The organism is Streptomyces smyrnaeus (assembly GCF_017676345.1).
Taxonomy (GTDB): domain Bacteria; phylum Actinomycetota; class Actinomycetes; order Streptomycetales; family Streptomycetaceae; genus Streptomyces; species Streptomyces smyrnaeus.
Map to the genome: position 1 here is coordinate 1 of NZ_JAFFZM010000022.1, position 113,211 is coordinate 113,211.

The following is a 113,211-nucleotide window of genomic DNA, read 5'->3' on the forward strand; positions in this document are numbered from 1 at the left end:
GGGCTGTCTGACAATGATCAGCCAGCCGGTTCGCTGAGTCAGGTCGTCAGTGAGAGTGGGAAAAGCTTGGCGCGGTAGCCTGGCGGTCATGGGGGACTGGATGATTCGGCAGGCTTCGATGGCGGACGTCGAGCCGGTGGCCGAGCTGCGGGCCGTGGTGCTGCGGACGGATCTGGAGCGGCTCGGGCGGTACGACGAGCAGCGAGTGCGGCAGCGGCTGCGGGAGGGGTTCACGCCGGCGCACACTTGGGTGATCGAGGTGGGCGGTTTGTTCGCCGGCTGTGTGTCGCTGCGGCCTGCCGAGGACGACCACTGGTTGGAGCACTTTTACCTGGCTCCGCACCTGCAGGGCAGCGGAATCGGTACTGCTGTGCTGCGTGAGTTGCTGGAGCGGTGTGACCGCGATGGCACCCGGGTTCGGCTGAACGTGTTGCGAGGCAGTCCGGCCCAGCGGCTTTATGAGCGGCACGGATTCACACTTGAGACCGAGGAGCCGGTGGACGTGTTCATGGTGCGCGAGCCGGCCTTGGCTGTGCGTGACAAATGATCAGCCAGCCGGTTCGCGGAGCCACACGGCCAATGAGGCCAGGACGAGTCCGGCGCGGTAGTGGTCAGCCCGCCCCGGGACCGCCCCGCGACGGTCCACTCCACCCGACCCACCGCGTCATCGCGGACCTGGACATACTCCAGCAGCTTCCCCCAAAGTCCCGTCCGACTCCCAGCGGGCGGAACCTCTCGTAGACCGTCTGCCACGGTCTGTACCGCTCAGGCAGATCACGCCACGGCGCCCCGGTCCGCAACCGCCACAGCACGCCATTGACCACCTGACGGTGATCACGCCACGGACGGCCACGACCATCCATCCGCGGCAGCAGGGGGCTCTATTCGCTCCCACGCTGCGTCCGTCAACTCACCTCGACCTGCCACAAGATTAATTATCAGACAGCCCCTGGACGAGAACGGGGAGAGCCGCCAGCCCGTGGACCAAGCGGGTCGGCTGCCAGACCAGTTGCTCCGGAGGTACGGCGAGTCGGATTTCTGGGAAACGGGCCAAGATCGCGTGCAGGGCGAGTTCCGCCTCAGCACGGGCCAGTGGGGCGCCGATGCACCGGTGGATCCCGTGGCCGAAGGCGAGGTGGCCGCTGGCGTTCCTGCTGAGGTCGAGCTGATCGGGGAAGGCGAAGCGCTCGGGGTCGCGGTTGGCGGTTCCGATGGCCACCTGGATCGGGGCGTCGGCGGGGATCTTCACACCGCCCAGGGTGAGGGGCTCTGTCGTGTACCGGAACGTGGCGGTGCCGACGGGGGAACTGTAGCGAAGCAGTTCGTCCAGAGTGCCCGGCACGAGGTCTGGGTCCCTGCGCAATCGTTCCAAGTCGGCGGGCTGCTGGAGGAGCGCGAGGAGGGCATTGCCGATGAAGTTGGTGGTGGTTTCGTGGCCGGCCACGAGGAGAAGGACGGCGAGGGAAACCAACTCCTGCTCACTGAGCTGATCTTTGCCGTCCCGTACCGAGATGAGGTGATCGAGAAGCGCGTTGTCCGGTCGGTTCCGCTTTTCGACGATGAGGCTCGTCATGTACTCGGCGATCTTGTGCGAGGCCGCGTCGATCCGCTCGGGCCGGCCCGCGGTGAAGAGGTCGGCGGACCAGCGCTTGATGTCTGGCCGGTCGGCCTCGGGTACGCCGAGCAGCTCGCAGATCACAGTGACGGGAAGAGGCATGGCCAGGTTGGCGATGACGTCGACCCGGCCATGGGCGGGCCACTGGTCCAGGAGGGCATCAGTCACCTGCCCGATGAACGGACGCAGCGCAGCGACCGCCCCCGTGGTGAACGCCTTGGTCACCAGCTTGCGCAGGCGGGTGTGTTGAGGAGGGTCGCTGGCCAGCATGTTCTGCGCCACGGCGGGGTGCAGCCGGCGCCTGGAACCCTTGTCGGCGAAGAAGGCAGCTGTGTCCTTCGACAGGCGCGGGTCGCCGAGCGCCTGCCTGGCCTGGGCGTATCCGGTAACGAGGTAGCTGGTGTGCCCGGACGAGCTGCTCTGCACGGGCTGGACGGGGCATGTGGGATCCGGGGTGCCACCAGGGCCGTGTGGTTTCTGACGAGCCTTCGGGGATTCCTTCACGCGGTCAGGCTCCAATCCACTCGACGCTTCCGTCATCTGCCACACGGGTGGCGGGGGTGCGCACGTAGGCGTCGGCGATGGCCTGCAACCACGCTGTTTCGGCACGAAGATCACCGGTGCGCGCCTTACCGTTCGCAGCCGGTAGACCGGCGACTTCCGCCTGCGTCCAGCGAGGGTGATCGGGTACGTGACGGTTGCCAGCGTAAACGGGCCGGCAGGCCCGCCTCCCCGGCCTCGGCCTGGAGACGGTCGGCCTCGACCCCGAGGTACGTGCCCTGGAGGTCGACGGGCAACTGCGGGCCGCCCCCGGACTGTGGGGGCGGGATGTGACGGGCAAGGGTCCTTTCACCCCCAGGGGACGCGTTGCAGTGCTGTGTCAGAGCAGCCCGAGGCCCAGCAGGCCACCGCCCAGGCCGTAGCCGCCGTGGTAACTGTGACCGTGACCGTAGCCGCGTAGCAGCGGCAGCAGTCGTTTCCACGGCAGTGGTGGCCGCCGTAGTCACCTGCGGAATACGTGCTCCGTGCGGTGGGGGAGTGGGCAGGCGCCGCAGTGGCGCTGCCCGCGCCGATGGCGATGCCGCCAAGGGCCAGAGCTGTTGGCACCGGCGATCCCCTGAAGGACCGTCGATGCTCGGCGCCGCCAGTACAGAGGACGAACGCCCGTCATGTTCCCTGGGGCCGGAGGGCGTGAGAAGGCGCAGGGGCGTGCGGGGCGAGGACTTCTCCTACTTGTTCGTAGCCGGTGCGCAGCAGGAAGGTGTTCAGGCGGCCGTACGACTTGGCTCCGAGGATGTAGTAGTCCGGTTCCGGGTTGCGGAGGGTGTCGAGTCCGGCTGAGGGCTGGGCGAGGCAGTCGCCGCCCGCTGCGCCCAGGAGGGTGGCGGAGAGGTTCATGGGGGCGGCGGTGGCGTAGCACTCGTGGATCTGGAGCTGCCGGTGGAGCGTCGCGTCGCCGCTGTAGCCGGTGAGCGCGACCACGTGGTCGCAGACCAGCTCACGCGGGCCAGTGGAGGTGTCGAGGGTGGCCCGGACGCGGGGGCCGTTGGGGCCGTCCTCGGTGAGGGCGGTGACGCGCGTGCCCGTGTGCACCGTCACCCGGTCCGATCCGCCCTGGGCCAGTCTACCAGCTCTTGACGGCCGGGGAGAGCGTCGGCGGGCACCTCGCCCCAGTCGGGGTCATCGGTGCGTACGACCCACTCGACGTGTGTGTCCGGCAGCCGTGCCAAGTCACGTGCTGCGGTCTGCGCGGACTTGCCGGCCCCGACCAGGAGCACGGTGCCCCGCCACCGGTCCGGTTCGGTGGTGTCGGGAACGGTGCGGATGATGCGGTGGTGAAGGGAGCGTTCGCCGGGTGCCGGGATGCCGCCGTCTCCGAGAGAGTTGGGGTGGGCGTAGGTGCCGGTGCAGTCCAGCACGGTGTCGGCGTACGCGGCGCGCTCGCCCTCGGGGCCGTCCAGCAGGAGACGGAACGGGGCTGCGGCGCGTTCCGGGGCGCCGATGTACTCGTGCTTGAGCAGTCCGTCTCTGGCGACGGCGAGTACCCGGGTGCTCAGCTCGATGCGCCCGGCCAGTGGGGTGAGCCGGGTCAGGGAGTCCAGGAGGTCCGCCAGCTCGGTGCCGGTGGGGCAGGTACCGTCCTGCGGCCGCAGGTCGCCGAGGCGTGCGTGCATGCGCGGGGAGAGGTTGAGCTCCCAGGGTGTGAAAAGGCGTACATGGCCCCAGTCCCGCACATGGGTGCCGACGGTGGGCCCGGCTTCGTGGACGGTGTACGGCAGTCCGGCGTCCGCACAGGCGAGGGCGGCGTCCAGGCCGATGGGTCCGGCGCCCAGGATCGCGACGTGTGGCGTGGCGGTGTCCGTCATGGCGAAGTGTTTCCCTTCCGGTGCGGTCACATGGCGCAGTGGACGGGGTGGGGCAGGGTGCCGTCCGCGAGGCGGGCGGCGAAGAACCGCTCGGTCACCAGTTGTTTGCCCCGCTCAAGGGAGGTGCCGGGGCCGGCGAGGTGCATGTCGGGGCTGGTGGTGGCGTCGGCGCCGGCGGGGTGCCAGTGCAGGCCGTCGGCGGTGACGGTCAGTTCGGGGATGCTGGAGCCCTCCCCGATCTCCGCCCCTGCCTCGGAGAAGCCGCGCCGCAGCAGTGGCCGCACGGCGAAGTGGTCGCTCGGTAGGCCCAGTTCCGAGAGCAGCTCGGCGACGGCGGGGATCTCGTGGCTGTTGTCCTGAGTCTCGGTCAGCGCCACACGTGGCGGCAGGCCGACGTCGATGAGGTGCCGGATGCCGTCCATGGTGCGCTTCCACGACCCTGCCCCGCGGTGCGCGTCATGGACGGCCGCTGTGGCGCCGTCCAGCGAGGTCTGCACCGTGAGCTTGCGGTCTGCCAGGTCGGCGAGACCGTCGGCGCGTCGGCCGCGCAGCAGCATGGCGTTGGTCATGACGACTGTGGGCAACTGGGCCGAGGCGTGGTCGAGCAGGGCGACGATGTCGGGGTGGAGGAAGGGCTCACCGCCCGTGACGTACAGCGCGGCGAAACCGGCCGCGACCGCCTCCTCGACCAGAGCGCGGAAGTCCTCGGCCACCAGGGCGCGGGGGACGGCTCTGGGAGAAGAGGCGACAGCGCAGTAGTCGCAGGCCAGGTTGCAGTGGAAGTTGGTGTAGAGCCACAACCGGGTTGGAAAGTAGGCGGAGCCGAAGAGCGGTACCACGGGCCGGTTGCTGTCGGGGAGCTCGGCGTGCGGCGCCTCGCCCCACGCGTCATCGGCGGGCTGGAAGCCGGTGGGGAGGGTGGAACGATAGAGGTGGTAGCGGCCCCGGGAACGCTCGCGGGGCGGCAGAATCTCCAGGCAGGTGGTCCACCAGCCGGTCTCGATCGTCTCGGCGAGGCACTCGGGCAGCCCGGATGCGCGCATGGAGGCGGCCTGGGCCTGCCAGTCGTAAGTGAGCGGCACCAGTTCGGCTTCGGCGCGCCCCTGTTCGAGGTCGAGGACGGCATACCAGACCTCGCGACGGCCGTCGTTGGCGGGCTTGCCGATGACGCCGACGTTGACGACCAGGGTGCCGTCCACCCTCTGCTGCCAGGGCAGCCCGCTGTGGGTGCACAGCACCACGTCCGCGCCCGATGCCGCGACCCGCTGCTGGTGCTGCTCGTGCGGGAGGGACTCCCACCAGAAGTCGTTCAGGGCGAGGGTCGAGCCGTGCACCATGTGCACGTCCACTTTCTCGACCTCTTCGCGGTGTTCGGTGGGCAGGGTGCCCATCCAGGCGGCGAAGCCGGGGCTGGTGGCGGCGCGGGTGTGGTCGTAGATGAGTTGGGCGTACGCGTTGTCCGTGGGGTCCTGGTAGCCGCAGCCGCAGTCCTCGTCCCCGCGGGCCAGGGCCACGTCGTAGTTGCCCGCGACGCACTCGATGCCGTTGTCGGCCAGGATCGGCCACAGCGGGTCCATCTCGGCACCGAAGCCGCCCAGGTCACCCAGGCAGAAGAGCCGTTCACAGCCGCGTGCCCGGGCTTCGTCGGCGAAGGCTTGGAGCGCGTAGGGGTTGCCGTAGGGGCCGCCGCATACTGCGATGCGCATCGAGGAGTCTCCAGGTGGTGCGAAGGAAGGGACTGTCATTTCCGAGTGTTCCTCCGGCGGGGCCTCAGGTGCGGGCCTGCCGCGTAGCGGCGGCGGATACGTTCCGGGCTGACCCCGGCGAAGTAGAGCAGCTTCAGGTACTGCATGAAGACGATCATCCGCCAGACGCCGTGCGCGGTCAGGCGTCGTGCCGAGGCCGTGGAGGTGGCGGGCAGCAGGGCCAGCCGCCCGCGGCGGTGCAGGCGGCGGGACATCTCCAGGTCTTCCATGATGGGCAGCCCGGGGAAGCCGCCCAGTTCCTCGAAGACGTCCCGGCGTACGAACATGGCCTGGTCGCCGTAGATGTGGTGCAGGCGGCGGGCGCGCGCGTTGGAGGCGTGGACCAGGTAGTTGAGGGCCGGGCTGCGGCGGTCGAAACGCAGGGTCAGGCCGCCGCCGACCACCCGTGGGTCGGCGAGGACCGTGCGGATCTGGTCGGCCGCGGTGGGGTCGATCTCGGTGTCGGCGTGGAGGAACCACAGGATGTCCCCGGTGCATCTGCGGGCGCCGGCGTTCATCTGCGTACCGCGTCCCGGGGGCGCGTGCACCACGGTGGCGAGGGGCGCGGCGAGTTCCGCGGTGGTGTCCGAGGACCCTCCGTCCACTACGAGGAGTTCGCAGTCGGGGAAGTCCCGGCGGATGCGGCTGAGGGCCGTTCGGATGGTGGCTTCCTCGTTCAGCACAGGGACCACGATCGACACCTTCATCCGGTCTCCCACACGGGTTCCTCCGCAGTGAGCAGCGGGCGGAGAGGCACCGGCAACAGCGGGTCGGTGAGCAGGGCTGCGGCGTCCTCGGGCGTGTCCAGGTCGGTTGCGGCAGTCAGACGCTGCCCCAGGTTTCCCGGCGCCTGGGGCAACAGCCGCACTTGCGAGGGCAGCAGATGGGCCATGGCGCGGTCGGCAGCGGCGTCGGGCGGGTCGTAGGCCACGTAGGTGCGTAGTCCCTGCGCTGCGGTGAGCGTCATGGTGTGCGTCAGCAGCGCCGCTTGCAGGTCGGCGCAGCGCTGCGGGCCGAGCAAGGGGTGCAGCCGTGTCTTGGTACGGCCGGGAACGGGTGCCTTGGCCATCACCAGGGCGACCGGTGCGGTACGGCTCATGAGCCGAACCGGTACACGGTACCCACCGCCCCGACGGGCTCCGGGCCGGGCAGAGCGCGCGTCGCGAGGTCGGCGAACAGTTGCTTGCTGGCGGCCATCCTCTCCGGCATGGTCTCGACCGGCTCCGGCTTGTCGGCGACGCCGTTGGCGTGGTCGGTCACGGATCCGACCAGGGCCATGGGCAGTTCCACTTCCCCGGCCAGTACCACCTCGGGACCGACTGTCGGGTTCACCGCTGTGACCTCCGCGGCGGCCAGTGCCCGGATCTCGCTGCGGGAGTTGAAGCGCGGCCCGTCCACGTGACCGTAGGTGCCCTGTGCCATCACGGGGGTGCCGATCTGTTCGGCGGCGGTGATCAGCGCGTTGCGCAGTGGTTCGCTGAACGGCCGGTCGAAGATCCAGTGTCCTCGTCCGGCCTCCGCCGGGGTGTCGCACCAGGTGCACGGGGAGCCGTCGGGCAGTCGGTTGGCGGGAAAGTACAGGTCGGCGAAGACGACCAGCGAGCCGGGCCGCACGGACGGGTCCACAGCTCCGCACACGGTGCAGGAGACGAGCGCCTGCACGTCGCACTCCAGCAGCGCGGCCAGGTTCGCCCAGTGCGCCACCTGGTGGGAGAGACGGTGGTGGCTTCGGCCGTGCCGGGACAACTGCACGACTTCTGTGTCCTTCAGCCGGCCGAAGGCCAAGGTGACATCGCCGTGACTGGTGGAGGCGGTCTCTGCCGTGTGGTCCTCCAGGTGCGGCCAGTCGTAGCTTCCGGAGCCGGTGATGACGCCGATGCGCACAGACAGTTCCTTTTTCGGTGGTGATGGATTCGGGAAGCCGGAGAAGTTTCGCGCAGCAGGCGCCGATTCGGCTGGGGCGTGCGCCGTCATGCTCAGCGGGACGTGCGGACGTCCACCAGCGGCAGAAGCGTGCGCAGTTGAGCGTTCTCGCCCTCGTCGAGCACCGCGTGCTGGACGCAGGCCGGGACCAGGGTGCCGTCTTCGGGGTGGGCCATCGTGTAGTGGCAGGCGGCCAGTCGTTCCTGCGTCTCGCGCAGCACCGGCTCCTGGGCCTGTTCGCCGCGCCGCATCATCTCCCAGGCGGGTGCGACCTGTTGGGCGTCCATGAACTGGTGCATCACGAAGGAGACCGGCCGGATGCGGAAGCGGTGCCGGGCCAGCTGCCGCAGCCCCACCCGGCGCAGCCGGCGCACGAGCCAGCGCGAGGCGTGCACGGTAGCCGTGGGATGCCGTGCGAAGACGCGCAGCACTCGGGCGGCCACCACGGGCAGCGGAGCGCCGGTCAGATTCACCTGCCCGAAGTGGCGGAAGAAGACCTCCCGCATGGTCAGGTCCCGGGCATCGTCCCCGTCCAGCGCCGGGTACCAGCGCTCGCCGACGTAGAAGCCGTAGGCGGTGCGGTTGCAGCGCACGTCGCCGTTCTCCAGCACCCTGTGGTCGAGCCTGGTGCCGGCCCCGCGTTCGATCTCGGCCCACACGGCGTCCGGGGTGGCCTGGCGGTAGTTCTCCTTCCAACGCCGCTCATCGCCCAGGAAGGCGGCCGGCTGGAAGGAGAACATGCTGTAGCCGCCCATGCGGACGCCCTCGCGGATCACGTCGGCCACCTCGTCCAGGTTGCCGGGGGTGACGGTCATGTTGTGCGCCAAGAAGTACCGCACCCCGTGCTCGCGCTTGAGCCGCGCGAACATCTCGACGAACCGCCGCCGATAGGGGTGCAGCGCCGCCTCGCTCTCCGGCCGGACGATGCCTCGGCGCCCGTACATGAACTTGTCGAAGTGCGCGGCGAACGACAGCCGCTCGATCCTGCGCCGCCCGTCCGGGCCGAGGGCCAACTGCTCCAGGTAGGAGTGGTCGAAGTCGCCGTGGGTGAAGCTCATCGGCTCCCGCCCGTGCTCCCGCATGATCCGCAGCGCCGCCGCGTGATCGTCCGGCTCCAGCAGCGACACCTCGCCGCCGATCAATTGCGCGTGCGCCACAGGTCCGCGCCGCTCGCGCAGCAGCGCCATCTGCGCGGTGACGTTCTCCAGGGTGTGCGGGCCGTCCACCCGCACCTGGTTGGCGTCCCGGGAGTGGTAGCACGGGGTGCACTTGAGGTTGCACTTGGGGAAGACGCCGTGGGTGCCCTCGCAGCCCACCGCGTGCCGCCCCAGAAGCTGCCCCGGCGTCCTGGCCGTCTCGGGAAGCTCCTCCCATCGACGTTTCAGGACCGCCGCGAACTCCGGGTCAACCGGTCGGGTCGCGCGCGCCGCAGCGCGCAGTCGGGCCACAATGCTCATGCCTCAGCCTCCGACCCGCGGCTCTGCCTGCTCGCGTGTGCCCTCGACGGTGACACCGCTGCCGAAGGCGACGTGGGTCTTGATGCGGCGCGCCAGCGGACTCGGACGGGGGTAGTACCAGGCGGCGTCCGGACGCGATTCGCCACCTACGGTGAGCGTGCAGCAGCGGGCCATGCCTTTCCAGAGGCACAGGGTCCTGGTCGGACTGTCGGCGAGATACTCACGTTTCACCGATTCGGGCGGGAAGTAGTGGTTGCCCTCCACCCGTTTGGTGCGTGGTGTCTCGGCGATGACCACGCCGTTCCAGATCGCGCGCATCATGACTTCTCGGCGCTCCTCTCCTCGTCTCGGCCCGGATCGGAAACCCGGTGCCCTCGGTGCGGCCTTCCCTCTGTTCGATCGCGGTCTCGACTTGCGCCCCGGCTTCGGCTTCCATGCAGCAGTACGGCGGCGTAGGCCAGCATCAGCGCGTCCTCGACGAGCACGAACCAGCGCAGCGGCTGGGCCAGGTAGGTGCCGAAGCAGCCGCAGTTGTCGATGGCCAGCCCCCGCGCATATGCCTGGGCGGCCAGCACGGTCCATGCCACGGCGACGGCGGTGAACAGCCACGCCGGGGCGGCGTTCCGCGACCGGGGCCGCGCCAGCAGCCACAGCCCACCCACCGCTTCGGCGGCGACGAGTGCCGCCGCCAGCGCGGTCGAGGCGGCGCCGCTGGTCAGCCCGTAGGTGGTGAGGATGTCCGGCATCCGGTCGAAGGAGACGAGCTGCCCCAGGGCCATCGCGCTCAACAGCGCACCGAGAACGAGCCGGGCGATCATCGCCGCAGCTTCCGGCGCGCACTGAGCACGGCTGATGTGATCCACCGGGTGCGGGGCGCGGCCAGGCGGGCGTAGACCTCCTCCAGCGCGGCGTGCCAGGGACCGTCGGTCCAACTGGGGTAGGGGTGCACGGTGGCCGCGTAGCGCGAGGCAGTCCAGCCGCCCCGTACCGCGGCGGCCAGGTGCGCGATGGTCTCTCCGGCACGCGGGGCGACCACGGTGGCCCCCACGATGCGGCCACGCGGACCCAGCACGAGCGTGGTGAAGCCCTCGGTACGGCCCTCGACCACCGCCCGGTCCACCCGGTCATGTCTCAGGGTGCGTACCCGCACCTTGCCGCCGTACTTCTCCCGCGCCTCGTCCTCGGTCGGTCCGACGCGGGCGACTTCGGGATCGGTGTAGGTCACCGACGGCACCGCTGCGTAGTCGAGCCGGCGGCGTACCCCCAGCAGCGCGTGGGCTGCCGCTGCCGAGCCCTGCACCCCGCCCAGATGGGTGAAGGCGGACAGCCCGGTCACGTCCCCTGCCGCGTAGACACGGGGGTTGGTGGTGCGCAGCCGCTTGTCCGTACGGATGTTGCCGTGCTCGTCCACCTCCACGTGCGCTGCTTCGACGCAGAGCCCCTGGACGGTCGCACGGCGCCCGGTGACCGCCAGCAGCACGTCGTACGGCAGCTTCCCGCCGGGTCCTACCAGCGCCCCTTGCTCGGCCTTCTCCGCGGCCCAGCCGGTTCGGACCGAGACCCCTTCCGACTCCAGCCGCTCGCGCAGCAGATGGGAGGCGCGGGGCTCCTCGCGCGGCAGCAGGCGCTCCGCCGCCTCCACCACCGTCACCCGCGAGCCGAGCCGGGCGAAGGCCTGCCCCAGTTCGCAGCCGATGGGCCCGCCGCCCAGCACCACCAGCCGCTCGGGCAGCTCCTCCAGCCCCCAGACCGTATCGCTGGTCAGCGGCTGCGACTCCGCCAGCCCCGGTACAGGAACCAGCGCCGGAGCCGACCCGGTGGCGATCAGCGCATACCGGAAGGCCAGTTCCCGACCGCCTACCCGCAGCCCGCGCGGGCCGGTGAACTCCGCAGCGCCATGGACGACCTCCACACCGAGCGGACGCAACGCCTCCACCGAGTCGTGCGGCTCGATCTCGGCGATCGCCTGCCGCACATGCCCCAAGGCCGCCGCCGAATCGGCCCGGCCGTGAGGGCGGGGATGCAAGCCGTACCGCCCGGCGCCACGCGCGGCGTGCACCTGCGCTGCCACGTGCAGCAGTGCCTTGCTGGGCACACAGCCGGTCCACAGACAGTCTCCGCCCAGCCGCTCGCGCTCGGCCAGCAGTACCCGCGCCCCCAGCCGGCCTGCGGTGCGCGCCGCGGTCAGCCCGGCGCTGCCGCCGCCGATCACCACCAGGTCGTACGGGTCGCTCATCGCCACGCCTTCACTTCTGGATCGTCCGCTCGCCTCACCCCGGCCAGGTCGACTCTGCTACGCGCCGGGGCTGTGGCAAGGAAACCCGCCGGGAGCCGCTGATCCTTCCCTCGGTTCCGCGTCGGGGCGAAGCCGAGAATGGAATGTCACGAAGAGCGCGGCGGGTTCCGCCGGGGCGGCAAGCGGTGGGTACGTGCGCGTCGGGCATACAAAGGGCGCGACGTGCCACCGTCCAGCCACCCGCCCCGCAACAGTCCTCACCGTATGCCCCGAGACGCAGGGAGACCTCATGGCGCTCGACAATCCGGCCCCACTCTCCGATACCCGTCCCTCCGGCGGGGAAGCCGCCCCAGCACCTGATGAGGCGGACATGGCGGCCGTACGCGACTACTACGGCACCGTCCTCGCCTCGTCCTCCGATCTGAAGACCTCCGCCTGCTGTACAGCCACCGCTCCGCCCCCGCACATCGCCGCCGCGCTGAAGCAGGTGCACGAGGAGGTCACCGGCCGCTTCTACGGCTGCGGCACCCCGATCCCGCCCGCGCTCGACGGGCCCACCGTGCTGGACCTGGGCTGCGGCACCGGCCGCGACGCCTACGTTCTGGCCCAGCTCGTCGGCGCACGCGGCCAGGTGATCGGCGTCGACATGACCGAGGAACAGCTCGCCGTAGCGCGGCGGCACCAGGGATGGCATACCGAGGACTACGGACAGATCGCCGCCTACCGCGGCACCCTGGCCGAACACCCGCACGTCTTCGAACTGGACGACCACCACCGCTTCGAGACCGGCCGCCCGGTTCCGGTGTACGGCAACACCGCCGACATGCTCGCCGCCACGCGCTACGGGCAGCACTTCACCGTCACGGGTGACAAGACCACCCACTTCGGGCTCTTCCCCTGTGCGCCGGGCGCGGCTGTGCCCGCCACGACTGCGGATTCGACGGCTGCCTGCTGCTGACGTGTCAGCCTGTGCGGAAGGCCACGATCCGCCGCACCGGCACCGGCAGCTGCGCACGGGCTCGTGCTGCCGCGTGCAGCCAGCGCCGCGCTGCACGTCGGCGCCACGGCAGCAGGCACGGGAGGTACAGCGAGTCCAGGAACACCTCGGCATCCGCCGCCGAGCGCATCCGGTAGGCAAATCGGCGACGCCGGTCCTCGGCCGGCCGGAGCCCGGCGTCGTGCAGCAGCTGCGACAAGCGCGGTCCCAGCAGCGGGTCGTTGGGGTAGGTGAGGGTGCGGCCGAGGGCGGTCAGCAGTCCCGTCAGCCACAGCGCGTCGAGACCGCGCAGCGGCCCGCTGTCCGGCACCAGCGCGACCAGGCACCCGTTCGGCGCGAGCACCCGCACCGTCTCCCGCAGGACCTCGGGCAAGGGAGTGAGGATCTGCAAGCTCATGGAGCAGACCACGACCCGGAAGCTGCCCGGGACCAGTGGCAGTCTGGTGGCATCCGCACGGACCAGCGGCCCCGCTCCGCGCGCCGCGGCGAGAGCCAGCTCCTCTGCTGAGCCGTCCACACCCAGATAGCCGTGCCCGGACAGCCTGCGCGACAGCGGGCCGCTGCCGCACGCCAGGTCCAGGACCGGCCCCCGCTCGAGCTGCGGGACACCGTCCAGCAGCCAGTCATAGGGCGTACGCCCCTCATGTGTGGCCCGGCTCAGCACTGATTCGGTGATGCCGGGGGAGTGGGTGTGAAAGTCGTCGAGATATCGCTGCCAGCCCATCTTGCCCGTCGTTCCCTCCGGACGTGCTGTCTTGCCGGTGACGGCTGCTCAGCCTCGACTGCACGGCCCTTTTCCCAGCCCGCGCCTGTTCCGGCTGCGACGCACGGGCTACGACGAGCGCCGTCGCCAGGGCCACCAGCGGCGTCCGTGCTTCCCGGCGTCCTCGTCCGACGGTACGAGGTGTGGGGCGCGCTACCGGGCAAGGGCCAGCACATCGCGCGCCCGTGGGTTGACCTGCGCCTGGCCTGCGACCTCCACGGTGGGTACGGTTTCGTCCCCGCCGGTCACGGACCGTACGTACGCCGCGGCCCGCTCGTCCTCCCAGATGTTGCGCCGTTCCACGACGGGGAGCACCTGGGCATCTCTTCGCCCTGCAGAGGAAGACGGTCACCTCGCAGCCGCTCGACGTCGCCCGGATCCCGGCCCCGCGCCTCGCTGTCGGCCGACGGCGCCCTGCGGGCCGTCGGCCCTTCCTCGGAACGCGCAGTGCTGGGGCTCGACCATGGGCACTGCTTCGACCTCATATATCGTCTGCCGATATCGGAAGCCGTTAAGTGTGCGGCCGTGTGTCGCTGAGGAGTGTGCCCATGAGCAAGCCATCGACTGGCGGCAGTGTCCCGGAGGAGTTGCGGCGGACGCTCGGCGTGCCCGACGCCGTCACGATCGGTCTGGGCTCGATGATCGGCGCCGGGATCTTCGCCGCGCTCGCCCCGGCCGCGCACGCGGCCGGCTCCGGGCTGCTGATCGGCCTGGCCCTGGCCGCAGTGGTCGCCTACTGCAACGCCACTTCCTCCGCCCGGCTGGCCGCCCGGTATCCGGCATCGGGCGGCACGTACGTGTACGGCCGTGAGCGGCTCGGCGAGTTCTGGGGCTACCTGGCGGGCTGGGCCTTCGTGGTCGGCAAGACGGCCTCCTGCGCGGCGATGGCGCTCACCGTCGGCTCGTACGTGTGGCCGGGCCAGGCGCATGCGGTCGCGGTCGCGGCGGTGGTGGCGCTGACGGCGGTGAACTACGCCGGGGTGCAGAAGTCCGCGCTGTTGACCCGCGCCATCGTGGCCGTGGTCCTGGCGGTGCTCGCCGCAGTGGTGGTCGCCGCTCTCACCTCCACCGCGACGGATGCGGCCCGGCTGGACGTCGGCTCGGACGCGACCTTCGGCGGAGTGCTCCAGTCAGCGGGCCTGCTCTTCTTCGCCTTCGCCGGGTACGCGCGCATCGCCACGCTGGGCGAGGAGGTCCGCGACCCGGCCCGCACGATCCCGCGGGCGATCCCGATGGCGCTGGGCATCGCTCTCGTCGTCTACGCCATGGTCGCGATCTCCGTCCTGATGGTGCTGGGCCCGGACGGGCTGGCCGGGGCGGCCGCGCCGCTGTCGGACGCCGCCCGGGCCGCAGGCGCGGATCGGCTGGTCCCCGTCGTCCGCGTCGGCGCGGCTGTCGCCGCGCTGGGCTCCCTGCTCGCCCTGATCCTCGGTGTCTCCCGCACCACGCTGGCCATGGCCCGCGACCGGCACCTGCCGCACGCCCTGGCCGCCGTCCACCCCAAATTCCAGGTGCCGCACCTCGCCGAGCTGGTCGTCGGCGCTGTTGTGGCCGTGGCCGCCGCGACCGGGGACCTGCGCGGGGCGATCGGGTTCTCCTCCTTCGGTGTCCTGGTCTACTACGCCGTCGCCAACGCCTCCGCCTGGACCCTCGCCCCCGAGGAGGGCCGCCCGGCCCGGGTCATTCCGGTCGTGGGGTTGGCGGGCTGCCTGGTGCTGGCCTTCGCGTTGCCCGTGTCGTCGGTGATCTCCGGTGCTGCGGTCCTGGCCGCGGGCGCCGCCTGGTACGGCGCGCGGAGCTGACCATTCCTACGATCCGTCTGATCATGCGATCGGGCGGCGCCCCGCTGTTCACCGGCAAGTCCGGCTGGTGGGACTTCGCCCACGCATCACGCACCGACCTCGCCCAGCTGTGCGGCAGCCTCTTCCTGCTCCTCGTCGGCGCCTACTCCCTCGATGCCCGCCTCACCCGCCGAGCCGCCGCTTCGGGCGAGGCCGCAGGCCGCTGACGCGCCGGATCTACGGGGCGTCGTCGCCGAGGACCTCGCGGGCCAGCTCCTTGAGCGCCTTGCGGTCCTCGGCCAGGGCCTTCTTCCCGGCCCCGGTCGCCTTGTAGACGCGCCGGGTGCGGCCGTCGACGACGCGCTGCTCCGAGGTCAGCAGTCCGCCTGCCTCCAGCCGGTGCAGCGTCGGATACAGCGTGCCGGGGCTGATCCTGTAGCCGTGCGAGGCGAGCTCCTCGGTCATCCACGCGCCGTGGATCTCCTCCTCGGCCGCGTGATGAAGGATGTGCAGCCTCACCGCACCCCGCTGGAACTCCCGCACCTCTATCCCGCCTCCCCGCCCACAGGGCAGTGATGAAACCGATATCGGATACCGAGTCTACGACGGGCCCGCCGGTCACCCCCGCTCTGTGCGCTGCCGCTGTGGTCGGCGAGCCAGGCGCGGGGCACGAGACCAGGACCCCGGCAGGCGGCCAGGACCGGCCAGAGGAGCGGCGACCGCCTGGCTCGCCGCACCGGCCGGCAAAGCCGCCCTGCTGCTCACCGCCGCCGCGGCGCTGACCATCGCCCTGGTCGTCGCCGGCGTGCGGCCCGTGGTGCGCCTGGACCAGGCGGTGGCCGTGCGTCTGCACGCGGTCGCGCTCCAGTGCCCCGGCCTCACCCACGCCAGCCGTAACGGCACCGACCGGGTCGTCGATCCGTGGACCATGCGCCTGCTGCTCGCCGCAGCCGTGGTGTGGCTGTGGCACCGGCGCCAACGGCTCCTCGCCTGGTGGGCGGCCTGCACCTCCGCCGTGGAATGGGCGCTGCGCTCCGTGCTGCGCTGGGCCGTCGGCCGCGACCGTCCCGGATGGGACGCCCCGTCGACTCCGCCGCCATGCCCTCGGGTCACGCCATGACCACGGCCGCCACCTGCGTGCTGCTGCTGTGGATCGCCCACATCATCCACATGCCCGCCGGCCCGGTACGCCTCGGCGCGGCCACCGCCGCAGTTGCCGTTGCCGCCGTCTGCTTCACCCGGGTCTTCCTCGGCGTGCACTGGCTCACCGACACCCGACAGGCTGAGCCGGGGCCTGCCACAGCCCCAGGCAAGGGGTCTTGGTGGGGGAAGCGGGCGGTGAGGTGCGCGAAGACGCGGTCGAGTGAGTGCTCGCTGTCCATGACAGGACTCGGATTCAGATATCGGCCTCCGATGTCGATTCACGCTATCTGCTTCGCCCTCACTCAGCGGCAGGCCGCCGACGTGCTCACCCGTACACAGCCCGAACGCCCCACCCAGCACGGCGACGTTCAGCACGGCACTGGCGGTCGTACCCTGGTCGTTGGCGGCGGGCTCCGGCACGGGGCGGCCGCGCGGCGGTGGGGCCCGCCGTAACCGAACCGTGGCACCGGCTGCCGCCAACGGTCCCTACTTGCGATCACGCGCGCCCTGAGAATAGGGCGCCTGGCGAGTAGGAGACGTGTACCTGATGAAGCCGCAGCATTACCCGGCCGTGGGTGAGCCCACCGACCCGGACGTCGACCTCCATGTACCCGTTCAGCGCCCCGGACCGTGGCGGGCGCAGGTTCCCGTGGTGGTCGTGGTGGCGCTGGGCGGCGCGATCGGTGCCTCTGCCCGTTACGGAGCGTCGCTGCTGTGGCCTACGGCGAGCGGCGGCTTCCCGTGGACCACGTTGACAGTGAACACGGTCGGCTGCGCGGTGATCGGCGTGTTCATGGTCGTCATCAGCGATGTGTGGGCCGCACACCGGCTGGTGCGGCCGTTCTTCGGCACCGGGGTGCTGGGTGGGTTCACGACGTTCTCGACCTACGCGGTCGACATCCAGCAGCTGGTCGACGCCGGCCGGGCGGGCGCGGGGCTGGCCTATCTGGGATTGACGCTGCTGGTGGCACTGGCGGCGGTATGGAGCGCGGCGTGGGCGACGCGCCGGATCGTGGCGTGGAGGCAAGCATGACAAGGCTGACCGGTCGCGCGCTGCGCGTGACGATCTTCATCGGCGAGAGCGACGTCTGGCACCACAGGCCGCTGTACACCGAGGTCGTGCACCGGGCCCACAAGGCGGGGCTCGCCGGGGCGTCGGTGTTCCGCGGCATCGAGGGCTTCGGCGCCTCCTCTCTGATCCACACCAGCCGCCTGCTGTCGCTGAGCGAGGATCTGCCCGTCGCCATCGTCATCGTCGACGACGAGACCCGCATCCGCGCGTTCCTCCCGCAGCTCGACGAGCTGGTCACCGAGGGCCTGGTGATCCTCGACGACTGCGAGGTCATCCGCTACGCCGGCCGGAGCGAGGAGCGTGCGCGGTGAACTGGCTGCTGGTCATCGCCGGCGCCGCCGTCGGCGCACCCCTGCGATACCTGACCGACCTGGCGGTGCAGAAGCGGCACGACACCGTTTTCCCGTGGGGGACCTTGACCGTGAATGTGGCCGGCTGCCTGGTCCTGGGCCTGCTCACCGGAGCGATCATCTACGGCGCCGCCTCCGACTCGGTGCAGTTGCTGGTCGGCACCGGGTTCTGCGGGGCACTGACCACCTACTCGACCTTTTCCTACGAGACGATGCGGCTCGCGGAGACGGGGGCGAAGGTCTTCGCCGCCGCCAACGTCATCGCCGGCGTCGTCGCCGGGCTCGGCGCGGCGTTCATCGGCGTCGCGCTCGCGCGGGCGTGCTGGACCTGATCCTGGTCACCCGCAAGCTGCGGAACAAGATCTTGTGCTCCTGCACCACTTCGGCCAAGAGCGGGTACCCCTCGTGATGCTGCCCGCCAAGCTCGGTCCAGGCGTCGACGAAGGCGCAGCCGCGGAACCCCGGCATGTCGACGGTTGCAGATGTTCGACCGACCGGCGGAAGACCGGAGCGGCCATCAACGCGGCGATCTCCAGCAGGCGTAGGACCGATCTGATCGACCGGTCCCACCCCTTTTTGGTACATGATCTACGCCAACGCCCCGCGGCCGAGGTCGTCGCACGAGCGGACCCGGGGCGAGTGTGATGGCGGAGGTCCGATGTGCCAGGGTGCCCGTATGGCGTGGAATGGTGCGGAGTACCAGGCTCGGTTCGACAGGATCGCCGCGGAAGGCGGGGATGTGCACGGCGAAGCCGCGTTGGTGCGTTCCTTGGGACCGTCCAGCGTCCTCGACGCGGGGTGCGGCACGGGCAGGGTGGCGATCGAGTTGGCGCGGCACGGGATCGACGTGGTGGGGGTGGACCTCGACTCCTCGATGCTGGCCACGGCCCGACACCTCGCCCCCGATATTCCCTGGCATTTGAGCGACCTGGCCGGCCTCGACCTCGGGAGGTCCTTCGACGTGGTGGTGATGGCGGGAAACGTTCCCCTGTTCACCCCACCGGGAACGGAACCGGCCTTGGTCGCCGGAGTGGCGGCACACGTACGGCCGGGAGGCCGCCTGGTGGCAGGCTTCTCCCTGGACCGGGGCTACACCCTGGACGATTACGACGCACACTGCGTCGCGGCGGGCCTGATGCCTGAGACGCGCTACGCGACGTGGTCCCGTGAGCCCTACGCTGGTGGGGCGTACGCGGTTTCGATTCACCGCAGGCCCTGAGCGCCGGTCACGCTCCCGGGCTTGGCGCCTCACGGCATGCGAGGTCGTGGAGGCGCGGGCGCGGAACTGCGCGCTCAGGACGTGGCCGACCCGGTCCTGGCTGCCGCCGCGCAGTCGGTGGAGCGGACGTACGCGTGGCGAGGGCGCGTCCGGAGAGTCGCGCAGGCCATCGCGGTGCGTAGCTTGTCGGGGTCGCGGTTGTGGGCTCTCAGCGGCAGCTGCGTCCCGGATATGGGGAGTTCGGTGGCCCGCCGCCGTCCGTGGAGCGGGGATCGCGCGCCACCAGCGCGGTGTCGGCCCGCGGGCTCAGGCGAGGGCGGTGACTAGCAGGGTGAACGCGGCGATGATGACGGCTACGCGGACGTAGTGGAAGCGGTCCCAGCGGTTCATCTGCTCCTTCCAGTCCTCGGGCCGGTTCTCGACGGTCCACGTCTTGCCCCGGTTGTTGATCGGCACGAGCAGCAGGAGGGACATCACCACGCTGAGGACCAGCAGCGCGCCGGCGAGGGTGACGAGTCCCGCGCCGTCGTGGTGCCGTCCGGCGATGGCCCAGACCGCGACGAGGACGAGCGAGCCGATGTACCAGACGGGCATGACGGCGCCGAGCATCCGGCCGCCGTGGCTTCGGCCGCGTTGGCTGCTGTCGTCGGGGAGGGCGTTGAGGATCGGGTTGATGACGAAGGAGACGGACAACTCCACTCCCACCATCAGGCCGACGATCACGGTGGTGGCGATCTCAAGTGCGTCGAGCATGACTACCCCTCCTGGAATCTAGTGGTGCTAGATGATGGGGCGACGCTAGTCCTACCGTTGCTTGCTTGTCTAGCGATGCTAGGATCGAATCATGTCGGTACAGGAACGCAAGGAGCGCGAACGGGCGGCCCGCGAGCGCCTCATCGTGGCGACGGCCCGCGAACTCGCCGAGCAGCAGGGCTGGGACGCGGTCACCACCCGCCGGCTCGCCGAGCGCATCGAGTACAGCCAGCCCGTCCTCTACAGCCACTTCCGCGGCAAGCGCGAGATCATCGGCGCCGTCGCCCTGGTGGGGGCGGCCGAGATGGCCGCGGTGCTGCGGGCTGCGGCCTCCGCTGTGGACGCGGACGGTCCGCGCGCCCGGGTCACCGCCCTCGCCCGCGCCTACCTCGACTTCGCCGAGCGCAACCCGGCGGTCTACGACGCCATGTTCCAGCTCGACGGCGGCCTGGCGTTCGCACACGAGGAGACTCCGGAGCCGCTGAAGGACGCCTTCGCCGCCCTGCTGGAGACTCTCGGCGAGGTCGCCGGGGACGGCGTCCACCCGGCACTGTTCACCGAGGCGTTCTGGGCGACCCTGCACGGGCTGGCCACCCTGACCCGGGCGGGACGACTGCCGCCGGAGGACACCGATCGGAGGGTGGAACTGCTGGTGGGCCGACTCGCCGTGGTCTGACACACCGTCCCTTTGGGCACACCGTCCCTTTGGGCACGCGGCCGGGGCCCTCGGGCCCCGCTGCCTGCCTGCGGCAATTGCTTCCGGCCACTCGCGCACGCACGGCGCAGCCGCAGATCGCCGGGCCTCGCACCCCCGACGGGACACCCGCCTCGGAAGCTGCGGTGCTCATCGATCACGACCCGATACGCGCCCCTACGACGAGGTGGACCGTAGCGGGGAGCGGAGCACGAGCAGGGTGATCTCGCTGGGGGCGAAGACGCGGAAGGGCGGGCCCCAGAAGCCGGTGCCGCGGCTGGTGTAGAGGAGGGTGCGAGTGCCGTGCCGGCTGAGGCCGGCGAGGGCTGGTTGGTCGAGGCGGACCAGGTGGTGGAAGGGCCAGATCTGGCCGCCGTGGGTGTGGCCGGAGAGCTGGAGGTCGATGCCGTGCGCTGCCGCGCGGTCGATGAACTTGGGCTGGTGGGCGAGGAGGAGGACGGGGTCGTCGGGGTCGGCGCCGTGGAGGGCTCCGGCGAGGTGGGCGCCGTGGCCCGCCAGTCCGGAGGACTCGGCGGTGACGTCGTCGACGCCGGCGACCACGAGGGTGTCGCCGTCGCGTTCGAGCAGGAGGTGGCGGTTGCGCAGCGGCTCCCAGCCCAACTCGTCCATCAGGTCGACCCAGCCCTGGGCCTCGCTGTAGTACTCGTGGTTGCCGGTGACGTAGACACGGGCCCGGGTCGCCTGCACGGTACCCAGTGGGGCGGCCTGGGCGCGGCGGCGTTCGGCCGTGCCGTCCGCGATGTCGCCGGTGTGGCAGACCAGGTCGGCCTCCAGGGTGTTCACCGTCTCGCAGACCCGTGCCGACCAGCGGGCGCGGTCGAGCGGACCGTAGTGGGTGTCGGTGATCAGAACCACTCGGGTGCCGTCCAACCCGGCTCCCAGACGCGGGAGTTGCACGTCGAGTCGACGCACTCGTGGCACGCGTCGAGCCTCGGCGTACCCCCAGGCGAGCAGTACGGCGGTCACGCCGAGGACGGCCCAGGTGACGAAGCGCGCCCGGCCCTGTCCGTCACCGACGCCGGCCACGGTCAGGGCGAGCCGCAGCGGGACGAGCAGCACGGACCAGGTGAACAGGACCCAGACGCTGCCCAGCAGCGTGTCACCGACGATCGCCGCCTGGTCCTGCTGGCGCCGGCCGTGGCCGCGCACCATCGCGAGCGGCATACCGACCAGGCCGAGCGCGAACAGCGCGGTGCCGATCAGGGTGACAGGGAGCGGCCAGTGCTGACCGGTGTGCAGGAGGATCCAGCACGGCACGGCCCACAGCAGGACGGGAGCGATCATGGGTATGTAGCGCATCAGGCGATGCAGTCGGCTTCGTGGCGCCTCGTGGGCTTCACTGTCGGCGGATCGGTCGCTGGTCTCGGTCACGCTTCCCCTCCTGAGGTTCTGTCCGTCGGGTGGTGCCCGTGACGGAGCCGGGTCGTGGCAGCCGGCGGCCACGGTTCAGTGCCCGTGTCGGCCATCTCCGTGGCTCCGGCGTGGTCCGCCGCCCATGTCCTGATTCTGCTCCGACCCCAACTGCCGGATGCTTTCGGGGGATCATTGTCCGCCGTCGTGGAAAGGGGCCATCCTCCAGGTTCCGGTGAGTCCGTTCCGGGTGGGCCCTCAGACCGACCGACCGGGGTCATCCGCGGGTCACGCGGCAGTGGTTCCCCCGGGACCGGCGCTCCGGATTGCTCTTCGCGTAGCCGTATCCTCGCGGCGGGGACAGCTCGGCTGCAGCCAGTCGGGTGACCGGTGGGCGTGGTACCGGCCCTCCGCCGGTACGGCGACCAACCCTGGTGCAGCAAGCCCCCGGCCTGCGGCGCGGTCAGGGGCGAAGGAGCCGATTGCGAGCGACGGGAACGGGAGAGGACGTGGCGGACAACAACCTGCATCCGGTGCTGCGGGCCGTATGGGCCGTTGCCGGCGGGGTGCTGGTCGCAGTGGGCATCGCGTTGCTTGTCCTCCCCGGCCCCGGCTTGTTGCTGGTGTTCGCCGGCATGGTCCTGCTCGCCCGTGCCGTCCCCGCTCTGCACCGGCACTTGGAACCGGTGCGGGCCCGCGCCATGCAGGCCGCCGAGGAGAGCGTGTCGTCCAGGTGGCGGATCGCCGGATCGACGGTGGTCGGCCTCGGACTGATCGGCGGCGGTGTCGCCTGGGGACTGGTGCCGCAGTTGCCGTTCAGCGGCTGGAGCACCGGTGGGAGCCTGATCGTCTCCGGCGTCGTGCTCTTCGTGCTCCTCGTCTGGAGCTATCGCCGACTGCAGCGCCTGCGGGTGGCCCGCCGGCCAGGGCCGCCCGGTAGGTGACCTCGTGGTCGAGTGCGCTTCGACTGGTCGTCGGAGTGTCAGCGGGGTGACGCCCGGCGGTTCCGCACGAGTGCGGCGCCGCCCCGAGGTGGGCGTTCGGAGCGGGCGGTGGACGGTTGGTGCGGTGCCCGTGCGTGTCGCGTGCAGCAGTTGCGAGCGCGGTGTCACGAGCACGTATCCGTCTCGTAGCGGACCTCCATCCGGTGGAGGAGGAGACCTGCAGTTCACTTAGGGTGTCGATCATGTCTCAGTCAAGAATCCGCCGGCGAGCGGCCCGCCGACAGTCCACTCCGATCCCGTCCCGCCGAACGAGGAAGAGCATGGTGGTGGCCGTCGGTATCGGTATGGCCGTCGCTCTGAGCGGGTGCAACGACGACACGGGCAAGTCCTCGGACAAGGGCTCCGACGCCGCGGCGTCGAAGACACCGTCGGAATCGTCAAAGTCCGCTGCCCCGGAGAGCCCCTCGGGCGACCAGCCCGCGGTGGCTGGTTGGCAGACGCAGACTTCGAAGAAGCACCACTTCCGGTACGACGTGCCCGCCAAGGCCAAGAAGTGGAAGCTCCTTCCCGAGGAGACGGCCCTGTCCTACCTGGACAAGAAGGGCAAGCCGATCGTCGTCATGACCGCCGCCGCCAACTACCGGGAGGGCGGCTGCCCGTCGAGTCCCAACCCGAAGGCGCTCGGTGAGGCGGGCAAGGGCCAGCTCGCCACCGTCGGCACCACAGGTGGCGGCAAGGAGGGCAGCCTCCAGGAGAACGCCCGTAACTGGGCGGGCAACTGGGGCTTCGCCGCATACGGCGGTGAGGACCACAAGCCGAAGATCAAGGTCAGCAAGCCCAAGCCGTGGAAGCACGGCGGTATCGACGGCTACACGGCGACCGCCGAGGTCACCGTCACCAACCGGCCGGGCTCCTGTGTCCCGCCCAAGGCAGTTGTGCACAGCATCGCGCAGAAGCTTCCCGACGGCACCATGCACGGCTGGGTGATCTACGCGGACCAAGGAGTTCCCAAGGCGCTGAGCGGGGCCGAGATCAAGAAGATCATGAGCACTGTCCGGGCCACGGGCGACTGACGTCCAAACGAGCCGGGCCCGTGGCGTCAGGCGCAGGCGCAGACGCAGACGCAGGCACGGGTCCGGCTCGGCACATGTGCGGGACGGTGCAGGCCTCCCGGGGGGCGGTGCAGGCCGCCAGGGCACACGCCTTCGATCGCTGCCCGCCGTACTCGGAACGCGCCGCCGACGAACAAGCGGTGCGGCCGGGCACACGCCGCCGACAGCCGGCTGGGACGACGCCCGGATGCTCGCAACGGCGGCCGAACTGGGCTACAGCGAGTCCGCCTTCGGGATCTTGACGAGGCGCTGGCCGCGCTGGGGTGGAAGGCGACGGGCTTGCCGCCGAGCCCGCGCCGCGCATCGCCTACGCGGGCGCCCGCCACCTGGTGCTCGCGGCCGGGACGCGAAGCCGGCTCGCCGACCTGGACCACGACTTCGACCGGCTCAAGCGGCTGATGCTGAAGCTGGATCTGACCACCGTGCAACTGGTGTGGCGCGACGCCCCCGACGAGCAGGGCGACCCGGTCTTCCATGTCCGCGACCCGTTCCCGGTCGGCGGCGTGGTGGAGGACCCGGCCACCGGTGCGGCAGCGGCAGCCTTCGGCGCGTACGCCAGGGAGAGCGGCCTGGTCGCCTCGGACGCTCGGCTCACCCTGTACCAGGGGCAGGACATGGGTCGCCCCGGCACGCTCACCGTCACCCTCCGCGCCGACGACCCCCGGATACGGGTCAGTGGCAGTGCCGTCCCGATACGCGCGCCCGCGCAGCAGTCGTGACCGTCGGCCCGCGTCCCGTCCCCGCTCAGCCGACGATCCAGTCGTAGGCCTTCTGCGCGTCGAACTCACGCTGACCGCCGGGGAACAGCAGGTCGGCGCCGGAGAACGCCGGATCGGTGACGTGGGCCGGAACATAGGGAACCGCTACGCAGCGCATTCCGGCGCGGTGGGCCGCCTCCGCGCCGGGTGGGGCGTCCTCGACGACCACGCAGCCGGCGGGGGAGACGCCGAGCCTGCGGGCCGCTTCCAGGAAGACGTCCGGTTCGGGCTTGCCGTGCGGCACCTCTTCCGCCGACACTCGCAGCGGCAGCAGCTCATTGAGGCTTGTTGCGCCCAGTACGGCATCGATGGCGGCGCGCGACGACCCGGAGGCGACGGCCAAGGGGTGTCCGGCCGCGTCGAGGCGCTCGACCAGCTTGCGCATCTCGGGGAATACCTCTGTGCCGGAGTGCGCTAGCTCCAGGTAGAGGCGGTTCTTCTCCGCCAGCAGCGTCTCCACGGATGCCGCGAGCCCGTTCTCTCGGCGCAGCGTCTCCAAGGTCTCCTGGGTGCCGATACCGATGAACCGCAAATGGTTCTCCCATGTGAAGCCGGGAACACCGTGTGCGGCAAGGAGGCGCCTGCCCGCCTCGTAGTAGTGCGGCTCGCTGTCGACGAGGGTGCCGTCCAGGTCGAAGATGACCGCGGGGCCGGCAGCAGAACTGATCATGCGTTCCAGCATGCCAAACGCTTGCGATTTGGCCGCAGGTGGGAAGGGGTGCTTTCCTCTTCGTACCAGCATGTGGACACATGGCCGACCAGGTCAGCCCGGATTGGAGGGGTTTTGGAGAAGTCGCTTCGGAAGCCCGGGGGAAGGACCCCAGCACATCTCCTCCGTCGCACCGTCGCGACACTCGGTCCGGACCACTCCCGCAGGGCATGTGTCTCGTCGCGCGCAGTGGTCGGTATCGGACTCGCCGTCACCGTCTGCGCGCTCGCCGGTCTGCCGCTGCAGGCCGCTGTCGCCGGGGGACTGGTGGCGCTGCTCGCCCTGTTCACCGTCGCGGACCCGACGGTGCGGGGGCAGGCCGTCAGCACGGCACTGCTGCCGGTCGTCGGATTCCCCGTCCTCGCGCTGGCCGCATTCCTGCACGAGCTGTCGCTCGCCCGGGACGCGGCGTTCCTCGCCGTCGTCTTCGCCGGGGTCTACGCCCGGCGCTGGGGGCCGCGTGGCAACGCGCTCGGGATCTTCGCTTTCATGCAGTTCTTCGCCGCGCAGTTCCTGCACACCGTCCCCGACCAGCTGCCGCAGGTCTTCGCGGCCGGCCTTCTGGCCCTGCTCGCCGCAGCGCTCACCCGGTTCGTCCTGTGGCCGATCGAACGTGGTGCCCGTCCGCAGCCCGCAATCGCGCCGGTGGGCGGTCGGGGCTTGAGCCGCCCCACCACCCGGCAGGCCTTCCAGGCGCTCGTCGCCTGTGGCTTCGCGCTGGCAGCGGGCCAGGCGCTCTCCCTGGACCGCTGGTACTGGGCGGTCGGCGCCGCCTGGTGGATCTTTGTGAACACCGCTTCGCGAGGCGAGACCCTGGTACGCGGCTTCCGCCGGGTCCTGGGCACCGTCACCGGGCTCGCGGCCGGGCTGCTGGTCGCGGTACCCGCCGACGGGGCGCTCGCGCCCACCCTCGCCGTCGTGGCCTGCTGCGTCTTCGGGATCTTCTACACGGCGCCGCTGTCCTACTCCTGGATGATGTTCTTCGTGACGCTGATGGTCGGCATGCTCTACGGCCTGCTGGGCGTGCTCCACCCCGGTCTGCTCGGACTGCGTCTGGAGGAGACCGCCGTGGGCGCACTGGGCGCCGCCCTAGCCGTCGCCCTGGTGCTGCCCGTCACCACGCACGCCGCGACCGAGGTGTGGATACGGCGCGCGGTGCACTGTGTGCACGAGTGCGCCCTCGATGCGGCCCGCCGCCTCGCGGGCGGGCAGGGCGACGGTCCCGAAGCCCGTATCGCCGAGCTGGAGCTGCTGCTGGGGCGCGTACGGCTCTCGGTCGCGCCCCTCGTCCACCCCCTCAGCCCGCTGCGTGCCCGTAAGGCCCGGGCCCGCCAGGTGCTGGCTCTGCTGGACGACTGCGCCCGGCAGATCCATGGCCTGACCGAGGCCGCAGCCGACCCGGCCGCCTCGCACGACGCACGGCTCACCGCCGCCTGCGAGCGCGTGGAGGCCGCCGTACGCCGCCTGGCTGCCCCCGCGCCGGGCCAGGCCGCCGCGGTGCACGGCGCGGGCGCTCCGGCCGCCGCTGCCGCCGCAGAGCCGCCGCCCGGCGACCAGGCCCTGGCTCACCTGCACGCCCTGGAAGCCGCGCTGCACCAGCTCGCCACCCCGCTGCACACGCACCCGAGGGCGGCTGCCTAGCGACAGCCCGAGGGCTGCCGAGGGGCTGCCCAAGCGACGCGGCTCGCCCGGCATTTGGTCCAGACCACAGGCCGTGCTCCTGTTACCGTCGTGCTCCCGGACGGAGCGGCGAAGGGGGCAGCGCGATGGCTGACGGTACGGAGCGAAGGCCGCGGGCCTACATCGGATCGTTCACCTCCGCGGGAGGCCGCGGCATCACCACGGCGGTTCTCGACCCCCGCACCGGCGCGCTCACCGCGCAGCACCACACGGAAGACGCCGTCGCCGACCCTTCGTTCCTCGCCCTGGGGCCCGGAGGCGGCGTTCTCTACGCCGTCAGCGAGACCGATCGGGGCGGAGCCGCCGCCTTTTCGCTCAGCGACCTCCACGCCTTCCACGGCAACCATGGCGCCCACGCCTCCCGCGACGCCGACGCCGGCCCGTTCCCGGTGCCGCTGGACGGCACGGTTCCGGTTGATGGTTCCGGACCCACGCATCTGGCCGTGACCGGTGACGCTCTCTACACCGCGAACTACACCTCGGGCAGTGTCACCGCGCTTCCGCTGCGTCCCGACGGCGGTCCGGGCACCGGGGCGCACACCCATCAGCACCACGGACGGGGGCCGGTGGAGGAGCGGCAGGAGGGGCCGCACGCGCACGCGGTGGTCCCCGATCCATCCGGACGGTGGCTGCTCTCGACCGATCTGGGAACCGACTCGGTGTGGATCTACGACCTGCGGGGAGCGCCGACCGGTCTGCGCCTCCACCGCGAGGTCCCGCTCCGCGCCGGGACCGGACCCCGTCATCTGGCGTTCGCACCCGAAGGCACCGGGGCCGGGCAGCAGGCCACCGCCCGGCGGGTATACGTGATCAACGAGCTCGACTCCACGCTGACGACCTGCCGCTGGGACGCCGACCGAGGTGAACTGGAGCCGCTGGGCGAGACGCGAGTCGTGCCGCAGGAGCGCGCGGCAGTGGCCAATCACCCCTCCGCGCTCGTCGTCTCGCCGGACGGCCGCTTCGCCTGGGCCGCCAACCGGGGCGACGACAGTGTGGCCGTACTCGACCTGACCTCAGCGCCACTGCCGGAGTTGCTGACCACCGTTCCCTGCGGTGGCCACTGGCCCCGCGACCTGGCCCTGGACCCGCCGGGAGGCCGGCTCTACGCCGCCAACGAGCGCTCGGGCGACGTCACCTGGTTCGAGATCGATCCGGAAGACGGAACGCCGCTCCAGAGGGGGTCGCTGCCCGCGCCGGCCGCCTCGTGCGTGGTCTTCGCATAGGTGCCGCCGGGCGAGCGCATACGGGGCGGAGTCCGGTACCGGCCGGAAGAGCTCGTCTCGGCCCGTACCGGCGCCGTTTCGACCGTCCTGCCCCGCGCCGGCCCCACCCGGGTCGCCTTGTCCCCGCTCCGGTTGCCCCGGCAGCCCGGCTGCTCGGACGGGTCGTCCGGCCCCGTCTCGTCGGCCGTCGCCCGTCCGGCTCGATGGTGCGGGCGGCTCAGCGCGCCGGTACGCCCTGCGGCGCCTGCGGCTGTGCGATACCTGCCTTGGCGGCGTACGTGGAGGCCACCAGCTTGCCCAGCGCCGGGTAGGCGCCCAGCGGCTCGGCAGCCGAGCAGCCCGCCTCCTCGGCCGCCGCCTCCAACAGCCCCTCGGCGATCTCGGGGCCGATCAGACACGGGGCGATGGCCAGTTGCTGCGAGCCGGAGTTGCGCAGCTGCTCGGCGGTGTGCCGGACGGCGCCCTCGTCGTCGAGCGCCGCGGCGAGCACCGGTACCGCCAGCCGCGCGGCCAGCAGCATGCCGGTGATCCCGGCCGCCTGTACGGCCTCCTCGCCGCCGATGGTCGCCAGGATGATGCCGTCCGCCGCCGTCGCCACCGTGAACAGCCGCGCCCGGTCGGCGCGCGCCAGCCCCGCCTCGGAGAGCCGCACGTGCACGGCCTCGGCGAGCAGCGGATGGGGCCCCAGCACGTCGGTCAGCTCGGCACCGGAGCCGCTGTTGAGGACCTCCTGGCGGATTCCGCGCAGCTGTGCGGCGTCCGGTCCCGCCAGCAGCGGAACCACCACGGCGGGCAGACCGTCGTCGGCCGTCTCCCGAGCCGGTGCCGCCACCGCGGTCTCGCCCTCCTGCGCGGCGGTCTCCTCCGCCCTGGCGGCCGCCTCACGCGCGTACTGGCGGCGTGTCGCACGGTCGGCCACCGCCTGGGCGAGTGCGGAGCGGATGGTCGGGAACTCCTCGCCATCGCCCTCGGTGAAACCGACGCGCGCGTCGAGACCGGGCAGCTCCGAACGCGCGATGCTCAGCGTCTCCTCAGCGAGACTGCGCATGGCGCCGGAGGGTGTGCCGGGGACGGCCAGAACCAGTGCCGGCGCGCCCTCGGGGGCGACGACGGGCTCCGGTCGGCGGTGCCGTCCGGGCTGGCGGGGACGTGGCATTCGTACGGGCAGGCCATTGTCCGGTCCTGTGGGGGAGCTCATGCGCCCGCATGCTAATGCCTTCATGGGCTTGGCTGTTCGGCCGGGGGAGACCGATGGGCTTATGTCCCGATTCATCCAGCTGGAGTAGTGGCGGTTTTCCGCTCATCCTGCTGTCGGTACCCCTACCGGGCCGCAGCCCCGGCCGCAGCGCTCACCCCAGAGCCTACGCTGCCGTTCCGCGTCCGTCCTGGGCCACGACCGACAGCAGCGCCGGGTCGGACGGAAGTGCGAGGCCGCCGGCAGCCAGGCGCGCGGCAACCAGCAGCGCACCGTCCAACGGCCCGCCCGCGGCCTCGACGACCTGGGCCGCCGGCAGCCGCTCCACCAGTTCCGCGCGCAGCGGGCGGGTCAGCACCTCACCGATCCGGAACAGCCCTCCGGTGAAGGCCACTCGCACACCGTCGTGCGCGGGCTTCCCGGCCGGGGAGGCTGCCGAGCCCTCAGCCGCCCCGGAGGGCGTCCCGCCGCCGGGGCACACCGCGACGGCGGCAGCCGCGATCTCCCGTGCTGCCGCCCGCACGATCCCCGCCGCGACCGGATCCTCCTCGGCGCAGCGCGCCACCTCCGGAGCGAACGAGGCCACAACGGCCGCCCGGTCCGCACGCGGATACAGCCGTCCCGGCAGCGCGCTGAGCGGCGCGCCGAACACCGCCTCCGCCCGTCCCCGCAGCGCCGCCGAGCCGCCTGCGCGGCCGTCGAAGGCGCGTAGCGCGGCCTCCAGCCCCGCGCGGCCGATCCAGGCGCCGCTGCCGCAGTCGCCGAGCAGATGCCCCCAGCCGTCCGCGCGCCGCCAGGAGGCGAGATCGGTGCCCATGGCGATCATTCCGGTACCGGCGGCCACCACGGCGCCGGGCCGCTCGCCCAGCGCCCCGGCGTACGCCGTCACCGCATCCGCAGCGAGTGCCAGTCGCCGCACTCCGAACGCCTCCGCCAGCACGCCCGGCAGCTCGGCCCGCAACTGGTCGCCGAGGGTCGCCATACCGGCGGCGCCGACGCACACTGCCGCGATCTGCGCCGCCGAACCCTGCTCCGTACCGGTTCCGGCGTCCGCCAGCAGTGAGCGGACGGCGGGGACCAGCTGTTCCGCCATGTGTGCCGCGTCGATACCCGCAGGCCCTGTGCGCACCGGCTCCGGGCAGGTGACGACGCCGACGAGCTGCGGCGGTCCACTCGGGCCCGGTGGCGCGCCGCTGCCCTCACCGGGGCTCTTCGGGCCTTCCGTGGGCGCGTCCTGGTGCTGCCGCGCCAGCGCGACACGCAGCCCGGACCCGCCCGAGTCGACGCCGAGCAGCCACTCGCCCCCGCGGCCCCCGCCGAACGCGGCTCGTCCCGCGCCGTCCGCGGTCGGGCTCACGGCAGGCGCCAGTCCACAGGATCGGCCCCCTGCTGGGCCAGCAGGTCGTTGACCCGGCTGAACGGACGCGAGCCGAAGAACCCGCGGTCCGCCGACATGGGCGAGGGGTGCGCCGACTCGACCGCGGGCAGATTGCCCAGCAGCGGTCGCAGATTCCGGGCGTCCCGGCCCCACAGCACCGACACCATCGGGCGCCCGCGTTCCACCAGGGCGCGGATCGCCTGCTCGGTGACTTCCTCCCAGCCCTTCCCCCGGTGCGCCGCGGGCTGGCGCGGTGCCGTCGTCAGCGCCCTGTTGAGCAGCAGTACACCCTGCTTCGTCCAGGGGGTCAGGTCACCGTTCGAGGGGCGGGGGAGCCCGAGATCGCTGTTCAGCTCCCGGAAGATGTTCTCCAGACTGCCCGGCAGACGCCGGACCTCCGGGGCCACCGAGAAGGACAGGCCGACCGCGTGCCCCGGCGTGGGATACGGATCCTGGCCCACGATCAGGACGCGCACCTCGTCGAAGGGCTGCTGGAACGCCCGCAGGACGTTCGCCCCCGACGGAAGGTAGGTTCTCCCCGCCGCGACCTCCGCGCGGAGGAAGTCGCCCATCGCGGCGATCCGTTCGGCGACCGGCTCCAACGCCTTGGCCCAGCCTGGTTCGACAATTTCGTTCAACGGTCGTGCAGCCACGAGCCGTCACTCTACTGGCTCAGCGGCGCGGCTCGCCCTGCCTCCGGGAAAGACCCCCGGCTCGTCGTCCTGGAACCGCGTCAGTCGACGACCGCCGCCCGTACGCACAGCACGTCCGGCAGGTGCGAGGCCAACTGCCGCCAGCTGTCGCCCTCGTCCGCGCTGGCGAAGACCTCGCCGTTGCGGTTGCCGAAGTAGACCCCGGCGGGGTCCGCGTCGTCCGTGCACAGCGCGTCCCGCAGCACCGGTCCGTAATGCGGCTCCTCGGGCAGGCCCGCATCCAGCGCCTCCCAGCTCTCTCCCGCGTCCTGGGTGCGGTGGACACGGCAGCGGTGCTCCGCGGGCACCCGGTCCGCGTCCGCGTTGAGCGGGAAGACGTAGGCCACCCCGCCGCGCCGCGGATGGGTGGCGACGGGGAAGCCGAAGTCCGAGGGGAGGGAGTCGCCGATCGACTGCCAACTCGTGGCGTCGTCGTCGCTGCGGAACACTCCCCAGTGGTTCTGCAGATAGAACCGGTCGGGGTGCTCCGCGTCCCGGGCGATCTTGTGCACACATTGCCCGTACTCCGGGTAGCGTCGGCTCTCGGGCAGGAAGACCGCGGAGACTCCCCGGTTGCACGGCTCCCAGCTGTCGCCGCCGTCCGCCGTGCGGTAGGCCCCGGCGGTCGAGACGGCGACCGTCACCCGCCGCGGGTCACGGGGGTCGACCAGGACCGTGTGGAGCCCCAGTCCGCCACCACCGGGCTCCCATTCCTGCCGCGTGGGGTGCTCCCACAGCGAGCGGACGAGTGCGAAGGACTCGCCGCCGTCCGTCGAGCGGAACAGCCCCCCGGGCTCCGTACCGGCGTACACCACACCCGGCTCGCTCTCCCCTCCAGGCTGCAGCTGCCACACGCGTTCCAGGGAGGTCCCGGTGTCCCTGGGATATCTGATCGGAGGCTGCCCGGGCTCCTTCCAGGTCTTGCCCAGGTCGTCGGAGTGGAAGATCGAAGGGCCCCAATGCGCGCTGTCTCCACCGGCCAGCAGTCTGGGCGGCCCGGAGCCGCGCCGGTCGATGCTGAAGGAGTAGATGGCCTGGGCGTTGAAATGCGGGCCGGTGAACTCCCACACCGCCGAACCCCGCCGGCCCTCCTTCTGCCGGGCGAGGAACAGGCCCTTTCTCGTACCTACCGCGAGCAGCACGTCCGCCATGGCGGCACCGCCTTCAAGACGTCGTTGTCTGAGGTACGAACAGTCTGCACCGGCCCACTGACAATGCCTCCGGCCAGCGCGGATGCCCGTCCGAGCCGCGCTGCCCGACACCCGTACGGCGGTACGCCGGTGCGCCGTTCGGCTCCCGCCGCCTCCGTCGTCAGGGTGCCCTCCGACCGGCTGAGCGTGCCGCGCCGCTCCCGTCCGTGCGACCGGGCCTACGGTGCCGACGTGTCGGAGAGATCCCCTTGCTCTTGCTACTCGTCGGATCACTCGTACGAACGGGGTGGCTGCCCGCCGAGGCGCGACCCCCTGTCGCCGCCCTGCCAGGCCTGGAAGCTGCGGGGCTACGGCACCGGTGCGGGGCCTCCGCACGCCGCCGGTGCCCGAGCACCCTGGTTCGCCGTCGGGGTCAGCCGCGCGGACGGTACTCAGGTGGAGGTGGTGGCCGCCGTGGTGGACGGCCGGGTCCACCTCGAAGAGGTGCGGGCCGACCCGCCACTGTCGGCCCAGGAGTTCGCGAAGCTCGCACCCTGCCTCGGCGAGCCGCTGACGAGGGCGTGCCCGTCGGCCATCCGACCGCCGCAGACGGCTCCCACCGTCCGGGCCACGGGCGCCTGCGTACTCCCGCCGGTGCCGCGGCCGGCAGGACCGCAGTCGTCGGTATCGACGCCTCCGCCTTCGCCTCCGCTTCCGCCTTCGGGGCCCCGGACGCACCGTCCGTCCGTGCCGCCTCCGCCCCCGGCGTCCCGACAACCCTCGGACACGCCGCCGCCGTCGACTCCGGTACGGCCATCGGAGTCGCCGCACCCGGAGTCATCGCGCCCGGAGCCACCGCGCCCGGAGTCGCCGCACCCGCCCGTCCGGGGCCGCAGACGGCCACCGGCCCCCCGTGGCCGGGCGGCCCTGCGTGTGGCGGCCGAGGCGTACACCGCGGCCCGGGAGCGGGGTCAGGACCCCGTGCTGGCCGTCATGCGGGTCACCGGGCGCAGCAGGCGCAGATCGCTGCGCGTCATCGCGAGCGCTCGTGACGCGGGGCTGCTGAGCCCGCGCCACGCCCGCCGCTGAGCGGCGGACATCGACGCGGCGTACCGGACCGCCGCCCGGCCCACGGGTGCGCCCGAGTGCGGGCCGCCCGAGCGGATCACCTGGGCGGGTCCGCCGGGCTGCCGGACTCGTCGTCGTCCACAGGCGTCAGCGCGGGTTCCGGAACACGGCCTGTCCGCGCCGGACTGCGAGGTCGCCGTCGCCGTACGACCGTCGGGGACCGTGCCGCCTTCGACGTCGCCTGGGGGAGCGACGGTGGTGGTGCCCAACTGCACTGGTAGCGTCGCCCCTTGGATGACGGGGGAGGATGACAGCGCGTGACATCGACTGCGTTCGCCATCGGCGGGGATCTGGAAGTACGGCGGCTGGGGTTCGGGGCCATGCACTTGCCGACGGAACCAGGTCCCGCCCGCGAGACCTCTCTCGCGGTGGCCCGACGGGCTGTCGAGCTGGGCATCACCCTGATCGACACCGCCCATCTGTACGGCGGAGGCGCCAACGAGGAACTCCTGGCCGAGGCCCTCCACCCCTACCCGGACGGGCTGCTGATCACCACCAAGGTCGGCGTCGCCCGATCGGGCCCCTCAGGTGAGTGGAAGCTCGACGGGCGGCCGGCCGTCCTGCGCGATCAGGTCGAGCAGGCTCTGCGCCGATTGCGGGTCGAGCGGATCGAGCTGCTTCAGCTGCACCGGATCGACCCCGAGACACCGCTCGCCGACCAGGTCGGCACGCTGCGGGACCTGCGGACCGAAGGCAAGATCGGCCGGATCGGGCTGTCCGAGGTCACCGTCGACGAACTCGACCAGGCTCGGGAGATCGTCGATGTCGCGAGCGTGCAGAACCGGTACAACCTGCTCGACCGCGAGCACGAGCCCGTGCTCGCGGTCTGCGAGGCGGCAGGGATCGCCTTCCTGCCGTGGCGTCCTGTCGCCTGGGGGGATTCGGGGACGGAGGCGGAGGTCGCCGCCGTGGCGGCCGATGTCGGCGCCACCCCCACCCAGGTCGCGCTCGCCTGGCTCCTCGGCCACTCACCGGTTGTCCTCCCGATCCCCGGCACCGCCCGGATCGATCACCTGGAGGAGAACCTCGCCGCCGAATGCCTCGAACTGGCCCCGGTCCACCGTGATCGCCTCGACCGCCTGGGCGAAGCGGCATAGGGCTCGCTCCTCGGTCATGACCGAAGCCAGCTGGGCGCAATCCGGCCGCTGCCCCGGTGCGCCGGCCGGCGACGGCGGTGGTGGGGAGATCCGGCGGCTACTTCGGCGGGTTCAGCTTGCGGAAGTACGTCCAGCTGGTTTCGTTCGGCTCGCTCCACTTCTCGGGGGCATGGGCGAACTCCGGGTGGTGGTCGGCGATGTAGGCGCGGGTGCGCTCGGGGACCTCGGCGTACGAGCCGAGCTTGCTGCCTCGGCAGTGGAAGGTGAGGCCGCCGGGCTGCCGGCCGCGAGCCATCCATGGGAGCCACGGGGACATCCGGGTCCACGACATGGTGGCCGGGATACTGGGCGCGCTGCCGGCGAGGTCGGCGCGGTCGGCGAAGAACTGGAAACACTCCAGGGCCCTGTATGTGTCGCCCGCGGAGTGGACGGGGTACTCGGCAACCGGCAGCGGTGACGGATAGGAGAGCGGAATCTCCAGGCTGAAGCAGATCTGCTCGCCCAGCTCGGTCGTCGGGATCGGGAAGGGGCGCCACTTCTGGTTCGCCGGGTCGTTCCAGATGTGCACCACCGGCAGGTCCTGCCAGGTCTCCAGGATCTCGCGGCCGACGGGATCCAGGAAGAACGCGGCCTCCCGGGTGAGCAGTTGGTAGGCGTCCGGACCGGAGTCGGCATCCTGGACCAGACGTGCGACGTTGAGCCCTTCGAAACCGAAGACGCGCTGGTAGGGCTCGTCGGGGGCCCAGGAGTAGACGTCTCCCGACCACCAGTATGTGACCTCCTCGCCGTCGAGCGAGGCGCGGGTGCGGGCGAAGGAGCGGAGCAGTTGTGCCGGTGTCGTCATACGGACCACTCTGCACGTGTCCGCCGCCCCGGGTGGAGGCAAGCGCCTGGTCCGGGTGGGAACAGCCGGAAGGAGACGCGCCGTGGCGGGCCCCGTGTGTCACCCGCCACCCGAACCGGACCTGGCCCCCTGAGCACATGACTCCGCGCGACAACGGATGGTTCGGTCCAGAACCGCACGGACCGAGCTCCAGTGCCACCAGACAACTGATCCTCGGCAAGCCACAACCAATGGTTGTGCGCCCTTAGGGTGATCTCGTGGACACCGAGGCATTGCGATCGTTCGTCCGGGCGGCCGAGCTCGGGCAGTTTCGCCAGGCGGCCGATGAGCTGGGCGTGACGCAGCAGGCAGTCTCCAAGCGCATTGCCGCTTTGGAGCGCGAGTTGGGAGTCCGGCTGTTCGCACGTACCGCACGAGGGGTCGAGCTGACGCTCGACGGTCAGGCGTTCCTGCCGCACGCGCGGAGCATCGCCGCGGGGGTCGAGCGCGCCATCACCGCCGTCAGGCCGGGCTCGCGGGCCCTGCGGATCGACGTTCTCGGCCGGCGCAGCGCGCAGGCCGTGGTGCTGCACGACTATTGGCGGGCGCATCCGGAAACCGACCTCGACGTGGTGACCCTCAGGGTCGACGACCCACGTATCGCCGTCGCCGCCGTCGAAGCGGGCGAGATCGACGCCTCGTTCCGTACCGTCACCGATCCGGCGGTGCTGCCGCCCGACGTGCACATCATGCACGCGTTCGACTCGCCGCTGGAACTTCTCGTCGGCCCGGGGCATCCGCTCGCCTCCGCCCGAAGACTGACACCGGCGCAGCTGCGCAAGCACCGGATCTGGGTGCCGGGTATCGCGCCCCGGAGCGAATGGGCGGAGTTCTACGATCAGCTCGCCACCGACTTCGACCTGCGCATCGACGCGGCAGGCCCGCACTTCGGGGACGAAGTGCTCCTGGACACCCTCGCGGAGTCCGCGGACGTGGCCACCCTCGTCGGAGCACGCGACCGGTACATCTGGCCGGCCGACCACGACCTGCGCCGCATCCCTGTCGTGGATCCGACCCTCGTCTACCCCCTCTCGCTCGTCCTCCCCGGAACCAATCCCCACCCAGGGCTTTCTGGAATCACCGCCCACCTCGAAAGCCTGCCCAGGGCCCCCGAGCCGGCCTGGCTCCCGCCCTGGGCAACGACTCCACGGCACGGCGAGAGGGGCACTCCGACCGCCCGCGGGACCCGTCCCCGAGCAAGGTGACCCGACCGGCTGCCGACAGCAGCCTCCATCAGCGCCTGGTGAGTCCTGCTCGACCGCCGGCGCACCAGGAAAGGAGCGCGGCATGTCCAGTGACCGTCTCATGCGCATACACAGCCCCGAGTTCCGAGCCATGGCGGAGCGGGTCCTGGAGGTCACCGAACTCACCTCCCGTCTGAACGCCCTGCCCTTCGCGGACGAAGGGGGCAAGACGGACCTGTTCGAGAAGATCCTCGGCAGACCGCTGCCGGCGAGAGCCACGATCTATCCGCCCTTCTACACCGACTACGGTCTCCATCTCGACCTCGCCGAGCGCGTGTTCATCAACCAGAACTGCACGTTCCTGGACTACGCCGGTATCCGGCTCGGCGAGCGTGTGATGGTCGGTCCGAAGGCCACGTTGATCACCGTGGGTCACCCGGTCGATCCCGAGGAGCGACGGGGGTGGTTGAGCGGCGCGCCCATCGACGTGGCGGACAACGTGTGGATCGGCGCGGGCGCCACGATCCTGCCCGGCGTCAGCATCGGCCGTGATGCCGTGGTGGCCGCCGGCGCGGTGGTGGCCGACGACGTCCCTGCGGCGAGCCTGGTCACCGGTGACAAGGCAACCGTGCACCGACAGTGGTGACGGCCTCTGCTGCCTCTTGCCGACACCACTGCGCAGTGTCGCTCGACGCGGCGGCGCCAGTGCGTCCACGAGGAGCTGCCGCCGATCGTCGGCCGGTCTACCGGCGCTCCCGCGCGCCGTGCGGCTCCCGGCTCGCTTCCCAGCCGCACGGTCGCAGCCGCTCCAGGTGCCGGACGCGCGCAGCGGGTGACGCCTCCAACGGTCCTCCTCGTGCCTTGTCCGGCGGTATCCCCCGTTCCCATTTGAGGCCGTACCGGGCGAACAGCTCCCCCCGGAGTCTCTCCAGCGGCATCGGCGCACCGGGCAGCAGTGCCGCGACGACGGCTCCCATCAGATTGGCGCGCAGCAGTGGGTAGTCGGTGTCCGGGTCGGGGGACCCGTACCGGGCCACGGTGGTGCGCAGCAAGAACGCCAGCCGCTGCTGCTCGTCGCACTGGACGAACCCCTCCTGCTGCAGGATGCCGGCCATATGGGCGCGCATCAGCACCGGTTGGTCACGCGCGAGCCCCAGTACCGCGTCGATGGCCCGGGCCAGCATCTCCTGTCCGCTGTCCGGACCTTCGGGCCGGGGCCCGCGCTCCAGGGCCTCGGCGAGGGTGAGATGCATCAGCCGGTGCACCGCCGACTGGAACAGCTGCCGCTTTCCTGGGAAGTAGTACGAGATCAGACCGCGTGCGGAGCCCGCCCGGTCGGCGATCGCCCCCAGCGTCGTCGTCTCGTACCCGCGCTCCGCGACCAGCTCGACCGTCGCCTGAAGCAGGCGCTCGCGCGAGCGTCGGCGCAACTCTTCATTGACCGATGCGCTCCGGGGGGACATGCTGTAACTCCTGCGTTGACTGGCTGGCAGCCAATATACTCAGCACGGCTTCGGGTGTTCGCGTCCCATGGAGTTACGGAGCACGGACGCCCGGCACAGCGGCCGGTATCGGGGCGACGCGGGGGATCGCCCCGGTATCGGCGTCGACCCGGCACAGCCGGCGGGCAGACCGGTGAGAGTCGGCCGAGCTGCCGACAGCGGCAGCCGCAGGCCTGACTCTAGAGGACCCGCGGCTTCCCAACACCCCTCCCGCAGCCCTCACTTTCTCCTGCCGTCGCCCGGCCGACGGCCCGCGGGTACGTTGGTGCGCGCGCGGCGGACGGTCAGGACGCACGCGGCGACGACGTATCGAGGGTCATCGAGGGCAGGGGAGAGCCATGACGGACGGGCCGGTATCGGACGCCACGGAGATCGACGACACGGTGCCGCACTCGGCACGGATCTGGAACTACTGGCTCGGCGGCAAGGACTTCTACGACGTCGACCGGCAGGTGGGCGACGAGATCGCACGCACCAACCCCGGCATCGTCGACACCGCCCGCGCCCAGCGGGCCTTTCTGTGCCGCGCGGTCCGCCATCTCGCCGGGGAGGTGGGCATCCGGCAGTTCCTCGACATCGGCACCGGCCTGCCCACCGTCGACAACACCCACGAGGTCGCTCAGCGCATCGCCCCCGAGGCGCGCGTCATCTACGTCGACCACGACCCGCTCGTCCTCACACACGCGCGCGCCCTGCTGACCAGCTCCCCCGAGGGCGTCACCCACTATCTCGACGCGGACCTGCGCGAGCCGGACACCATCCTCCAGGGCGCGGCCGAGACGCTCGACTTCGACCGGCCCGTCGCCCTGATGCTGCTCGGCGTCGTCGCACACCTCACCGACGACAGCGCCTATGACGTCGTGTCCCGGTTGATGGCGGCCCTCCCGTCCGGCAGCCACCTGGTCTTCAGCGACTCGGCCGAGGTCGTCAACCCCGAGGCGGTGCGCGCCATGGTGCGCCAGTGGAACCGCACCAGCGACAACCCCCGGGTCAACCGCAGCCGCGAGCAGATCCTCCGGTTCTTCGACGGCCTGGAGATCCTGGAGCCGGGGCTGGTGTCGGTCACCCGCTGGCGTCCCGAAGCGCTGCCCTTCGGCGAGCCGGAGGAGGTCGACAACGTGGGCGCTGTGGCCCGAAAACCCTGAACGCCCGGGCGAACCGGGTGAGCACACCCCGGCGAACGCCCGGGAACGGCCCTGCAGCCTCGCTGAGGGCTCCGCGCTACCCCCTGCGGCCCGCGGGGGCGGGCAACCGCTCTCCGGGCCGCAGAGCGGCCCACGTCGCCGTGGACGCCAGTGCCACCGCCGTACCCAGCAGCACGCCCACCACCGTGTCCGTCAGCCAGTGCACGCCCAGCCAGACGCGGGTGAACGAGACCCCGACCACGCTGACCGCCGCGACGACGAGGGCCGACCGCCACCACACGTCGGCCGACGACGCGCCCCGCTCATGCCACAGCCACAGCAGCAGCACGCACACCAGCGCGGCCGTCATCGCGTGCCCCGACGGCATCGCGGCGTACTCGGCCGAGTCCACCGGGTCCCGCCAGCGTGGCCGTTCCCTCCCGAGCGCCGCCTTCGTCCCCTGCTGCACGCCCGAGCCGACCAGCGCCGTGCCCGCCGCCCAGTACGCCAACACACGCTCCCCGCGCCAGACCAGCAGGCCGAACACCACCGCCAGCAACAGGCGGAACGTCCACGGGTCCCACACCCAGTCGGTGAGGATCCGCATGGTCCGGGTGAGCGCCGGATGTTCCACCGCGACCGTGTGCAGTCCGGAGGCCGTGTTCCGGTCGAGAGCGGCCAACGGCTGCCACGGGAGGAGCGCGAGGACGATCAGCAGGACGGCGGCGGCACCGAGCGTGGCGGCCGCCCCGGCCTGCCACACGCCGGGCGGACTCGGGCGGGTCGCATTTCGCATGTGCCGATCATCACCCCCGACACCCGGGAGAGCACAACTCCCGGGCGCGCCCCCGGCGGCCTGCCCTCGTGCACCCCTTCCGGGACCGGATGCGTGCCGCTGCCGGGCCGGACGTCAGCGCAGTGCGGACAGACCGGGAGCGAACGCCACGAGTACCGGGACGACCGGCACCAGTGAGGCCATCGCGGTCATGCGCAGCCTGCGGCTGACCGACAGCCGCGGGGCGGGAGCGAGCAGCCGGTGCACCCGCTGCGGCACCATCGCCACCGGAGTCGGGCAGGGGCCGAAGACCCCGCGCCCCTCGTTGAGTTCCACCAGCGCCAGCGCGATCGTCAGTCGGCCGTAGCGGCGCGACGCGGCGTCGTCGGCGGCCAGCTCGACCAACCGGTGCACCTGGTCGCGGAATCCCGCGAAGACCGGCACCCGGGAGAAGCCGGCGGCCAGCGCGGACGAGCAGTGCAGCAGCCAGTCGTGACGCGCCCTTGCGTGGCCCTGCTCGTGCTCCAGTACAGCGTCCAGTTGGCGCCCCTTGAGTCGCCGCAGGGCGCCTGTGGTGATGACCAACTGCGGTGTGGTGCCCGGCAGCCACCAGGCGTCCGGCTTCTCGTCCTCCAGGACGAGAAGCGGCTCACCGGGCGAGGCGTCCTCACCCGGCAGTTGCGGCGCCCGCTCCCGCAGCTCCGCACGTCGCTTGCGGCGCCGGGCCCGCGCGTCCCTGATCTCCCGCAGCAGCATCGCGCCCGTCCAGGCGCCCCCGCATGCCAGCAGCACACTCAGGGCCCCGGACCACGGTGTGTACGCGCTGGCGGTGTACGCCTCCGCGACGCCGTTCGGTGCCCCCGCGAAGACGTGGCTGCGCACCACCGTGAAGGCGGCCGCACCGGAGAGGGCCATGGCCAGCAGACAGCAGAGCAGTACCGCACCGACCACGCACTGCCACACCCACAGGGCGAGCACCGGTTCCCGGTCGGGCCACGAGCTGCGGGTCAGTACGCGCGGCGCGAGACCCGCGGCGAACAGGGCGAGCACCATCAGCGCGAGCGGGACCGTCATGCCGCTCAGCCTAAGAGGCCGTTACGAGACAGTGATACGTCTGACAGTGGAGAAGTGACGCGGCTCACTGCGCCGCGGCGTTTGGCGCTGCCGCGTGCCCGCCGCGGGCGACCCGGCTCCAGCGGTGGGGAGCCGCTGCTCAGACCGTCAGCAGCATGGCGAACATTCCCGCTCCCATGGCCACTCTGCAGCCCGCGGCGACTCCGGTGCGCCGCACCACCGGCGGCGCCACGGCCCTGGTGCCGCCGTGGTGGCCCGCCAGGGCCGGCCGGCCCGCTCCGGTGGCAGCGGGCATCAAGCGCGTACCCGTCCACAGCACGTACGCCGCGAAGTACGCCAGCAGCGCTCCCGTCACCACGGGCACACCACCGGCTTCGGCGTGATGTGCGCCCGCCCCTCCCGCCGGGGCGCCGAGTGCCATGGCGAGTGCCATGTAGACCATCGCCGCGCCGCCGAGCAGATGGTGCAGCTGCTGCGCGCAGGACGTGCTCCCGTGCCGTCCGGTCGCCATCAGCATCAGCCACAGCTCGCGCATCAGCAGCACGCCGAAGACCGCGGTGAAGGCCCATGCCGAGGCCTTGTGCAGCGTCGGCGTCCCACCCCACAGCACGGGTACGGCCATGGCCGCCATGGCGAATCCCATCGCCGCCTCGCTCCGTGCCTCCGCCTGCTGTCCGCACCCGGCGCCGCGCGCCCGCAGTACGCAGGAGAGACCCGTCACCGCGCAGAGCGCCACCAGCAGCCACCCGACCGTGGCAGGGCCGTGCATCCGCTCACCCCCTCGCTCGCGGGGATGCTGCCCGCCCTCGCACCGCACACGGGAGCGCACGGGTGCAACGAGGGCGCGTCGGCGGCGGGGCGCTCGGCGGGGCCGCTGCCGCTCAGCGGGGCCGGGGTGCGGTGTGTCCCATCATCTCGGTGGCCTCCAGCAGCGGCATGCCGAGGTCCCGGTGCAGGATGCGGGCGTCGTCCGCGTGGTCGGGCAGGAACGAGTGGTCGCGGCGCCCGGTCCGGCTGTCGCCGCTCTCCTGCTCACCGTCCTTCTGCTCACCGTCCTCCTGCTGCTCGTCGCGCTCCGCCGCCGCGCGCACATGGGTGCGGATGTGCCGGGTGAGGAGCCGCCAGGCGTAGGCGTTGGTGTGCGGGCTGCGCAGAGCCTGGTCCCACTGGTCGGCCAGTTCCGCGAAGGCCAGCCGTACGGCGGTGTCCGCCTGCCGCGCATCGGCCAGGCGGCTGTGCGCGTACGCGAGATACCGTTGCCGGTAAAGAGCGCAGAAAGCAGCGAACTCCACCGGCACATCTCGTTCGGGCTCCGGAGCGCCCGGCTTCCGGCCGGTCTCCGGGCGCACCGAATGTGCGGTGCAGTGGTGTTCGCACGGCAAGGGCATACGAACGCTCAACGTTCTCTTCCCCTCCCATTCCCTCCGTTGCGGTCCCCCTACTGCCGGAAGTTACAGCTCAGGACGGGCCGTACGCTACGAGCTTCTGCCGCGTGCAAATTCATCGGCAATTGCACGAGCAGCCGCCATGAACGGGAGACGCCAGCACGTCGAACTGCCGGGCGAGGAAAAGCCCTGTCTTCTTTCTCCTGTGATCGAAGTTGATCACCTTCGGTGGGTGCTGAGACCGTTCTCGATGCCTCATCTGTTCACTTGCCACAATCCCGGCTGTGAAGGCGGGAGAGGAAACCATCGGGGTACGTTGCGTGAATTTCACTCGTCAGAGTGGCGAACCGGTACGGCGTCCGAATCCCCCGCAATGTCCCCCACCGGCCGCCCCGGCAGCTGCAGCCGGATCGCCGACCGGCACGCGGTCGTGTTGAATTGGAGTCCGCCGTCGAAAGGTTGGAGGTCGCTGTCAGCAGGGGTTCGGCTGCCGACCCGACGGGTGCGCGAGTGCCTGGCCCGGTGTGGCCGGGCACGGACCACCTCCGACCCGAGCGGCGGCAACGGCCCGCCGGGGCCTTGGGCTGAGAACTGTCCGTGTTCTGATCGGTTTGGTGTGTGGGGGGTTTTGGTGTCGGTTCCGGGTGTGGGCCCCGAGGGCGCGGGCGACGGTGTGCTGGTGGTGGCGGGCGTCGGCGGCGGGCTGATGGACGTCGGCGTCGTGGTGGCAGGCCTGGGCGGAGTGTCCTGGAGCGCGGCACTGGCCGGAGCCGGCGGTGAAGCCGTCGGCGGCAGAGGCGGTACGGGCGTCGTCGAACTGGTGGGCCCGGTCGACCCGCAGATGGTGCTGGCACGCGTGCGCCTGGTCGCCGGGGTGTCGGGTCAGCTTCTGGTCGTCATCGTCGGGGAGCTGCGCAAGGACCCGCGCAAGGGCGGACTGCACATCGGGCTCGGTGCGCCCGGCCAGCACTCGGCAGCGGTGCGCTACAGCGGTCTGCCCTGGGAGTGGCTGATAGGCGAGTTGGCCATAAGGCCCCCCAGGGCGACGACGGTCCTCCTGGATGTGGCGGCGGAGTCGGGCACCTGGGAGGCGATCCAGGCGAGCGGCTTGCCACAGGCCCCGGGCGTCGGGGTCTTCGGCCGAGTGGTGCGGCACAACCGGGAGTCGAAGTGGCGGCGGCTGCGGGGCGGCAACGAGCCGGTCGAACCGGTATACCTCCAAGAGTGTGTGCGCCTGTGGCGCGCGGGCGGCCGGTTGCCCTTCGCGGAGCTGCACGAGCGGGCCGCGGCCGTCTCCGGTACGACGGAGAACGAGCAGGCGCTGTTCGTGGCCTCGGCCACGGCCACCGCGGGCTTTCCCGCCCCGGCCTCGGATCCGGCGTCCGCTCCGGTTGCGGCGCAGGGAGCGGACCTGCCCAACGGCCACCACCCCGGGGCAGCGCCCGCCCGGATCGGCTGGGAGCCCCAGGCCCACCCCGACCTGCCGGCCGAGTGGCAGCGCGGGAACGACCAGCCGCAGCCCGCTGGGGCACCGACCCCGTACGCACCGTCCGCACCGGCGCCGGCCACGCCCGAGAACGGCGCCCCGGGCGCGCCCGAGAGCGGCACCGACCCCTGGCACCGGACCGGGCCGCCACCTGCGGCGGCCCGGCCCGCCGACGCTCGACCGCCGGTGGCGGCCCCTGCCCCGCGTACCCAGCCGGTGGAGGACCCGCACGAGACGATCATGGCTGCCGCGCGGGCAGGCCGCCACCAGGAGGCCGAGGCGCTCGCGGCCGCCTGGGAGGACGCCGCCGAGCGCACCGAGGGCCCCGGCTCGGAGGGAGCGCTGCACTGGGTCGAGGTCCGAGCCGACCTCGCCCGCCTGGCCGGTTCCCCGGCCCGCAGCTGCGAACTGTGGCTGCAGGTCGCCCGGGGCCGCCTCGAACGAGGTGAGGCGGAGAACGCCCTGGAGGTGGAAGGCGCCGTCGACCGTGCTCACCACCAGTGGCAGTCGCTGGACGACGAGGACCTGGCCCGCGAACTGGCCCCCGAACTGGTGCTCCTCCGCCGCCGGGTCCCCGGCCGCCAGCCCGGCGCGGTGCGGCTGGTCGAGGAACGCGCGGAGCGGCTGCTGGGCGGCGTCGAACAGTGAGGTCGAACAGCAACCGGACGGGGACAGCCCCAGGAGTGGCACCGGTTGGTCCTTTCGCAGCAGCCCCGGACCGGCCGTCCAGCCACCCGGGGGCGTCTTCAGGACGCTGGGTCCCGCACTGTCCGTGACCCTCCGAAGGAGCGCACATGTCCCGTCGCACCGCACTGACGCTGGCGACACTGTTCGCGGCGACTGCTCTCGCCGTGCCCCCCGCCGCGGCCGCCGACGCGCCCGCCCCGAAGTCCGGCGAGCTGACCTCGCGTGAACAGGCGGCGCTCCAGATCGCGGAGCAGGCCCTGGGCAAGATTCTGGGCGGAGCCGTCACCCTGGGCGGCCACTGACGGCCGGCCCGTGCCGCGCGGGGGCTCGCCGGCCCGGTGCCCCGCGTTCGGACGCCCGCGCTCGGTGCCCCGCGTTCGGACGCCCGCGCTCGACGATCAGGCGGCCGTGGCCGGCGCCGGCCGGGCGGGGGAGGGCCGGGTTCGGGGGCGGCGCTGTCGGAGGGCCCGGGTCCGGTTTCTCCCTCCGAGCCGCCCCTCCATGATCAGTGAGCCGATTCACCGTGAGATGATCTTGCGCCGTCTGCCCTCTACACGGACGCTTGATCCGCTCGTACTGTGGCAGTTGTCACCGCGTCAACTCCCCGCCCCGAACGGAGATTGCGACTCACCGTGTCTGTTTCCGAGCCTTTGATTCTCGACCCCACCGGCAGTGACCCGCACGGTGAACACAAGGCCCTGCATGAACGCGGCCCGGCAACCCGGGTCGACCTGCTGGGTGTCACCGCCTGGTCGGTGAGCGACCCCGCACTTCTCAAGAAACTGCTCACCGGCCCGGACGTCTCCAAGGACGCACGGCAGCACTGGCCGCAGTTCGCCGAGACCGCCCCCACCTGGCCGCTGGCACTGTGGGTCGCGGTGGAGAACATGTTCACCTCCTACGGCAGCGACCACCGCAGACTCCGCCGGATGGTGGCGCCGTCCTTCAGTGCGCGGCGTATCGCCGCCCTCACCGAGCGGGTCGAACGCATGGTCGACGACCTGCTGGACGGACTGGAGCGCACGCCCGAAGGAGAAGCGGCGGACGTGCGCGAGCTGTTCGCCTACCCGCTGCCGATCCAGGTCATCTGCCACCTCATGGGGGTGCCGGAAGAGCGCCGTGAGGGCTTCCGCGAGTTGGTCGACAACGTCTTCGCCACCACCCTCACCCCCGAGGAGGCCGCGGCCAACACGGCCAGCCTGTACGGGGTGCTCGACGACCTCATAGCCGAGAAGCGCGAGCGGCCGGGCGAGGACATGACCTCGCTCCTCATCGACACCCGGGACGAGGAGGGAGACGGCTCCGCGCTCACGGAGGCCGAGCTGCGTGACACGCTGCTGCTGATGATCAGCGCGGGCTACGAGACCACGGTCAACCTCCTCGACCAGGCCATCACCGTGCTGTTGACCCACCCCGAGCAGATGGCGCTGGTGCGCGAGGGCCGTGTCGGCTGGTCCGACGTGGTCGAGGAGACCCTCCGGTTCGAACCGGCCGTCAAGCACCTGCCGCTGCGCTTCGCGGTACGCGACATCGAACTGCCCGACGGGCAGGTCATCAGCAAGGGCGAGCCGATCCTCGCCTCCTACGCGGCCGCCAACCGGCACCCGGACTGGCACGGGGAGACTGCCGACGTCTTCGACCTGACGCGCACGGCACCCGGCCCGGAGCACCTGGCCTTCGGCCACGGTGTGCACTTCTGCCTCGGTGCGCCTCTCGCCCGACTGGAAGCCACCACGGCACTTGAGAAGTTCTTCGCCCGTTTCCCCGATGCCCGACTCGGGGTCCCGGTGGAGGAACTGCGCCCCGTCCCGTCCCTCATCAGCAACGGCCACCAGACGCTGCCGGTGGTGCTGCGCCCGGGGCCGGCCGCCGGCTGACCCCTCGCTCTGCGGGAGGCCCCTCTCTCTGCGGAAGAGGGGCCGGTCTCTCTCTGCGGGAGGGAGCAGGCCCCGGAGTCCCGGTCGGCTCCGCTTCCTAGCCGTCGCTCCCGGCGGCGTCGCCCTCGTCACCGGTGCGGCGCCGCCGGGCGAGCAAGGTCGTGCCCGCGACCACGAGGCCGACGGCCACCACCTTGGCCGCGCCGTGCAGATGGGTGAGCTCGTCCTGGGAGTCGAAGCCGCCGAGGAAGAGCGCGAGCCCGGCCCCGACGCCGAGCAGGATCAGTACGACACCGCCCACAGGTCCCGTTCCGGCCCACCAGGGGGCGGCGTCGGCCTGCTGCTGGGGGCGCTGCTCGGACTGCTCGTCGGTCACGCGGTTCTTCCTCTCCTCGGCACGGTTTCGTACGGCTGTGCGCGCCTGTGCTCCGCTTACGCCGTTCACGGCGCGGTCGGCGGGGTGGCGGTCGGGGTGCGGCGGTCAGCTTCCGCTGCCGGGCGAGAGCGGGCCGATCTTCGGCACCGACGCCTCGCCCGTGGCGGTGACGGGGCCGCCGGACCAGTCGACCCGGAGCGGGGCCCGCTGGTCGGGCGGGGTGAGCAGGACGGCGTCCGGAGTGACCGTCCGGGTGCCCGTCATCTGCGGGTTGGCGTACGACAGCGGCGCCCACGCGCTCGCCCCGGAGGAGAGTTCGATCGCCTGCGAGCTGCTGCCCTCCCGCTCCGGGGGGACGGAGACCTGATCACCGGCAGCGTTGATGAAGGCGAATCCCGGAAAGCCGTGCACCGTGCAGGTCCGGCCGGAACTGTTGGTGAAGACGAGCGCGTAGTGGTTCTGGCCCGCTCCCGGCCTGTTGGGGCCTATGGACGCGTTCAGTTCGGAGGCGGTGCACGCGGAACCCGGGGCGCCGGAGCCGGGCTGCGTGCCGTTCCCGCCGATGTCACCGCTGTCGCCACTGCCGCCGGAACCGCCCGAGGTGCCGGCTGAGTCGGCCGGTCGTCCGGAGCCGCCCGAGGTCGCCTCGGAGGACGACGCGGCGCCGCCCTTCGACTTCTTCTTCGCATCGCCGTGGTCGCTCTTGCCCCCGCTGCTGCCCTTCTGCTTCTCGGGCGGGGTGACGCCGGCCGGGGCTGCGTCACCGTCGACCCGGCGCGGCTTCGAGGCGGCGTTGTCCTTCTCACCGCACCCGGCCAGCAGGACACCGGCCGTCAGCAACATGACGGCAACGGCCGCGGGTCTCGCCGGGCGCCGGACGCGGCAGCCGGACCGCGCGTACCGGCCGGGGCCCTCGCCGGTGGTCTCCCGCTCGCGCCGTCCCGTCACCGTGGTGGCGTGCGTGAGGTCCGCGTCCCGTGCCATTGCTGTCGTTCACTCCCTGTTCGTGCTGTCCCCGCCACCGCGGCCGAGCACAGTCTTGGACGGCGGGCCGGAGGGAAAAGTTCACGGTGATCGAAGATTTTTCCGGATCCCCCCACGGCACCCTAAGGGGGGACCGGCGATCCCCTGACAACTGCTGCCTTCCTCCCGTTCCCCGGCCGCCGCACCGTTGTGGTGCAGGCAGGTACGCACCACCGAACGGAGAACACGGCATGACACGCATCGCCCTCATCACCGGCGCCAACCGCGGACTGGGACGCAGCGCGGCGCTGCACCTCGCCGAGGCGGGCACCGACGTACTGCTCACCTACCGCTCGCACGCCGACGAGGCCGAGGCCGTCGTCGCGCAGATCCGGGTCATGGGCCGGACGGCGGTCGCGCTGCCGCTGGACGCCTCGGACACCGCCGCCTTCCCGGACTTCGTCGAGACCGTGCGCGGCGCACTCAAGGAGAACTGGGACCGCGAGGACTTCGACATCCTGCTCAACAACGCCGGCCACGGCGTCCAGAAGCCGTTCGTCCAGACCACCGAAGAGGAATTCGACGGGCTGATGAACGTCCATGTCAAGGGCGTCTTCTTCCTCACCCAGGCGCTGCTGCCGCTGCTCAGGGACGGCGGCCGCATCCTGAACACCTCCACCGGACTCACCCGTTTCATCGCTGTCGAGACCTCGGCGTACGCTGCCGCGAAGGGTGCCGTCGAGGTGCTCACCCGCTACCTCGCCAAGGAACTGGGACCGCGCGGCATCTCCGTCAACGCCATCGCGCCGGGCGCCACCGCGACCGACTTCGGCGGCGGTACCGTCCGCGACAGTGAGGCGGCCAGGACCTCCCTCGGCTCGGTCACGGCGATGGGCAGGGTCGGGGAGCCCGACGACATCGGTGCCGCTACCGCGGCGCTGCTCGACGAGGGCACGTCCTGGATCACCGGACAGCGCGTCGAGGCGTCGGGCGGCATGCTGCTGTAAGCGGCGGCCGGGCGGTCCCGGGCGGCCCAGCGGGAAGAACGCGATCGAGGAACGAGGGAAGAGGGAGCGTCGGACCGTGGACCGAGCACAGCTCGCGGACTTCCTGCGTACACGCCGGGAGGCTCTGCAACCGGAGGACGTGGGCCTGCCCCGCGGTCCGCGCCGTCGAACCACGGGGCTGCGGCGTGAGGAGGCGGCGGCCCTGAGCGGTATGTCCAGCGACTACTACAGCCGGCTGGAGCAGCAGCGCGGTCCGCAGCCGTCCGAACCGATGCTGGCGGCGATCGCCCGCGGGCTCCATCTGTCGCTCGCCGAGCGCGACCATCTGTTCCGTATCGCCGGGCACAACCCGCCCCCACGGACCGGCTCGGACCACATCGCGCCCGGACTGATGCGCATCCTGGGGCGCCTCGACGACACTCCGGCGCAGGTCCTCAACGAGTTGGCCGAGACGCTGTGGCAGACACCGTTGGCCATGGCCCTGGTCGGTGACGAGTCCCGGTTCACGGGAGCGGACCGCAGTATGTACTACCGCTGGTTCGCCCGCCCGGCCACCCGGCTGAGATACGCGGAGGAGGACCATCCGCGCCACAGCAGGTTCTTCGCCGCTGAGCTGCGCGCCGCCTACTCCCGGCAGGGCAGGGGCAGCCGGGCCGAGGCACTGGTGGAACGGCTGCTGGAGACCAGCGAGGAGTTCGCCCAGTACTGGAGCGCGCACGAGGTCGGTGTGCCCAGGGTGGAACCCAAGCGGTTCCACCACCCCGAGCTGGGCGAGATCCAGGTGCACTGCCAGGTGCTCCTCGATCCGGACCAGGCCCAGGCGCTGCTGGTCTACACGGCCACGCCGGGTTCGGAGAGCGACGAGAAGCTCCGCCTGCTGCCCGCCGTCGGCGCCCGCTCCGCACAGGCCGAGATGTGACGCCGACGCCCTTCCCTTCCCGCCCTCGGCTCCCTTGGATCTCGACTTCGATGAGATGAAGCGCGCGCCTCACAGGTACTGCGCCACGCCGTTGCCGAGTGACCAGTCGGCCGACTCGTTCTCGGTCACTGTGATGAACATGTTCCGCGGCTCTGTCCCCGCGTACTGCTGGGCGAGTTCGGCGATCCGCCGGTACAGGGCCTGCTTCTGTGCGGGGGTGCGCCCCGAGCGCATGGTGATCACCACGTAGACGATGCCGTCGTCGCGGTGCACCCCGGGATAGGTGTCGTAGCGAAGCGTGCTGTTGGTGCCGTCGTGGCCGACGAGGACCTGGAAGCGGTCGTCGGGTGGGATGCCGATCGTTTCGACCAGCGCGTCGTGCACGGCCCGGCCGAGCGCGTCGAGTCGTTCCGCGTCGGCCCGCAGTGCGTCGATACGGACAAAGGGCATGGCAGTGGCTCTCCTTCGGTGTGGCGGGCGAGCGCCCGCGGGTGTCGACGTACTGTACATACTAGTAGGTACAGTAATGGCCAGAGGGCTGCGGGATGTCGTCCCGCAGCCCCCTCCGTGCCGTGTCGTGCCGCCCGCCGTGCCGCGCCACGGCACGGCGGGCACTCGGATCACGGGCGTACGGCGGTGACCAGCCAGGCGGAGCTGCGCAGCCGCACCACGCCCTCGGTGTCCTCGTGGCTGCGCAGGAGTTCGACCAGTGCATGGCGGGCCCGCGCGCCGGCCTCCGCGTCCACCTGGCCGAGCAGGTGCCGGCCGGGGCCGGAGTCGAGCAGGAAGTCGGCCGCGTCCTGGGCGCCCTGTCCCCATCTTCCGGCTGCTTCCGTGTGCTCGACGGCGATGTCGGCGAACCCGGCCGGGGTCAGCACCTCGCGGACCCGCGCGGGGTCGGCGAGGGAGAACATGCCCGGCCCGCCCGTCGCGCCGAATTCACCGATGGGCAGGTGGTCGCGGAGTTCGGCGAGTGCCTGGAGCCACTCGTTCTGCTCGGCGTCCGCTGCGCAGATGAACGCGAGTCGGCCGCCGGGGCGCAGTCCGCGGCCGATGTTGGTGAAGGCGGCGACAGGGTCTGCGAAGAACATCACGCCGTAACGGCTGATCGCGACATCGAAGCCGCGTCCGGCCAAGGGGTGGACCTGGGCGTCGCCCTGCTCGAACGTCACGTTGTCGAGCCGTTCCGCCCGTGCGGAGGCCTCCGCACGCTCCAGCATGGGTCCGGAGAGATCGACGCCGGTGGCGTGCCCGTCGGTGGCCCGGCGGGCGGCGAGCCGGGTGGTCGCGCCCGCGCCGCAGCCGATGTCCAGGACCGAGTCGCCGGGTGTGAGGGCCGCGGCGTCCAGCAGTGGCTGGTCGAACCCCTCGTTGACGGCGTCCCAGCGCTCCTGGTTGCGGGCCCAGTGCCGCCCCTCGTAACCGTTCCACGCCTGTGCCTGCTCGCTGTTGACGATCTGCTGCATGGCCAACCTCGACCTCCGGGAAGCTTAGTATGGGCGTGTGCCCAAAGTGTGGGAGCACAGTATGGGCGCGCGCCCATACTGTCCATCCGTCACTGCTCATCCTTCCGAAAGGTCCCTCATGTCCCCTCGTGGCGTGGCCGTCCCCGACATCCGCGAACGCCTCTTCGCCGCCGCCGAACGCGTCGTCGCCCGTGGTGGCCCGGGTGCGTTGACGAGCAGGGCCGTCACCGACGAGGCGGGCTGTTCCAAAGGGATGCTGCACGCCCACTTCGGAGGCGGCCTGGACGAGTTCGTCGCCGAACTGGTCCTCGACCGCTTCTCGCGTACTGCCGCGCTCGCCGCCGAACTGCCGCAACGGGCAGGCCAGGAGACGGTCACCGCGAACCTCGCCGCCGTGGGCACCGCGCTTCTCACCTCGGCGGGCCCGGCCATGGCGGGCCTCGCCGTCACCCGTCCCGGCGCTGCCGCCCGCTTCCGGGACGCGATGGCCGCCGGAGCCCCCGGCTTCGCATCGGTCCAGGAGGCCGTCGCCGCCTATCTGACCGGCGAACAGCGTCTGGGTCGGGTGGCCGCCGAAGCGGACCCCGAGGCTCTCGCGCTCGCTCTGGTCGGCACCGCCCACCACCTTCTGATGACCAGCTGGCCAGGAGCTCCGGACCCCGCCGCGCAGCTCCACCGGGTGATCGCCGCCCTCGCCGCCTCCGGCGCTGCGCGCTGACCCATCCCGCGCATCCGTGATCATCCCGCGCGTCCGTGATCAACTGCCCGGTCTTTGCGGGCAGTTGTCCGATCACCAGGATCACCCTGCCTCACTCGAACCCCTGTTGCCCGGCACGTGAGTTCCGTACTCTGGCCGAGGCACCAGTCACGTTCGAACCGACCGTCTCCCTTCTGACGCCGCATCAGGCGCGGGCGTGCCGAGGCGGGTCGTTGGACAGACAGGGGGAAGGTGTGAGCACAGGGCAGCATGCCGGAAAGACTCCGTTAGCGGGACAGCCCCCGCTGACCGACCAGGAACTGGCAAGCGCACTCAAGGCCGATCTGGCCGTCGTCGAAGACCTCATCCGCGACTCCATCCACTCCGATGCGCCGCTGCTGCGCGAGGCGTCCCGCCACCTCATCGACGCGGGTGGCAAGCGGTACCGCCCGATGCTGACACTGCTCGCCGCCCGGTTCGGCAATCCGGACGACCCGGATGTGCTGCGTGCGGCGGCCGCATGCGAACTCGTGCACGCCGCGGCGCTGTGCCACGACGACGTCCTGGACGGCGCTTCGCTCAGACGCGGACGCACGAGCGTCAACGCGCGCTGGAGCGACGCCGTCGCCATCCTCACCGGGGACTTCCTGTTCGCGCAGGCGTTCCTGCTGCTGGCCACCGTGCCGCAGCAGGAGGCGCGGCTGGAGGTCAACACCTTCGTGCGGCTGGTGACCGGGCAGATCCGGGAGATGACGGGACCCGCCGACGGCGAGGACCCGACCGACTACTACGTCACCATGGTCTCCGACAAGACCGCCTCGCTGCTCCGGGCCTGTGTACGCCTCGGGGCGCTCACCTCGGGCGCGGGCGAGACGGTGGTGCGGGCGCTGGAGGAGTACGGGGACGCCTTCGGAGTCGCCTTCCAGATCTCGGACGACCTGCTGGACCTCTTCGGCCAGGAGGAGCGGTCCGGCAAACGCCAGGGCACCGACCTCCTCAAGGGCGCGCCGACACTGCCGCTGCTGTACGCGCTCAGCGGGACCGGCCAGGACAGCGAGCGGCTGCGCGAAATCCTCGGCCCCGTTCCGGGAACCGGGCGTCGTACCACGCTGACCGCCGAGGAGCGCGCCGAGGCGACCGAGTTGCTCCGCCGCCATCCGGCCGTCGAGCGGACCCGGGAACGGCTCGACGCCTACATCGCGCGTGCTCGCGCCGCGCTGGCACCGCTGTCCGAAGGGCCGGCCAAGGACACCCTCGAAGCACTGTGCGCGGGCGTCGCCCACCGGGCCGGCTGAGCACCGGCAGACACTCGCAGCAGCAGTCCACACCATGGGGTTGCGATCTCTTGACCAGAACAGGCGCGATCCTGCGCGCCACAAGCGTCCGCTTCACAGCGCTGTACTTCCTGCCCTACTACACGGCCCTCGTCGCCGAGGGCCGTGCACGCTGGCAGTGGGTGGCCCTGGGAGCCGTCTACTGGTGCGCGCACGGCCTCGGCACCGAGTCCCTCAACAGGCTCGCCGACCGCACCGAGGACGAGATCAACCGCCCCGAACGCACCGCCCTGTGCCACCGGGCGGGCTTTCCGCTGCTACGGCGCGCGGCACTCGTCGGCTGGGGCACCGTGCTGGTGCTGGACGTCGTGCTGCTGATCGCGCACCCGGACTGGTGGCTGGCGCTGTTCCTCTTCCTCGCCGGCTTCAGCGGCGTCAACTACTCCTACGGGCTGCGCCTGTCCCGCAACCGGTGGCTCGCCCCTCTGCTGCTGACCTTCCACTTCGGCGGCACGTTCGTGATCGGCACCGTGCTGGCGCAGGACCACTGGGACGCGCAGGTGCTGCGCGACTTCGCCGGGTACGGGCTGCCCTTCTTCGCCGTCGGCATGGTGACCCTGCTCGCGCTGGGCGGCGCCAAGGACCTCACCGACCTGGCGGGTGACGCCAGCATCGGCTACCACAGCGCGTGGATCGACCTGCTGCGGCGGCACGGCGCCCGGCTGGCGGCCGCCATGGTCGGCTCCACCTACTTCCTGGTCGCCCTCTTCGTGCTGACCGGTGCCTTCCCGCCGCGCTTTTGGCTGTGGCTGCTGCTGATCCCGGTGGCCGCGGCGCTGGGCCGCTGCCTGTGGCGGGCCGCGACACCGGGGGAGCGGCACGCGACGAGGGAGTTCTTCTACCAGTACTGGGTGCTGTCCCTGGCGGTCGCCGCGCTCTTGTACGCGCCCCGCTGGGAGCTCCTCCCCGGACTCGTGGGCGGCCTCGCCTTCTGGGCCGTCACCACCCAGCGCCTCCACTGGTCCGGCGGAGTCCGCCGGGAGACCGTACGCACCGCGGTCGCCCTGGTACGCGGCGGCCACCCGCGGCGGGGAGGGCCGCCCGCCGGCGCCGAGTACGCACAGGAACGAGAGGAGAGGACCGGATGACGACCCCCAGGACGGAGCAGGAGATACGCGCGGTCGTACGGGAGACCGCGCTGCGCATCTTCGAACTCGAACCCGAGGAACTGGCCGACGAGACCGACTTCGAGACGGCCGGCGGCGACTCGCTGCTGCGCCTGGAGCTGGTCGCCGCCCTCCGCGACCGGCTCGGTGTGGAGTACTCCGTCGCCGACGAGACGGAGATGACCTCCGTGAAGGCGGCGGTGGAAGTCACCCGGCGCGCACTGGGGGTGTGAATGCGGCAGGGCCTCGCCCGTCGGGTCGTCGTCACCGGCGTCGGAGTCGTCTCCGCGCTCGGTGTCGGCGCCGAGGAGTTCTGGGCCGCCGCCCGCCGGGGACACGTGGGCACCGGAGACGTCACCCTCTTCGACACCGGCGACTGCCTCACCCACCGGGGCGGTGAGATCCGTGACTGGACCCCGCCCTGGCCCGACGAGGCGTACGGGCACGGCCCGCTGACCCGTAGCGAGTCCTTCGTACTGGCGGCCACCCGGATGGCGCTGGCCGACGGCGGACTCGCGGACGGGCACGGCCGGCTCACCGGACCGTACGACGACACCCGGGTGGGCGCCTCGTTCGGCATCGTCGTGGGCAACAGGCCGGGGATCGAGGCCCCGTTGCGGGCGGCGCACCTCTCGGAGCAGGACGCGGGCACGCCACCGGGCCCCGCGTCGCACACCGCCCCGTCCCAGCCGTGGCACCGCCGCACGCCCCCCGCGCACAACCCCTTCCGGATCAGCGCGCTGCCCGCTGCCGCCTTCGGACTGTACGGGCCGAACCTGCTGCTGCCCACCGCCTGCGCCGCCGGCAACGGGGCCGTCGCACACGCCGCCGACGCCGTCGCGGCGGGCCGCGCCGACGCGATGCTCGCGGGCGGCACCGACGAGCTGTCCGAGGCGATGTTCCTGATGTTCACCAGCTTCCGCGCACTCTCCCCGGACGTCGTACGACCCTTCGACACGCACCGCGCCGGACTGCTGCTCGGCGAGGGCTCGGCCGTGCTGCTGCTGGAGGCCGAGGACAGCGCCCGCGCCCGGGGCGCCCCCGTCCTCGCCGTCGTCGCCGGGCACGGCAACTACTCCGACGCCCACCACATGACCGCCCCGCACCCCGAGGGGCAGGGCGCCACCCGCTCGATGCGGGCCGCACTCCGCACGGCGGGGCTCGCCCCCGACGACATCGACTGCGTCAGCGCGCACGGCACCGGCACCCCCGCCAACGACGCCGTCGAAGCCAGGGCCCTCGCCGAGGTCTTCGGGGACGGTCACCGGCACGCCCCGCTGCCGGTGACCGCCCTCAAATCGCTGCTCGGCCACGCACAGGGCGCGGCAGGGGCCCTCGCCGCCGCCGCGTGCGTGCTGGCCCTGCGGGACGGTGTCGTCCCGCCCACCGCCAACGTGGAAGCGCCCGATCCGGACTGCCTCACCGACGACTTCGCGCTCGTGCGCGACCGGGCCCGGCGGTTGCCGCTGCGCGCGGTGATGAACAACGCGTTCGGCTTCGGCGGCAACAACTGCTGCGTGGTCTTCACCCGGCCCGACACCGAGCCGGCGCGGCGCGGACCAGGAACGGGGGAGCGGGCATGAGGGAGGTGGTGGTCACCGGCGTCGGCGCGCTCACCTCGGCGGGGGTGGGGCACGAGGCACTGCGGCAGCGCGCCGTCGGCGGCGCCCCGGCACGCAACGAGGTGGAACGCACCCTGCCCGCGCCCCCGGGGCAGCCTGCGACGCCACCGGTGCGGGTGGCCGCGCTCCCGCCCTACGACCCGGCCGAGCACCTGGGCAAGAAGGGCATCCGGACGCTGAGCGCGGAGAGCAAGGCGTTCGGCGTCGCCGCCGTGCACGCCTGCCGGCACGCCGGGCTGCCCGCCTCCTGGGAACAGGACCCGTCCGTGGGCATCGCGGCCGGCACCACGAGCGGCGGTCTGGAGGACTACGCGGCGCTGTTCGCCGCCCGGCTCGCACGCGGTGTCCGCGGCGTCAACCCCGCGCAGGGCCCGCAGACCGGGCTGAACGCACCCGCCTCCGCCGTCTCCATCCTCACCGGGGCCGCCGGGCCGAACCTCACCGTCTCCACCGGGCGCGCCGCGTCCCTCGACGCGCTCGCCGCGGCGGCCCGCGCCATCGACTCCGGCGCTGCCACCACCATGCTCGCGGGCGGGGTCCAACTCCTCGGCTACGCCGAACTGACCGCACGCCGCCGCGCGGCGCCGGGCCCCGGACCCGGCCCGGAACCCGGCTGCGGCTTCGAGACCGTCGCGGGCGAGGCGGCCGTGGTCCTCGTCCTGGAGGAAGCGGCGGCGGCCCGGGCGCGGGGCGCCCGACCGCTGGCCCGCCTGCTGGGCGCGGGCTCGGCCTTCGGCCCGCCCGTCACCCGCCCCGGGCAGCGGGCCGCCCACGCCGCGCTGGGCGAGGCGGGGCTGGCCCGCACCACACCCACCGCGCCCACGGCACCCACCGTCCCCGCCTACCCCGTGCCCGCCGTCGACGCCGCCTTCGGCGACTGCGCCGGGGCCACCGGCGCCGTACAAGCGGCGCTGACCGTGCTCGGTCTGCACCACCGGACGCTGCCCGACGACACCGCGCTGGTGCTCACCACGGACTCCGCGGAGCACGCGGAGCACGCCGGACCCGGCAGCTGCGCCACAGCGCTCGTCCTGGGCACGTCCACCTCCGGCACACCCTCCACCGGCCCGTCCCACCAGGGAGGTCACTCCGCATGACGACCGGCTCCGGAACCAGCGACGGCGGCGCAGCGCTCGTACCGCCCGACGGCAACAGCGTCCACCGCTTCCTGGACGACCACTTGGCAGCGGGCCACGGCGACGCCCTCTGCGCGCTCACCGAGACCGAGCGTGTCACCTACCGCGAGATGCACCGCAGATCCTGCCGTGCCGCGAACGCCTTCGCCGCCGCGGGTGTCGGGTACGAGACCCGCGTCGCGCTCGCCCTGCCCGACAGCCCCGACCACCTGGCCTGCGTCCTCGGGCTGCTGCGGCTGGGTGCCGTACCCGTACCACTGGCCACCCAGCTCACCCCCGACGACTACGCGCGGATCTTCGCCGACTGCCGCCCCCGGCTCGCCGTCGTCGGCCCCGGGCAACTCGCTGCCGTACGTGCCGCGCCCGGAGCCCGGGAACTGGCCAAGGCCACCTGGCCCGAGCAGGTGTGGGTCGCGGCGGCCGCGACGGAGCACCAGGGTCCCGAGCCGACGCTCGACGACCGGCTGGCCACCGCTTCCGACGAGTGCGCCGTCGCTCCCGTCAGCGTCGACGACATGGCCGTCATCCAGTACACCTCCGGCAGCACCGGCACTCCGCGCGGCGTCGTCCATCTGCACCGGGGGCTGCTCGCGGTGCTCGACACGTTCCCCAAGCGCCTGGCGCTGACCCGCGACGACGTGTGTCTGTCCGCGGCCAAGCTCTCCTTCGGCTACGGCTTCGGCAACTCCTTCCTGTTCCCGCTCGCGGCGGGCGCCGCCACCCTGCTGATGCCCGAGTCCGCCGACGCGGCGCGCGTGCTGCGCCTGGTGGCCCGCTGCCGCCCCACCGTGCTGTGCGCGGTCCCCGCGCTCTATTCCGCCATGCTGACCGTCGCCGAACGCAGCGGGGACGCCGATCTGACGAGCGTGCGGCGGTACGTCTCGGCGGGGGAGCCGCTGCCCGCCCGGCTGGCCGAGCGGTGGCGGGAGGCCACCGGAGCCGACATCGTCAACGGTCTCGGCTCCACCGAGTGCCTGCACATCTTCATCGCCGGTGAGCCGGGCGCCACCCCGCCCGGCTGCTGCGGCACCGTCGTCCCCGGCTTCGAGGCCGAACTGCGCGACGAGGACGGACAGGTGCTGGGACCCGGCGAGATCGGCCAGTTGTGGGTGCGCGGCGAGGCCAACGCCGCCCGCTACTGGAACAACCAGCCCGCCACCCACGCCACCATGGTGGGCGGCTGGGTACGCACCGGCGACCAGCTCAGCCGGGACGAGGACGGCGTGTTCACCTTCGTCGCGCGCTCCGACGACATCCTCAAGGTCGGCGGTCTCAAGGTCGCACCCACCGAGATCGAGGACTGTCTGCTGCGGCATCCCGCGGTCGCCGAGTGCGCCGTGATCGGCGTACCGGGCGAGCACGCCACCATCGAGGTCGTCGCCTACGTCAGACCGCACGACGACGCCGAAGCCGAATCCGGGGCGCTGCGCAAGGAGTTGCGCCACCACCTGCGCGCCCGGCTGGCCCGCTACAAGCAGCCCCGGGTGCTGCACCTCGTCGACGCGCTGCCCCGCACCTCCACCGGCAAGATCGCCCGGCATGCCCTGCGCGACGCGGCCAAAGGGCAGGAGGTGGCCGGTCCCTGATGATCCATTGGATTCCCGGTTGGCTGTCGGCGAGACTGTCCCCGGCACGGACGCACAGCCGACCCGGCAACCAGGCCGCCAGGTTCCGCACATGGCGGTCCGCCTCGGCAGAGGGGAGACCCCGTACATGGCCACACTCCGGCTCGACGGCGTGGTGCACGACTACGTACGTGGACGGCAGCCCGTACGCGCCCTGAACGGCGTGTCGCTGACGCTCGGGGGCGGGCAGTGCGTCTCCGTGCTCGGGCCGAGCGGTTCGGGCAAGAGCACCATGCTGCACGTCATGGGGGCGCTCGACATCCCCTCCGAGGGCAGAGTGCTCCTCGACGGGACCGACTTGGCCACCCTGGACGACGACGCGCTCTCCGATCTGCGGCGCAGGCGCTTCGGGTTCGTCTTCCAGTTCTTCAATCTGCTGCCCGCGCTGACGGCCTGGGAGAACGTCGCCGTGCCCCGGCTGCTGGACGGTGAGAAGCTGGGGTCGGTACGGGCCGAGGCGCTGGCGCTGCTGGATCGCGTCAATCTCGCGGACCGTGCCGACCACCGCCCCGGCGAGCTGTCCGGCGGCCAGATGCAGCGCGTCGCCATCGCCCGCTCCCTCATCATGGACCCCGGCGTCCTGCTCGCCGACGAACCCACCGGGAACCTCGACTCCCGGACCGGCGACGAACTCCTCGACCTGCTGGCCTCCCTCGCCCATGACGGGTCCGAACGCTCCGTGGTGATGGTCACCCACAGCGTCGACGCGGCACTGCGCAGCGACCGCGCCGTGCTGCTGACCGACGGCGACATCGTCGCGGACGGCACCCCGGAGGATGTCGTGGCCAAGTTCGTCGGGGAGGGCCGGAGGCCGTGAGCGCTGCAGAGCGGAAGCCCAAGCCGGCCGGCCCCGCGGTCGTCGCCGCCCGGCTGCGCCTGTTCAACCTGCGCTATCTGCGCCGCCACCCGGCCCGCACCGCACTCTCGCTCGGCGTGCTCACCGTCGCCGCCGCGCTCATCGTCGCCGTACTCGGCATCTACGGTTCGGTCGGCGGCTCCTCCGGGCGGCTGGCGGGCCAGGTGGCGGGGAACGCCGATGTGGAGGTCACCGGCCGCACCGACGAAGGGCTCAGCGCCGAAGCCGTGCAGCGGGTCGGTGAAGTGGAAGGCGTCGAGGCGGCGGTGCCGCTGGTGCGTTCGCCCGTCGAGGTCGACGGCGAACGGATGCTGCTGTTCGGTACCGACCGGTCGGCCGCCGCACTCGACAGCGACCTGTCGGGCGTCGCCACCGACGCCGTCCGGGACGCGGGCCAGGGCAGCGGCGACCAGGCGGGCGCCGTCTTCGCGGGCCCCGGCGTCCAGGGCGCAAAGGAAGGCGGCACCGTACGGGTCGCGTCGATGACCGGGCAGTCGCACCGGGCGCCGGTCGCCGCCACGCTCGACGGGGACGCCGCCGAGAGCGTCAACGGCGGTGCCTATCTGGTGGCGCCGCTGCCGGTCGCACAGCGCCTCGCCGGGCTCGGGGACCGCGTCGAGTCGGTCCTGGTGGTGGCCGACTCCGGTACCGGCACCGGGGCGCTGCGCGACCGGATCGCCGAGGAACTGGGCCCCGGTGTGTTCGTCGCCGACCCGTCGTTCCGGGCCGATCAGGCCGACGACGCCACCGCGATGGTCCGCAACATCACCCTGCTCGTCGCCTTCATGGCGCTCGTCGTCGCCGCCTTCCTCATCTTCAACAGCATGAACATGGCCGCGGCCGAGCGGCGCGGGGAGATCGCCTCGCTGCGTGCGCTGGGCTCCCGGCGCCGCCCCGTCATGCGGGACTTCCTGCTGGAGTCGCTGCTGCTCGCCCTGGTCGGCGCGGCGGTCGGCAGCGCGCTCGGCTACGCGATGGCGGGCGCCAGCATCGACTCGCTGCCACCGGTGATCACCGACGCCGTGGACGCCGAGGTCGAGCTCGCGGTGCCCGCCGGCGCCGTACCCGCCGCCTTCGTGGCGGCCGTCGCCGCCTCGCTCGCGGCCTCCTGGCTCGCGGCCCGGCGCGCCTCGCGGGTGCCGCCCGTGGAGGCCATGCGCACCGCGAATCCGTCGGCGGACACCGGGGACGACGAACAGCGGCGCAGCGGCCGGCTGTGGGCCCTCGGGCTCGGTGCGGTACTCGTCGTGCTGGCGTTCGTGACGGCGGCGGCCTTCGACGACGAGCGGTCCTTCGGCGGCGGCTCACTGCTGCTGCTGGGAGTGATCCTGCTCGCCTACGCGCTGATCGGCCCGATCACCCGCACCGTCGCCCGGCTCGCCTCCCGGCTCGGGCCCAGCGGCAGGATCGCGGCGTCCGCGGTCGAACGCGCCCCGCGCCGCGCGTGGGCGACGTTCATGACGGTGCTGCTGGCCGTCGCCATCGGGGTGGCCACCACCGGGTCCTCGCAGAACACGGTGGACGCCGCGTCGAAGAACGTCTCCACGCTCGCCGACTCCGACCTGATCGTGCAGCGCGCCGCCAAGGACGTACTGCCGGTACGGCCCCTGCTGCCCCGCGACACCCAGCAGCAGCTGGCGGACACCGACGGGGTGCGGCGGGTGGTGGCCGGCCAGTTCACCTACCTCAACCAGCCGGGCAAGCGCGCCTTGCTGCTGGGCATGGACGGCCCCAGCAACGCCACCGCCTACCGCCTCGCCTCGAAGAAGGCCCGCGCGGAACTCCTCGCCGGCCGCGGAGCCGTCGTCTCCGGTACGTACGCCAAGGAGAAGGGGCTGTCCGAGGGGGACACGCTCACGCTGCCGACCGCCAAGGGCGAGCAGCACATCCGGGTCGCCGACGTGGTCGACTACGTGAGCATGGACGCCGGTCTCATCGCCCTCTCCCTCGACCGCATCACCCAGTGGTACGGGCTCTCCGGCGCCTCCTACTACGAGGTGATCCTGAAGGCCGGAGCCGACAAGGCCGCCGTGCGCGACCGCATCGAGCAGCGGACGAAGGAGCAGCCCTACCCCGTGCACGTCCTGGACGGCAGCGAGAGCGTGAAGGCCACCGAGTCCGCTGTCAAGCAGGTCGGCTCGCTCGCGCTGGCCTTGCAGTGGGTGATCGCGGGCGTCGCCGGGCTCGCGCTGCTCAACACGCTGATGCTGTCCGTGGTCGAACGCCGGCGTGAGCTGGGCATCCTGCGTGCCCTGGGCAGCAGCAGACGGTATGTGCGCCGCGTCATCCTCACCGAGGCCACCGCCGTCAGCGTGCTGGGCGGCATCGGGGGGCTCGTCGTCGGCACCGCGCTGCACTATCTGTCGGCCGATGTGATGGCCAAGGCGCTCGCGATGGACATTCCCTTCAAGGTGGCACCGGCCGCCGTCGGGCTGGCGGTCGGCGCCGTCCTCATCGCCCTCGCCGGAGCGATCCCCCCGGCCAGGCGCGCGGGCAAGCTGAACGTGGTGCAGGCCATCGGATACGAGTAGGGGCGAGTTGATGAGACGGGCACCCGGGCCGCGGCCCCACCAGATACCCGGCCTGCTGCGGCTGGCGGTCTCCGATCCGCTGCGGTCGATGTACCAGACGGTCGGCCGGTACGGGGACGTGGTGCGGGTGCCTCTCGCCCCGGGCCGCGGCATCCATCTGTTCTGCCGCCCCGAGCACACCGAGCACATCCTGGTGGACCGGGAGCAGCGGTACGGCAAGGCCTTCACCTACAGGCCGCTGCGCGAGTGGATCGGGCTGGGCCTGATCACCAGCGACGGCGAACTGTGGGAGCGACAGCGGCGGCTGATCCAGCCACTGTTCTCGCACCGCCGGGTGGAGACCCTGCGTCCGCTGATGGTGGCGTCGGTGGAGCGGATGCTGGACGAGTGGGACCGGCAACCGGACGGCACCGTCGTCGACGCCACCAGCGCGATGAGCGGGCTGACCCTCGACATCGTCGGCGCCAGCCTCTTCGGCGCCGACCTGACGGGGGACCGGGACAGCGTCTACCACGCGGTGGAGACCCTCCAGGACGCCGTCACCAAGGTCATCAAGAATCCGCTGACCTGGATCTCGCCCCGCGCCGCCCGCCGCACCAGTCCCGGCTTCCGGCAGTGGGACCGGGCCAAGGACACCATCGACCAGGTGGTGGCCCGCGTCATCGCCGACCGGGCGGAGGGACGCGGCGGGAGCGGCCGCGAACGGGTGGGGCCCGACCTGCTGGACGCGCTGCTCCAGGCCCGCTACGAGGACGGCTCGGCGATCGGGCCCCGCCAACTCCGTGACGAGATCGTCACGTTCTTCATGGCGGGCCACGAGACCAGCGCCACCTGTCTGGCCTGGACGTTCTATCTGCTCTCCACCGCACCCGAGGTGCGCGCCCGGCTGGAGGAGGAGGTCGACAAGGTCCTCGCGGGCCGCTCACCGGGGCCGGAGGACACCGATCAGCTCGTATGGACCCGCGCCGTGCTCAACGAGTCCCTGCGGCTCTTCCCGCCGGTGTGGACGGTCGAGCGCGACGCGACCGCCGACGACGAGGTGGGTGGGCTGCCCGTCCGCAGGGGGGACACCGTCATCACACCGCCCTACCTGGTGCACCGGCACCCGGGTGTCTGGGAGAGCCCCGAGGCCTTCGATCCCGCCCGCTTCCTGCCGGACCGGTCCGCCGGGCGGCCCCGGCACGCCTTCATCCCCTTCGGCGGAGGCAAGCGCGGCTGTATCGGCAACGCCTTCGCGCTGATCGAGGTCGTCGTCGCCCTCGCCATGATCACCCAGCGGTACCGGCTGGACCTGCTGCCCGGCTTCGAGCCCGTGCCCAAGGTGACCGTGACCCTGCGTCCACTGCACGAGATGGCCATGACACTGCGACGGAGGGTCCCATGACGGCCACGACCACCGGCCGGCCCCGCCGCGCCGCGGGCCCTCCGCCGCGCGAGGTGCCGCAACTGCTCGCCGCCATCGGCCGCGACCCGCTGACCGCCGCCGTCGGCCTCTACCGCCGCTACGGCGATCTGGTCCGGGTACCGCTGCTGCCCCGGCGTCCGCTGTTCCTGCTGTGCCACCCCGCCCACGCCGAACACGTCCTCGTCTCGCGCCAGGACAACTACCGCAAGGCCGCCACCTACCGTCCCCTGCGGGTCTTCCTCGGCGACGGGCTGGTCACCAGCGAGGGCGAGCTGTGGGAACGGCAGCGCCGGCTGATCCAGCCGCTCTTCTCCCACCGCAGGGTGAGCGGGTTCCTGCCGGGCATGGTGGGCACCATCCGGCGCACCCTCCAGGAGTGGGACGGCAGACCCGACGGCGCGCTCGTGCACGTCTCGGAGACGATGAGCCTGCTCACCCTCACCATCGTCGGCGAGGCGCTGTTCGGTGCCGATCTGCGGGGCGTGGGGGCGCGCGTCTCGGCGGCGGTCACCGGTATGCAGGACTTCGCGACGACCGCGATGCGCAATCCGCTGCTGCTGCCCGCTCCCCGGCTCGGGCTGCGCACGACTCCCGGCTACCGCGCCTGGCGCGGCACGGTGGAAGCCGTCGACGAGGTGGTCGACCAGCTCGCCGCCGAACGCCGCCGCGCCGGTCCGGCCGCCGACACCGGCAGTCAGGACCTGCTGGATGCGCTGCTGCAGGCCCGCTACGAGGACGGCTCCGCCATCGGGCCGCGCCAACTCCGCGACGAGATCGTCACCTTCCTCATGGCGGGGCACGAGACCAGCGCCACCGTCCTCACCTGGACCTGCTACTTGCTGGCCGCGCACCCCTCGGCGCGGCGCCGGCTGGAGGAGGAGGTCGACACCGTACTCGCGGGACGCGAACCGGAGTTCGCCGACCTGGACCGCCTGGTGTGGACGAAAGCCGTCCTCAGCGAGGCGATGCGGCTCTACCCGCCCTTCTGGACACTGGAGCGGGACGCCTTGGACGACGACGAGATCGACGGCGTACCCGTCCCGGCGGGCAGCACCGTCGCGGTGCCGCCCTACCTCGTGCACCGGCACCCGGCGGCCTGGGACAACCCGGAGGGCTTCGACCCCTCCCGCTTCCTGCCCGGCGCGGGCACCGGGCGGCCCCGGCACGCCTTCATCCCCTTCGGAAGCGGGCGACGGGGCTGCGTCGGCAATGTCTTCGCGCTGCTGGAGACGGTGGCCGCCGTCACCATGCTCACCCAGCGTTTTCGGCTGGACCTGGCCCCCGGCGGCGTCCCGCGACTGCAGCCGACGGTCACCCTCCGCCCACGGGGCGGCCTGCGGATGGTGTTGCGGCACCGCTGAACACCCGGTTCCCGGGCGGGCGCCGCCGGTGCGCGTTCACCGGTTTATTCACGTTCACCGACGCGCCGGAGACCGTAGTGTTGCCCGATCAGCGGTGCCCGGTGGCCGAAGCGACAGCCGGAGAGCGGAGTGGCACCGATGCTGGGAGTGTCGAACCTGCCCACCTACGCGCTGGGGACTCTGCTGATCATTCTGCTCCCGGGGCCCAGCTCCCTGTACACGCTGTCGGTGGCGGCGCGGCGCGGCGTACGGGTGGGCTACCGCGCCGGGGCCGGTGTCTTCGCCGGGGAGATGGCCCTGATGCTGCTGGCCGCGGCGGGTGTCGCCTCGTTGCTGCAGGCCAATCCGGTGGCCTTCGCCGTGGTGAAGTACGCCGGAGCCGGCTATCTGGGCTGGATCGCCGTCGGGATGCTGCGCGGGGCATGGCAGACCTGGCGCACCCGCAAGGAGTCCGCCGGCGCCGGTCAGTCCGACGCGGCCGCGGTCGAGCGCCCGTTCCGCCGCTCCGTGCTGATCACGCTGCTGAACCCGAAGGCGATCCTGTTCTTCATCTCCTTCTTCGTGCAGTTCGTGGACCCTGCCTACCCGTACCCGGCGCTGTCCTTCGCCCTGCTGGCGGCGGTCTACCAGTCGCTCAGCATCTGCTACATCACAGTGCTGATCCTCGGAGCAAGTCACCTGTCCGCGCAGTTCAGCCGCCGCAAGCGGCTGTCGGCGGGACTGACCACCGGTGCGAGCGCCCTGTTCCTCGGCTTCGCGGCGAAGCTCGCCACGGCCGGAGGCTGACCCGCCACGGCCGGCGGCCGGGCGCTCGCGCACTGCCGCGCCGGTCGTCCCGCCCGGCGCGGCGTTCCTACAGCGGCCAGGGGCGGTCCAGGACGTGGGGGAGGCCCAGCCGGTAGCGCACGTCGTCCGCCTTGCGCAGCAGCCGCAGCTCCGGGGGGACGTACAGCTCGTGCACCGTACAGGGGTCCGCGTCGGAACCGGCGGCCTCCAGGAGGGCGTTGACCGCCGACTTGGCCGTCTCGTTGGCGCCCTCCATCGTCGCGCAGCTCAGATTGTCGCGTACGTAGTCGGAGGCAAGGAACAGGTTGGGGACGGCGGTGCGGTGGCTGGGGCGGTTGTCCCAGGAGCCGGTCTCGGAGACGATGAGCGGTTCGTCGTTGGCGGCCGTCGAGCCCCCGTCCGGGTAGCTGATCGCCGGGTCGAGGTGCCAGCTCTTGACGGACTCGTCGGGCAGCACCGTGCGTCCGGTGTCCTCCAGCGCGGCCCGCATCTGGGCCAGGGTCTCCTCGGCGATCTGCGCCGGGGTGCATTCGCGCGCCGGTTTCTTGTACACGATGCCCGGGGCGTCCCACTGCGCGATGTTCACGGAGAACGACTCGGCGACGCCGCCGTCGCCGTACTCGGCCGGCAGGTCGCGGTCCCAGTACTGGGCCTGGCTGAGGGAGACCAGCGCCCAGGGCGAGTCGAGGTAGTCGACGAAGCCGTTGAGGACGGGGGTGGGCCGGTCCAGATAGAACTGGATGCCGTTCATCCATTCGGTGCGGAGGTTGTCCATCCGGGCCAGCGCCGGATCGGCCTTGCGGAGCGCGGGGCTCCACAACTTCCGGGCGCGCTCGGCCGGAACCGCGCACACGTACCAGTCGGCCTCCACCCGCTGCCGTTCGTCACCCGGCCCGCGCACCTGCGCGCCGGAGAGCCGCCCGTCGGACCCGAGGGTGAGCTCCTCCACCGTCCAGCCGACCTTGAAGCGGACACCGCGGCGGCGCAGATACGACACCCAGGGCTGGATCCACGACTCGCTGGTCGGCGCGTCCAGGACCCTGCCCAGCGTGCCGGTGCTGCCGCGCCCGGCGAGCGCGTAGAAGTACAGCTCGGTGAGGATGCCGGTGGCCCGGGTCGAGGCGATGTCCGGGCGGGAGGCGACCAGATGCGTGGTGAGCCCGTCGGCGAACAGCTTGCGGAACTCCTCGCTCATCTCCTGCGTACGCAGGAAGTCCCGCCACGGCGTCTTCTCCCACTGCCCGAACCGCCGCTTCTCACCGCTGGTGGCGAAGATGGCGATCTGCCGCGCGAAGAACGCCGTCTCGTCCGGCGGTACGGCACCCAACTGCTGGACCAGCGCGACGACCAGCCGCTGGATCTCCTCCAGCGACGGCAGGTCGTCCGGGTTGGATTCGAGCTGCAGGTCCTCGCGGCCGCCCGAGCGCGAGTACAGCACTCCCGCCTGGGCCACCAGATGGTCGTGGACGCTCTCGTCGTCGCTGCCCGCCGCCGGGATACGGGCCATCGTCTCGGGCAGATGGTGGTAGAAGCCGGGCACGTAGCGGAACCCGTGCTCACCGGGCAGATCGCGCCGCCCGTCAGTACCGGTGCCCTTCACCGGGATGGAACGCGACTTGCCGCCCAGTTCCTTGCGCTCCCAGACGGTGACCTCGAAGCCCCGCTCGACCAGTTCCTGTGCCGCGGTGAGGCCCGCGACCCCGCCACCGAAGACGGCCACCCGGCGCTGCCCGGCCGCCGCGGCCGGTGTGGACAGTCCGCCGAAGCCGAGCACCGTCGCCCCGGCGCCCAGCGAGCCGGCGACGAAGGTGCGGCGATCGGTGCCGCGGCGCTGTCCCGGGCCGGCGGACGAGGGTCTGCCTTCCACCGCTTTCTCCACCCGTTTTCTCCTCGCTCCACAGTCCGGTGTTCCGGTCGTCGTCGCGCGCCGTGCTCTCGGATATGGCGGGAAACAGACGCTACCGGTCATCTGGTAGGCGTCAAGGGGGAGTTCTACGCTGAGCGGTCATCTGTCAATTCCTCGCCCCGGGGCGAACAGGAGGAGAATCGGCGTGCCTTCCAGCAAATGGAGCAGGACTCTTCGCGCGGCGGTCAGTCAGCCCGATCCGGCCGCCCACGCGCTTCTGCTGCGGGATTCCCAGCAGGTGACGCGGACGCATTTCCTCGCGGCCGCCGTCCACCTCGGACTGCTGGAGGCCCTGAAGACCCCGGCCCCGGTCGCCGAACTGGCCGAGCGGCTCGGCATCACCCGGACCGAGCAATTCCGTATTTTCCTCGAACTCGGGGTCTCGGTGGGGGAGCTGGCCGTCTCCTCACGGGTCTCCGGGACCGCCGCCGCCCCCGGGACGTACGCCCTCAAGGGCAGGCGGGCCCGCGCGCTCGTCGGCCGCAACGGCGGCGTCCTGCGGGCCCTCCTGGAGGAGCAGACCGCCTACCACGCCACCGTCTACCACGAGCTGCCCGAAACGCTGCGCGGCAGTGAACTCGGCGACCATCTGCCGCGGTACGCCGGGGTGATCGCCGAATCCTCCCGTATCGCGGAAGGGGTGATCTCCGGGTATGTACGCGGGGCCGTGAGCGAGGCCGAGGGCGGCCATGTGCTCGATGTCGGCTGCGGTTCCGGCGTCTATCTGCGCGCCGCGTCGGCCAGGCCGGGCAGCACGGGCACCGGGCTCGACCTGCAGCCCGCAGCCGTCGAGTTGGCCCAGCGCAATCTGCGCCGCTGGTCCCTGGACGACCGCTTCGGCGTCCGCCAGGGCGACGTCCGCGAAGCCGAGCTGGACGGCCCCTACGATGTGATTCTGCTGCTCAACAACATCTACTACTTCGCACCCGAGGAACGCCCCGACCTCTTCCGCACGCTGCGCGGAGCCCTGCGCGAGGGCGGCAGGCTGGTGCTCGTCTCGATGTTCCACGACAGCAACCCGACCGCCCTCAACCTGGATCTGATCCTGGCCTGCACCCAGGGGTGCTACGCGCTGACCACCCCGGCCCGGCTGGAGCCCGAGCTGCGGGAGGCGGGCTTCCGGCGCATCCGCACCGACCAGCTCGTCTCGGGCCAGAGCCTCTACGCCATCCAGGCAGGCTGATGGCCAACAACGGCCCCGGTCGCGGGAGTTGACAGCGCTCGGCAACCGCTGTCCCCCGAGCGGCAGGAGGCCTCGGAAGCGCTGCGATGTCCCGCGCGTGTCTTGCGCACCGCACACGCTGATGCGAATGTGGGGGCGTGGTGAGCGACGTGGCACGTCCCGCTGTGGAGAAACCCGATATCACCATCGTCGGCGGTGGTCTCGCGGGCTTGTCCACGGGCATTGCACTGGCCGAATCCGGAATCGACACGGCCATCGTCGAATCGAGAAGGAAAGCCAAGGCGGACATCTTCGGGTTTCTGCTCTGGCCGCCGGGAACCCGAAGCCTGAGGTGGTTGGGCGCGCTGCCCGAAGCGCTGCGGCACGGCGCCGAACTGGAATCCCTCACCTGGTTCGTGGTCGGCCAGGAACGCACCCGGTTGCGGGTGGATCTGACGGAGCTGGGCGCGGGCACATTCCTCGGAATTCTGCCCTCCCGGCTGGAATCCGTACTGCGGGACACGGCTTTGCGTGCCGGGGTGCGGATACTGGACTCGGTCGACGAGTGGACCCTCAGCCGGGAGCGTGCCACCTGGACGATGCGGCTGCGGCGCCCCGAGGGCCCGCTGACCCTGCGCACCCCGCTGCTGATCGGTGCCGACGGCTCCGGCTCCCGCCTCCGCGGCGAACTGGGGCTCAGCTCCTCCCGGCGGCAGCCGCGCGGCCAGGTCATCGTCACCGGCGTCGGCGGTCCGCTGCCGGCCCGTGAGTCCCGGCAGGCCCTCTCCGCGTCCGGCTCGGGGGGCTGCGTCAGCCTCGGCGACAAGGACAGCTGGCTCTACACCGTCGCCCAGGAGTCCGAGGCCGGCGACCCGGACCACGCCCTGCGGCAGTACGCCGCGGTCGATCCGGCCAACGCCCCCGCCTACGACCAGCTGCAGCGCGCCGTCGTGGTCCGCCCGTGGACCATCACCGTGCCGCGCTGGGCCACCGACGGCGCCGTACTGATGGGCGACGCGGCACACGGCATGCTGCCGCACCTGGGGCTGGGCGGCTCCCTGACCCTGGAGGACGTGCCGCTGCTGCGCGAGGTGGCCGAGGAAGCCGTCCGCAGCGGTGACTTCTGCGCCGCGCGGCTGTCCGCCTTCCAACAGCGCCGGCAGCCCCGCACCGCGTACGCCCAGCGCATCTCCGACCAGTGGGCCCGCGTCCTGTGCGGCAGCGCCCCCGGCGCACGCACGGCACGCGACCTGGCCATGCGGCGGATGGCCCGCAACATGGAGCTGGCCGAGACCTTCTACCGCGAACTGGCCTCCCCGTCCGTGCCGTCCCTCGGCACCCGGATGCGGATGATGATGCTGTAGCCGTCGAGACGGGATCACATATGACCGCACGTGACAAGCGAGGCACGGCCGCCGTCGTCGGCGGCAGAGGGTTCATCGGCGGCGCCTGCGTCGAAGCGCTGCGCGACGCGGGCTGGGACGTCGTCGTGGTGACGCACAACGCGCGGCTGGCGGCCCGGCACGACGGCTACCGCTGGGGCGACATGCTCGATCCCACGACACTGGGGCCGGCTGTCGAGGGTGCCGATGTCGTGGTGCAGAGCGCCAACTTCCCCAACTACCCCTTCGAGAAGCCGCAGCACCGGCACAGCTATCTGGAGTACGACGGTCTGGGCACCGAGCGGCTGGTACGGGCGGCCCGCGCCGCCGGAGCGCGCCGCTATGTGTATGTGGCGGGCGTCGGCGTCACCGAGAATCCGACGAAACCGTACTTCCGCGCCATCCGGCGCGGGGAACTGGCCGTCGCCGACTCCGGGATGGCACACGTGGTCGTGCGCCCGGCGTTCGTCTACGGGCCCCGCGACAACGGCATCAACCGCATCATCCGCGCCTGCCGGTACCTGCCCGTCCTGCCGCTGCCGCAAGGCGGCCGCCAGAACCACCAGCCGGTGCACGTCGACGACGTCGGCCGCCTGGTCGCCCAGGCCGCGGCGGCCGACGCCCCCGAGGGCACGTTCGAGATCGGCGGGCCCGAGCGTATGACGATGCGGGCCATGCTCAGCACCGCGTTGCGGCTGGTCGGCCGCGGCCGTCCGATCGTGGACGTCGCCGACCGGGTGGCCCGCCCCGGTGCGCGGCTGATGGCCCGCCTCCCCGGCCCGCTGATCACCCCCGACGCGCTCGACTTCATGCTGGAGGATTTCGTCGCCGACCTGGAGCCGCTGACCAAGCACTACGACCTGCGACTGACACCGTTCCTCGACGGACTGCGCAGCTACCTGGTCCGGTAGGGCGGCGCCTGCTGCCGGGCGGGGCAGGGGCAGGGACAGCTGGCAGGGGCAGCAGCCGGCACCCGGGTGCGCTCCGGCGACGACCGGGTCGCACCAAAAACGCGTTGCGCCCGGCAGCCCGGGTGGCCAGGATGTCCGGCGACCCAGCAGCCGTCCGCGGGAGAGTGAGATGCGGCGATTCCTCGAAACCACCCAGCGCCCCTGCCGGCCGACGGACTTCGAGGACTCCCGCACCCATGTCAGCACCCCGCACGGGGCACCCCACCGGTGCCCGCGTTCCGCACACCAGCGCCCACACCCCCGCCACCACCCGCAACATCGGCATCCTCGCGCATGTCGACGCGGGTAAAACGAGCCTCACCGAGCGACTGCTCTACGACACCGGCGCCAGCAGCACGCTCGGCAGCGTGGATGCCGGCAGCACCCGCACCGACACCGGAGCGATCGAACGGCAGCGGGGCATCACCGTGCGTTCGGCGGTCGCGTCCTTCGCCGTCGGCGGCGCCCGCGTCAATCTCATCGACACCCCGGGCCACTCCGACTTCGTCGCCGAGGTCGAGCGTGCCCTCGGAGTGCTGGACGGTGCCGTGCTCGTCCTCTCCGCCGTCGAAGGCGTCCAGCCGCAGACGCGCGTACTGCTGCGGACCCTGCGCGAACTGGAACTCCCCACCCTGCTGTTCGTCAACAAGATCGACCGGGCCGGAGCGCGGTACACCGCGCTGCTCACCGACATCCGGCAGAAGCTGGCACCGCACATCGTTCCGCTGAGCCGCGTCCAGGGCCTCGGTACGCGCGACGCCCGCGCGCTGCCCGTCCGTCTGGACGCCGACCCGCACGCCCGCGCTGGTGCCGCCGAGACGCTGGCGGAGCACGACGACGCGCTCCTCGAACGCGTCGTGGACGGGCCGCCGCCGACCGGGGAGGAACTGTGGGCGGCGCTGGCCGCACACACCGCCGACGGTGTGGTCCACCCGGTGTACTTCGGCTCGGCACTGACGGGGGAGGGCGTCGGAGCGCTCGTCGAGGGAATGGCCGAGCTGCTGCCCGCCGCCACCGACGCGCGGACCGGCGACCCCGCCGGCCCCCGCGGCAGCGAGCCGCGCGGCACCGTCTTCGCGGTCGAGCGCGGCCCCTCCGGCGCCAAGACCGCCTGTGTGCGTCTCTTCGCGGGCCGGCTGGCCCTCCGTGAGCGCGTCACCCTGCACCGGTACTCCCCGGAGGGCAGCCGGGAGGAGCACACCGGGCGGATCACCTTCCTGGAGGTGGCCGGCGATCCCGGACGGCACCCGGCGCGCCTGACGGCCGGAGAGATCGGGTGGGTGCGCGGACTGCCGCAGGTCCGTGTCGGCGATGTCCTGGGTGAACTCGCGGACGTACCCGAAGGCGACACCGCCGACGACGGCGCCGACACCGCCGCCGGTCCAGGCGTGGGCGTACACATCGGCACGGGTGGCGACGGTGCAGGCCAGGAGGACGGCGTTCCTCGGCACCGGCACTTCGCCCCGCCCACCCTCCAGGCCCTCGCCCGTCCCGCGGAGCCCGGCCGCGCTGCCGCCGAGCGGCTGCACGCCGCGCTGACGAGCATGGCCGAACAGGACCCGCTCCTGCATGCGCGGGCCGAGCCGGACGGCGCCACCTCGGTGCTGCTGCACGGCGAGGTGCAGAAGGAGATCGTCGCGGCCACGCTCGCCCAGGAGTACGGCGTCGAGGCGGTGTTCGCCCCCAGCCGCACCGTATGCCGCGAGCGCCCCACCGGCACGGGGGAGGCCTTCGACGGTATCGGCGCGACCGGGCGCAACAGCCCGGCGTCCAGCGGTCATTGGGCCACCGTCGGGCTGCGTGTCGAGCCCGGCCTGCGTGGCAGCGGCGCGGTCTTCCGTTACGAGACGGAGCTGGGCGCGCTGCCGCCCGCCTTCCACCGGGCCGTCGAGGAGGGCGTGCACGCCGCGCTGCGCACCGGCCCGCACGGCTGGGCCGTCACCGACTGCGTCGTCACGCTCATGCGCTCCGGCTTCGCCGGGCCGGTCAGCACGGCGGCCGACTTCCGCGGTCTGACCCGGTTGGTGCTGGCCCGCGCACTGGAACGCGCCGGTACCCGTGTGTACGAGCCGTACCACTCCTTCGAGTTGGAGGTGCCCGACGACACCCTTCCCGGTGTGACGGCGGCGCTGGCGCCGCTGGGCGCGACATTCACCGAGACGGTGCCGGGCCGTGCCGTGTGCGCCCTGAAGGGGACGATCCCGGCCCGTCATGTCTCGCGCGCGGAGCGGACCCTCCCGGGCCTCACCCGCGGCGAGGCGGCCTGGTGGTCACGTGCGGCGGGCGAACAGCCACTGTCCTGACCACCGGGTACACGGCCAGGTCGGAGGTCTTTGCCGGACTGGCAAAAGTCCTGGTGTACGAGGCTGCTGGGACACATGATCGTCAGTGAGCCGGTCGGCCATAGGCCCGGTTCCGTGCAAGGCCCGCAGTTCAGCACCCTCGGAGGGCAGATGTCTCAGCAGACAATGGACGTGACACACCGGCTGGTGTCCTCACCGGCAGGCCGGACCCATCTGGTCGAGCAGGGCACCGGCCCGCTGGTGCTGCTGGTGCACGGCTTCCCCGAATCCTGGTACTCCTGGCGCCACCAACTGCCGGTGCTGGCCGCCGCCGGATATCGCGCCGTGGCGATCGACGTACGCGGCTACGGACGCTCCTCCAAGCCTGCCGAGACGGCCGCGTACCGGATGCTCGATCTGGTGGAGGACAACGTCGCCGTCGTGCACGCCCTCGGCGAGCGCTCTGCGGTGATCGTCGGACACGACTGGGGCTCGCCCATCGCCGCGAACTCCGCCCTGCTGAGGCCGGATGTCTTCCGCGCGGTGGGGATGCTGAGCGTTCCCTACAGCCCGCGCGGCGGCCCCCGGCCCACCGAGGTCTTCGACCAGGTGGGCGGCGACGACGAGTTCTACGTCTCCTACTTCCAGCAGCCCGGCCGCGCCGAGGCCGAGATCGAACCCGATGTGCGCGGCTGGCTCGCCGGCATCTACGCGGCGCTGTCCGCCGACACCATGCCGACCGGCGAAGAGCCCGACCCGCATTTCGTCGCCCCCGGTGGGCTGATGCGTGACCGCTTCCCGATCGACAAGCTCCCCGCCTGGCTGGGCGAGGGCGACCTCGACTTCTACGCCGGGGAGTTCGAGCGCACCGGCTGGAGCGGGGCTCTCAACCGGTACCGCAACATGGACCGGGACTGGGAAGACCTCGCCGACTTCGACGGCGCCCCCCTCACCCAGCCGTCGCTGTTCGCCGGCGGCGGGCTGGACGCCTCCACCATGTGGCTGCGCGACGCCATCGATGCCTACCCCACCACGCTCCCGGGCCTGCACTCCTCCCACATCCTGGAAGGCTGCGGCCACTGGATCCAGCAGGAGCGTCCCGAAGAGATCAACGGGCTGCTGACCGACTGGCTCGCGACGCTGCCCGCCCCACCCGCCTGAACCGCCCGCCCGGCCCCGGCCGCCTGAAGCCGACCGCCTGAACCCGGCCGCCCCCGCAGGAGCGCACGCTTCCTGCGGGGGCGTTTTCGACAGGGCCGCCCGGCCGGTGTGCCGGTGTCCGTTACCCCTGGTGGAGGAGGGGAACCCGGGCCTCGACCGTCAGGGCGCCGGCGTCTGGTGCGGAGGGGCGCCGGGGAGCGCCGGGAGCGTCGAGGAAGGGAGTGACCAGGTGACCGAGGTACGGGACATGATGACCGGAGGCGCCGAGCGCGGCGGCCCGAACGGCAGCGGTCTGCCCGACCCGCCGACAGGGGACCGGGGGGAGGCTCAGCCGACCACCTGAGATGCCGCCGTCACTGCCCGACCGGCCGGAGGCGGGTACGGGGGTGGCGGGTACTCGCGTGCGGCACCGCCCTGTGACAGGAGTCGATCATGGACCCCACGGCTGCCATGCCCGTCTTCACCACTCTGGACGCGGTCACCGACCTGGTGGCCGGGCGCCGCAGCTTGTATGTGCGCTGGTCGCGTGGTCCTTCGGTCGATCTGCAGCGGGCTTCGAGCATGGACGACCTGACGGGCGTCCGGATGCCGGGGCTGTCGGCCAGTCCGCTCGATGTGGAGGAGTGGTGGGGAGACCGCCCCACGCGGGTATGGGTGGCCCGCCGCCTGTACGACTACTCCCATCTGCCGCGCGTCAAGGACTCGCGCACCCGTCCCTGGTTGCTCAGGGGGCAGGAGATGGGCCGCGGCCCCGACAACGAGCCGCTGGTCCGGGCTGTCAGGCCGCTGGGCTGGATCCATGACCGCGTCATCGCCGAGGCGGACGCCGTCATCACGCGCCAGCCGGGCCGCTGGGGCCCCATACGCCGGGACGGCAGCGCCCTGTGACTCCACGCCGCCCCTCCGCGGCGGGTCGCCCGTGAGCGGCGGTATGCCGATCTCCATACGATGGCGTACAGAGCGAGGTCGCCCCCGGCGGCCGACCGCCCCACGGGTGGCCGGCGTGCCCGACCGGGCCACTCCAGCTCGGGGCAGGCGGGCGAGACGTGCGGCAGAACCTGCGGCCTCGGCGGTGCGGGCAAGCGCGCAGCGGCACGATCGAGGGGCAGGATGTTCGGGTGCGTGAGGTGTGGGTGTGGCGACGGATCTACCGGTGGGTGCCCGTGGGCGTGCTCGTGCTCGCTGTCGGGCTGGATCTGCTGGCGCGGCAGTGGGTCTCCACCGCGCCCCTGCTGGCCGTGGCGCCGGTGGTGGCCGCACCGGTGCTGGAACCGCTGACGATCATCGCCGTGGGCGTCGCGGCCATGGCGGCACACGCCGCGCTGGCCTATTCGGAGGGTACATTCGGGCCGCAGAGCGGTATCGGTACCCAGCTCACCCTGGTGGCGATCACGGCGCTGGCGGTCGGGCTGAACCGGACCCTGCGCTCGCACCATGCCACCGCTGACAAGGCCCGGCACGCCGCCCAGGTGGCTCAGCAGGCGGTGCTGCCCACCCCGCCGGAGCGCACCGGTGGCCTGGAGGTGGCCGCACGCTACGTCCCGGCCGACGAGACCGCCCTGATCGGCGGCGACCTGTACGTGGTGCAGGAGACGCCGTACGGGGTGCGTGCCATGATCGGCGACGTCCGCGGCAAGGGGCTGTCCGCCATCGCGGTCGTCAGCGCGGACATCGGTGCCTTCCGCTACGCCGCCGACCACTGCGTCGACCTGCCCACCGTGGTGGAGACGCTGGAGGAGACGCTCGTACGGGAAGGGGAGCGGCAGGGCGGGCTCGAACAGACCGAGGGCTTCACCACGGCACTGCTCGTCGAGTTCACCCGCGATCTGGAGCAGATCCGGCTGGTCAACCGCGGCCACCCGGCACCGCTGCTGCTGGACCCGGCGGGCCACGCCCGCCTGCTGGAGCCCGGTCAGGAGGCGCCGCCGCTGGGGATCACCACCCTCGGCTCGTGGGTCTCTCCGGTGGAGACCTATGAGCTGCCGCCGGGCGGCACGCTGCTGTGCTTCACCGACGGCGTGACCGAGGCACGGGATCGCAGCGGCACCTTCTACGACCCTGCCGACCGGATCTCGCGGATGCTGGACGCCTACCGGCGCAACACCGGATACCCGGCGGATCCGCAGACCGTCCTCGACTTCCTGGTCACCGATGTGCACCGGCACAGTGCCGGCCCTGCCCAGGACGACCAGGCGCTCCTCGCCCTCACCCGCCCGCTCCGCCGCACGGATCTGCTGGTCCCGGCGCCGCCGCCGTCTCCCTGAGGGTCCCCGAGGCCACCGTGCCGGGGCGCCCGTCACGGTTCGGCCAGGGCGCGCCGGGGCTCGTCCGGCTGTGCGACTGCCTCGCCGGGGGCGTCCGTGAGGCCGAGGCTGAGGTGTTCCACATGGTAGAGGGCCTGGTCGAGGAGGGCCGCGACGTGGTTGTCGTGCAGCGTGTAGACCACCGAGCGGCCCTGCCGGGTTCCGGTGACCAGGCCGAGGTTGCGCAGCAGCCGCAGCTGGTGGGAGCAGGCTGACTGCTCCATGCCGACGGAGGCGGCCAGCTCGGTCGCCGCGCACGGCCCCTCGCGCAGGCGCGCCAGGATCAGTAGCCGGGACGGGGTGGACAGGGCCTGGAGCGTGGTGGCGACCTGCGGCGCGTTCTCCGGGGTGAGACGGGTGCGCGGCGCCGCGTCGGGTTCGGGGGTGTTCGCTCCATGGCCCATGGGTACCATCCTACGGAGCCGGACGCATGAATGGCTGTTCAATCATTCCTGTACGGTGAGGACGTCGCTTCCCCTTTCAGCGAAGGACCCCGTCTCGTCATGGTCTCCACGCTCACCGAGCCCGCCGCGAAGCCGCTCACCCGCCCGGCCGCCCCGCGTCGGCGTACCCGGGTCCTGGCACTGCCCGAGGTGCGCTGGGCACTCGCCGCACTCGCGCTCTTCCTGCTCGCCCTGCCGCTCGACCTGCTGGGTGCTCCGGCCTGGACATGGGCACCGCTGTTCGCCGCCACCTACGTCACCGGAGGTTGGGAGCCGGGCTGGGAAGGGCTGAAGGCGCTCAAGGACAAAACGCTGGACGTGGACCTGCTGATGGTGGTGGCCGCGCTCGGCGCCGCGGCGATCGGGCAGGTGCTGGACGGCGCGCTGCTGATCGTCATCTTCGCCACCTCGGGCGCACTGGAGGCCCTCGCCACCGCACGGACCGCGGACTCGGTCCGCGGTCTGCTCGACCTCGCTCCCGCGACCGCGACCCGGCTCCGGCCCGACGGCGGTGAGGAGAGCGTGGCCGCGCAGAGCCTCACGGTGGGCGACATCATCCTGGCCCGCCCCGGCGAGCGGATCGGTGCCGACGGCCGGGTCCTCGACGGGCAGAGCGAGGTGGATCAGTCGACCATCACCGGCGAACCGCTTCCGGCCGTCAAGCAGGACGGTGACGAGGTGTTCGCCGGCACCGTCAACGGCACCGGTTCACTGCGCGTGCGGGTGGAGCGTGATCCGGCCGACTCGGTACTCGCCCGGATCGTGGCGATGGTCGAGGAAGCCTCCGAGACCAAGGCCCCCACCCAGCTGTTCATCGAGAAGGTCGAGCAGCGGTACTCCCTTGTGATGGTCGCCGCCACCCTGGCGCTGTTCGCCGTGCCCCTCGCCTTCGGCGCCGCACTGCAGCCGACGCTGCTCCGGGCGATGACGTTCATGATCGTCGCCTCGCCCTGCGCGGTCGTACTGGCCACCATGCCGCCGCTGCTGTCCGCGATCGCCAACGCCGGACGGCACGGCGTGCTGGTGAAGTCCGCGGTCGTCATGGAACGCCTCGGGCAGACCGACGCCGTGGCCCTGGACAAGACCGGCACCCTCACCGAAGGCACCCCCCATCTGGCGGACCTGTGCCCGCTGCCCGGTTCGGGGCTCACCGAGGACACCCTGCTGAGCTGGGCGGCCGCGGCCGAGCGGGACAGCGAACACCCGCTGGCCCGCGCGGTCGTGGACGCCGCCCGGAGCCGCGGCCTCCCACTTCCGGACGCCGACGGCTTCTCCTCCACCCCCGGCCTCGGCGTCACCGCCACCGTCGAGGGCCGTCGCGTCCGGGTCGGGGCACCCGGCCGCCTCCTGGACCCGGCTGCCGGCCCGCCGGCCGCCCCCGCTGTGGACGAGGGCGCACGGCGGCCCGGCGACGCCGCCCGGGAGGCGGTGCGGCAGCTGGAGGGAGCCGGGCGCACCGCCGTGGCGGTCCTGGTGGACGGCCGCCCGGTCGGTGTGTTGGGTATCGCCGACCGGCTGCGGCCCGACGCCGCCCAGGCGGTCGCCGCGCTGACCTCCCTCACCGGTGCCCGGCCCGTCCTGGTCACGGGCGACAACGAGCGGGCCGCCGGGCTGCTGGCGGCGCGCACCGGCATCACCGATGTCCGTGCCGCGCTGCTGCCGCAGGACAAGGTCGGCGCCGTCCGGGAGCTGGAGGCGGCGGGGCGCAAGGTGCTGGTCGTCGGCGACGGAGTCAACGACGCGCCCGCACTGGCCGCCGCGCACACCGGCATCGCCATGGGCAGGGCGGGCTCGGATCTCGCGCTGGAGACCGCCGACGCCGTGGTGGTCCGCGACGAACTCGCCGCCATCCCCACCGTGGTCAACCTCTCCCGCACCGCACGCCGGCTGGTCGTGCAGAACCTGGTCATCGCGGGTGCCTTCATCGCCGTCCTGGCCGGCTGGGACCTGATCGGCACCCTTCCGCTGCCGCTCGGCGTCGCCGGACACGAGGGGTCCACCGTGCTCGTCGGCCTCAACGGGCTGCGCCTGCTGCGGGACGCGGCCTGGCACCGCGCCCATGTCGGCCCGGTCGGTGGTGACTAGAGGAACCTGGCCGCCTTCGCGGCCAGCTGCCGCTCCAGGTAGTCCGCCGCGTCCTCCGGCCGCATCCGGGCGAGGGCGACCAGGCCCGTGATGACCACATCGGCCACCTCGGCGTGCACGTCCTGCCAGCCGTGGCTGTACCCCTTCCGGGGATTGGTGCCCTGCGCGCCGATGACGGCCTGCGCCGCCTCGCCCGTCTCCTCGGCGAGCTTGAGCACCTGCAGCGCCCACTGCTGTTCCGGTGCCACGCCGCGCGCGTCGCCGTGCGCGTCGAAGGTGCGGGCGAGTGCGGTGACGGTCGGCCAGACGCCGCGCCGCACGCGCCCCTCGTCGCCGGTGACCCCCGCACCGGCATCGGCCGCGGCGTCGGCACCGGCCGCAGCACCGGCACCGGCCGAGGCGGGCGGCACCGGGCGGCTGTTCTCCTCCGGGTCGAAGCCGTGCGGGGCACCGCGCAGCACCAGCATCGCGAGACCTTCCGCGTCGAACCGCTCCGCGCGCTCCCAGCCCTCGGTCAGCAGGCCGATCTCCGTTTCGTCCAGGGCGATGCCCCGCCGGCTGTCGGGCACCTGATCGGCCAAGGGCGTGATCACCACCAACCTGCCGCCGGGACGCAGCCGTTCACCGAGCCCGTGCAGCAGGCGGGCCCGGTCGCGCAGAAAGGGGCAGACGAGCCGGAGGGTGACGAGGTCGTAGCCGTCGTCACCCAACTCGGCCAGGTCCGCCCGCTCGACATCCAGGTGCAACCACCGCACATCCCCGTTGTCGGCGTACCGCGCCCGCGCGTGGGTGAGGGCGCTGTCGGCGCAGTCGACGGCGTCCACCCGGTAGCCGAGCCGGGTGAGGTGGTCGGCCAACTCCCCGGTGCCGCAGCCGACGTCGAGCGCGGTGCCGCCTTCCGGGGCGGGAGCGTGCTCGGCGAGCAGCGTACGCTCGGCGTCACCGAGTGGCCGGAAGCGGCGGCCGTTCGCATAGTGCCGGTCCCACTCCTGCGGCGTGGTGTACGACGTGTTGTGTCCCAACGGGGTGCTCCTCACCTGTGCCGCGGTGTCCTTTCTGTGGTGGCAGCCGCGGGCCTGCCCCCCTCACCTCCTGCCACCCCGCGTCGGCGCGGAACCCCTCAGGGTCTCGCGTTCATGGCCGCGGTTCACGCACGACACCGGTCAGTACCGCCGTCACGGACTTGCGGACGGCCTCGGTTCCGGGCGGTGCGCTCTTCCGGTCGGCGAACAGCAGATGCCCTGCCCCGACGAGAGTGGGAGCGAGCGTGTCGATGTCGGCGTCCGCCGCGACGCGGCCCAGTTCGCGTTCGGCGGTGAGGTAGGAGGCGACCATCGCGGTGGCCTCCGCCAGCAGCGGGATGCCGGTCGGCCTGCTGCGACGCAGTCGGGCGCGCAGGCCGTCCCGGGAGACGAGCAGGCCGACGAGGGCGACGGCGACCGAGCCGAACAACTCTGTCAGCGCGCCGGTGAGGTTGTCGGCGACGGTGCCGGTCCCGGCGCGGTCGCGCAGGGCCGCCGCCTGGCCGTCGAGCCGGGCGATGCGGTCCTCCACGAGTTCGGCGAGGAAGGCGTCGAAGTCGGCGAAGTGCCGGTGCAGGACGCCCTTGGCGCAGCCTGCCTCGGTGGTCACCGCCCGGCTGGTCAGCGCGTTGGGCCCGTCCCGCACCAGGACGCGTTCGGCGGCGTCGAACAACTGCTCGCGGACGTCGCGGATGGCCACCCCTGTCGGCACTGTCGCTCCTTGTCTCCCGTCGGTTCCGTCTCTCGGGTCTCTCTTCGGTGTTCCGCCACCGGCCGGCCACGGGACCGCACCTTCGCTACGCGGCAGGGTATGCCCCTTGGCGAGTGGGCACATGCCCACTACAGTGGGCACATGCCCACTGTATCTCCGGAAGGGCCGCAGCCCTCCGTGTCCGAATCTCACCTGGCCCGTCACATAGCCGAGTCCTTCGGCGTGGATGCCGAACGCTACGACCGGGCCCGCCCCCGCTACCCCCGAGCCCTGGTGGAACGGATCGTCGCCGACCGCCCCGGGCCCGACGTGCTCGACGTCGGCTGCGGTACCGGCATCGCCGCCCGCCAGTTCCGAGCCGCCGGCTGCCGGGTGACCGGCCTCGAACCCGATGTACGGATGGCCGAGTGGGCGCGACAGCGCGGGCTCGATGTCGAGGTGGCGACCTTCGAGGCCTGGGACCCCGCCGGCCGGACCTTCGACGCCGTCGTGGCCGGACAGGCCTGGCACTGGGTGGACCCGGTCGCGGGAGCCGCGAAGGCGGCGGAAACACTGCGTCCCGGTGGCCGGCTGGCGCTCTTCTGGAACGTCGAGCAGCCGCCGCCCGAGGTGGCCGAAGCCTTCCTCGAGGTCTACCGCCGTGTGGTGCCCGACGCGTTGCCCTCCCGGCGGCAGCCGAGCGACGCCGCTCCGTACGCGGCGCTATGCGACAAGGCGGCCGACGCGCTGCGGGAGGCCGGGGCCTTCGGCGAGCCGGAACAGTGGCGGTTCGACTGGGAGCAGTCCTACACCCGGGACGAGTGGCTGGACCTGCTGCCCACCATGGGCGGCTTCACCCGGCTTCCACCGGCCGAGCTGACGGAGTTGCTCGCGGGCGTCGGATCGGTGGTCGACTCCCTGGGCGGCGCTTTCACCATGCCCTACGCCACGGTCGCCGTGACGGCCCGGCGCGGCGACGTCGGCTGACGCACCGGCAGCACCGTGGGCCGCTCACCGCCACGGAGTCCGGAGCCGGTGCTGCCGCACCTCTTGACGCCCCGTGACGCCGACCACATATTTACCTCTCAGTGCAACTGGCCAGTAACTGCCGGCAGTGGTCCCGCCTTTCCCCACTCACGAGAGGTACCGCCATGCGCGTACGCATGCCCAGCTGCCGTGCCAGAACCGCCGTGGCCCTGGCCACCGCCACAGCCGCCGTGACCGCCGGCGCCGGGCTCGGCGCGAGCCCGGCGCTGGCGGAGGACACCACCGTCCATCGCTATGTCGCCCTGGGCGACTCCTACGCGGCGGGGTCCGGGGTGCCGAACACGGTCGACGACACCTGCTCCCGGTCCGACCGGAACTACCCCTCACTGGTCGACGCCGCGCTCACCCCCGGTGCGCACAAGGACGTCACCTGCGGGGGCGCCACCACCGAAGACCTGTACTCGGCCCAGTCGCCCTCCGTCGCCCCGCAGTTGGACGCACTGAGCGCCGACACCGACCTGGTCACCCTCACCATCGGCGGCAACGACATCGGCTTCGGCGACATCATCGTGCGCTGCGTCACCCTGGGGCTGGTCAACCCGCTCGGCTCGCCGTGCAAGAGGAGCTACACCTGGACCGGCCAGGACCAACTCGCCGCCACCATCGACAAGACCGCCCCCAAGATCTCCGGCGCACTCGACGCCATCCGCGCACGCGCACCGCACGCCGAGATACTGATCACCGGCTATCCCGCGATCCTGCCCGACGACGGCAGCAACTGCCCCTTCGTCGTCTCCATCGCCAAGGGCGACGCGCCATGGCTGCGCGACACCCACAAGCGTCTGAACACCATGATCGCCAAGCAGGCGGCGGAGCACGGAGCCGTGTACGTCGACACCTACGCCAAGTCCATCGGCCACGACGTGTGCAAGCCCGCCGGTACCCGCTGGATGGAGCCGCTCATCACCGACGCGGCGGCGCCCTTCCACCCCAATGCCGCCGGGGAGAAGGCCATGGCCGACGCCGTACTCGCCGCCGCCCGCTGACCCGGAGGCCCGGAGGCCCGCACCGCAGGCATCACCTCCCGCTTCGGCGGGCACCGCACGGCGGCACCGCACGGCCTCGGGCCGGCCGGTGCCGCCGTGCGGCTGAGTACTCGGTCAGGAGCCGGTCCGCTCGCCGGAGGCGAGTGACTCCGACAGGCCGAGGTCAGCTGCCGCCGCCCCGCCTGCCGCCGTCTTGCGCCGCTTGCGGCGGAGCAGTTCGATCAGCGACGGACCTCCGCGCAGACACCACAGCGCGATCACCGGGTCGCAGATGGCGCAGCCCATCGAGGAACTGTGGAAGAAGGGGATGATGGGGTTGCCCTTGAGGTGGTGCACGATGTCCCACGCCGTGTGCAGCAGCCAGCCGATACCGATGAACGTCCACGACTCCAGGCCGCGGTAGGCGACGTAGGTGGCGAGTGCCGCGAACGCGAATTCCCACCCGCCCATGGCACCCCCACTGAGGTAGGCGGCGCCGGCCCCGCCGACCATGATCGCGTTGAAATGCCGCCGATGCGGCTCGCGGATGAGCGACATCAGCAGGGCGTAGAGCAGACCGACGAAGATCGGCGAGATGTACAGCATGACGTTGACGTACCTTTTCCGGGAATGCCGCCCATGGTGAGGCAGGATCGGGAGCTGGGGCGACCTCACGCTAAGCCGCTGCCGGGTGCCTCCCCAGAGGCATTGGTGACAGGTCTCAACGGGTTGTTGCCAGCGCCCATGACCTGGTCGGGGAGGGGGCTTGAGGCCGGTACCGGACGTGGCTGTTCTCCGGTGGGCGGTTAGGTTCTGGACATGCACACGGTCGCTGTCCTCGCCCTCCGCAAGGTGATCCCGTTCGACCTTTCCACCCCGATCGAGGTCTTCACCCGCGCCCGGCTGCCCGGCGGCCGCCCCGGCTACCGGATCCGGGTCTGCGCCGAACAGCCGGAAGTCGACGCCGACAGCTTCACCCTGCGTGCGCACCACGGTCTGGAGGGAGTGCGCGGCGCGGACACGGTGATCGTTCCCGGCACCTCGGAGCCGATGGCCCCGCCGACCCCTGCCGTCCGCGCCGCACTGCGGCAGGCCGCCGCCGACGGCACCCGTATCGCCTCCATCTGTTCGGGCACCTTCCCGCTGGCCGCCTGCGGCCTCCTGGACGGCCTGCGCGCCACCACCCACTGGGTCGCCGCCGACCGGCTCGCCGCCGCCCACCCGGACATCGAGGTGGACCCGGACGTGCTCTACGTGGACAACGGGCAGTTCCTCACCTCCGCCGGCGCGGCTGCCGGGCTGGACATGTGCCTGCACATGATCCGCCGCGACTACGGCTCGGCCGTGGCCGCCGACGCCGCCCGGCTGTCGGTGATGCCCCTCGAACGTGAAGGCGGCCAGGCGCAGTTCATCGTCCACGACCACACGCCCGCGCCCACCCCGGCGGGCTCGGCCCTGGAACCGGTGCTGAGCTGGCTGCGGGACAACCTGGCGCGTCCCCTCACCCTCGACGACATCGCGGCGCACGCCGGTGTCAGCACCCGCACGCTGATCCGCCGGTTCCGGGAGCAGACCGGCACCACACCGCTGCAGTGGCTGCATCGCGCCCGTATCCGCCAAGCCCAGCACCTTCTGGAGAGCACCCGGCACCCGGTCGAACGCGTCGGCGCCCAGGTCGGGTTCGGCTCACCCACCGCCTTCCGCGACCGCTTCAAGCGCACCACCGGTGTCAGCCCGTACGCCTACCGCCGCAATTTCGCCTCACCGCCCGGCCGTTGACCGCTACCGGGCTCCGGCGGCGGATCAGTCGGTGGCCAGTCCGTCGATCAGCCGGTTGAGGAACCGGGTGAACATGGCTTCCGGCTCCAGCGGGCGCCCCGGTGCGGCAAGGACCTCGGCGAGTTCCGGGTGGCGGCCGTCCGCCGCGACAGCCTGCAGATAGCGGGCCTCGGCGGCGGCCCGTTGCGGCGGGTGCGCGCTCCCGGCCCGGGTGACCTCGTGGCTCACGTACCCGGCCACGAACGCGGTGAGCTGCGCGAAGGCCTCCAGTTTCGCCGCGCCGTCCAGCCCGGTGGGACGCAGTGCCGCCAGCGCCCGTTCCAGAAAGGCGAGGGTGTTGGGGCCGGGCGTGCGGTGCGTCGCCAAGGTGACCGGGAGCCAGGGGTGCCGCAGCATCAGGGCGCGCTGCTCGTGGGCGATGGCCTTGAGGTCGGCACGCCAGTCCCCGGTGGGCGCGGTGTCCGTCGGGAGTTCACCGCTGACGTGGTCGGCCATCAGCTCCAGCAGTGTCTCCTTGTCGGGCGCGTAGCTGTAGAGCGACATGACGCCGGCTCCGACCTCGGCGGCCACCCGCCGCATGGTGACCGCGTCGAGCCCTTCGGCATCCGCCAGCGCGACGGCCGCCGCTGTGATCGCCTCGCGGGTGAAGGCGGGTCTGCGTCCCTTGCGGGGCCGGTCGGGGGTCAGCCAGAGCTGCTGCGGGTCGACGCCCGTACCACCACCGGAGTCGCCACCACGCGTCACGGTCGTGGGCTCCCTTCTCCTCGCCGGTGTGTGTCGTGCGGAAGCCATCCAAGCATTTACACTTCCCGTACGCTGTACGAGAATGAAATGAGTGGAGGACCCGATGACGTCAGCCGCGCACGACGCCGCGTCCCGGCCTGCCTGGACGCCGCCGAAGGGAAAGCCGCCGCTGTCCGCGCGGATACTGCGGGCGACCTGGCGCGGGCTCCCCGCCGCCCGGCACGCCGTCGGCCGGGAGCCGGGTCTCGAGGTGCCGGCCGCCGACGGCAGCCCACTGCTGACCGACCACTACTTCCCCCGCAGCCCGGGCGACTTCCCCACCCTCCTCGTGCTCTCGCCGTACGGCAGGGGAGTGCCGTGGTCACCCATGTACGGCGTCCTCTTCGCCGAACAGGGATTCCATGTGGTGCTGCAGAGCTGCCGCGGCACCGGCGGCTCGGGCGGCCGGTTCGACCTGTGGCGCAACGAGGCGGCCGACGGACACGCCACGGTGGCCTGGCTGCGGGAACAGCCCTGGTTCGACGGCAGACTGGGAACGGTCGGCCCCAGCTATCTCGGCTATGTGCAGTGGGCCCTCGCCCTGGACCCGCCACCTGAACTGAAGGCGATGGCCGTCCAGATGGGCCTCCACGACCCGTACGACCTCTTCCACGCCGACGGAGTGCCCCGCCTGGAGAACGCGCTGGCCGTCGGTGTCGGTATGACCTACCAGCACCAGGGAACGGCGGCCTTCGCCAGGGCGACACTGCGCCTCCAACGCCGACTGCGCGCCATCACCGGGGCACGCCCGCTACGCAGCGGGCACCTGACCACCCTCGCTCAGGAAGTGCCCTGGCTGGAAGACGTACTGACGCACCCGGACGCGGAGGACCCGTACTGGCGCGGCGCTTCGACGGCCGACGCCGCCGAACGGCTCACCGTGCCCACCAGCCTGGTCACCGGGTGGCACGACACCCTGGCCGACCAGACCTTCGCACAGTACGACAGGCTGCGCCGGGCCGGGTGCCGGACCGCCCTGCTCGTGGGGCCCTGGACCCACACCTCCGCGCTCCAACGGGGCTGGCCCGAGGTGTTCACCGAGAGCCTGGGGTGGCTGCGGGCGCAGCTGTGCGACGACCCCTCCGGGTTGCGCTCCGCGCCGGTACGCGTGCACATGGGGGGTGCGAACACCTGGCGGGAGCTCGACGACTGGCCGTCCTCCCCGGCAGCCACCACCTCCTGGTTCCCCACCACGGAACGGCACCTCACCCGGCAGCCGCCCACCGGCTCCGCGCCGGTGGCCTCCTTCGTCCACGACCCGGCGGACCCCACCCCCTCCCTCGGCGGCCCGCTGCTGTCCCGTACCGCCGGGCCCCGCGACAACGCGGCCCTGGAGCGGCGGAAGGACGTGGTGACGTTCACCGGCCCGGCACTGGCCGAACCCGTCGAGATCCTCGGCCCGGTCTCCGCCAGACTGAGCGTCGTCACGGACACCGGGCACGCCGATGTCTTCGCCCGACTGTGCGACGTGGACGCGAAGGGGCGCTCGACCAACGTCTGCGACGGGACGGCCCGGGTCCGTACGACGGGACGGACGCCCGCCGCCGTCACCGTGCCGATGAGCTCCACCGCCCACCGCTTCGCCGCCGGACACCGCATACGCTGGCAGATCAGCGGCGGCGCTCACCCACGCTTCGCCCGCAACCCCGGTACCGGGGAGCCGGCGCTGGAGGCGACCGAGCTCTCCCCGGTCCGGATCACGCTGCACACCGACTCGGTGCTGCTGCTTCCCGGCACCTGGCCCGAGGTTCCTGCCGACACTCCCTGACCTGCGGCGCTCCGCTAGTGTCGGCGTGTGGAGATCCCCCGCCTGCTCGACGGCCGACTCAAGTTCCGGCACCTGGTCCTCGTGGACGCCCTCTCGCGGCAGGGAACGGTGGTCGGCGCCGCCGCCGAGCTGCATGTGACACAGCCCGCCGCCACCCGCAGCCTGCACGAGGTGGAGGACATCCTGGGGGTGCCGCTCTTCGAGCGGGGGCCGCGCGGGATCACGGCCACGGTCTTCGGGGAGGCCTTCACCCAGCACGCCCGCGCCGTACTCGCACAGCTCACCCAGGCGGGGCGCCATGTGATGGAGCTCGCGGAGGCGGACCGGGGGACGGTGGTCGTCGGCACCCATCTGGCCGGGTCGAACGTGCTGCTGCCGCGGGCCATCGCCGCGCTGAAGCAACGGCACCCGTATCTGACGGTCATCGTGCGTGAGGCGTCCCCCGAGGCGCTGCTGCTGGAGCTGGAGGCGGGGCGCGTCGACCTGATCGTCGGCCGGCTGACCGCACCCTCCGGGGAGGGAATGGTGCGGCGCACGCTCTACGACGAGTCGGTCGGGCTGGTGGTCCGTGCCTCCCACGCGCTCGCCGACCGGCCGGGCATCGAACTGGCGGAACTCATGGAGTATCCGTGGATCCTGCCCGGACCGCAGACCGCGCTGCGCCGGGAGGTCGAGGAGCTGTTCACCCGGCACGGCTTCGGACTCCCGGAGAACCGGGTGGAGACCACCTCGTTCCTCACGGTCCGCCAGCTTCTGCTGGAGACCGAGGTGGTGGCGGTGCTCCCCAGCCTGATCATCCGGGACGACAGCCGGCTCGCCCGGCTGCCGGTCCCGCTGGAGCCGATCGGGCACAGCGTCGGGCTGACCCTGTCGGCAACCCGTACGCTGAGCCCGTCCGCCGAGGCGCTGATCGCCGCTCTGGAGGAGACCGCCTCCGGTATGGCACCCCCGGCCTAGGAGGCGGTGGGGGGTGGCGGTGTCTCCTCCGAGCCGCCGGTGTGGCGGGCATCGCTGCCGTACAGCGGTTTCGTGAACGAGGAGAGGTAGTTGCTGACGTCGTTGTCGGGCAGGTTGTAGGTGTTGTAGACGCCGTACCCCTCGGTCATGGTCCGCTCCGCCAGGCTGGTTGCCGTCGACTCCGATGTGGCCTGGATGTCGATCGCGGCAGGTGCCAGCTGCGCTTTGGACATCCCGGGAACCTGAGGCACCTCCCAACTGCCGTACCACGGGTTCCAGGCGTAGTCGAGAAGCTCCCCTACGACGATCCCGTCGTAGGACAGGGTTTTTGCGGCCTCCCCGATGAAGTACAGCGAGACGGTTTTGTTCGGCAGTGCCTCCCGCAATGCCTTGACCAGGTACGGGAACGACCAGGCATTCGGCTTCCCGGGGCCGCTCGCAGGGTAGTCGGCATACTCGTCGTCGAAGTCGATGCCATCGAGGCCATAGGTCGTCACGGCGTTGGCCAGCTGTGCTGCGAACGCGGTCGCGGCCTGCCGGTCGGGAAAGTTCGCGATACCGACCTGCTGGTGGTTGCCGAGAACGGACAGCAGGACCTTGATTCCCTTGGCCTGGAGTGGCTTGATCGTCGTCTCGGCGTTGTCGAGGGTCTCCTGCACCTTTGTGTTGAAGTGCAGGTAGGCGTGCTTCTCCTGCTCGTCGTAGTTGATGTTCGCGGCGAAGACGATGCAGATGTCGAAGACATTGGCGCCGCTCGAGGTAAGGACATACTTCCCGACGTTGGTGATGCTGTGATTGTTGACCTCGACATACGCATTCGTGAGCGGGCCGGTTTTTGTGGCCGCGGCGACCGGAGTGTCCATGAGAGTAAGTCCCTTCCTCCTGCGAGATGTGCGGGTCCCGCACTGCGGGGGAAATGCGGCAAGTGGTCCTCTTCAGCGTGGAGAGGCAATTTCTCGTTCGGCAAGACCCGCCATGACCGACAACCTGAATGAGTGAGTTGCCGGTTCGGACGGGTATGGGCGTTGTGCATCCGTCGGTTGTCACTTGAGCGGAATGCCTGCACTGGAACCGCATCCGCGCTCTGTTGCCGCAATCCGCCAGGAGGAGAGCGACCGGCTGTATGCCGCGCTGTACGAGGCGGTTCCGTACGGCCTGCGCACCGAGATCGTCCGGCCGCTTTCAGGCGGTGCTGGTCGGCGCCGGGTTCTCGGGGAGCTGCCGGCTGCCGCCGCGGTCCTCCTTCGAAAAGCGCCTGTGATCGACCACGAGTCGGCGTTCGAGGTCGGCCTGGCCCTCATCCTGGACGGCCTGGTGCACCGCACCGCACCGCGATGCGGGCGGTTTGACGACCCCGGCGCCTCGATACCGGTCCGGTCCGGTCCGAGTGCACGCCCTGCGCGGCAACACAGGGGCAATATTTGACTGCCCAGTCTCGAAAGCGTATGGTCCCGGCATGGCGCGAACCAAGGAATTCGACCCGGACGCCGCTCTGGACGCGGCGATGCGCTTGTTCTGGCGCAAGGGCTATGAGGGGACATCCACCAGCGATCTGACGGATGAGCTGGGCATCGCGCGGGCCAGTCTGTACGGAACCTTCGGATCCAAGCACGCGCTGTACCTGGCTGCCCTGGACCGCTTCCTCTCCGGTGCGGCAGGGCCGACCCCGGCCGACATCCTGGCCTCCCGCGAATCCGCGCTGGAGTCGATCCGCGATCTCTTGGAGACCAGCGTGGTGCCTCCGCAGGGGGGCACGCCCGCGGGGTGTTTCGCGGTCAATGCCACGGTGGAGCACGGTGACGCCGACCCCGAGATCTCGCAGCGCACCACGGGCAATGTCGGTCGCCTCGAGGTGGCGCTCTACGGGGCCCTCCTCCGGGCGCGTGCCGAGGGGGAGCTGGCGCCCGGTATCGATCCGAAGTCGGCGGCGACCATGCTGACCGCGCTCAATCACGGTCTGAAGGTGCTCGCGCGGGCCGGTGAGGGGCAGGGCGACCGTATCCGTACGGCGATCGCGTCGGCGATGTCGATGCTCGGCGCCCCGTCGCGCACCGACGTCGACTGACCGCCTCCGGCGCGCCCTGAACCGCAGGCTCTTCGCCGGGCCCCGGAGTCCGGAGCCCGGGGCTCGGGGTCGAGATGCGGCGCGTCTGCTGCGGCCAGCGGGGTGAAGGCATGCCTTTTTTCGAGACTGATCAGTCTTGAAAGAGTGCGTGTCGCGTCCACCGCACAACACGGAAGGAAGGAAAGGCAAGAAATGATCTTCGACCACAGTGGGCAGGCCCTCGGCACGGGCCGCGTCAACGTCAATGGAACGAGCCTGCACTACAGGACAGGAGGCTCCGGTCCGGCGTTGGTGCTGCTGCACGGTGTGCCCAAGACCAGCTACCACTGGCGGCATCTGATCCCGAAGCTCACCGCGCGGTACACGGTCGTCGCGCCGGATCTGCGCGGCCTGGGCGACTCGGCCCGTCCTGCGAACGGCTACGACTCCGCGACGATGAGCGACGACATCGCCGCGCTGATGACCCGTCTCGGACATCAGACCTACGGAGTGCTGGGCGAGGACTGGGGAGCGGTGATCGGCTACCAACTCGCCGCCCGCCACCGTGACCACGTATCGGCGCTGGTCTTCGCCGAGGCGCTGCTTCCCGGGTTCGGTTTCGAGGAGCACACAGCCCTCACCGTCGACAACGTCTCCGGTGGGATGCACCTGTGGCATCTGGGCTTCTACTTCCAGCCGGACGTCCCCGAGATGCTGATCGCCGGGCACGAGCGCGAGCTGATCAGCTACATGATCAAGAACGAGCGCAGCTATCCGGATACGGCCACTCCTGACGCCATCGAGGAGTATGTGCGCTGCTACTCCATGCCCGGGGGTGTCCGGGCGATGCTGGCGATCTACCGCGCGATGCTCGTGGACGCGGAGCAGAACCGAGAGGCCGCACAGAAGAAGCTGGACATCCCGGTGCTGGCGCTCGGCGGTTCGGCCTTCATAGGCGCCCGGAACGAGGAGATGATGCGCAACGTGGCACGCGACGTGACCGCACATGTCTTCGAGGCAGGACACGACCTCGCCGAGGAGGTCCCGGACGAGATGGCCGCTGTTGTGCTGCCGTTCCTGGCCGAACGGCTGTGACACTCCTGCTCAGGAAGGCGTCCGGGTGCCGTGGGGCTCTCCCCGGACAGCTCACCGCTTCCGCGGGGTGAAGCGGCCCAAGCGGCCCTGGTGTGATGCGGGTCCTCCCGGGGGCCGCCGCACACTCCGGCGCAGCCGCAGGCACGGGCTCCGCCTCGGCCTCCCGGGCGGCCCGGCACCTTCGTCGACCCGAGGGCGCGGTGGGCTCCCCCCACCGCGGCCCACCGCCGACGGTAGACATCCTGAGCCGACCAACCGGCTGATCCGCAACAACCGGCCCGGCTCTTCGACGGAAGCCGTCAGCCGGCCGGGTCACAGCCCCAGGTAGCGCTCCGCGTTGCCGCGGGTGATCCGGTGCCGGACGTCGTCGTCCAGGAACGGGCTCTTGCGCACCACCTCACCCACCGGGCGCTCGCCCAGCGGGTACGGGTAGTCGCTGCCCACCATCACCCGGTCCGCGCCCACCGTGTCGACCAGCAGCCGCAGCGCCCGGTCGTCGAAGACGACGGAGTCCACGTAGAAGCGGCCCAGATAGTGCGACGGCGGGTGCTCGGAGGTGCCGATGATGTCGTTGCGGCCGTGCCAGGCGTTCTCCATCCGGCCCAGCCAGAAGGCGAACGACCCGCCGCCGTGCGCGAAGCAGATCTTCAGGCTGTCGTCGACGCGGTCGAAGACCCCGCCCAGGATCAGCGCCAGGATCGACAGATGCGTCTCCGCGGGCATGGCCGTCAGCCACTGGGCCATCCACCGGTCCAGCCGCGGTGAGCTGGCCATGTCCCAGGGGTGCACGAAGACCGGCACGTCCAGCGCGGCGCAGTGCTGGAGGAAGGTGACGACTCCCGCGCTGTCCAGATCGAGGTCCCCCACATGGTTGCCGATCTCCACACCGCGGTGCCCGTTGGCGATGCTGCGCTCCAACTCCCGGCAGGCGGCGTCCGGATCCTGGAGCGGTACCTGGCAGAACGGCAGCAGCCGGTCGGCGGCCGGTTCGGTGATCTCCAGCGCCAGATCGTTGAAGATCCGCGCGACCTTCGCCGCCTGGGCGCCGCTGCGCCCGTAGGTGAAGAACGCCGGGGTGGGGGAGACGACCTGGGTCTGCACACCGTCCGCGTCCATGTCCCGCAGCCGGACCTGCGCGTCCCAGCAGTCGGCCCGGATGCGCCGGAACTCCTTCGAGCCCATCATGATCATCGCGTCGGACTCGGACTCGATCCGCAGCCACGGCGCCTCAGGACCGGCCTGGGCCGTCAGATCCGGCCAGCCCCGGGGGACGTAGTGGGTGTGGACGTCGATCAACTGGTCCACGGTCAGCCCTTCCCGGGGTGCAGGGCGCCGCACTTCGGGCAGACCCGGGCCCGCTCGTCGTCGTAGAACCCCCGGAAGACGGGCGGCAGATCGGCCACGATGTCGCGGACCTGGAGCTCGACCTCGTGGATGAGGGCCGAGCACTCCGGGCAGTACCAGAGGAACTTCTCCAGCGTGCCCTCCTCACGGACCCGCTCGATGACCAGTCCGATCGAGTCGGGGTCGGGACGCTGCGGGGAGTGCGGGACGTTGCCGGGCAGCAGCCAGGCCTGTCCCTGGCCGATGTGCACGGTACGCGGTCCCTCCTCGGTCATCAGGTCGACGTGCATATCGCCGCGTACCTGGTAGAACCACTCCTCGTACGGGTCGAGGTGGTAGTCCGTGCGCTGGTTGGGACCACCGACGATCTGGACGATGAAGTCCTTGCCAAGCGCCATGGTCCGGTTGTTGACCGGCGGCTTGAGCAGGTGCTCGTGCTCGGCGATCCAGCCCTGGAAGTCGATGACTTCGGGGATGTGGGTCATGGCTGCTCCTGTGTGGTGGCGGATGCGGTGGACGGGGCGGTGCGCGGCAGCCGGGCCATGGCCTGGATCTCGATGAGCAGATGCGGGTGGGGCAACTGGTGCACCGCCACGGTGGTCCGGGTGGGACCGGTCTCGTCGAAGAACTCGCCGTACACCTCGTTGTAGCCGCCGAAGTCGTTCATGGACACCAGATACGTGGTGAGCTGCAGGACGTCTTCGAGCCCGGCACCGACCTCGGCGAGGATGTCCCGGATGTTCTCGATCACCGCACGGGTCTGGGTCCGGATGTCGAGGTCCGTCGTGCCCATCTCGTCGGTCCGGACGCCGGCGAAGGTGTTGTCGGGGCGCCGGGAGCTGGTCCCGGAGACGAAGACCAGATCACCGGAGACCTTCACATGCGGGAAGCGGCCGCGCGGAGCGGCCTTGCCCCGTACGACGCGGGAGCCGCCGTTCATCACGCCACCCCCCGCACCGAGACGGTCCCCAGCCCCGCCACCTCGCAACTGGTGACGCCCGGGGCGAGCGGGACCGCCGCCGTGGCGGCGCCTGCGAGCACCACCTGCCCGGCGCGCAGCGGGATGCCCCGGCGGCGGCACATGTCGAGCAGCGCGTGCAGCGCGCGCACCGGGGAGCCGAGGGTCGCGGCGGTCGAGCCGACCGCTTCCGCCGTCCCGCTCAGCAGCCGCACCGCGCGGTTGGACACCTGGGCCGCCGGGCGCCAGGCGCCGATCGCGTACGCCGCCGCCGAGGTGTTGTCCGCGACGACGTCCTCGTAGGTGAAGCGGAAGTCCCGGTACCGGGAGTCGATGATCTCCAGGGCCGGAGCGACCGCGTCCACGCAGGACTCGATGTCCACCGTCGGGTCGGCCACCTCCACGTCGCGGCACAGCCGGTAGGCGACCTCCGGCTCGACCTTCGGATGGATCAGGCGCGCGAGGTCCACCTCGGCGCCGTCCGCGACCCGCATGGCGTCGGTGAGCCGACCGACGATCACGTCGCTGACCCCCATCTGCGCCATCTTGGCCCTGCTGGTGAAACCCAGCTTGACGCCGGTGAGGTGTTCACCGCGGGCCCGGCGCCGGGCGAGCAGGGCGGCCTGGATCGCATAGGCGTCCTCGATGCCGAACTCGTGGGTGTCGGCGAGGCTGGGGGTGTCGGCCGCCGCGGTCTGTGCGGCGTCGAGCCGTTCCGCCAGCATCTCTACGGTGTCCGCCGTGATCACTGGTCGCTCCCTTCCACTGTCCGGCCGTCGGCCGCGTGCCGCGCCGCCAGGTCCAGCGCGATGTCCACGATCATGTCCTCCTGGCCGCCGACCAGTTGCCGACGGCCCACTTCGAGCAGCACCTCCCGGGTGTCGAGCCCGTGGCGCCGGGCGGCGCGTTCGGCGTGCAGCGCGAAGCTGGAGTAGACGCCGGCATGGCCGAGCGTGAGGGTCTCCCGGTCCACCTGGACTGGGCGGCTGCGCAGCGGACGCACGATGTCGTCGGCCGCGTCCTGGAGCGCGAACAGGTCGCACCCGTGCTCCCAACCGAGCAGATCGGCGACGGCCACGAAGGCCTCCGCCGGGCAGTTGCCCGCCCCGGCGCCCTGCCCGGCCAGCGCCACGTCCACGCGGTAGGCGCCGTGTTCGACGGCGGTCACGCTGTTGGCGACCGACAGGGACAGGTTCTCGTGGGCGTGGATGCCGATCTCGGTCGCGTCGTCCAGCACCTGTCGGTACGCGTCGATCCGCTCGGCCACGTCCCGCATCGTGAGCCGGCCGCCGGAGTCGGTGACGTACACGCAGTGCGCGCCGTACGACTCCATCAGCGCCGCCTGCCGGGCCAGGCCCGCGGGCGAGTCGAGGTGGCTCATCATCAAGAAGCCCGACACGTCCATGCCCAGCTCCCGCGCGCAGGCGATGTGCTGCGCCGCCACATCGGCCTCGGTGCAGTGGGTGGCGACACGGACGCTGCGCACCCCCAGATCATGGGCCCGGCGCAGCTGCTCGACGGTGCCGATGCCGGGGAGCAGCAGCGTCGTCAGCTTCGCGTGCTCCAGGACGTCGGCAGCCGCCTCGATCCACTCCTCGTCGGTGTGCGCCCCGAAGCCGTAGGTGGCGCTGGAGCCCCCCAGCCCGTCGCCGTGTGCGACCTCCACGGCGGCGACCCCGGCCCGGTCGACGGCGGCGGCGACGGCCCGCACCTGGTCGAGGGTGTACGCGTGTCCCATGGCGTGCATGCCGTCCCGCAGGGTCACGTCCTGGACGTAGAGCTTCATGACGGCTTCACCCATCCTCGTAGCGCGGCGGTCCGCTCGGCGGTGCGGACGGCCGCGGCGGTCATGATGTCGAGGTTCCCGGCGTAGTCGGGCAGGTGGTGGCCGGCGCCCCGCACCTCCAGGAAGACCGAGACCCGCACTCCGCCGACCCGGCGCCCCAGCTCGGGGACCAGCGCTTCGGGCACCGCGTCGAACTGCACGTCCTGTTTGAGTCGATAGCCCGGCACATATGCGCGTACGGTCTCCACCATCTGCTCGACAGAGTCCGAGATCCGCTCCCGTACGGCCTTGTCCACCGGGCCCTCGACGAGGCAGTGGACGGTGTCGCGCATCACCAGGGGAGGGTCGGCCGGGTTGAGGACGATGATCGCCTTTCCCGCCTCGGCGCCACCGACCGCACGGATGGCCTCCGCGGTGGTCTCGGTGAACTCGTCGATGTTCGCCCTGGTGCCCGGGCCCGCCGAGCGGGAGGAGATGGAGGCGACGATCTCGCCGTAGGCGACCGGCACGACGCGGGAGACGGCGGCGACGACGGGCACGGTGGCCTGGCCGCCGCACGTCACCATGTTGACGTTCCCGGCCTCCAGATGTGCTTCCAGGTTGACCGCCGGGACCACGAACGGGCCGAGTGCCGCCGGGGTCAGATCGATCATCAGCTTTCCGTGCTGCCGTGCCACTTCGGCGTTGCGCACATGCGCCTTGGCGGACGTCGCGTCGAAGACCACCTTGATGTCGGCGAACCCGGGCATCGCCGCCAGCCCTGCCACGCCCTCGTGCGTGGTCGGGACCTTGAGCCGCGCCGCGCGGGCCAGCCCCTCGGACGCCGGGTCGATTCCGGCCAGCGCGCCCATCCGGAGCGTCGGCGAGTGCCGTAGCACCTTGACCATGAGGTCGGTGCCGATGTTGCCGGAGCCGATGACGGCGACGGGGACCGTGCCGTTCTCCGCTGTGCTCATACCCTCTCCTCCGCTGCTGCCGCCGGGCGTGCCGGTCCCGCCGGTTCCGCGCGTTGCGCCGGTTCCGCCGGTTCTTCGATGAGAGCCTCGACCTCGCCCACTCCGTCCAGCTCCAGCCGGAACCGGCCGGGCCCGTCCACGGGCACCATCGGGCCGAGGGCGCCGGACATCACCACGTCGCCCGCCCGCAGCGGTCGGCCCCGGCGGGCCAGTTCGCGCGCCAGCCAGACGACGGCCACCACCGGGGAGCCCAGACAGGCATGGCCCGCGCCGAACGAGGCGGGCTCGCCGTCCCGGTGCAGCGTCATACCGACCCGTGCCAGGTCGCGGCCGTCGAGCCCGCAGGGAGTGGTGCCCAGGACGACGGCGCCGCTGGAGGCGTTGTCCGCGACGGTGTCGGTCAAGGTCAGGTCCCAGTCCGCGATGCGGGAGTCGACGATCTCGATGGCCGGCAGTACGAACGCGGTCGCCCGCAGCACGTCGGCGACGCTCGCGCCCGGCTGCTCCAGGTCCCGGTCGAGGACGAAGGCGATCTCCCCCTCCGCGCGCGGCTGCAGGAACCGGTCCAGCGGCAGCGGCTCGGTGTGGCCGTGGATCATGTCGTCGAACAGCACGCCGAAGTCGGGCTGGTGGACGCCGAACTGCTGCTGTACGGCACGCGCGGTGAGCCCGATCTTGGCGCCCACCCTGCGCGCGCCCGCCTCGGTCCGGGCAGTGGCGAGTCGGCGCTGCACCTCGTAGGCGGCGTCGACATCGGTGGCGCCCAGGTGTTCGCGTACCGGCGGGCAGGGGGTGCGGGTGCGGAGGGCTTCGGTGAGCTGTGCGGCGGCGGCGTCGATCCGCGCGGCCGCCGGGGAGTCGGGGGGCAGTTCGGTCACAGGCTTACACACACATTCGTCGGTTCGGTGTAGAAGTGCAGGGAGGAGGCGCCGCCTTCGCGGCCGATGCCGGAGAGCCCGACGCCGCCGAAGGGGGAGCGCAGATCGCGCAGGAACCAGGTGTTGACCCAGGCCATGCCGACGTTCATCGCCTGCGCCACGCGGTGCCCGCGCCGCAGGTCGCTGGTCCATACACAGGAGGCGAGGCCGTAGTCGGTGTCGTTGGCCAGTGCGATGGCCTCGTCCTCGGTGTCGAAGGGGATGAGCGCGGCCACCGGGCCGAAGATCTCCTCGCGCACGGCACGGTCGGCGTTGGTCAGACCGGTCCACAGCGTCGGTTCGATCCAGGAGCCGCCGTCCAACTCCGCGCCGAGCTGGGGGATGCCGCCGCCGGTGAGGACCTTGGCACCGGCCTGCTCGGCCAGCTCGAAGTAGCCGCGTACCTTCTCCCGGTGCGCCTGGGAGATCAGCGGCCCGGTGGTCGTGGCCCGGGCCAGCGGTCGGCCCAGACGCAGGGCGCGGGCGCGTTCCACCAGCCCGTCGGCGACATCGGCGAACACCGACCGCTGCACATAGACCCGCTCGGTGCACAGGCACACCTGCCCGGTGTTGGCGAAAACCGACCGGGTGAGACCGGTGAGGGTCTCCTCCAGGTCGGCGTCCTCGAAGACGAGCGCGGCGTTCTTGCCGCCGAGTTCGAAGGAGACGGGACGCACCCGAGGGGCGACTGTCCTCATGACGTGCGCGCCGGTGGCGGAGGAGCCGGTGAAGGTGACTCCGTCGACACCGGGGTGGGTGGTGAGGTGCTCGCCCGCCGAGCCGCCGCCGAACCCGTGCACGACGTTGTACGCGCCTGCCGGGAGACCGGCGTCGGCCAGTACCTGGGCGAGCAGCGTGGCGGTGCCGGGCGTCTGGTCGCTCGGCTTGACGACGACGGCGTTGCCGCAGGCCAGAGCCGGCGCGACCTTCCAGGTCAGCAGGAGGAGGGGCAGATTCCACGGCACGATGACCGCGACGACGCCGAGCGGCTTGCGGACGGCGTAGTTGAGAGCCCGACGCCCGCCCGGCAGCTCGGTGAGGAACGACTCCTGACCCGCTGCGGCGACCACATCGGCGAAGGCGCGGAGGTTGGCCACGGCCCGCGCCACATCGAGTTCGCGGGCCTGGGTGACGGGCTTGCCGGTGTCGGCGATCTCCGCCGCGACGAACTCCTCGAAGCGCTCCTCGATCAGGTCGGCGGCGCGCCGCAGCAGCGCGGTCCGCTCCCGCACCGCGGTGTCGGACCAGGTGCCCAGCGCGCTCCGGGCCGCCGTCACCGCGCGGTCCACCAGAACCGCGTCGGCCTCGTGGACGCGGGAGTGGACCAGGCCGGTGGCCGGGTCGGTCTTCTCGAAGCTGTGGTTCTCGTCGGGCTCCACGAAGCGCCCGTCGACGAAGTTGCGGATCCACCGCCCTGTAGCTGCCGTCATGGCCACCACTCTGGGAGGCGACGCCATACCGGACAAATGATCGTTTCGCGCACAGCTATAGCAGAACGGTAATAGCCGCCGGATGGTCGGCCGTCCCGACCCGCTATAAGCAGTTCGCTATAGCGCTCACCTGATTCGGCATTTGTGTGTCATGGCTCACGGGAACAGGATCCGGCCATGAACAGCATCGACAGCACCGGCGAATCGGGCGGACACCGAAGAGCGGCGCCCGGCAGGACGGCGGTCGCCACCCTCGCCGGCACCACCTTGGAGTGGTACGACTTCTTCCTCTACGGCACGGCAGCCGCCCTCGTCTTCGACAAGCAGTTCTTCCCCTCCCTGAGCTCCGCCGCAGGCACCCTCGCCGCATTCGGCACGCTGGCCGTCGGCTTCGTCGCCCGCCCGCTCGGGGGACTGGTTTTCGGCCACTTCGGCGACCGCATCGGCCGTAAGGCCACCCTGGTCGTCTCCCTGCTGCTGATGGGCGTGGGCTCGACCCTCATCGGCGTCATACCCACCTACGAGTCGATCGGCTTCTGGGCACCGGTCCTGCTGGTCGTGCTGCGTATCGTCCAGGGCATCGGCCTCGGCGGGGAGGGCGCAGGCGCCACCCTGATGTCCATGGAGCACGCCCCGGCGGGCAAACGGAACCTGTACGCGGGCTTCCCGCAGATGGGCACCCCGGCCGGGCTGGTGCTCGCCAACCTGATCTTCCTGGGCACGAACTCATCGATGCCCGACGCCGCGTTCGCCGCGTGGGGCTGGCGCATCCCGTTCCTGCTGAGCATCGTCCTGGTCGCGGTCGGTCTGACCATCCGGCTCCGCGTCACCGAGTCCCCGTCCTTCAACCGGGTACTGGAGCAGGACGCCGTGGTCCGCTTCCCGCTCGCCGAGTCCCTGAAGGTCGGCTTCCCCCGGCTCGGCCTCACGCTGCTCGCCGTCGTCGCGAACTCGGCCGTCGCCTATGTCTTCATGGTCTTCACCCTCTCCTACGGCACCAAGCACCTCGGCTACGACAAGCAGTTTCTGATCCTCGGCGTCACCGGAGCGGCTGTCCTGTGGTTCGCCACCATCCCCCTGTGGACGCGCGTCGCCGACCGGCACGGGCGGCGCACCATGTTCGTCGGCGGCTCCATGGCCATCCTGGTGTGGTGCGCGCTCTTCTTCCCACTGCTGGACACCGGCAACTCGGTGCTCACGGTCGTGGCACTCGCGGGAATGGGACTCGTCATTCCCGTGACGCACTGCGTCCAAGGCGGCATCATCGCCGACACCTTCCCCGCCCACGTCCGGTACTCCGGCTCCTCCCTGATCCTGCAGGCGGGTGCGATCCTCGGTGGGGGACTGGCGCCGATGATCTCCACCGCGCTGCTCAACTCCGGCGGCAGCTCCGCGGGCGTCACCTGGTATCTGGTGGCGATCTGCGGGGTCAGCCTGCTCGGTGCGGCAGCGCTCTTCCGCCTGGTCCCCGACGGCGCGCCGGGCCCGGTCGCGCTCCCCGAGCCCGGAGGTGAGGCATGGACGGCACCGCGGTGAGCACCGTCCGCAGGACGGGGCCGATCCGGTACGCCGAGGCGGAGCGCTTCGAGCGGCCGCGCCCCGTGCCGGCCGAGGACACCCGACCGTCGAGCGGCGAGATCTGCCCCCAGCCGCCCTCCCGGCTCGACGCGGTGATGGGCCCGCCCCGCGACCATCCCGAGCAGGGCGAGGACTGTCTGAACCTCACCGTCACCACACCCGCCGAGGACGCCGGGGCCCGGCCCGTGCTCGTCTGGTTCCACGGTGGCGGCTTCTCCAGCGGCGCCGGGCTGCTGGACTGGTACGACGGTGGGGCGCTCGCCGCGCAGGGAGACGTGGTGGTCGTCGCCGTCAACTACCGGCTGGGCGCGCTGGGCTACCTCTTCCTCGACGGTGTCAGCGACGGCAACCTCGGCCTCTACGACCAGCTCGAAGCGCTGCGCTGGGTCCGCGACCGGATCGCCGCGTACGGCGGTGATCCCGGCAACGTCACCGTCTTCGGCCAGTCGGCGGGCGCCCTGTCCATCCGGCTGCTGATGGAACTGCCCGAAGCCCGCGGCCTGTTCCGCAGGGCGGTGCTGCACAGTCCGCCGCTGGCCATCGGCTCCCGTTCCCCGGGCGAGGCGCGGAAGATCGGCCGGCTCTTCGCCGATCTCCTGGGCACCGATCCGCGCACGGCCGACCACGGCGCCCTGCTGGACGCCCAGCGCCGCACCGCCGCCGCCCACCAGCGCCGCTCCGGCAGCACCATGGAGCCACCCTTCATCCCCGTGACCGGAGCCGATCCCCTCGCCGTGCCCGGCCGTACCTTCGAGGCGAACGTCCGCGGCCTGGAGGTGATGTACGGCTGGAACGCGGACGACATGTCCGCCTTCCCCGGTGCGAGCGGCGAGACCCCGGAGCCGACCAGCAAGGTCTACGAGGTCCCGCTCGCCCGACTCGGCGACCGGCTGCGGCGGGCGGGCGCCCGGGTCCACGGCTACCGGCTCGACTGGCGCCCGCTCGGCTCACCCTTCGGTGCCACCCACTGTGTGGAACTGCCCCTTCTCCTCGGCTCCCGAAGCGCCTGGCGAGCCTCGCCCATGCTCGGCCACCAACCGTGGGAGGACATCGAGGCTCTGGGCAGGGCCGTACGTGCCGTCTGGCTCTCCTTCGCCCGCACCGGCGATCCGGGCCCCGTACCGGCCCCACTCCGCCTCGTCAGCGGCTGACGGCATCGGCGGTACGTCCCTCCCTGCGGAACTCCAGCTGCCCGTCCGCCACATCGACCAGCAGCCTGGTGTGCGGTTCGAGGTCGCCACCCAGCAGCATCCGGGAGAGCCGGTTGTCCACCTCGCGCTGGATCGTGCGGCGCAGCGGGCGGGCACCGTACTCGGGCTGGTAGCCACGGCGGGCCAGCCAGTCGACGGCAGCGGGGGAGAACTCGATTTCCAGGTCCTGGGCGTGCACCCGGCGGCGGGTCTCCTCCAGCAGCATGTCGGTGATCCGCCGCAGCTGGGTGTCGTCGAGCTGCCGGAAGACCACGATCTCGTCGATACGGTTGAGGAACTCGGGCCGGAAGTGTTCACGCAGCGGCCGCAGGACGCGCTCCCGCCGGGCGTCCTCGTCGGCCTCCTCGCCGCCACCGCCGAAGCCCAGCATCGCCCCGCGCCCGGTGATGGCCTCCGAACCCAGGTTGCTGGTCATGACGATGACCGTGTTGGTGAAGTCGACCGTGCGGCCCTGCGAGTCGGTCAGCCGTCCGTCGTCCAGGACCTGCAGCAGGATGTTGAAGACGTCGGGATGCGCCTTTTCCACCTCGTCCAGCAGGAGCAGTGAGTACGGGTTGCGCCGCACCGTCTCGGTGAGCTGCCCGGCCTCCTCGTGCCCGACGTATCCGGGCGGCGCGCCCACCAGCCGGCTGACGGTGTGCCGCTCCTGGTACTCGCTCATGTCCAGCCGCACCATCTTCTCGTCGGTGCCGAACAGGGCCTCGGACAGCGCCCGGGCCAGCTCCGTCTTGCCGACCCCGGTGGGTCCCAGGAAGAGGAAGCTGCCGATGGGCCGGTCCGGGCTGGAGAGGCCGGAGCGGGAACGCAGCACCGCGTCGGAGACGGCCGTGACCGCCTCGTCCTGCCCGATGACCCGCCGCTGCAGCCGCTCCTCCAGCCCCAGCAGCCGCTCCTTCTCCTCCTGGGTGAGGTTGCTGACCGGGATGCCGGTCTGGTGGGAGATGATGTCGGCGATGTCCTGGACGGTCACCTCCACGATCCGGTGCCCGTGCCGGGTCTCCGCCCGGTGTCCGTCCCGCTCGATGGACTCCTCCAGCTCGCTGAGCCGGTCGCGCAGCTCCTTGGCCCGCTCGTAGTCCTCGGCGGCCACCGCCTGGTCCTTGTCGCGGCGCACCTGCTCGGCCTCGCGCTCCAGCGCCCGCACATCCGTACCCCGGGTCGCGGTGCGCAGCCGCACCCGGGCACCCGCCTGGTCCAGCAGGTCGATGGCCTTGTCGGGCAGATAGCGCCCCGTCAGATAGCGGTCGGACATCTCCACCGCCGCGACCAGCGCCTCGTCGGTGTAGCGCACCTGGTGGTGCGCCTCGTAGCGGTCCCGCAGTCCGCGCAGGATCTCGATGGCGTCCGCCACGGTGGGCTCGGGGACCAGCACGGGCTGGAAACGGCGAGCGAGCGCCGCGTCCTTCTCGATGTACCGGCGGTGCTCCTCCAGCGTCGTGGCACCGATGACGTGCAGCTCACCCCGGGAGAGCGGCGGCTTGAGCATGTTGCTCGCGTCCATCGAGCCGCTCTCCCCGCCGCCTCCCGCACCGACCACGGTGTGCAGCTCGTCGATGAAGACGATCAGCTCCTCGGTGTGGGAGCGGATCTCGTCGATGATGCCGGTGAGCCGCTCCTCGAAGTCCCCCCGGTAGCGGGTACCGGCGACGACGCTGCCGAAGTCGAGCTGGACGACACGCCGGCCCAGCAGGTTGTCGGGCACGTCACCGTCGGTGATGCGCTGGGCCAGGCCCTCCACGATGGCGGTCTTCCCCACGCCCGCCTCGCCGATCAGCACGGGGTTGTTCTTGCCCCGCCGGGCGAGGACCTCGACGGTCTGCTCGATCTGCTCGTCCCTGCCGATGACCGGGTCGATACGGCCCTCGCGGGCCAGCTCGGTCAGATCGCGACCGTACTTGTCCAGGTTGGGCGTGTTGCTGGGCCGCGCCTCCGGGCCGCCGCGCGCGGGGGCCTCGGGCCCGCTCCCCTGGCCGGCGCCCGGCCCGCCACGCGGGGTGGCGGAGCGGGGATCGAAGTGCGCCGAGTTGAGGATCTGCCCCGCCGTCGAGTCACGGTTGGCGGCGAGCGCGACCAGCACATGCTCGGCACCGATGTAGGAGGCGCCGCGCGAGCGGGCGATCTCGTGCGCGTCCATGAGCGCCCGCTTGACCGCGGGGCTGACGGAGAGCGAGTTGCGGGGCTGCCCTTCCCCCACCTCGCGGTCGATCTCGGCGGCGAGCGCGTCGGGGTCGGCACCGGCCTTGGCCACCATGCTGCGGGTCGGCTCGGCGGTGAGCGCGGCTCGCAGCAGATGCTCGGTGTCCAGGTCGTTGCTGCCGTGCTCGGCCGCGTACGACGCCGCGTCGGAGACGAGCTGCCGGGCCGGCTCACTCATCAGCCGCAGGAAGTCGTAGTAGCGCGGGTCGCTGTAGCGCCCACCGCTGCCGCCGGTCCTGGCTTGCCCGAGGAAGCGCGCGATGAACTCTTCGAACGGGTCCCGACCGAAGTCCCCGGGACCCATGTATCCGCTGGTCATAGTGGATCCGTCCCGCTGACCCGACCGAGCCGGGCCACGCTGTGCTGATTCCGAGTGGCTACTCGTGCGGGGGTTCCCAGGTGTGCGGGTATGACACGTGAGCCGGATCTGCACCGGCCCGGGGCGTCCTCGCGTCGATGTGGTCGTGCGTCACCGTACGTATCCGGTTTCGTCCGGTGACGGAGCGGCGGCACCCGGTGACCGGCGGTGGCGTGTCGTACGTGTCGTAGGGGAGCCCCGGGGGAGGGGTCTCGGGCGGTGCGGTGTCGTCCGCCGCGATCCCGGCCCGCCCGTCGGCTCAGCAGGCAACGGCGGCCCCGGGAGGAGGGGAAGTCGCCTGTCCGGGCGGCGTCCAGATGGCGCACGCCCGTTCGACCGGGCGGCGTGTCCGGTGTGAGGAACCCCTCGTTCCTGCCCGATGGTTGACAGTGATGTATTCGTGATGAATGACATCGGTGATTCGGGGCAGAGGCCGCCACAGGCCGGGACTCTCCGGCCTGGTGGCTTCACAACCTGACCGCAAAGGATGAACGCGTGGCTGCGCAGACATCGGCCGGAACATCTGACCAGAAGCCGGAGTCGAGATCTCCGGCGCCGCCGGGAGGCGGCTCGATCTCGCGATGGGTCTTCTACCCGTCGGCCATCGTCATCCTGCTCTTCGTGCTCTATGCCGTGATCGGCCAGGACACGGCCGCGGAACAGGTGCAGAAGGTCCAGGACGAGATCGTCGGCAACCTGAGCTGGTTCTACATGGCTCTGGTGTCGCTCTTCGTGATCTTCGTCATCTGGATCGGTATCGGTCGCTACGGAGACATCAAGCTCGGCAAGGACAACGAGAAGCCCGAGTTCGGTACCGGCTCCTGGTTCGCCATGCTGTTCGCCGCCGGTATGGGCATCGGCCTGGTCTTCTGGGGCGTCGCCGAGCCGCTGAACTTCTTCCACGCACCGCGGCCGGGCATCGGCGAGGGCGCCCCGGCCCGGGAAGAGTTCGCCATGGTGCAGACGTTCCTGCACTGGGGCATCCACCCGTGGGCGATCTACGTGGTGGTCGGCCTGGCCGTCGCCTACTCGGTGCACCGCAAGGGGCGCCCGGTCTCCATCCGCTGGGCACTGGAGCCGATCTTCGGCAACAAGGTGAACGGCGTCTGGGGCAACGTCATCGACTCCGTCGCCGTCATCGGCACCCTCTTCGGCGTGGCCACCTCGCTGGGCCTCGGCGTCATGCAGATCGCCAGCGGAATGAACTTCCTCGGCTGGGTGGACAACCCGAACAGCAAGCTGCTGCTCGTCGTACTGATCGCCTGCATCACCGGCATCGCCACGGTCTCGGTGGTGACCGGTATCGGCAAGGGCATCAAGTGGCTGTCCAACATCAACATGGGCATGGCCGCCCTCATCATGATCTTCGTGCTGGTCGCCGGCCCGACGGTCTTCATCCTCAACGGGCTGGCGCAGGACGTCGGCGGATACCTGCAGAACGTGCTGCAGCTCAGCTTCGACACCGGTGCCGCCCACGGTGAGGAGGGCACCAGCTGGGTCAACGGCTGGACCGTCTTCTACTGGGGCTGGTGGATCTCCTGGGCGCCGTTCGTGGGTATCTTCATCGCCCGCATCTCCCGCGGCCGGACGGTCCGCGAGTTCGTGTGCGGTGTCCTGCTGGTGCCCACCCTGCTGACCTTCGTCTGGTTCGCCATCTTCGGCGGTACCGCGCTGTTCCAGCAGATGAACGACAAGCACAACTACATCCACGACGGCGCTGTCAGCACCAACAACGCGCTGTTCGAGATGCTGGACACGCTGCCCGGCGGCACCTTCGTCGCGGGCGTGTCGATCCTGCTGATCGTGCTGTTCTTCGTCACCTCCTCCGACTCCGGCTCGTACGTGGTCGACATGCTCGCCTCCGGCGGCGACCCGAACCCGCCGGTCTGGAGCCGGGTCTTCTGGGCGCTGGCCGAAGGTGCCGTCGCCATCGCGCTGCTGCTGGCCTCCGACCTGGAGGGCGGAGCCGCGTCGCTGAACACGCTGAAGACCGCGGCCATCGTCATCGCGCTGCCGTTCAGCATCGTGATGATCGGTATGTGCATCGCCACCTTGAAGTCGTTCCATCAGGAGCGGCAGGCGTATCTGAGGGCCAAGGAGCAGAAGCAGCAGGAGGAGCTGATCGACCAGACCGTGGCTGCCATCGAGGACAGCCTGGAGAGCGGGACGCTCTCCGATGCGGTCGACTCCTCGAAGAGCTCGACCAACGGCAAGGGCTAGCACCACCGACCGTCGCCAGGTGCCGGGGCCGCAGTCTTCGAGACTGCGGCCCCGGCCCGCTTCGGTGTCCTGCGTCCGGCCGCATCCGGTGGGGGAAGGTGGCGACGTCCGGGTGTTTCCGGTGCTCAGGACGGCTGCAGCACGGACACGGAAGGGTGCCGGTGCCGAGGACGGCCGGTGAATTGCTTATCGTCTTCCGGTACGAACAATCTACGAACAATCGTGGTACCAGTCCGCGGGGCGGAGGACGTTGTGGTGACCCGGTGGCGGCCACGTGTACGACACCCGGCGCAGATGGTCGTGGCCGGCTTCGCCATGGCGATCGCGCTCGGGACCGGGCTGCTGATGCTTCCGGTCGCCAAGGCCGGGTCGGGGTCGGCGTCCGGGCTGGAGGCCGTGTTCACCTCCACCTCCGCCGTGTGTGTGACCGGACTGATCGTGGTCGACACCCCCGAGTACTGGAGCGGATTCGGCCAGGCGGTGATCCTGGCACTCATCCAGGTGGGCGGTTTCGGGATCATGACCTTCGCCTCCTGGCTGGTGCTGCTGGTCTCGCACCGGATGGGACTGAAGGCACGGCTGACCGCCGCCACGGAGACCAAGACCCTGGGCCTGGGTGACGTCCGTACGGTCGTCGTCCGTGTGGTCAAGGTCAGCCTGCTGCTGGAGGCCGTCACGGCGGTGATCCTGACCGTGCGGTTCGGTACCACCTATGACGAGTCCTGGCCGCGGGCGCTGTGGCTGGGTGTCTTCCACGCCGTCTCGGCGTTCAACAACGCCGGTTTCGCCCTGTACTCGGACAGCATGATGGGATTTGTCACCGATCCCTGGATCTGTCTGCCCATAGCGGGCGCCGTGATCGCCGGGGGGCTCGGTTTCCCGGTGCTGTTCGAGTTGCGCCGCCGGCTCCGCAAACCGCGTTCCTGGTCCCTGCACACCAAGATCGTGCTCGGCGCGTCCGGCATCTTCCTGGTCGGCGGCAGCCTCTTCGTCACCGCACTCGAATGGAGCAACCCCGCGACACTCGGCCCGTTGAACGTCCCCGGGAAGATTCTGGCCGGGTTCTTCCAGGGCGTCATGCCGCGCACGGCGGGCTTCAACAGCGTGGACATCGCGCAGATGAACCCGGCCACCTGGCTGGGTACGGATGTGCTGATGTTCGTCGGCGGCGCCAGCGCGGGCACCGCGGGCGGCATCAAGGTCACCACCTTCGCGGTGCTGTTCTTCGTGATATACGCCGAGATCCGCGGCGAGGCCGCAGTCAACATCTTCCATCGGCGCCTGCACGGCGACCTCCAACGGCAGGCCCTGACCGTCGTGCTGCTGTCGGTGGCCGCCGTGGCCACCTCGACGCTGGCCTTCATGGTCTTCACCGACTTCAGCCTGGACCAGTCGCTGTTCGAGGTCACCTCCGCCTTCGCCACCGTCGGTCTGTCCACCGGCATCACCGCGGGGCTGCCCGGCGGCGAGCAGGTCCTGCTGACCGCGCTGATGTTCATCGGCCGCCTCGGACCCATCACCATCGCCTCCGCGCTCGCCCTGCGCCTGCGTGTCCGTATGTACGACCTTCCCGAGGAGCGACCCGTCATTGGCTAGGAAACGCACCCCCAAGAGCCGCCGCGGCACTCGACAGGACTCCGTGGTCGTCATCGGGCTCGGCCGCTTCGGCCGTTCCCTCGCGCTCGAACTCGTGGACGAGGACACCGAGGTCCTCGGCATCGACGAGGATCCCGAGGTCGTCCAGTTGCTGTCCGGCTCGCTCACCCACACGGTGCGGGCCGACTCCACCAAGGAAGACGCCCTGCGGCAGCTCGCGGTCCACGAGTTCGACCGTGCCGTCGTGGCCATCGGCACCGACCTGGAAGCCAGCATCCTCACCGCCTCGCTGCTCATCTCCTTCGGTATCGAGAACGTGTGGGCCAAGGCCACCAGCGAGGCCCACGGCCGCATCCTCACCCAGCTCGGGGTACAGCACGTCGTCTATCCCGAGCACGACATGGGCCAGCGCGTGGCCCACCTCGTACGCGGCCGCATGCTTGACTACATCGAGTTCGAGGACGGCTTCGCGATGGTCAAGACCGATCCGCCCGCGGAGATCCTCGACGTCCCCCTGTCCCACAGCGCGGTCCGCACGCGCTACGGCATCACCGTCGTCGCCATCAAGCGCCCCGGCGAAGGCTTCACCTACGCCACCCCGGAGACGGTGGTGAAGGCCGACGACACGATCATCGTGGCCGGCCGTACCAGGGCGACCGAACGCTTCAGCGAACTGGGCTGACCTCGGCAGACTGCCGCTCGCGAAAAGATTTCCCGGAGCCTCGAATCCTTCTTGTTTCGGTCCGCGACCTTGGGTACCCGCCGCACCAGACAGGTCGTAATCGACGCAAAGAAGGAGGACTCGGTCATGGCTGAGAACCCGGGCAACTTCGCGAATGACCCGCAGCGTGCTGCTGAGGCCGGCCAGAAGGGCGGTCACGAGAGCACCGGTAACTTCGCGAATGACCCGCAGCGTGCTGCTGAGGCCGGCCAGAAGGGTGGCCATGAGAGCGGCGGTAACTTCGCGAACGATCCGCAGCGTGCTGCTGAGGCCGGCCAGAAGGGTGGCCATGAGAGCGGCGGTAACTTCGCGAATGACCCGCAGCGTGCTGCTGAGGCCGGCCAGAAGGGTGGCCATGAGAGCGGCGGTAACTTCGCGAACGATCCGCAGCGCGCTGCCGAGGCCGGCCAGAAGGGCGGCCAGACCAGTGGCGGCGGACAGGGCCGTTGAATCGGCCACCTGTCGGGAGACGCCCCACGTCTCCGTACGCCGATGTGTCGGTGGGCTGCCCGCCTCAGTGCGGGCAGCCCACCGTCGTCGTACGAAGGCGTCGACGACCGGGGACCGACAGTCCCGGCAGGCTGGGCAGCACCGGGACTGTCGGCCCGGGCAGCCTAGCGGTGGCGCCCTCGGACCCGGGAAGGGCACACCGGGCGAGAGCCGTTCGGCGCCCACAGGTGTGACATGCGGTCATCCCCTCGGCCCAGGACGACGGGACGTGGGAGACCGCCCCATCGAGGTGCCCGTCTCCCCGGACCCGCTCGCTCGGCGGCCGGATGGGTCCCCGGCCTCGGCTGCCGGGTCGTCGGAAGCCGCCGGGTTGTCGGCGGACACGGGAGTGAGGCGGCAGGCCCGGACGATCGGGCGGGCGCAGACCCGGCCTGCCCACTGCAGGCCGGCGGACAGCGCCAGTACGGCCAGGGACGCGGCGGCGTCGAGCCAGAAATGGTTGGCCGTCACGACGATGACCGCGAGCGTCAACAACGGGTGCGCCAGCACCAGCCAGCGCACCCGGCTGCGACTCACCCGGATGACCGCGACGGCGACCACGACCGCCCAGGCCACATGCACGGAGGGAATGGCGGACAGCTCGTCGGCCACCACGCTCCCGGGGCCGCCGGCGTAGACCGACTGCCCGTAGCGTTCGGCCGTGTCGGCGAACCCGAGCTCCGGCACCAGCCGGGGCGGCGCCACCGGGACCAGCTGCACCACCAGCGACACGACCGTGACGAGTACGACGTAGGTGCGCACCCACGGGTACGAGGAGCGGTGCCGCCAGTACAGCCATACCAGCAACGCGGCCATCGCCCCGAAGTGCATCACCGCGTAGTAGTAGTTGGCGGCCTGCACCAGCCACGGGTGCGGCAGCACGGCCTGCTGCCAGTCCACCTCGTCCGGCAGCCGAAGGCGCTGCTCCCAACGGTGGATCCACCGTGCTCGCTCGACGGCGGCGTGCAGATCCCCGGCCGACATCCGTGCCGGGACCTGCCAGACGAGGAAGACCGCGGAGATGATCCCGATCTCCCGCAGCAGCAGCGGAGCCCGGGGCCAGCGCCAGTGCCACAACGGCAGGCTCAACGCCAGGAGGACCAGCGGCACTCCCGCGGACAGAAGCCAGGCCGCGGCTGCTCCCACCGTCAACGGCTCCCACTCCTTTCCGGCCCGCAGCGTTGGCGGCGCACGTGGGCGGCAGGCTCGTGCGCAGCCACCCACGCCTGTACGCCGCCGGCGGCCCTCGCCGCACCGGCCGCTGCACACCACAGGAACGGGTGTCCACCGCCCCTCATGGTGGCGGCATCCATGGACAACTCGGATGATTGGTCGGTACCCCAGCGTTGCGCCGATTGCGAACAGGGCACCCGAAAAGCGGACAGAGCGAGCGCGTCTCTCCGTCGGCCCGCAACACCCGGTCCCGAGCCGGGGGCCGCTGTACCGGGCGCCGGGGTGCTCGCCAGGAGTGCGGCCGGGCGGAAGTGCGGCCATACTGAGGCACGTCACAGCGTGCCCAGCCACCGCGACCGAGGTGCTCCGGAGGGATACGGGTCATGACGAACGACCAGCGCAAGGAAGCGTATCTGCGGCAGACCGGCCGGAAGGAGCTGACTCCGCGACAGCGGCGCCGGATGATCAAGAAGGCGCGTCAGGGCAAGGAGTAGCCGGACAGCCCGGCGCGGCACCCACGAGGCCGGGCAGGAACATCTCGGCCCGTCCGGCCCCGACCGCGCTGCCGGCGGTTCCGGTTCACTCGTCGGGCCCGACGGCCGAAGGTCCGGTGCCGGAGAATGTCCCGGGCGGAAAGCGAGGCGGTGAGATGGCTCTGCGGGCGCCCTTGGCGGTCTTCGACCTGGACGGGACGCTGGCCGACGTCCGGCACCGGCTGACCTTCCTGCAGCAACGCCCTCGCGACTGGGACGCGTTCTTCGCCGCGGCGGTGGACGATCCGCCGCTGGCGAAGGGCGTGGCTCTGGCGCTGGAGACGGCCGAACGGTGCGAACTGGCGTACGTCACCGGCCGTCCCGAACGCTGCCGGGCCGACACCGTGGAATGGCTCAGGACCCACGGCCTGCCCACCGGCAGGCTCCTGATGCGGGCCGAGGACGACCGGCGTCCCGCCCGCGTCACCAAACCGGTGCTGCTGCGGCAGCTGGCCCGGGAGCGCGCCGTGGCGCTGGTGGTCGACGACGACGAGCAGGTCAACGCCGCCTACGAGAGCGAGGGTTTCCGGGTGCTGCACGCCGACTGGATGCCGGCCCCCGCGGTCCTGGAAGCGGCACAGGAACGGGAAGGGCGCACCTGACCCGGGCCGCCGCCGACGCAGCGCCGCTGTGTCAGTGGCCCCCGGCAGAATGCACGCTGTGAGTCTCCACTACGAAGTCGTCTTCAACTGCTTCCTGCGCCGGGACACCCCCGAGCCGGTCCTGGCGGCCCTGCGCTGGCACCTTGAGCTCGACCGTGAACGCCCGGCGGACCTGGATCCCGGGATACACACCTTTCCCCTGCTCGCCCCCGACCCGGACAGCCGTCTGCCCGGGGGCGACATCGCCTCTCTGCGGCTCCAGTCCCGCGGCTTCGCGGCCGGTGGGGAGCTCCGGGCCTGGGGGCTCCTCAGCCGCAACTACTGGCTCGACGACGACCTGGGCGAGCTCGTCACCATCCTGGACCTGCTCGCACCTCATGTGGAGGAGCCGGGCTTCGGCGGATACTTCCGGGAGGAGTACGACACCGAGCCGACCATCTTCACCTTCCGGAACGGCGGTTACGGGCCGTTCACGTTCTGACCGTGCCCAGCCGTGGTCCCGGTGAAGGACGCGGTCCGAGTACGGCTGCAGCACGAGCAGGTCGGTGGAGCCTGTCAGGAGCGCAGGGCGTCGACGGCGAGGTGCGCCGCGGTGCCGATGACGGCGTCCGCCGCGGGCAGGATGGCGGCCGGGCTGGCGGCGCGGGTGAAGACAGCGACGGCGTAGCGGCCGCGGTCGGGGTACTCGACGACGCCGACCTCGTTGCGGAGGGTCGGTGCGCTGCCGGTCTTCCCGGCCACATGGACGTCGTCGAAGGGGAAGCCGGAGGCCAGCCGGTGCGGCCACACCTGCAGGCTCAGAAGACGGCGGATGGCGGCGCTGTGCTGCGGGGCGCAGGCCTCGTCGCGCCAGACAGCGGCGAGCAGCCGGGTCATGTCGCGTGGGGTGCTGCGGTTGGTGCTGGCGGGGTCCAGCGCGCGGAGGCGGGCGAGGACCCGCGGGTCGGCCAGGGCCTGCGGACCGGCGTGTCCGGTGTCCTCCTTGAGAGTGGCGACGAACTCACCGAAGGTCTGGACGGCATGGGTGCGGGTGAGACCCAGTCGCCGTGTGGTGGCGTTCACCGCCTCGAGGCCGACACGGCGTAGGAGGAGATCGGCGGCGGTGTTGTCGCTGACGGCCATCATCAGATAGGCGGCGTCACGGAGCGAGACCCGGGCCGGATCGAGCATGGCGGACAGCCCGGTGGGCCCGGGGGTACGACCGTCCGGCGGGCACTCGGCCTGTTCCGTCAGCTCCAGGCGCCCTTTCTCGGCCTGCTGGTGGAGGGCGACGAGCACGCAGACCTTGTGGACGCTGGCGGTGACGACCGTATGGTCGGCGCCGGCGTCGACCTGGGCACCGGAGTCGATGTCCACGGCGTGCAGCCAACCGGTGACGCCGGCTTCGGCGAAGGCGGCGCGGATGCGGTCCCGGGCTCGGGCATGGGCTCGGGCGTGGGTGCGGGGCTCTGTCATATCCAGTACTCCGCCGCCGGGCGCAGATGCGTCGGGCCCGAGGGCAGGTCGGGGCCGACGGCGGCGGTACGGCCCAGGGCATCGGTGACGGTGTCGGCGAAGGCGCGGACGGCGGCGTCCCCCCGCCCTTTGAGCCAGGCCGCCGAGTGGCGCCAGGCCAGTGGG

Annotated in this window: 111 protein-coding genes and 2 pseudogenes (1 of these 113 only partly in view); 62 read left to right on the forward strand and 51 right to left on the reverse strand. The window is 71.6% G+C overall.

All coding sequences use genetic code 11. The features are described 5' to 3' along the window. Positions 1-88: 88 nt before the first annotated feature. The gene (locus JW613_RS28770) at positions 89-547 is read left to right on the forward strand and encodes a GNAT family N-acetyltransferase (RefSeq protein ID WP_209213806.1); all 459 of its coding nucleotides are present in this window, start codon (positions 89-91) and stop codon (positions 545-547) included. A gap of 86 nt (positions 548-633) precedes the next feature. Here JW613_RS28770 and JW613_RS28775 read toward each other — a convergent pair. The 12 genes and pseudogenes from JW613_RS28775 to JW613_RS28830 form a co-directional block, all read right to left on the reverse strand. After that, positions 634-927: pseudogene (locus JW613_RS28775) on the reverse strand (transposase); the annotation flags it as partial. A 4-nt stretch (positions 928-931) separates the two neighbouring features. After that, entirely contained in the window at positions 932-2,155 is a 1,224-nt protein-coding gene (locus tag JW613_RS28780; RefSeq protein ID WP_209213807.1) for a cytochrome P450 family protein, read from the reverse strand. Between the two features lie 627 nt (positions 2,156-2,782). Beyond that, the gene (locus JW613_RS28785; protein ID WP_209213808.1) at positions 2,783-3,214 is read right to left on the reverse strand and encodes a hypothetical protein; all 432 of its coding nucleotides are present in this window, start codon (positions 3,212-3,214) and stop codon (positions 2,783-2,785) included. After that, on the reverse strand, positions 3,211-3,981 hold the full coding sequence (locus JW613_RS28790) for an NAD(P)/FAD-dependent oxidoreductase (RefSeq protein ID WP_209213809.1): 771 nt from the start codon (positions 3,979-3,981) through the stop codon (positions 3,211-3,213). Before JW613_RS28790 ends, JW613_RS28785 begins: the two co-directional genes overlap by 4 nt. 26 nt (positions 3,982-4,007) lie before the next feature. After that, on the reverse strand, positions 4,008-5,687 hold the full coding sequence (locus tag JW613_RS28795; protein ID WP_209213810.1) for a radical SAM protein: 1,680 nt from the start codon (positions 5,685-5,687) through the stop codon (positions 4,008-4,010). Positions 5,688-5,722: 35 nt separating this feature from the next. Beyond that, positions 5,723-6,418 carry a TIGR04283 family arsenosugar biosynthesis glycosyltransferase gene (locus JW613_RS28800; protein WP_209213811.1) on the reverse strand — a complete coding sequence of 232 codons (696 nt, stop codon included), beginning with the start codon at positions 6,416-6,418 and terminating at the stop codon, positions 5,723-5,725. Between the two features lie 11 nt (positions 6,419-6,429). Next, complete coding sequence (locus JW613_RS28805) at positions 6,430-6,825, reverse strand: glycosyltransferase family protein (protein ID WP_209213812.1); 396 nt, start codon at positions 6,823-6,825, stop codon at positions 6,430-6,432. Then, entirely contained in the window at positions 6,822-7,610 is a 789-nt protein-coding gene (locus JW613_RS28810; protein ID WP_209213813.1) for an MTAP family purine nucleoside phosphorylase, read from the reverse strand. The genes JW613_RS28805 and JW613_RS28810 overlap by 4 nt, the downstream gene beginning before the upstream one ends. Positions 7,611-7,702: 92 nt before the next feature. Beyond that, entirely contained in the window at positions 7,703-9,106 is a 1,404-nt protein-coding gene (locus JW613_RS28815) for a radical SAM domain-containing protein (protein WP_209213814.1), read from the reverse strand. Positions 9,107-9,109: 3 nt separating this feature from the next. Beyond that, entirely contained in the window at positions 9,110-9,427 is a 318-nt protein-coding gene (locus JW613_RS28820) for a DUF427 domain-containing protein (protein ID WP_209213815.1), read from the reverse strand. After that, a complete protein-coding gene (locus JW613_RS28825; protein ID WP_209213816.1) occupies positions 9,424-9,924 on the reverse strand; it encodes a MauE/DoxX family redox-associated membrane protein in 501 nt (166 codons plus the stop codon). The genes JW613_RS28820 and JW613_RS28825 overlap by 4 nt, the downstream gene beginning before the upstream one ends. Beyond that, positions 9,921-11,342: a dihydrolipoyl dehydrogenase family protein gene (locus tag JW613_RS28830; protein ID WP_209213817.1), complete on the reverse strand. Its 1,422-nt coding sequence runs from the start codon at positions 11,340-11,342 to the stop codon at positions 9,921-9,923. The genes JW613_RS28825 and JW613_RS28830 overlap by 4 nt, the downstream gene beginning before the upstream one ends. A gap of 289 nt (positions 11,343-11,631) precedes the next feature. Here JW613_RS28830 and JW613_RS36475 point away from each other — a divergent pair, with 289 nt between their 5' ends. Further along, positions 11,632-12,300, forward strand: a complete 669-nt coding sequence (locus JW613_RS36475) for a methyltransferase domain-containing protein (RefSeq protein ID WP_280635238.1) — start codon at positions 11,632-11,634, stop codon at positions 12,298-12,300. Positions 12,301-12,304: 4 nt separating this feature from the next. On the opposite strand, the gene JW613_RS28840 is transcribed toward JW613_RS36475, so the two are convergent. Together JW613_RS28840 and JW613_RS28845 are read right to left on the reverse strand one after the other, a co-directional pair. Continuing rightward, positions 12,305-13,063, reverse strand: a complete 759-nt coding sequence (locus JW613_RS28840) for a class I SAM-dependent methyltransferase (protein WP_209213818.1) — start codon at positions 13,061-13,063, stop codon at positions 12,305-12,307. 192 nt (positions 13,064-13,255) lie between these two features. Further along, positions 13,256-13,405, reverse strand: coding sequence for a thioredoxin domain-containing protein (locus JW613_RS28845; protein ID WP_209213819.1), 150 nt, complete (start codon positions 13,403-13,405; stop codon positions 13,256-13,258). 245 nt (positions 13,406-13,650) lie between these two features. On the opposite strand from JW613_RS28845, the gene JW613_RS28850 reads away from it, so the two are divergent. Both JW613_RS28850 and JW613_RS28855 read left to right on the forward strand, forming a co-directional pair. Further along, a complete protein-coding gene (locus JW613_RS28850) occupies positions 13,651-14,904 on the forward strand; it encodes an APC family permease (protein ID WP_209213820.1) in 1,254 nt (417 codons plus the stop codon). Between the two features lie 23 nt (positions 14,905-14,927). Next, positions 14,928-15,110, forward strand: coding sequence for a hypothetical protein (locus tag JW613_RS28855; protein WP_209213821.1), 183 nt, complete (start codon positions 14,928-14,930; stop codon positions 15,108-15,110). 10 nt (positions 15,111-15,120) lie between these two features. On the opposite strand, the gene JW613_RS28860 is transcribed toward JW613_RS28855, so the two are convergent. Continuing rightward, on the reverse strand, positions 15,121-15,426 hold the full coding sequence (locus JW613_RS28860) for an Rv3488 family transcriptional regulator (protein ID WP_209213822.1): 306 nt from the start codon (positions 15,424-15,426) through the stop codon (positions 15,121-15,123). Positions 15,427-15,514: 88 nt separating this feature from the next. Here JW613_RS28860 and JW613_RS28865 point away from each other — a divergent pair, with 88 nt between their 5' ends. The 6 genes from JW613_RS28865 (at position 15,515) to JW613_RS28890 (ending at position 18,667) form a co-directional block, all read left to right on the forward strand. Then, positions 15,515-16,003, forward strand: a complete 489-nt coding sequence (locus JW613_RS28865) for a phosphatase PAP2 family protein (protein WP_209213823.1) — start codon at positions 15,515-15,517, stop codon at positions 16,001-16,003. Continuing rightward, positions 16,000-16,479 carry a hypothetical protein gene (locus tag JW613_RS36935; RefSeq protein ID WP_209213824.1) on the forward strand — a complete coding sequence of 160 codons (480 nt, stop codon included), beginning with the start codon at positions 16,000-16,002 and terminating at the stop codon, positions 16,477-16,479. Before JW613_RS28865 ends, JW613_RS36935 begins: the two co-directional genes overlap by 4 nt. Positions 16,480-16,573: 94 nt before the next feature. After that, on the forward strand, positions 16,574-17,059 hold the full coding sequence (crcB, locus tag JW613_RS28875; RefSeq protein WP_209213825.1) for a fluoride efflux transporter CrcB: 486 nt from the start codon (positions 16,574-16,576) through the stop codon (positions 17,057-17,059). Further along, on the forward strand, positions 17,056-17,409 hold the full coding sequence (locus JW613_RS28880; protein ID WP_209213826.1) for a DUF190 domain-containing protein: 354 nt from the start codon (positions 17,056-17,058) through the stop codon (positions 17,407-17,409). The genes crcB (JW613_RS28875) and JW613_RS28880 overlap by 4 nt, the downstream gene beginning before the upstream one ends. Beyond that, positions 17,406-17,780, forward strand: a complete 375-nt coding sequence (crcB, locus tag JW613_RS28885; protein WP_209213827.1) for a fluoride efflux transporter CrcB — start codon at positions 17,406-17,408, stop codon at positions 17,778-17,780. Before JW613_RS28880 ends, crcB (JW613_RS28885) begins: the two co-directional genes overlap by 4 nt. A gap of 344 nt (positions 17,781-18,124) precedes the next feature. After that, entirely contained in the window at positions 18,125-18,667 is a 543-nt protein-coding gene (locus JW613_RS28890) for a class I SAM-dependent methyltransferase (RefSeq protein ID WP_209213828.1), read from the forward strand. A gap of 306 nt (positions 18,668-18,973) precedes the next feature. Here JW613_RS28890 and JW613_RS28895 read toward each other — a convergent pair whose 3' ends face one another. Further along, positions 18,974-19,420 carry an anthrone oxygenase family protein gene (locus JW613_RS28895; protein ID WP_209213829.1) on the reverse strand — a complete coding sequence of 149 codons (447 nt, stop codon included), beginning with the start codon at positions 19,418-19,420 and terminating at the stop codon, positions 18,974-18,976. 91 nt (positions 19,421-19,511) lie between these two features. On the opposite strand from JW613_RS28895, the gene JW613_RS28900 reads away from it, so the two are divergent. Next, a complete protein-coding gene (locus JW613_RS28900; protein WP_209213830.1) occupies positions 19,512-20,096 on the forward strand; it encodes a TetR/AcrR family transcriptional regulator in 585 nt (194 codons plus the stop codon). Positions 20,097-20,291: 195 nt separating this feature from the next. On the opposite strand, the gene JW613_RS28905 is transcribed toward JW613_RS28900, so the two are convergent. After that, positions 20,292-21,506: a metallophosphoesterase gene (locus tag JW613_RS28905; protein ID WP_209213831.1), complete on the reverse strand. Its 1,215-nt coding sequence runs from the start codon at positions 21,504-21,506 to the stop codon at positions 20,292-20,294. A gap of 488 nt (positions 21,507-21,994) precedes the next feature. Here JW613_RS28905 and JW613_RS28910 point away from each other — a divergent pair, with 488 nt between their 5' ends. The 3 genes and pseudogenes from JW613_RS28910 to JW613_RS28920 form a co-directional block, all read left to right on the forward strand. After that, positions 21,995-22,429 (forward strand): PGPGW domain-containing protein, encoded by a 435-nt coding sequence (locus JW613_RS28910; RefSeq protein ID WP_209213832.1) that lies wholly within the window; start codon positions 21,995-21,997, stop codon positions 22,427-22,429. A 320-nt stretch (positions 22,430-22,749) separates the two neighbouring features. Next, the gene (locus JW613_RS28915) at positions 22,750-23,502 is read left to right on the forward strand and encodes a DUF8017 domain-containing protein (protein ID WP_245226456.1); all 753 of its coding nucleotides are present in this window, start codon (positions 22,750-22,752) and stop codon (positions 23,500-23,502) included. Positions 23,503-23,775: 273 nt separating this feature from the next. Next, positions 23,776-24,260 (forward strand): annotated as a pseudogene (locus JW613_RS28920) (PhzF family phenazine biosynthesis protein); the annotation flags it as partial. Between the two features lie 25 nt (positions 24,261-24,285). Here JW613_RS28920 and JW613_RS28925 read toward each other — a convergent pair. Beyond that, entirely contained in the window at positions 24,286-24,969 is a 684-nt protein-coding gene (locus tag JW613_RS28925; protein WP_209213833.1) for an HAD family hydrolase, read from the reverse strand. 114 nt (positions 24,970-25,083) lie between these two features. Here JW613_RS28925 and JW613_RS28930 point away from each other — a divergent pair, with 114 nt between their 5' ends. After that, positions 25,084-26,649 (forward strand): FUSC family protein, encoded by a 1,566-nt coding sequence (locus tag JW613_RS28930; protein ID WP_209213834.1) that lies wholly within the window; start codon positions 25,084-25,086, stop codon positions 26,647-26,649. Between the two features lie 125 nt (positions 26,650-26,774). Further along, a complete protein-coding gene (locus tag JW613_RS28935) occupies positions 26,775-27,911 on the forward strand; it encodes a lactonase family protein (RefSeq protein ID WP_209213835.1) in 1,137 nt (378 codons plus the stop codon). Positions 27,912-28,128: 217 nt separating this feature from the next. On the opposite strand, the gene JW613_RS28940 is transcribed toward JW613_RS28935, so the two are convergent. The 4 genes from JW613_RS28940 to JW613_RS28955 form a co-directional block, all read right to left on the reverse strand. After that, entirely contained in the window at positions 28,129-29,109 is a 981-nt protein-coding gene (locus JW613_RS28940) for a sirohydrochlorin chelatase family protein (protein ID WP_209213836.1), read from the reverse strand. 163 nt (positions 29,110-29,272) lie between these two features. Then, positions 29,273-30,463, reverse strand: a complete 1,191-nt coding sequence (locus JW613_RS28945) for an N-acetylglucosamine kinase (protein ID WP_209213837.1) — start codon at positions 30,461-30,463, stop codon at positions 29,273-29,275. Next, positions 30,460-31,137, reverse strand: a complete 678-nt coding sequence (locus tag JW613_RS28950; RefSeq protein WP_209213838.1) for a uracil-DNA glycosylase — start codon at positions 31,135-31,137, stop codon at positions 30,460-30,462. Before JW613_RS28950 ends, JW613_RS28945 begins: the two co-directional genes overlap by 4 nt. A gap of 80 nt (positions 31,138-31,217) precedes the next feature. Next, positions 31,218-32,327, reverse strand: a complete 1,110-nt coding sequence (locus JW613_RS28955) for a WD40/YVTN/BNR-like repeat-containing protein (RefSeq protein WP_209213839.1) — start codon at positions 32,325-32,327, stop codon at positions 31,218-31,220. Positions 32,328-32,390: 63 nt separating this feature from the next. Here JW613_RS28955 and JW613_RS36050 point away from each other — a divergent pair, with 63 nt between their 5' ends. After that, the gene (locus tag JW613_RS36050; protein WP_245226457.1) at positions 32,391-33,395 is read left to right on the forward strand and encodes a DUF6214 family protein; all 1,005 of its coding nucleotides are present in this window, start codon (positions 32,391-32,393) and stop codon (positions 33,393-33,395) included. Between the two features lie 296 nt (positions 33,396-33,691). Then, positions 33,692-34,531, forward strand: a complete 840-nt coding sequence (locus tag JW613_RS28970) for an aldo/keto reductase (RefSeq protein ID WP_209213842.1) — start codon at positions 33,692-33,694, stop codon at positions 34,529-34,531. Between the two features lie 97 nt (positions 34,532-34,628). On the opposite strand, the gene JW613_RS28975 is transcribed toward JW613_RS28970, so the two are convergent. Further along, positions 34,629-35,375 (reverse strand): DUF1838 family protein, encoded by a 747-nt coding sequence (locus JW613_RS28975; RefSeq protein WP_209213843.1) that lies wholly within the window; start codon positions 35,373-35,375, stop codon positions 34,629-34,631. Between the two features lie 257 nt (positions 35,376-35,632). Between JW613_RS28975 and JW613_RS28980 the strand changes: the two genes are divergently transcribed. Together JW613_RS28980 and JW613_RS28985 are read left to right on the forward strand one after the other, a co-directional pair. Further along, on the forward strand, positions 35,633-36,619 hold the full coding sequence (locus JW613_RS28980; protein WP_209213844.1) for a LysR family transcriptional regulator: 987 nt from the start codon (positions 35,633-35,635) through the stop codon (positions 36,617-36,619). An 82-nt stretch (positions 36,620-36,701) separates the two neighbouring features. Beyond that, entirely contained in the window at positions 36,702-37,244 is a 543-nt protein-coding gene (locus JW613_RS28985) for a DapH/DapD/GlmU-related protein (RefSeq protein WP_209213845.1), read from the forward strand. 97 nt (positions 37,245-37,341) lie between these two features. Here the strand turns inward: JW613_RS28985 and JW613_RS28990 are convergent, their stop codons facing one another. Next, positions 37,342-38,061, reverse strand: a complete 720-nt coding sequence (locus JW613_RS28990) for a TetR/AcrR family transcriptional regulator (protein WP_209213846.1) — start codon at positions 38,059-38,061, stop codon at positions 37,342-37,344. Positions 38,062-38,438: 377 nt separating this feature from the next. On the opposite strand from JW613_RS28990, the gene JW613_RS28995 reads away from it, so the two are divergent. Beyond that, positions 38,439-39,245: an SAM-dependent methyltransferase gene (locus JW613_RS28995; RefSeq protein ID WP_209213847.1), complete on the forward strand. Its 807-nt coding sequence runs from the start codon at positions 38,439-38,441 to the stop codon at positions 39,243-39,245. 76 nt (positions 39,246-39,321) lie between these two features. On the opposite strand, the gene JW613_RS29000 is transcribed toward JW613_RS28995, so the two are convergent. The 4 genes from JW613_RS29000 to JW613_RS29015 form a co-directional block, all read right to left on the reverse strand. Continuing rightward, positions 39,322-40,020: a phosphatase PAP2 family protein gene (locus tag JW613_RS29000; RefSeq protein ID WP_209213848.1), complete on the reverse strand. Its 699-nt coding sequence runs from the start codon at positions 40,018-40,020 to the stop codon at positions 39,322-39,324. A gap of 114 nt (positions 40,021-40,134) precedes the next feature. Beyond that, on the reverse strand, positions 40,135-41,073 hold the full coding sequence (locus tag JW613_RS29005) for a M56 family metallopeptidase (protein WP_209213849.1): 939 nt from the start codon (positions 41,071-41,073) through the stop codon (positions 40,135-40,137). A gap of 139 nt (positions 41,074-41,212) precedes the next feature. Continuing rightward, positions 41,213-41,842, reverse strand: coding sequence for a DUF5134 domain-containing protein (locus JW613_RS29010; protein WP_209213850.1), 630 nt, complete (start codon positions 41,840-41,842; stop codon positions 41,213-41,215). A gap of 112 nt (positions 41,843-41,954) precedes the next feature. Further along, a complete protein-coding gene (locus tag JW613_RS29015; RefSeq protein ID WP_209213851.1) occupies positions 41,955-42,365 on the reverse strand; it encodes a hypothetical protein in 411 nt (136 codons plus the stop codon). A 724-nt stretch (positions 42,366-43,089) separates the two neighbouring features. On the opposite strand from JW613_RS29015, the gene JW613_RS29020 reads away from it, so the two are divergent. From JW613_RS29020 to JW613_RS29030, 3 genes are all read left to right on the forward strand, one after another. Next, the gene (locus JW613_RS29020) at positions 43,090-44,592 is read left to right on the forward strand and encodes a hypothetical protein (RefSeq protein ID WP_307866080.1); all 1,503 of its coding nucleotides are present in this window, start codon (positions 43,090-43,092) and stop codon (positions 44,590-44,592) included. A 146-nt stretch (positions 44,593-44,738) separates the two neighbouring features. Next, positions 44,739-44,933: a hypothetical protein gene (locus JW613_RS29025; protein ID WP_209213852.1), complete on the forward strand. Its 195-nt coding sequence runs from the start codon at positions 44,739-44,741 to the stop codon at positions 44,931-44,933. Between the two features lie 330 nt (positions 44,934-45,263). Continuing rightward, positions 45,264-46,508: a cytochrome P450 family protein gene (locus tag JW613_RS29030; RefSeq protein ID WP_209213853.1), complete on the forward strand. Its 1,245-nt coding sequence runs from the start codon at positions 45,264-45,266 to the stop codon at positions 46,506-46,508. Positions 46,509-46,605: 97 nt separating this feature from the next. Here the strand turns inward: JW613_RS29030 and JW613_RS29035 are convergent, their stop codons facing one another. After that, positions 46,606-46,884, reverse strand: a complete 279-nt coding sequence (locus JW613_RS29035; RefSeq protein ID WP_209213854.1) for a hypothetical protein — start codon at positions 46,882-46,884, stop codon at positions 46,606-46,608. A gap of 105 nt (positions 46,885-46,989) precedes the next feature. After that, the gene (locus JW613_RS29040; RefSeq protein WP_245226458.1) at positions 46,990-47,868 is read right to left on the reverse strand and encodes a DUF4232 domain-containing protein; all 879 of its coding nucleotides are present in this window, start codon (positions 47,866-47,868) and stop codon (positions 46,990-46,992) included. 230 nt (positions 47,869-48,098) lie between these two features. Here JW613_RS29040 and JW613_RS29045 point away from each other — a divergent pair, with 230 nt between their 5' ends. After that, positions 48,099-48,854 (forward strand): SDR family NAD(P)-dependent oxidoreductase, encoded by a 756-nt coding sequence (locus JW613_RS29045; protein ID WP_209213855.1) that lies wholly within the window; start codon positions 48,099-48,101, stop codon positions 48,852-48,854. Positions 48,855-48,930: 76 nt separating this feature from the next. Continuing rightward, positions 48,931-49,773: a helix-turn-helix transcriptional regulator gene (locus tag JW613_RS29050; protein WP_209213856.1), complete on the forward strand. Its 843-nt coding sequence runs from the start codon at positions 48,931-48,933 to the stop codon at positions 49,771-49,773. Positions 49,774-49,842: 69 nt separating this feature from the next. On the opposite strand, the gene JW613_RS29055 is transcribed toward JW613_RS29050, so the two are convergent. After that, the gene (locus JW613_RS29055) at positions 49,843-50,223 is read right to left on the reverse strand and encodes a tautomerase family protein (RefSeq protein ID WP_209213857.1); all 381 of its coding nucleotides are present in this window, start codon (positions 50,221-50,223) and stop codon (positions 49,843-49,845) included. Between the two features lie 170 nt (positions 50,224-50,393). Further along, positions 50,394-51,239, reverse strand: a complete 846-nt coding sequence (locus JW613_RS29060; protein ID WP_209213910.1) for a class I SAM-dependent methyltransferase — start codon at positions 51,237-51,239, stop codon at positions 50,394-50,396. Positions 51,240-51,357: 118 nt separating this feature from the next. Here JW613_RS29060 and JW613_RS29065 point away from each other — a divergent pair, with 118 nt between their 5' ends. From JW613_RS29065 to leuE, 12 genes are all read left to right on the forward strand, one after another. Beyond that, complete coding sequence (locus JW613_RS29065; protein WP_209213858.1) at positions 51,358-51,957, forward strand: TetR/AcrR family transcriptional regulator; 600 nt, start codon at positions 51,358-51,360, stop codon at positions 51,955-51,957. 233 nt (positions 51,958-52,190) lie between these two features. Next, on the forward strand, positions 52,191-53,231 hold the full coding sequence (locus tag JW613_RS29070) for a polyprenyl synthetase family protein (protein ID WP_209213859.1): 1,041 nt from the start codon (positions 52,191-52,193) through the stop codon (positions 53,229-53,231). A gap of 50 nt (positions 53,232-53,281) precedes the next feature. After that, complete coding sequence (locus JW613_RS29075; RefSeq protein ID WP_209213860.1) at positions 53,282-54,358, forward strand: UbiA family prenyltransferase; 1,077 nt, start codon at positions 53,282-53,284, stop codon at positions 54,356-54,358. Further along, positions 54,355-54,609 (forward strand): acyl carrier protein, encoded by a 255-nt coding sequence (locus JW613_RS29080; RefSeq protein WP_209213861.1) that lies wholly within the window; start codon positions 54,355-54,357, stop codon positions 54,607-54,609. The genes JW613_RS29075 and JW613_RS29080 overlap by 4 nt, the downstream gene beginning before the upstream one ends. Then, positions 54,610-55,959: a beta-ketoacyl-[acyl-carrier-protein] synthase family protein gene (locus tag JW613_RS29085; RefSeq protein ID WP_209213862.1), complete on the forward strand. Its 1,350-nt coding sequence runs from the start codon at positions 54,610-54,612 to the stop codon at positions 55,957-55,959. Next, the gene (locus tag JW613_RS29090) at positions 55,956-57,095 is read left to right on the forward strand and encodes a beta-ketoacyl synthase N-terminal-like domain-containing protein (protein WP_209213863.1); all 1,140 of its coding nucleotides are present in this window, start codon (positions 55,956-55,958) and stop codon (positions 57,093-57,095) included. Before JW613_RS29085 ends, JW613_RS29090 begins: the two co-directional genes overlap by 4 nt. After that, complete coding sequence (locus JW613_RS29095) at positions 57,092-58,720, forward strand: benzoate-CoA ligase family protein (RefSeq protein ID WP_209213864.1); 1,629 nt, start codon at positions 57,092-57,094, stop codon at positions 58,718-58,720. The genes JW613_RS29090 and JW613_RS29095 overlap by 4 nt, the downstream gene beginning before the upstream one ends. A 127-nt stretch (positions 58,721-58,847) precedes the next feature. Then, complete coding sequence (locus JW613_RS29100) at positions 58,848-59,576, forward strand: ABC transporter ATP-binding protein (protein WP_099885768.1); 729 nt, start codon at positions 58,848-58,850, stop codon at positions 59,574-59,576. Continuing rightward, entirely contained in the window at positions 59,573-62,146 is a 2,574-nt protein-coding gene (locus tag JW613_RS36055) for an FtsX-like permease family protein (protein ID WP_209213865.1), read from the forward strand. Before JW613_RS29100 ends, JW613_RS36055 begins: the two co-directional genes overlap by 4 nt. 10 nt (positions 62,147-62,156) lie before the next feature. Further along, positions 62,157-63,530 carry a cytochrome P450 gene (locus tag JW613_RS29110; protein WP_245226459.1) on the forward strand — a complete coding sequence of 458 codons (1,374 nt, stop codon included), beginning with the start codon at positions 62,157-62,159 and terminating at the stop codon, positions 63,528-63,530. Beyond that, positions 63,527-64,912: a cytochrome P450 gene (locus tag JW613_RS29115; protein WP_209213867.1), complete on the forward strand. Its 1,386-nt coding sequence runs from the start codon at positions 63,527-63,529 to the stop codon at positions 64,910-64,912. Before JW613_RS29110 ends, JW613_RS29115 begins: the two co-directional genes overlap by 4 nt. Positions 64,913-65,050: 138 nt before the next feature. Then, entirely contained in the window at positions 65,051-65,698 is a 648-nt protein-coding gene (leuE, locus tag JW613_RS29120; protein ID WP_209213868.1) for a leucine efflux protein LeuE, read from the forward strand. 67 nt (positions 65,699-65,765) lie between these two features. Here the strand turns inward: leuE and JW613_RS29125 are convergent, their stop codons facing one another. Further along, positions 65,766-67,577: a hydroxysqualene dehydroxylase gene (locus tag JW613_RS29125; protein ID WP_307866081.1), complete on the reverse strand. Its 1,812-nt coding sequence runs from the start codon at positions 67,575-67,577 to the stop codon at positions 65,766-65,768. A 172-nt stretch (positions 67,578-67,749) separates the two neighbouring features. Here JW613_RS29125 and JW613_RS36655 point away from each other — a divergent pair, with 172 nt between their 5' ends. The 7 genes from JW613_RS36655 (at position 67,750) to JW613_RS29160 (ending at position 76,805) form a co-directional block, all read left to right on the forward strand. After that, the gene (locus JW613_RS36655; RefSeq protein ID WP_307866082.1) at positions 67,750-68,787 is read left to right on the forward strand and encodes an SAM-dependent methyltransferase; all 1,038 of its coding nucleotides are present in this window, start codon (positions 67,750-67,752) and stop codon (positions 68,785-68,787) included. A 149-nt stretch (positions 68,788-68,936) separates the two neighbouring features. Beyond that, positions 68,937-70,130 (forward strand): FAD-dependent oxidoreductase, encoded by a 1,194-nt coding sequence (locus JW613_RS29135; RefSeq protein ID WP_209213870.1) that lies wholly within the window; start codon positions 68,937-68,939, stop codon positions 70,128-70,130. A 20-nt stretch (positions 70,131-70,150) separates the two neighbouring features. Next, the gene (locus JW613_RS29140) at positions 70,151-71,059 is read left to right on the forward strand and encodes an NAD-dependent epimerase/dehydratase family protein (RefSeq protein WP_209213871.1); all 909 of its coding nucleotides are present in this window, start codon (positions 70,151-70,153) and stop codon (positions 71,057-71,059) included. A gap of 236 nt (positions 71,060-71,295) precedes the next feature. Beyond that, positions 71,296-73,401, forward strand: a complete 2,106-nt coding sequence (locus JW613_RS29145; RefSeq protein ID WP_209213872.1) for an elongation factor G — start codon at positions 71,296-71,298, stop codon at positions 73,399-73,401. A 150-nt stretch (positions 73,402-73,551) separates the two neighbouring features. Continuing rightward, positions 73,552-74,541: an alpha/beta fold hydrolase gene (locus JW613_RS29150; protein WP_209213873.1), complete on the forward strand. Its 990-nt coding sequence runs from the start codon at positions 73,552-73,554 to the stop codon at positions 74,539-74,541. A gap of 432 nt (positions 74,542-74,973) precedes the next feature. Then, the gene (locus JW613_RS29155; protein WP_209213874.1) at positions 74,974-75,429 is read left to right on the forward strand and encodes a DUF6098 family protein; all 456 of its coding nucleotides are present in this window, start codon (positions 74,974-74,976) and stop codon (positions 75,427-75,429) included. Positions 75,430-75,659: 230 nt separating this feature from the next. Continuing rightward, entirely contained in the window at positions 75,660-76,805 is a 1,146-nt protein-coding gene (locus tag JW613_RS29160) for a PP2C family protein-serine/threonine phosphatase (RefSeq protein ID WP_307866083.1), read from the forward strand. Positions 76,806-76,837: 32 nt separating this feature from the next. Here JW613_RS29160 and JW613_RS29165 read toward each other — a convergent pair whose 3' ends face one another. Beyond that, entirely contained in the window at positions 76,838-77,248 is a 411-nt protein-coding gene (locus JW613_RS29165; RefSeq protein ID WP_209213875.1) for an ArsR/SmtB family transcription factor, read from the reverse strand. Between the two features lie 99 nt (positions 77,249-77,347). On the opposite strand from JW613_RS29165, the gene JW613_RS29170 reads away from it, so the two are divergent. Further along, positions 77,348-79,372: a heavy metal translocating P-type ATPase gene (locus JW613_RS29170; protein ID WP_209213876.1), complete on the forward strand. Its 2,025-nt coding sequence runs from the start codon at positions 77,348-77,350 to the stop codon at positions 79,370-79,372. Here JW613_RS29170 and JW613_RS36060 read toward each other — a convergent pair. Next, positions 79,369-80,394: a methyltransferase gene (locus tag JW613_RS36060; protein WP_245226460.1), complete on the reverse strand. Its 1,026-nt coding sequence runs from the start codon at positions 80,392-80,394 to the stop codon at positions 79,369-79,371. The genes JW613_RS29170 and JW613_RS36060 overlap by 4 nt on opposite strands. A gap of 112 nt (positions 80,395-80,506) precedes the next feature. Beyond that, a complete protein-coding gene (locus tag JW613_RS29185; RefSeq protein ID WP_209213877.1) occupies positions 80,507-81,106 on the reverse strand; it encodes a TetR/AcrR family transcriptional regulator in 600 nt (199 codons plus the stop codon). A gap of 141 nt (positions 81,107-81,247) precedes the next feature. Here JW613_RS29185 and JW613_RS29190 point away from each other — a divergent pair, with 141 nt between their 5' ends. Continuing rightward, positions 81,248-82,072, forward strand: coding sequence for a class I SAM-dependent methyltransferase (locus JW613_RS29190; RefSeq protein WP_209213878.1), 825 nt, complete (start codon positions 81,248-81,250; stop codon positions 82,070-82,072). A 164-nt stretch (positions 82,073-82,236) separates the two neighbouring features. Continuing rightward, positions 82,237-83,118, forward strand: a complete 882-nt coding sequence (locus JW613_RS29195) for an SGNH/GDSL hydrolase family protein (RefSeq protein WP_209213879.1) — start codon at positions 82,237-82,239, stop codon at positions 83,116-83,118. A 114-nt stretch (positions 83,119-83,232) separates the two neighbouring features. On the opposite strand, the gene JW613_RS29200 is transcribed toward JW613_RS29195, so the two are convergent. Further along, positions 83,233-83,703 (reverse strand): DUF6010 family protein, encoded by a 471-nt coding sequence (locus tag JW613_RS29200; protein WP_245226461.1) that lies wholly within the window; start codon positions 83,701-83,703, stop codon positions 83,233-83,235. 213 nt (positions 83,704-83,916) lie between these two features. On the opposite strand from JW613_RS29200, the gene JW613_RS29205 reads away from it, so the two are divergent. Continuing rightward, positions 83,917-84,876: a GlxA family transcriptional regulator gene (locus tag JW613_RS29205; RefSeq protein ID WP_209213880.1), complete on the forward strand. Its 960-nt coding sequence runs from the start codon at positions 83,917-83,919 to the stop codon at positions 84,874-84,876. 24 nt (positions 84,877-84,900) lie between these two features. Here JW613_RS29205 and JW613_RS29210 read toward each other — a convergent pair whose 3' ends face one another. After that, on the reverse strand, positions 84,901-85,620 hold the full coding sequence (locus JW613_RS29210) for a TetR/AcrR family transcriptional regulator C-terminal domain-containing protein (protein ID WP_307866084.1): 720 nt from the start codon (positions 85,618-85,620) through the stop codon (positions 84,901-84,903). A 103-nt stretch (positions 85,621-85,723) separates the two neighbouring features. Between JW613_RS29210 and JW613_RS29215 the strand changes: the two genes are divergently transcribed. Continuing rightward, a complete protein-coding gene (locus tag JW613_RS29215; RefSeq protein WP_209213882.1) occupies positions 85,724-87,427 on the forward strand; it encodes a CocE/NonD family hydrolase in 1,704 nt (567 codons plus the stop codon). A 27-nt stretch (positions 87,428-87,454) separates the two neighbouring features. After that, positions 87,455-88,384 (forward strand): LysR substrate-binding domain-containing protein, encoded by a 930-nt coding sequence (locus JW613_RS29220; protein WP_099885787.1) that lies wholly within the window; start codon positions 87,455-87,457, stop codon positions 88,382-88,384. On the opposite strand, the gene JW613_RS29225 is transcribed toward JW613_RS29220, so the two are convergent. After that, positions 88,381-89,247 carry an endo-beta-N-acetylglucosaminidase H gene (locus JW613_RS29225; RefSeq protein WP_209213883.1) on the reverse strand — a complete coding sequence of 289 codons (867 nt, stop codon included), beginning with the start codon at positions 89,245-89,247 and terminating at the stop codon, positions 88,381-88,383. The two genes, JW613_RS29220 and JW613_RS29225, sit on opposite strands and share 4 nt — an antisense overlap. 193 nt (positions 89,248-89,440) lie before the next feature. Here JW613_RS29225 and JW613_RS29230 point away from each other — a divergent pair, with 193 nt between their 5' ends. The 3 genes from JW613_RS29230 (at position 89,441) to JW613_RS29240 (ending at position 91,523) form a co-directional block, all read left to right on the forward strand. After that, positions 89,441-89,809, forward strand: a complete 369-nt coding sequence (locus JW613_RS29230; RefSeq protein ID WP_209213884.1) for a hypothetical protein — start codon at positions 89,441-89,443, stop codon at positions 89,807-89,809. 31 nt (positions 89,810-89,840) lie between these two features. Next, positions 89,841-90,449: a TetR/AcrR family transcriptional regulator gene (locus JW613_RS29235; RefSeq protein WP_209213885.1), complete on the forward strand. Its 609-nt coding sequence runs from the start codon at positions 89,841-89,843 to the stop codon at positions 90,447-90,449. A gap of 192 nt (positions 90,450-90,641) precedes the next feature. Continuing rightward, positions 90,642-91,523: an alpha/beta fold hydrolase gene (locus JW613_RS29240; protein ID WP_209213886.1), complete on the forward strand. Its 882-nt coding sequence runs from the start codon at positions 90,642-90,644 to the stop codon at positions 91,521-91,523. Between the two features lie 312 nt (positions 91,524-91,835). On the opposite strand, the gene JW613_RS29245 is transcribed toward JW613_RS29240, so the two are convergent. The 8 genes from JW613_RS29245 to JW613_RS29280 are packed head-to-tail and all read right to left on the reverse strand — an operon-like array spanning position 91,836 to position 98,914. After that, positions 91,836-92,828: an amidohydrolase family protein gene (locus JW613_RS29245; RefSeq protein WP_209213887.1), complete on the reverse strand. Its 993-nt coding sequence runs from the start codon at positions 92,826-92,828 to the stop codon at positions 91,836-91,838. A 2-nt stretch (positions 92,829-92,830) separates the two neighbouring features. Then, positions 92,831-93,352 (reverse strand): 3-hydroxyanthranilate 3,4-dioxygenase, encoded by a 522-nt coding sequence (locus JW613_RS29250; RefSeq protein ID WP_209213888.1) that lies wholly within the window; start codon positions 93,350-93,352, stop codon positions 92,831-92,833. After that, entirely contained in the window at positions 93,349-93,807 is a 459-nt protein-coding gene (locus JW613_RS29255; RefSeq protein WP_209213889.1) for a RidA family protein, read from the reverse strand. Before JW613_RS29255 ends, JW613_RS29250 begins: the two co-directional genes overlap by 4 nt. Then, complete coding sequence (locus tag JW613_RS29260) at positions 93,807-94,574, reverse strand: 2-keto-4-pentenoate hydratase (RefSeq protein ID WP_209213890.1); 768 nt, start codon at positions 94,572-94,574, stop codon at positions 93,807-93,809. Before JW613_RS29260 ends, JW613_RS29255 begins: the two co-directional genes overlap by 1 nt. Next, positions 94,571-95,611: a 4-hydroxy-2-oxovalerate aldolase gene (gene dmpG / locus JW613_RS29265; RefSeq protein WP_209213913.1), complete on the reverse strand. Its 1,041-nt coding sequence runs from the start codon at positions 95,609-95,611 to the stop codon at positions 94,571-94,573. Before dmpG ends, JW613_RS29260 begins: the two co-directional genes overlap by 4 nt. Beyond that, positions 95,608-96,567: an acetaldehyde dehydrogenase (acetylating) gene (locus JW613_RS29270; protein ID WP_209213891.1), complete on the reverse strand. Its 960-nt coding sequence runs from the start codon at positions 96,565-96,567 to the stop codon at positions 95,608-95,610. The genes dmpG and JW613_RS29270 overlap by 4 nt, the downstream gene beginning before the upstream one ends. Further along, the gene (locus JW613_RS29275; RefSeq protein WP_209213892.1) at positions 96,564-97,445 is read right to left on the reverse strand and encodes a 2-keto-4-pentenoate hydratase; all 882 of its coding nucleotides are present in this window, start codon (positions 97,443-97,445) and stop codon (positions 96,564-96,566) included. The genes JW613_RS29270 and JW613_RS29275 overlap by 4 nt, the downstream gene beginning before the upstream one ends. After that, positions 97,442-98,914 (reverse strand): 2-hydroxymuconic semialdehyde dehydrogenase, encoded by a 1,473-nt coding sequence (locus tag JW613_RS29280; protein WP_209213893.1) that lies wholly within the window; start codon positions 98,912-98,914, stop codon positions 97,442-97,444. The genes JW613_RS29275 and JW613_RS29280 overlap by 4 nt, the downstream gene beginning before the upstream one ends. Positions 98,915-99,091: 177 nt before the next feature. Here JW613_RS29280 and JW613_RS29285 point away from each other — a divergent pair, with 177 nt between their 5' ends. Continuing rightward, a complete protein-coding gene (locus JW613_RS29285) occupies positions 99,092-100,450 on the forward strand; it encodes an MFS transporter (protein ID WP_209213894.1) in 1,359 nt (452 codons plus the stop codon). Then, positions 100,432-101,643: a carboxylesterase family protein gene (locus JW613_RS29290; protein WP_209213895.1), complete on the forward strand. Its 1,212-nt coding sequence runs from the start codon at positions 100,432-100,434 to the stop codon at positions 101,641-101,643. The genes JW613_RS29285 and JW613_RS29290 overlap by 19 nt, the downstream gene beginning before the upstream one ends. On the opposite strand, the gene JW613_RS29295 is transcribed toward JW613_RS29290, so the two are convergent. Continuing rightward, on the reverse strand, positions 101,633-104,218 hold the full coding sequence (locus JW613_RS29295) for an ATP-dependent Clp protease ATP-binding subunit (protein ID WP_245226462.1): 2,586 nt from the start codon (positions 104,216-104,218) through the stop codon (positions 101,633-101,635). The two genes, JW613_RS29290 and JW613_RS29295, sit on opposite strands and share 11 nt — an antisense overlap. Before the next feature lie 534 nt (positions 104,219-104,752). Between JW613_RS29295 and JW613_RS29300 the strand changes: the two genes are divergently transcribed. The 4 genes from JW613_RS29300 (at position 104,753) to JW613_RS36940 (ending at position 109,244) form a co-directional block, all read left to right on the forward strand. Further along, positions 104,753-106,477: a BCCT family transporter gene (locus JW613_RS29300; RefSeq protein WP_307866085.1), complete on the forward strand. Its 1,725-nt coding sequence runs from the start codon at positions 104,753-104,755 to the stop codon at positions 106,475-106,477. 252 nt (positions 106,478-106,729) lie between these two features. After that, the gene (locus tag JW613_RS29305; protein WP_209213896.1) at positions 106,730-108,073 is read left to right on the forward strand and encodes a TrkH family potassium uptake protein; all 1,344 of its coding nucleotides are present in this window, start codon (positions 106,730-106,732) and stop codon (positions 108,071-108,073) included. Beyond that, positions 108,066-108,755 carry a potassium channel family protein gene (locus tag JW613_RS29310; protein WP_245226464.1) on the forward strand — a complete coding sequence of 230 codons (690 nt, stop codon included), beginning with the start codon at positions 108,066-108,068 and terminating at the stop codon, positions 108,753-108,755. The genes JW613_RS29305 and JW613_RS29310 overlap by 8 nt, the downstream gene beginning before the upstream one ends. A 126-nt stretch (positions 108,756-108,881) precedes the next feature. Beyond that, positions 108,882-109,244 (forward strand): con-10 family general stress protein, encoded by a 363-nt coding sequence (locus tag JW613_RS36940; RefSeq protein ID WP_209213897.1) that lies wholly within the window; start codon positions 108,882-108,884, stop codon positions 109,242-109,244. Positions 109,245-109,484: 240 nt separating this feature from the next. Here JW613_RS36940 and JW613_RS29320 read toward each other — a convergent pair whose 3' ends face one another. Next, positions 109,485-110,429: a phosphatase PAP2 family protein gene (locus JW613_RS29320; protein ID WP_307866088.1), complete on the reverse strand. Its 945-nt coding sequence runs from the start codon at positions 110,427-110,429 to the stop codon at positions 109,485-109,487. A gap of 676 nt (positions 110,430-111,105) precedes the next feature. Between JW613_RS29320 and JW613_RS29325 the strand changes: the two genes are divergently transcribed. Next, the gene (locus JW613_RS29325) at positions 111,106-111,591 is read left to right on the forward strand and encodes a phosphatase domain-containing protein (protein ID WP_209213899.1); all 486 of its coding nucleotides are present in this window, start codon (positions 111,106-111,108) and stop codon (positions 111,589-111,591) included. 58 nt (positions 111,592-111,649) lie between these two features. After that, entirely contained in the window at positions 111,650-112,072 is a 423-nt protein-coding gene (locus tag JW613_RS29330) for a hypothetical protein (protein ID WP_209213900.1), read from the forward strand. Between the two features lie 74 nt (positions 112,073-112,146). Here JW613_RS29330 and JW613_RS29335 read toward each other — a convergent pair whose 3' ends face one another. Beyond that, a complete protein-coding gene (locus tag JW613_RS29335) occupies positions 112,147-113,046 on the reverse strand; it encodes a serine hydrolase (protein ID WP_209213901.1) in 900 nt (299 codons plus the stop codon). Then, on the reverse strand, positions 113,043-113,211 hold the final stretch of the coding sequence (locus JW613_RS29340) for a LysR family transcriptional regulator (RefSeq protein ID WP_307866086.1). 788 nt of this gene lie beyond the right edge of the window; 169 of the gene's 957 nt are visible here — the last part of the coding sequence; its start codon lies off the right edge, out of view; it ends in the stop codon at positions 113,043-113,045. The genes JW613_RS29335 and JW613_RS29340 overlap by 4 nt, the downstream gene beginning before the upstream one ends.

Bases quoted from the DNA above. Each gene is read 5' to 3' on its own strand.
- JW613_RS28770 (WP_209213806.1), top strand. From the start codon at position 89: ATGGGGGACTGGATGATTCGGCAGGCTTCGATGGCGGACGTCGAGCCG.
- JW613_RS28780 (WP_209213807.1), bottom strand. From the start codon at position 2,155: ATGACGGAAGCGTCGAGTGGATTGGAGCCTGACCGCGTGAAGGAATCC.
- JW613_RS28790 (WP_209213809.1), bottom strand. From the start codon at position 3,981: ATGACGGACACCGCCACGCCACACGTCGCGATCCTGGGCGCCGGACCC.
- JW613_RS28795 (WP_209213810.1), bottom strand. From the start codon at position 5,687: ATGCGCATCGCAGTATGCGGCGGCCCCTACGGCAACCCCTACGCGCTC.
- JW613_RS28805 (WP_209213812.1), bottom strand. From the start codon at position 6,825: ATGAGCCGTACCGCACCGGTCGCCCTGGTGATGGCCAAGGCACCCGTT.
- JW613_RS28815 (WP_209213814.1), bottom strand. From the start codon at position 9,106: ATGAGCATTGTGGCCCGACTGCGCGCTGCGGCGCGCGCGACCCGACCG.
- JW613_RS28820 (WP_209213815.1), bottom strand. From the start codon at position 9,427: ATGATGCGCGCGATCTGGAACGGCGTGGTCATCGCCGAGACACCACGC.
- JW613_RS28825 (WP_209213816.1), bottom strand. From the start codon at position 9,924: ATGATCGCCCGGCTCGTTCTCGGTGCGCTGTTGAGCGCGATGGCCCTG.
- JW613_RS28830 (WP_209213817.1), bottom strand. From the start codon at position 11,342: ATGAGCGACCCGTACGACCTGGTGGTGATCGGCGGCGGCAGCGCCGGG.
- JW613_RS36475 (WP_280635238.1), top strand. From the start codon at position 11,632: ATGGCGCTCGACAATCCGGCCCCACTCTCCGATACCCGTCCCTCCGGC.
- JW613_RS28840 (WP_209213818.1), bottom strand. From the start codon at position 13,063: ATGGGCTGGCAGCGATATCTCGACGACTTTCACACCCACTCCCCCGGC.
- JW613_RS28850 (WP_209213820.1), top strand. From the start codon at position 13,651: ATGAGCAAGCCATCGACTGGCGGCAGTGTCCCGGAGGAGTTGCGGCGG.
- JW613_RS28855 (WP_209213821.1), top strand. From the start codon at position 14,928: ATGCGATCGGGCGGCGCCCCGCTGTTCACCGGCAAGTCCGGCTGGTGG.
- JW613_RS36935 (WP_209213824.1), top strand. From the start codon at position 16,000: ATGACCACGGCCGCCACCTGCGTGCTGCTGCTGTGGATCGCCCACATC.
- crcB (WP_209213825.1), top strand. From the start codon at position 16,574: ATGAAGCCGCAGCATTACCCGGCCGTGGGTGAGCCCACCGACCCGGAC.
- JW613_RS28880 (WP_209213826.1), top strand. From the start codon at position 17,056: ATGACAAGGCTGACCGGTCGCGCGCTGCGCGTGACGATCTTCATCGGC.
- JW613_RS28890 (WP_209213828.1), top strand. From the start codon at position 18,125: ATGGCGTGGAATGGTGCGGAGTACCAGGCTCGGTTCGACAGGATCGCC.
- JW613_RS28895 (WP_209213829.1), bottom strand. From the start codon at position 19,420: ATGCTCGACGCACTTGAGATCGCCACCACCGTGATCGTCGGCCTGATG.
- JW613_RS28900 (WP_209213830.1), top strand. From the start codon at position 19,512: ATGTCGGTACAGGAACGCAAGGAGCGCGAACGGGCGGCCCGCGAGCGC.
- JW613_RS28915 (WP_245226456.1), top strand. From the start codon at position 22,750: ATGGTGGTGGCCGTCGGTATCGGTATGGCCGTCGCTCTGAGCGGGTGC.
- JW613_RS28925 (WP_209213833.1), bottom strand. From the start codon at position 24,969: ATGATCAGTTCTGCTGCCGGCCCCGCGGTCATCTTCGACCTGGACGGC.
- JW613_RS28935 (WP_209213835.1), top strand. From the start codon at position 26,775: ATGGCTGACGGTACGGAGCGAAGGCCGCGGGCCTACATCGGATCGTTC.
- JW613_RS28940 (WP_209213836.1), bottom strand. From the start codon at position 29,109: ATGAGCTCCCCCACAGGACCGGACAATGGCCTGCCCGTACGAATGCCA.
- JW613_RS28955 (WP_209213839.1), bottom strand. From the start codon at position 32,327: ATGGCGGACGTGCTGCTCGCGGTAGGTACGAGAAAGGGCCTGTTCCTC.
- JW613_RS36050 (WP_245226457.1), top strand. From the start codon at position 32,391: ATGCCTCCGGCCAGCGCGGATGCCCGTCCGAGCCGCGCTGCCCGACAC.
- JW613_RS28975 (WP_209213843.1), bottom strand. From the start codon at position 35,375: ATGACGACACCGGCACAACTGCTCCGCTCCTTCGCCCGCACCCGCGCC.
- JW613_RS28985 (WP_209213845.1), top strand. From the start codon at position 36,702: ATGTCCAGTGACCGTCTCATGCGCATACACAGCCCCGAGTTCCGAGCC.
- JW613_RS28990 (WP_209213846.1), bottom strand. From the start codon at position 38,061: ATGTCCCCCCGGAGCGCATCGGTCAATGAAGAGTTGCGCCGACGCTCG.
- JW613_RS28995 (WP_209213847.1), top strand. From the start codon at position 38,439: ATGACGGACGGGCCGGTATCGGACGCCACGGAGATCGACGACACGGTG.
- JW613_RS29000 (WP_209213848.1), bottom strand. From the start codon at position 40,020: ATGCGAAATGCGACCCGCCCGAGTCCGCCCGGCGTGTGGCAGGCCGGG.
- JW613_RS29005 (WP_209213849.1), bottom strand. From the start codon at position 41,073: ATGACGGTCCCGCTCGCGCTGATGGTGCTCGCCCTGTTCGCCGCGGGT.
- JW613_RS29010 (WP_209213850.1), bottom strand. From the start codon at position 41,842: ATGCACGGCCCTGCCACGGTCGGGTGGCTGCTGGTGGCGCTCTGCGCG.
- JW613_RS29025 (WP_209213852.1), top strand. From the start codon at position 44,739: ATGTCCCGTCGCACCGCACTGACGCTGGCGACACTGTTCGCGGCGACT.
- JW613_RS29040 (WP_245226458.1), bottom strand. From the start codon at position 47,868: ATGGCACGGGACGCGGACCTCACGCACGCCACCACGGTGACGGGACGG.
- JW613_RS29045 (WP_209213855.1), top strand. From the start codon at position 48,099: ATGACACGCATCGCCCTCATCACCGGCGCCAACCGCGGACTGGGACGC.
- JW613_RS29055 (WP_209213857.1), bottom strand. From the start codon at position 50,223: ATGCCCTTTGTCCGTATCGACGCACTGCGGGCCGACGCGGAACGACTC.
- JW613_RS29060 (WP_209213910.1), bottom strand. From the start codon at position 51,239: ATGCAGCAGATCGTCAACAGCGAGCAGGCACAGGCGTGGAACGGTTAC.
- JW613_RS29065 (WP_209213858.1), top strand. From the start codon at position 51,358: ATGTCCCCTCGTGGCGTGGCCGTCCCCGACATCCGCGAACGCCTCTTC.
- JW613_RS29080 (WP_209213861.1), top strand. From the start codon at position 54,355: ATGACGACCCCCAGGACGGAGCAGGAGATACGCGCGGTCGTACGGGAG.
- JW613_RS29085 (WP_209213862.1), top strand. From the start codon at position 54,610: ATGCGGCAGGGCCTCGCCCGTCGGGTCGTCGTCACCGGCGTCGGAGTC.
- JW613_RS29090 (WP_209213863.1), top strand. From the start codon at position 55,956: ATGAGGGAGGTGGTGGTCACCGGCGTCGGCGCGCTCACCTCGGCGGGG.
- JW613_RS29095 (WP_209213864.1), top strand. From the start codon at position 57,092: ATGACGACCGGCTCCGGAACCAGCGACGGCGGCGCAGCGCTCGTACCG.
- JW613_RS29100 (WP_099885768.1), top strand. From the start codon at position 58,848: ATGGCCACACTCCGGCTCGACGGCGTGGTGCACGACTACGTACGTGGA.
- JW613_RS29110 (WP_245226459.1), top strand. From the start codon at position 62,157: ATGAGACGGGCACCCGGGCCGCGGCCCCACCAGATACCCGGCCTGCTG.
- JW613_RS29115 (WP_209213867.1), top strand. From the start codon at position 63,527: ATGACGGCCACGACCACCGGCCGGCCCCGCCGCGCCGCGGGCCCTCCG.
- leuE (WP_209213868.1), top strand. From the start codon at position 65,051: ATGCTGGGAGTGTCGAACCTGCCCACCTACGCGCTGGGGACTCTGCTG.
- JW613_RS29140 (WP_209213871.1), top strand. From the start codon at position 70,151: ATGACCGCACGTGACAAGCGAGGCACGGCCGCCGTCGTCGGCGGCAGA.
- JW613_RS29145 (WP_209213872.1), top strand. From the start codon at position 71,296: ATGTCAGCACCCCGCACGGGGCACCCCACCGGTGCCCGCGTTCCGCAC.
- JW613_RS29150 (WP_209213873.1), top strand. From the start codon at position 73,552: ATGTCTCAGCAGACAATGGACGTGACACACCGGCTGGTGTCCTCACCG.
- JW613_RS29155 (WP_209213874.1), top strand. From the start codon at position 74,974: ATGGACCCCACGGCTGCCATGCCCGTCTTCACCACTCTGGACGCGGTC.
- JW613_RS29165 (WP_209213875.1), bottom strand. From the start codon at position 77,248: ATGGGCCATGGAGCGAACACCCCCGAACCCGACGCGGCGCCGCGCACC.
- JW613_RS29170 (WP_209213876.1), top strand. From the start codon at position 77,348: ATGGTCTCCACGCTCACCGAGCCCGCCGCGAAGCCGCTCACCCGCCCG.
- JW613_RS29190 (WP_209213878.1), top strand. From the start codon at position 81,248: ATGCCCACTGTATCTCCGGAAGGGCCGCAGCCCTCCGTGTCCGAATCT.
- JW613_RS29195 (WP_209213879.1), top strand. From the start codon at position 82,237: ATGCGCGTACGCATGCCCAGCTGCCGTGCCAGAACCGCCGTGGCCCTG.
- JW613_RS29200 (WP_245226461.1), bottom strand. From the start codon at position 83,703: ATGCTGTACATCTCGCCGATCTTCGTCGGTCTGCTCTACGCCCTGCTG.
- JW613_RS29205 (WP_209213880.1), top strand. From the start codon at position 83,917: ATGCACACGGTCGCTGTCCTCGCCCTCCGCAAGGTGATCCCGTTCGAC.
- JW613_RS29215 (WP_209213882.1), top strand. From the start codon at position 85,724: ATGACGTCAGCCGCGCACGACGCCGCGTCCCGGCCTGCCTGGACGCCG.
- JW613_RS29225 (WP_209213883.1), bottom strand. From the start codon at position 89,247: ATGGACACTCCGGTCGCCGCGGCCACAAAAACCGGCCCGCTCACGAAT.
- JW613_RS29230 (WP_209213884.1), top strand. From the start codon at position 89,441: ATGCCTGCACTGGAACCGCATCCGCGCTCTGTTGCCGCAATCCGCCAG.
- JW613_RS29235 (WP_209213885.1), top strand. From the start codon at position 89,841: ATGGCGCGAACCAAGGAATTCGACCCGGACGCCGCTCTGGACGCGGCG.
- JW613_RS29240 (WP_209213886.1), top strand. From the start codon at position 90,642: ATGATCTTCGACCACAGTGGGCAGGCCCTCGGCACGGGCCGCGTCAAC.
- JW613_RS29250 (WP_209213888.1), bottom strand. From the start codon at position 93,352: ATGACCCACATCCCCGAAGTCATCGACTTCCAGGGCTGGATCGCCGAG.
- JW613_RS29255 (WP_209213889.1), bottom strand. From the start codon at position 93,807: ATGAACGGCGGCTCCCGCGTCGTACGGGGCAAGGCCGCTCCGCGCGGC.
- dmpG (WP_209213913.1), bottom strand. From the start codon at position 95,611: ATGAAGCTCTACGTCCAGGACGTGACCCTGCGGGACGGCATGCACGCC.
- JW613_RS29270 (WP_209213891.1), bottom strand. From the start codon at position 96,567: ATGAGCACAGCGGAGAACGGCACGGTCCCCGTCGCCGTCATCGGCTCC.
- JW613_RS29280 (WP_209213893.1), bottom strand. From the start codon at position 98,914: ATGACGGCAGCTACAGGGCGGTGGATCCGCAACTTCGTCGACGGGCGC.
- JW613_RS29285 (WP_209213894.1), top strand. From the start codon at position 99,092: ATGAACAGCATCGACAGCACCGGCGAATCGGGCGGACACCGAAGAGCG.
- JW613_RS29290 (WP_209213895.1), top strand. From the start codon at position 100,432: ATGGACGGCACCGCGGTGAGCACCGTCCGCAGGACGGGGCCGATCCGG.
- JW613_RS29295 (WP_245226462.1), bottom strand. From the start codon at position 104,218: ATGACCAGCGGATACATGGGTCCCGGGGACTTCGGTCGGGACCCGTTC.
- JW613_RS36940 (WP_209213897.1), top strand. From the start codon at position 108,882: ATGGCTGAGAACCCGGGCAACTTCGCGAATGACCCGCAGCGTGCTGCT.
- JW613_RS29325 (WP_209213899.1), top strand. From the start codon at position 111,106: ATGGCTCTGCGGGCGCCCTTGGCGGTCTTCGACCTGGACGGGACGCTG.
- JW613_RS29335 (WP_209213901.1), bottom strand. From the start codon at position 113,046: ATGACAGAGCCCCGCACCCACGCCCGAGCCCATGCCCGAGCCCGGGAC.